Source organism: Leifsonia sp. Leaf264 (assembly GCF_001422325.1).
Taxonomy (GTDB): domain Bacteria; phylum Actinomycetota; class Actinomycetes; order Actinomycetales; family Microbacteriaceae; genus Orlajensenia.
In genome coordinates this window covers 57,546-139,429 of record NZ_LMMR01000009.1, presented here as the reverse complement: position 1 = coordinate 139,429, position 81,884 = coordinate 57,546, and the positions used below count along the sequence as shown (strand labels likewise).

Sequence of the window (81,884 nt, the reverse complement as noted above, 5' to 3'; positions counted from 1 at the left end):
GGCCGGGATCGGACCGTTGATGACGGGCAAGACCTGCGCCGGCGTATGGGTCACCGGCACCGGCACCGACGGGAACCCGCGCGAGGTGTACCTCTACCATGTGGCCGACAACGAGTGGACGATGAACGAGTACGACAGCCAGTGCGTGGTCTGGCAGACGGCCCTGAACCCGGTCATCGCCCTGGAACTGCTGGCATCCGGCGCCTGGACCGGGACCGGGGTGCTGGGCCCCGAGGCCTTCGACGCCGCCCCCTTCCTGGCCCTCATGGCCGCCCCCGAGACCGACGGCGGCTACGGCCAACCCTGGGGACTCGACGACAGGCTCGCCGCATGACCGGCAGCGGGGACGCATCCGCCGACGTCGTGCGGGCCGCCTACGCCCTCGCCGAGGAGGCCGCGGATGCCGCCGGGGTGAGCGTGCGCGACGCCGACCCCCGCGATCTCGACGCCGTCGTCGGCCTGTTCGAACGCACGTGGGGACAGGGACGCAGTCCCGACAGGGCCATGCTGCAGGCGATGGACCACGCCGGCAACACCGTGTTGATCGCCACCGAGTCGGGGCCCGGCGTCACCAGTTCCGCCGTCGGCGCCACCCTCGGCTTCCTCGGCTGGGAGGGCGGGCTGCACCTGCACTCGCACATGAACGCCGTGGCGCCGTGGCGTCGGAGCGGTGGAGTCGGCCACGCACTCAAGCTGTTCCAGCGAGCTGTCTGCCTCGACCACGGGGTGACCGAGGTGCGATGGACGTTCGATCCGCTGATCCGCCGCAACGCCCACGTCAACCTCGTGAAGCTCGGCGCCGAGGTCACGGCGTTCCATCCGGACTTCTACGGCCGCCTCGACGACGCGATCACGGGCACGGATCGCAGCGACAGGTTCGAGGTGCGCTGGCGCCTCGCTTCGCCTCGGGTGCTGCGGGCGCTCGCCCGGGAGCCGCAGCCGCTCTGGACCGGGAGCGACACCTTCGCCCTGGCCGACGACTTCGAGACGCGGCGAGCGGATGATCCGGCCTGGGCCGGCGAACGGCGGACGGCGTCCCGGCACGCGTTCCACGAGGCCTTCGCCGCCGGCCTCCGTCCGGAGTTGACGGCCGGAAACGACTACATCTTCACCGACGACGGCGCAGACCGCGCATGAGGATCGACGCCGTCGAGCTGCACCGCGTCGGCATGCCGCTGGTGCGGCCGTTCGAGACCTCGTTCGGCGTGCAGACCGCTCGCGCCGTGCTGCTCGTGCGGGTGCGAACCGACGTGGGAGACGGCTGGGGCGAGTGCGTGGCCGGCAGCGAGCCGTTCTACAGTTCCGAGTACGTCGACGGTGCCGCCCACGTGATCGAGCACTACCTGGCGCCGACGCTGCTTCGAGCGCCCGACGTGACGGCGGCATCCGTCGCCAGGCTCCTCGCCTTCGTCGCCGGACACCGCATGGCCAAGGCCGCTCTCGAGGCCGCCGTACTCGATGCCGAACTGCGCGCCGTCGGACGCTCGTTCGGCGAATACTTCGGCGCGACCGCCACCTGGGTGGACTGCGGCGTCTCGGTCGGGATCGCGCCGTCCATCGACGAGCTCCTCGCCGAGGTCGCCGGCTACAAGCGCATCAAGCTCAAGGTCAAGCCCGGCTGGGACCTCGAGCCCGTCGCACGCGTGCGCGAGCTCCTCGGGCGGGACGGACTGCTGCAGGTCGACGCCAACACCGCCTACACGCTGGCGGATGCCGAACACCTGAAGAAGCTCGACCCCTTCGACCTGCTGCTCATCGAGCAGCCGTTCGACGAGGAGGACATCGCCTCGCACGCGGCCCTGGCCCAGATGATCGAGACTCCTGTGTGCCTGGACGAGTCCATCCTGAGCGCGGCGCTGGCCGTCGACGCCATCGAGAGGGGCGCCACGTCGATCGTCAACATCAAGGCCGGTCGCGTCGGCGGTTACCTCGAGGCGCTGCGGGTGCACGACATCTGTCGTGAGCTCGCCGTTCCGGTGTGGTGCGGCGGCATGCTCGAGACCGGCATCGGGCGCGCGGCCAACGTGGCGCTCGCGGCGCTGCCCGGGTTCACGCTTCCCGGCGACACCTCGGCATCGTCGCGCTACTTCGCTGACGACCTCACCGAGCTCTTCGTTCTCGGCACCGGGGAGCATGCCGGGCAGCTCCGCGTACCCACCGGCCCGGGCACCGGCGTCGAGGTCGATGAGGCCTTCGTCACGGGCCGCGCGCTGAGTCCGCACGTCACACTGCGCGGCTGACGAGTCGACGAGTTGCGCCGGAGGTTGACGGGCCGCGATTCGTCAGGAGAAGTCGAAGGTGGCCGGAGGCCCGTCATCGCTGCGATCGGCACCGCACAGTGCGCACTCGTGGTACGCCAGGCCCGTCTCCTCCTGATGCCTCAGCACCCACTTGTGCAGGCCCAGCCTGCACCGGAGGGGTTTCGTCGCCATCATGCACTTCCACGCTCGTGAGCCGGCAACCCGACGCCGTCGGTGACGGGTACTGCTCAGGGTAGCCCCGCACGGCGGCCACCGGAGGGCTGTACCGGGGCATCCATCAGGGGATGAGGGCGATGGCCTTCCGACCTATGGCCGTGGCGGATGCCGTGTGCCCGGTGTCGCCGTCGAGGGCGAACCACACCGAGGAGAGGCCGCACCACGCCGCCAGCCAGCGCGCGAGCCTGTCGGGTGCGAGACCGGCGGCATCCGTCACCACGGCGAACTGCCGTTCGAGACGCCCGGCCTGCAGCGCGACCTCGTGCGACGGGTTGCACAGCAGGTTGCAGTAGTCGAAGGCGCGGTCGCCCAGGAGCCCCTTCGGGTCGATGGCCAGCCAGCCGGTGCCGCGGCCGCGGGCGGCATGGCCGTTGCCAGCGCCATTGCCGTCACCGGCGCGGCCGCTGCTGTCGCCGAAGTCGAGCACGTTGCCGTGGTGGATGTCGCCGTGCAGGGCGACGACGTCAGGTCGCCCCGTGCGCTGCTCGTCGAGCAGCTCGCGGGCGATGGCGGCCGTGCGGCGCACGAAGCCGGGGTCGGTGCCCGCCACCGTCGTGCCCCTGCCGTCGGCACGGCCGAGCAGTTCGCGGAACCACTCCTCGAGGGGAACGAGCTCTGGGACGCTGCCATCGCCGTCTGCAGGGTGAAGCAGTTCGTCGGATGCGGCATGCAGGGCGCCGGCCGCTGCGCAGAGCACCAGCGACGCCTCGTCGTCGCGTCCCTCCTCGACCCAGCGCACGAGGGAACGCGTGCCGGTGGCGCGCTCCATCAGCACGGCCGCGTCCTGGGCGCGCAGCACGCGAGCGGCCCCGTGCCCGTGCCACGCCGCCAGTACGGCGCCGCCGCGGATCTCCTCGGTCATGCGCGCGACCTTGAGCATCGCAGGGCTCCTGTCTTCCAGTCGCACGGGAGTGAGCACGCTGGTGGCCGTCGCGAAGGAATCACCGTCGGGCTGGAGGTGCCAGCGGTGCAACCACTCAGTCTCGCCGCCGTGACCGGGGTCGACGGGTCCGAGATCGCTCATGTGACCAGTATTCCGCTGCCCTGCCGCCGTGTCGCGGCATGATGGAGGTGACCGCAGCGAAAGAAGGAACCGAATGCCCCGTGTCATGATCGCCCGCAGCTTCGACGGACCCGAGGTGCTCGAACAGGTCGACGAGCCGACCCGGGAACCCGGCGCGGGAGAGGTGACGATCAGCGTGCTCGCCGTCGGGGTGAACCCCGCCGATGCCAAGCTGCTGAACGGCGTGTGGGGTCGCAACCCCGCGCGCCTTCCGCTCCACCCGGGAAGCGAGGTCTCCGGGGTCGTGACGGCGGTGGGACCCGATGCCGTCGGACCGGCCGGTGCCATCGCCGTCGGCGACGAGGTGATCGGCTACAGGGTCTCCGGTGGCTATGCGGAGGAGATCACGGTGGCTGCTGCATCCGTTCTGCCGAAGCCCGAGAGCCTGGGCTGGGAGGAGGCGGCCGGCCTGCTGCTGACCGGGGTGACGGCGTTCCACCTGCTCGAGGCCACGGGAGTCGCGGCCGGCGACACCGTGATCGTCCATGGGGGAGCCGGGTCCGTCGGCTTCGCCGCCGTGCAGCTCGCGAAGCTCCGCGGAGCCAGGGTCATCGCCACGGCGAGCGAGCGCAACCACGGCCTGCTCGAGGCTTTCGGTGCCGAGCCCGTCGTCTACGGCGACGGCCTCGTCGACAGGCTGCGCGCGCTGCTGCCCGACGGTGCCGACGTTGCCCTCGACACAGCGGGCACCGATGAGGCTCTCGACGCCTCGGCCGCCCTGGTGGCCGACCCGGCGCGGATAGCGACCATCGCCGGCTTCCAGCGAGCGGGCGAGATCGGCGCGAAGCGGCTCGGCGGAGGCCCCGGCGCCGATCCCGGGAACGAGCTGCGGATGGCGGCACGACTCCAGCTCGTCGACCTGGCCGGGCGCGGCGAGCTCACCGTGCGCGTCGCCCGCACCTATCCGCTGGCCGAGGCGGCCGCGGCCCTGGCCTTCGTAGCCGAGGGCCACCCGGGCGGCAAGGTCATCCTGCTGCCGTGACCCCGCTGCACCCCACGCCGTACAGCGAAGCCGCACTCGTGGCGCGCCTCCGCGCCGCCGGCTGCGTCTTCGCCGAGGACGAGGCCGCCCTGCTCATCGAAGCGGCGCAGACCGACGAGGATCTCGACAGCATGGCGGCCCGACGCGTCGCCGGGCAACCGCTCGAGGGCATCGTGGGCTGGGCCGAGTTCGGCGGCCTCCGCGTCCTCGTCGACCCCGGCGTGTTCGTTCCGCGGCGACGTTCCGAGGTGCTCGTCGAGGAGGCGGTGCGTCTGGCACCGCATCCGGCGTCCGCTGCGTCGACCCCGAGCGCTGTGGTCGTCGACCTCTGCTGCGGAACCGGCGCCATCGGCGTGGCCATCGCGGCACGCCTGCCGGGGATCGAGCTCGTGGCCGCCGACATCGACCCCGTCGAGGTGGCCTGTGCGCGGCGCAACGTGGAACCGGCTGGGGGAGCCGTGTACCTCGGAGACCTCTACGACGCGCTGCCGGATGCCGTCCGAGGGCGGGTCGATCTGCTCGTCGTCAACGCCCCTTACGTTCCCACCGAGTCGATCGCGCTGATGCCGCCCGAGGCGCGCGTGCATGAGCCCCAGGTCGCCCTCGACGGAGGCTCGGACGGTCTCGCCATCCAGCGGCGGGTTGCGGCGGGCGCGTCGGCGTGGCTGAGGCCGGGCGGTCACCTGCTCATCGAGACGAGCGTGCGGCAGGCTCCACTCACCGCTGCGATCATCACCGGGGCCGGCCTCGAGGCGCGCATCGTGCACGACGACGAACTCGACGGCACCGTCGTCATCGGACGCTCCGTCTGAGGAGCTAGCGCTCGGACGTCTGGGCGATCCTCTGCGGCATCCGTGCTGCCCACAGCGGTCGGCGTTCGAACCAGGCCAACAGGTGCGGCTCGATGCGCGTGAAGTCGGTGAGGGTCATCGGCACAGGAGCGTGCACGACCGGTGCCCCGAGTCTGGCCGCCACCTGCTGGATGGCCGATCGGGTCCAGACCTGTCCGCGCATGCGCAGGATCAGCTTGTCGTGCGCGTCGAGAGCGAACAGCTGCGGCACAGTCTCCATGCCGTTGCCGGTGTACAGGTCGATCAGCAGGATCGTGTCGACCTCGCTCGACTGCACCCGGTTCGTGAAGCCGAACGGCCAGTGATCCTCGACGCCCCAGTCGTGCAGCTTCACGTAGACGTTGCGCGATGCCACGACGGCCACGCCGATGATGATCATGACGAGGGCCTGCAACGCCGCGACGACGAGCCAGCCGCCGACCGGAACCATGACCCAGTAGAGCACGGCGAACACGGGAACCGTGAGCACCACCGTTGCTACTGCGATCTGACCGAACAGCGGGCTGCGCGGACGGAACATCTGTGCGCGAACATCGCCGACGCGAACTTCGGTCATCAAGCGGACCCCCCTCGATCATTGTGGGGCACAGGTCCCTGATCCGGAACCCGCATTTAGGAGGACACCGGGGTGCACTGATGTCGCGCCCGGCGATGGCTGCGGGCGCAGGCGCAGAATGGATCATGGAGGCTGTCGATCCGGACCGCGCTCCACGACATCGAGGAGCTCCCATGACCCGCACGGCCATCATCGGCGGACACGGCAAGATCGCCCTTCTTCTCTCGCGCGAGCTGACGGATGCCGGCCACCAGGCCGTCGGCGTCATCCGCAATCCCGAGCATGCTTCAGACGTCGAGGCGGCCGGAGCCGTTGCCGTCGTGCTCGACATCGAGTCGGCATCGGCCGAGGACCTGGCTGCAGCGCTCGCCGACGCGGGCGGCGTCGACGCCGTCGTGTTCGCCGCCGGTGCCGGGGGAGGTTCTGGCGCCGCCCGCAAGGAGACCGTCGACCACCAGGGCTCAGTCAAGTCGATCGTTGCCGCCGGCCGGCTCGGCATCAGCCGCTTCGTGCAGATCTCCTACATCGGCGCCGATCAGGCCGACACCTCGGGCGACGAGTCGTTCGGCGCGTACCAGGTGGCGAAGAAGGCTGCCGACGACGCCCTGCGCGCCAGCGCGCTCGACTGGACCATCGTGCGGCCTGGACACCTGAATGACGACGCGGCGACCGGCCGAGTGCGCATCGGCGACGACGTCACCTCGGGTACGACGAGTCGGGCCAACACGGCTGCGGTCATCGCGGCTCTGCTGACGTCGCCACTGGGAGTGGGCACGGTGCTCAACGTCATCGACGGCGACACCCCGATCGCGGAGGCTCTCGCGGCGGTGGCCTGAGCCCCGGCGGAGAATGGGGGATTCGAACCCCGGCTGTGGGTGCTGCGCGTCACCCGTGCGGCATCCGGGACCAGAAAAGGCCCGCCGAAGCGGGCCTTTTCTTTGTGCGGAGAATGGGGGATTCGAACCCCCGAGGGCTTTCACCCAACACGCTTTCCAAGCGTGCGCCATAGGCCACTAGGCGAATTCTCCTGGTCGATCGCGTTCTGAGAAGCACACGACCTCAGAGAATCTTACCCGACGCTGGAGGCTCCGGATGCCGCGAGCCGGCCTGTGCGCCGAGCAGGCCCATTCATCCCGTAAACTGTTCCTCGGCTCCTCGCGTGGCGCCATCCAGGCCAACTCCCCCAGGGCGGAAACGCAGCAAGGGTAACCGGGCTCTGGCGGGTGCGCGAGGGGTCCTTTCTCGTTAACGGGCAGCGCCGGGTAACCGGGACTCTGCTCATGGGCCGAGGTGCGCGAGGGGTCACCTCTCTTTAACGGGCGACCGGCGCAACGCGCGCAGCTCGGCTGGCCGGGCCGTTGCGTTTACAGGACCAGGGCGTCGTTGACTGCTCAGACGGGCACATCCTCGGCCTCCTCCTGCAAACTCGGGGAAGCAGCTCCTGCAACTCGGCGAAGCGTCGACCGGATCAGCGGCGGGCGCGGCATCCGTCATCGATAGTGTGTGAGCAACACTCATCGAAGGAGCCAGCGATGCCCGCGACAGACCTGTCCGAACTCGCCACACAGGCCTACGTCTACGGATTCCCGCTCGTCTTCGACCTCGAACAGGTGCATCGCTACGTCTTGACCGGAGCCGGTGGCAATCCGCCCGCCCCGTTCAACACGTTCAGTCACGCGCGCACCCTGGCGGGTCCGAAGGACACGTTCGTGTCGATCAACAACGACACCGTGTACTCGCTGGCATCGATTGACCTGAGCGTCGGCCCGGTGCTGCTCACGGTTCCCGACAGCGCAGGCCGCTACTACGTTCTGCAGTTCGTCGACGCCTGGACCAACAACTTCGCCTATGTCGGCAAGCGCGCCACGGGAACCGCGGCCGGCACCTTCCTGCTCGTGGAGGACGGCTGGGAGGGCGACGTCGCCGAGGCTGCGCCCGGCGCCACCGTCATCCACTTCCCGACGCGCATCGCCAGCATCGTGGGCCGCTGGGCCTGCGACGGCGTCGACGATCTTCCCGCCGTGCACGCGTTGCAGGACGCGATGACGCTCGAACCGTTGCTGCAGATGCTCACGCCGCCGTCCGGGCTGGAGTGGCCGGAGTGGCACCACAGCGAGGCGCTGCAGTTCTGGGAGCGCTACAGGATGTGGTCGCAGGAGTTCCTGCCCGCCGAGCGCGACCTGGCCCTGCAGGACTCGTTCGCGCCGCTGGGGCTCACCGGCGACACACACGTGACCGAACTCGGCGACGACGTCATCGCGGCACTCGAGGAGGGCTACGCCGCCGGCCGTGCCCTGCTGCAGCAGATCCTGCATTCGGGGTCCAGCCCGGTCGTGAACAACTGGTCGCTGACCTATCACGTGTTCGACTACAACCTCGACTTCTTCGAGGTTGGTGCTCTCGACGACCCGAAGTGGAAGCTGGCAGAGGCCACCCGCATCCCCGAGCGTGCCGCTGCTGCGCTTGCCGGCCTCTGGGGCAACCACGCCTACGAAGCCGCGTACGCCATGGTCTACCTGGACGCCGACGGCGATGCCCTCGACGGCACCACGACCTATCGCCTGCAGCTCAGCCCGCCCCCGCCGGTCGACGCCTTCTGGTCGCTCACCATGTACTCGCAGCCCGACTTCTTCCTGATCGAGAATCCGATCGACCGCTACTCGATCGGCGATCGCACTCCCGGGATCATTCGCGATGCCGAGGGCGGGGTCACCATCACGATCAGCGCCGAGCGGCCGACGGATGCGACCGAGGCCGCCAACTGGCTTCCCGCACCCGCCGGGCCGTTCCGCCCCATCCTGCGGCTCTACTCGCCGGCGGCATCCGTCGTCGACGGCGGCTACGAGATCCCGGCGATCACCAAGGCCTGAGCCCGCTGCATCCGTCCCGAGCGGACGATGCGGGCCTGAATTTGCAGGATGAGCCGCGACACGGCCGCATATCGCAGCCGTGTGGCGGCTCATCCTGCATTCTGCGAGCTCGGCATCTGCGACGCCGGCGACGAACCCGCGGGTGAACTCCGCCTGAAAGGTCACCGCAAGCTGCACATTCGCTGAGCGTCGGCAGCGAGCGCGCCCGTAGGCTGGGAGGGTGGCGCGAAGCATCTATCTGAGCTCTGCCGAAGGGCATACCGGCAAGTCGACGATCGCGCTCGGAATCCTGGCGACGCTCACCCGCACGACCGCGAAGGTCGGGGTGTTCCGCCCCATCGCCCGCTCCACGGCCGAGCGCGACTACGTGCTCGACCTGCTGCTCGAGCAGTCCACCGCCGGCCTCGACTACGACACCTGCGTGGGCGTCACCTACGACGACGTCCACACGGATCCGGATGCCGCGCTCTCGCGCATCGTCGAACGCTACAAGGCCGTCGAGGCGGCGTGCGACGCCGTGGTGATCGTCGGCAGCGACTACACCGACGTCGGCAGCCCCACCGAGCTCGGCTTCAACGCCCGCATCGCCGCCAACCTCGGCGCCCCGGTGCTGCTCGCCCTCGGCGGTCGCCACTCCCAGGGCGGCGTCGGCGAGGCCCTCGGCCAGTCCGACGCCCGCTCGGCGGACGACATGCGCCAGTTCGCCGAGCTCTCGCTGGCCGAGCTCCGGGTCGAACACGCGTCGCTGCTCGCCGTCATCGTCAACCGCGCCGATCCAGAGAACCTCGAGGAGATCGTCTCGGCCGTGGCATCCGCGTTCCCCGAGACGACGGATGTGCCCGTCTGGGCCATCCCCGAGGACCCCGTGCTCGTGGCTCCGACCATGGGCGCGATCCTCGAGGCCACAGACGGCACCCTGATCAAGGGCGACAAGGCCCTGCTGTCGCGCGAGGCCCTGGGCGTCGTCGTCGCCGCCATGTCGATGGACAACGTGCTGCCCCGCCTCGTCGAGGGTGCCGTCGTCGTCGTTCCCGGCGATCGCACCGACGTGCTGCTCGCCGTGCTGCTGGCCAACGCGTCCGGAACCTTCCCGTCGCTCGCCGGCATCGTGCTGAACGGCGGCTTCGAGCTTCCCGAGCCGATCGAGCGGCTCATCGAGGGTGTGCGGTCGCCGCTGCCCGTCATCAGCACCGCACTGACCACCTACGAGACCGCCGTGCGCATCACGCACACGAGGGGTCGCCTCGCCGCCGAGTCGCGCAACAAGTTCGACACCGCCCTTGCCCTGTTCGAGCAGAACATCGACGGCGACGCCCTCATCGAGTTGCTCGACCTCAATCGTTCGAGCGTCATCACCCCGCTCATGTTCGAGTACGGACTCATCGAGCGGGCGCGCTCCGAGCGCCGCCGCATCGTGCTGCCCGAGGGCAATGACGACCGCATCCTGCGGGCCGCCGCCACAGTGCTGGCGCGCGGCATCGCCGACCTCACCATCCTCGGGGAGCCGTTCGAGGTGCGTTCGCGGGCCATCGAGCTGGGCCTCGACATCGCCGCAGCCGACGTCGTCAGCCCCTTCGACGACGTGCTGCGCTTCAAGTTCGCCAACAGCTACGCCGAGCTGCGCGCCTACAAGGGCAAGGCGGCTCCGACGGTCGAGCAGGCGCGAGACACCGTCACCGACGTCTCGTACTTCGGCACCATGATGGTGCACCTGGGACTCGCCGACGGCATGGTCTCCGGTGCCGCGCACACGACGGCTCACACCATCCGTCCGGCCTTCGAGATCATCAAGACCCGGCCCGGCGTCTCGGTCGTCTCGAGCGTCTTCCTCATGGCCCTCGCCGACCGCGTGCTGGTCTACGGCGACTGCGCCGTCATCCCCGACCCCACCTCCGAGCAGCTCGCCGACATCGCGGTCTCGTCGGCGGGCACAGCCGAGCAGTTCGGCATCGAGCCGCGGGTGGCGATGCTGTCGTACTCGACCGGCGAGTCCGGATCGGGCGCCGACGTCGAGAAGGTGCGTGACGCCACGGCGATCGTGCGCGAACGGATGCCGGACCTCCTCGTCGAGGGCCCCATCCAGTACGACGCCGCAGCCGATGCCGCCGTCGCCGCCGCCAAGGCACCGAACTCGGCCGTGGCCGGACGCGCGACGGTGTTCATCTTCCCCGACCTGAACACCGGCAACAACACCTACAAGGCCGTGCAGCGCAGCGCCGGAGCAGTCGCGATCGGGCCTGTGCTCCAAGGACTCAACAAGCCGATCAATGACCTCTCCCGGGGAGCGACAGTGCAGGACATCGTCAACACCGTGGCCATTACGGCGATCCAGGCAGCAGGCTGAATCGTGTCTTCGGTTCTGGTCGTCAATTCCGGGTCGTCGTCGTTCAAGTACCAGTTGATCGACGCCGACAGTGAACGGATGCTTGCCACAGGCCTCGTCGAGCGCATCGGCGAGGCGCAGGGCCGCGCTGTTCACACCGTCGTGAGCGACGACGGCTCGAGCGCCGACGAGAAGTCGGAGCGCGAGCTGCCGATCGCCGATCACACCGCCGGATTCGCTGTCATGCTCGACGCGATCAGGGACCTCGGGCCGTCGTTGGAGACGCATCCTGTGATCGCCGTCGGTCACCGGGTGGTGCAGGGCGGGGCGCGCTTCTTCGAGCCCACCGTCATCACCGACCTGGTGCGCATCAACATCGACGAGCTGTCGAGCCTCGCGCCGCTGCACAACCCGGCGAACCTCGAGGGCATCGTCGCGGCGCAGAAGGCCTTCCCCGACGTGCCGCACGTCGCCGTCTTCGACACGGCGTTCCACCAGACCCTGCCGCCGGCCGCCTACACCTACGCGATCGACGCCGAGCTCGCCGCGAAGCACCGCGTGCGCCGGTACGGCTTCCACGGCACCTCGCACCGCTTCGTGTCGCGCGCGGCGGCCGAGTTCCTCGGCCGGGATCTCGCCGACGTCAACCAGATCGTGCTGCACCTCGGCAACGGTGCCTCCGCCTGCGCCGTGGCCGGCGGTCGTTCCGTCGAGACCAGCATGGGCATGACTCCGCTCGAGGGCCTGGTCATGGGCACGAGGTCGGGCGACATCGATCCTGCCGTGCTGCTTCACCTGCAGCGCCGGGCCGGACTCGGCGTCGACGAGGTCGACGCCCTGCTCAACAAGCGCAGCGGCCTGCTGGGCCTCAGCGGCCGCGGTGACATGCGCGACGTCGTCGACGCCTCATTCGCCGGAGACGCGGATGCCTCCCTCGCCCTCGACGTCTACGTGCACCGCCTGCGCGGCTACATCGGCAACTACTTCGCCCAGCTCGGCCGCGTCGACGCCGTCGTGTTCACGGCCGGGGTGGGGGAGAACGCGCCGGTCATCCGTGAGCGGGCGCTCGCGGGCCTCGAGGTGTTCGGCATCCGTATCGATCCCGAGCGGAATGCCGTGCGCTCTCCGGATGCCCGCCTGATATCGACGGACGACTCCGCCGTGGCCGTGCTCGTCGTGCCGACGAACGAGGAGCTCGAGATCGCACGCCAGACCCTGGCCGTCACGCGCCACGCCGCGGCCTGAGAGGACGCCCGCGCACGGTGCGCGGCCCCTCGCACCATGCTGGAGCGTCCCCTCGGCACACCGAATTGCACAAGAAGCATTGCACAAGAGTTCTTGTGGAATTACGCTGGGGTGCATGAGCACCGAATCCGGCCACCCCGAGCCTGCGACATCCGTCACCGTCTCCGACCCCAAGTCGATGCGCGCTCTCGCTCACCCGCTGCGGCTGAAGCTCCTGGGCATCCTGCGCGTCGAAGGGGCGCGCTCGGTGGGCCAGCTCTCAGAGCTCGTCGACGAGGCACCGGGCACCGTGAGCTATCACCTGGGCACCCTGGCGAAGTTCGGCTTCGTCGTCGAGGCGCCGGAGTTCGCCAGGGACGGGCGCGAGCGCTGGTGGCGAGCGGCTCATGACTCCACCCGGTTCGACATGGCCGACGTGCGCGACGACCCCGAGCGGCTCGGTGCCTCCGTCGCCATGAGGCAGATGGTGCTGCAGCACTACCTCGCCGAACAGCTGCAGGCTCTCGACCTCGAGGCCGCCCTCGCGGACGACTGGCTCGCCGCGACCACCAGCGGAGACATCGCCGCCTACCTCACCGTCGACGAGGCCGCCGAGATGTCGGCCGAGGTGCAGGCGCTCGCCGAACGCTGGTGGGACCGGGGCCGCACACCCCGGGAGGACGCCCGCGCCGTTCGCCTGATCTACTCCGTCTTCCCGCGGCCATGACCGACGCCATGATGACGACGGATGCCGCCCCCACGACGCGGCGCCGACTGCCGCTCGTCGCGCTGCTGACGGCGCAGCTCGTCTCGCTCGCGGGCAACGCCGTCACGGTCATCGCCGTTCCCCTCTACGTGCTGCACATCACCGGATCGGCTGTGGCGACTGGCGTCGCGGGCGTGTTCGCGACGGTGCCGATCATCGTCGGCGGCGCGCTCGGGGGAGTGATCGTCGATCGCTTCGGGTTCCGCGTCTCCAGCATCGTCGCCGACGTGGTCAGCGGGCTCACGGTGCTGGCGATCCCTGTGCTGGCCGCGACCGTCGGCCTCCCGTTCTGGGCGCTGCTGCTCCTCGTCTTCGTGAGCGGGCTGTTCGACACCCCCGGCGACTCCGCCAGGGCATCGCTCGTGCCCGATCTGGCCCGGCTCGGCGCTGTGCCGATCACGCGCGCCGCCGGCGCGCAGTCGGCCATCGAACGCTCGGCCCGGCTGCTCGGTGCCGCCGTCGCCGGTGGCCTGGTCGTGCTCGTCGGCCCGCTCGGCGCCCTGTTCATCGACGCCGGCACGTTCGCCCTCTCCGCTCTCATCGTGACGCTGTTCGTGCCGCGACCGGGCCGCGCCGGCGCGGCGACGAGGCCAGGCGGCTCCACGGCGGGCGGCGAGGCCGGCGCTACGAGCGGCACCGGGGCAGGTGCGAGGGGCAGTGGGGCAGGGGCGAGCGGTGGCGCCGGCATCCGGCATCCGGAGTCCTACCGCGCCGGTCTGGTTGCCGGATTCCGCTTCCTCTGGAGCAATCGGCTGATCCGAGCGGTGGTGCTGCTCGTCACTCTCACCAATGCCATCGACGTGGCCGGCATGACGGTTCTGAAGCCCGTCTACGCCACGACGGTGCTCGGCGACCCGGCCGCGCTCGGTGCCATGATCGCCTGCTTCGCCGGCGGGGCCCTCGTCGGATCGGTGGTGTTCGCGGGCATCGGCCACCGCCTGGCCGGGCGAGGGCTCTTCGTGGCGTGCTTCGCCGTGGCCGGGGTGCTGCCCTACGCCTCGATGGCGCTCATGATCCCCTTCCTCGCGCTGCTCGCCGTCATGATCGTCTCGGGTTTCGCGGCCGGAGCGATCAACCCGATGATCTCGACGGTCATGTACGGCACGATCCCGGAGGCCATGCGCGCCAGGGTGTTCGGGGCGACATCGGCCGGGGTCGCTGCGACGATGCCGTTGGGCGCCCTGGTCGCCGGCCTGGCCGTCGAGGCATTCGGCCTGCAGGCGACGCTGGTGGGTGCGGCCGTGCTCTACGGATGCCTCACGCTCACGCCGCTGTTCGATCGCTCGTTCCACGGTCTCGCTGCAGCGCGCCTGGATACGGCCGGCGCCGGCACCTGAGCCACGACATCCGGTATCGACTTTGCAGTGATGGTCGCCTGCGCCCGCTGCCAGGCGACCACAACTGCCAATTCGACCGCGGCGAAGCTCAGCTGTGGTCGCGTCGGCGCAGGCCCAGGTAGAGGGCGACGCCGGCCAGCAGGGCGGCAGCGGCGATGACCACCAGGAGACCGGGATTCGTGCCGCCCGTGGCCAGCAGCGAGGTCGCGGAGTGCGCGATGGACGCGGACTGAACGAGCATGACGATCACCGACTCTCGGGTGGCGGTGTCGCGCGAGACGCGCGGCGGAACTGATCCTTCGATGGCATCACCCGAATCCGCGAGATCACTGGGAAACAGGCGCATTCCAGCCTCGAATCCGGCCCCTGTGCCTCGCACTGGGGGAGTCCACGAGGTCACCGGCACCCGGCCGGGAATGTCAGCGGCGCCGACTACTCTTGAACCGTGGTCACCGCCCTGTATCGCCGCTATCGGCCCGAGACGTTCTCCGAGATGATCGGACAGTCCCAGGTGACCGATCCGCTCATGACAGCCCTGCGCGCAGACCGGGTGAATCACGCCTATCTCTTCAGCGGACCCCGCGGATGCGGCAAGACCACGTCGGCCCGCATCCTCGCTCGCTGCCTCAACTGCGCCGAGGGTCCGACCGACACCCCGTGCGGAAAGTGCGACAGCTGCATCGAGCTGTCCCGCGCCGGCGGTGGCTCGCTCGACGTGGTCGAAATCGACGCCGCGAGTCACAACGGCGTCGACGACGCCCGCGACCTGCGGGAGCGGGCCATCTTCGCGCCCGCCCGTGACCGCTACAAGATCTTCATCCTCGACGAGGCCCACATGGTCACGCCGCAGGGCTTCAACGCCCTGCTCAAGCTCGTCGAAGAGCCGCCTGAGCACGTGAAGTTCATCTTCGCGACCACCGAGCCCGAGAAGGTGCTCGGCACCATCCGCTCGCGTACGCACCACTACCCGTTCCGGCTCGTGCCGCCGGCGCAGATGCTCGAGTACGTGCAGAAGCTGTGCGACGAGGAGGGGGTGAAGGTCGCCCCCGGCGTGCTCCCTCTCGTCGTGCGTGCCGGCGGTGGATCGCCCCGCGACACCCTGTCGCTGCTCGACCAGCTCATGGCCGGGTCTGAAGACTCGACCGTCGACTACGAGCGCGCCGTCGCCCTCCTGGGCTTCACGCACGGTGCACTGCTCGACGAGATCATCGATGCCATCGCCGCGCGCGATGCGGCCGGTGCCTTCGCCGGCATCGACCGCGTCATCCAGACCGGCCAGGACCCGCGGCGCTTCGTCGAAGACCTGCTCGAGCGCCTGCGCGACCTCATCGTCGTGGGAGCCACGACGGCCAAGGGCGCTGCCGCCGTTCTCCGCGGCATCCCGCAAGACGAGCTCGACCGCATGGGCGTGCAGGCATCAGCCTTCGGCCAGGCCGAGCTCTCGCGCACAGCCGACATCGTCAATGCCGCCCTCACCGAGATGACCGGCGCCACCTCGCCGCGCCTGCACCTCGAACTGCTCGTCGCCCGTGCTCTCGTGCCGTCGGCCGACGACACCCAGCGCGGCGCCCTCGCCAGGGTCGAACGCCTCGAGCGTCGTGTGGGAGTGACGGATGCCGCAGCCCCGGCGCCGGCCGCGCCTGCCGCTCCCGCGGCCGCGCCCGCTGCCGCCGCTCCTGCCCCGTCTCCGTCCCGCGCAGCCGCCGCTCCCGCAGCGGCAGCTCCCGCACCGGTCCCCGCTGCCACCGCTCCTGCGTCGGCGCCCGCATCCGCTTCCTCCGCCGGCAGAGGCAGCGATGCAGTCGGCGCCGAAACCGAGGCTCCTGCATCAACTGCCGCCGCCGCCGGCAGCGGCGACGCCGCCGAAGCCGAGCAGTCTGCACCGGCTGTGCCCGACGTGGCCGCGACCGCCGCCGCCGTGCGCTCCACCCCGGTCGGCCCCGTCACCTTCGCCCAGGTGAAGGATGCGTGGCCCGAGGTGCTCGAGGCCGTGAAGGCGGCCAGCCTCAACGCCTGGATGGTCGTCTTCACCGCACAGGTGCGGGAGCTCCGCGACGACGACGTGCTCGTGCTCGGCTTCCCGAGCCAGAAGGACGTCGAAGCGCTCAAGCAGCAGGCTGCGCCCGGCCAGGGCGTCGGCGACTACCTGAAGCGCGCGGTGTCCGACATCCTCGGGTTCACTCCCAAGCTCATCGCCCGCGTCGAGACGCCCGGCGGCCCGGGCGGGGCCGGCGGCTCCGATGGCACGACGCCCCCAGCATCTCCTTCTGGTCCGACGGGTGGCGCAGCGGCCAGGACGGCTGCTCCGGCTGCAGCCTCGGCTCCGGCGACCTCGTCGGCAGCACGAACGCAGGCAGCATCGTCGACCGCCGCCTCGGCTGTGGGCCCGACTGCATCCGTTCCGGCCGACTCCGCCGACGGCTGGGCCACCATCGCCATTCCGGGTGCAGGCACGGCGCCGTCGACTCCCGTTCCGGCGACGGCTCCCGTGGTCCCCGAGGATGCACCAGCACCGACCTCGGCTCCGGCGCCTGTTCCAGCCGCCGCTCCCGCAGCGCCCCCGCGCGACGACGAGCCGCCCTTCGACGACGTGCCGCCGCCGTCCGACGACGAGGCTCCCTTCGAAGACCCGGGCTACAGTGCGCCTCAGCGTGCTCCGCAGCAGTCGGCCCCCCAGCGTGCTCAGCAGCAGCAGCAGCCCGCGCGCGGACAGCGGCCTGCGGCACCCGGCCAGCGCTACGGCGAGTCCGTCGTGCGCGAGGTGCTCGGCGCCACCTTCCTCGAAGAGCAGCCGCACACTCCCAAGACCAGCTTCCGCGAGCGGGCCTAGGGGAGACTGAGCAATGTACGAAGGAATCGTCCAAGACCTGATCGACGAGCTCGGCCGGCTGCCGGGCATCGGTCCGAAGTCGGCGCAGCGCATAGCGTTCCACATCCTGCAGACGCAGAGCTTCGACGTGGCGCGCCTCGCAGAGATCCTCACCACAGTGCGTGAGCGGGTGAAGTTCTGCAGCATCTGCGGCAACATCTCCGAGCAGGACACCTGCTCGATCTGCCGTGATCCGCGGCGCGATCCCGCCCTCATCTGCGTGGTCGAGGAGGCCAAAGACGTCGTCGCCATCGAGCGCACGCGCGAGTTCCGCGGCCTGTACCACGTGCTCGGTGGCGCCATCAGCCCGATCGACGGCATCGGCCCCGATGACCTCAGCATCCGCCAGCTGATGCAGCGGCTCGCCGACGGAACCGTGCAGGAGGTCATCATCGCCACGGACCCGAACCTCGAGGGCGAGGCCACGGCCACGTACCTGTCGCGGCTGCTCACCACGCTCGAGATCCGCGTCACCCGGCTGGCCTCGGGGCTGCCCGTCGGCGGCGACCTCGAGTACGCGGACGAGGTCACCCTGGGCCGCGCCTTCGAAGGTCGGCGCTCGGTCAGCTGACTCGCGCAGCCCGCGTCGGGCGCAGTTCCGCAACGCCGCCGGTCCGCAATTCCGGAGCGGAGCAGCGTCGCGGGCCGAGCCGCGGCGTCGAATCAGATGACACGCCTCCCCGCACCGGAGAAACGGCACGCACTCGGCGCTCAGCTCAGCGCAGGATCTCGACCAGCACCACCCACGCCAGCATCACGGCCCCGAGGATCGCGACGATGCTGGCCGCCGCGACGACAGTCAGCCCCCACCCGAGTCCGCAGAGAAGGGCGACGCTTCCGACGGCGTAGGTCGCGAGCGGTATGAAGCCGAGGGCGATCTTGGCGGGCGCTGCACCGCGCGGGGCGAGCCGATCCTTCAGGATCCAGTGAGTCGCCCGTGCCTGGAATGTCGCAGCGATGAGCGTGCCGATGAGCAGAACGACCCCCAGTGCCCAGAGCGCCGTCCCGGGCATGAGGCCGACGAGGCTCGCGATGAGCGCGAGCACGAGAGTGCTGATCGCCGCCGCCGCTCGAGAGGCCAGGGTCGCGGCCTTCATGATCTCGGCGATGTTGACCGACATCGCGACGATGATGAGTCCAGCGAGCGCCGCCGTGGCGCCGGCCAACGCCACGTTGAAGTCCGACCACTGCTCGAGTGCGTCCATCGCCGCACACTACAACGCAGCGCGGGCGGCCGCCATCGGACGTCGACTCGGGTCGGCGAACACCGCCCGGCGCCCGTCACATAGCGCAGAGGGCATATGGGCGCCGATTATGATGGGGGTTTCCGCGCCGTCCACCCCCAGGAGTTGTTCGTGAGCTTGATCGTGCAGAAGTTCGGCGGTTCCTCCGTGGCCGATGCCGAGAGCATCAAGCGCGTCGCCAAGCGCATCGTCGAGACCCACCGCGAGGGCAACGAGGTCGTCGTCGCGGTCTCCGCGATGGGAGACACCACCGACGACCTGCTCGACCTGGCCCACGAGGTCACCCCGATCCCGGCGCCGCGCGAGCTCGACATGCTCCTCACCGCCGGTGAGCGCATCTCGATGGCACTGCTCGCCATGGCCATCCGCAGCCTCGGCTACGACGCGCGCTCCTTCACGGGCAGCCAGGCCGGCATGATCACGGATGCCCAGCACGGCGCGGCCCGCATCGTCGACGTCACGCCGGGCAGGCTCCGCGAGGCCCTCGACGAGGGCGCCATCGCCATCGTGGCCGGCTTCCAGGGCTTCAGCCGCGAGTCCCGCGACATCACCACCCTCGGCCGCGGCGGATCCGACACCACCGCCGTCGCCCTCGCTGCAGCGCTCGGTGCCGACATCTGCGAGATCTACACCGACGTCGACGGCATCTTCACCTCCGATCCGCGCATCGTGAAGAGGGCGCGCAAGATCGACCGCATCACGAGCGAGGAGATGCTCGAACTCGCCGGATCCGGGGCGAAGGTGCTCCACATCCGCGCCGTCGAGTACGCCCGCCGCCACAAGGTCACCCTGCACGTGCGCTCCTCGTTCAACTACAACGAGGGCACCATCGTCTACGACCCCCAGAACCTGCCAGAGGGAGAAGAGTTCACCATGGAAGAGTCGATCATCGCCGGAGTCGCGACCGACCTCAGCCAGGCCAAGATCACGGTCGTCGGCGTTCCCGATGTTCCGGGCGTCGCCGCCAAGCTGTTCAAGATCGTGGCGAACACGAACGCCAACGTCGACATGATCGTCCAGAACGTGTCGGCCGCCGCCACGGGTCGCACCGACATCTCCTTCACCCTCCCGAAGGACGACGGCCAGAAGGCCATCACCGCCCTCAGCAACGCTCAGGACGGCATCGGCTTCGAGAGCCTGCAGTACGACGACCAGATCGGCAAGCTGGCCGTGGTCGGCAACGCCATGCGCACCAACTCCGGCGTCTCGGCGACCCTCTTCGAGGCGCTCTACGAGGCCGGCATCAACATCGAGATGATCTCGACCTCCGAGATCCGCATCTCCATCGTCACGCGCGCCGACAGCATCAACGACGCCGTGCGTGCAGTCCACACGGCCTTCGGCCTCGACGCCGAGGACGAGGCTGTCGTGCACGGAGGCACCGGGCGCTAGCCGATCGGCGGATGCCGCACACGGGGTCGGTCCCGGCATCCGCTCGCCCGATCCTCACCGGACGGGCATCACCGGGCAGTCGATCGACTGCCGTTCCACAGGGCGAAGCCGCCAAATCCAGGAATGTCGGAGCGATCCGATCCTGATGGGGGCGCACCTCCTGTCAGACTTGACGTGAACGAGAGGCAAGAAACGTGAGCAACAGCGTGGGAATCAACATCGGCGTGGTCGGAGCTACAGGACAGGTCGGAGCCGTCGTGCGCCGCCTGCTCGAGGAGCGCGACTTCCCGGTGGCGAGCATCCGCTACTTCGCGTCGGCGCGTTCCGCCGGAACCACCCTGCCGTGGCGCGGTGAGGACATCGTCGTCGAGGACGCCACGACGGCCGACCCCGCCGGACTCGACATCGCGATCTTCTCGGCCGGCGCCACTCTGTCGAAGGTGCAGGCTCCCCGTTTCGCCGCCGCCGGCGTCACCGTCATCGACAACTCCTCTGGCTGGCGGATGGACCCCGACGTTCCTCTCGTCGTGAGCGAGGTCAACCCCGAGGCCATCGCGGATGCGCGCAAGGGCATCATCGCCAACCCGAACTGCACCACGATGGCCGCCATGCCCGTGCTGAAGGTGCTGCACGAGGAGGCCGGGCTCGAGCGCCTCATCGTGAGCACCTACCAGGCCGTCTCCGGATCCGGTCTCGCCGGGGCCGAGGAGCTCGAGGGCCAGGTGCGTGCAGCCATGGAGGGCGACGTGCTCGGCCTGGTGCACGACGGTCGGGCCGTCGAACTGCCGGCGCCGAACAAGTACGTGCGTCCCATCGCCTTCGACGTCATCCCGCTGGCCGGCTCCATCGTCGACGACGGCGACTTCGAGACGGATGAGGAGAAGAAGCTCCGCAACGAGAGTCGCAAGATCCTCGACCTGCCCGGGCTGCTCGTGAGCGGCACCTGCGTGCGGGTTCCCGTCTTCACCGGCCACTCTCTGTCGATCAACGCGGAGTTCGCCAACGCCATCAGCGTCGCCCGGGCCGAGGAACTCCTCGCCGCGGCGCCCGGCGTCGTGCTGACCGACGTGCCGACCCCGCTCGAGGCTGCCGGCACCGACCCCAGCTACGTGGGACGCATCCGTCAGGACGAGGGTGCGCCCGACGGCCGGGGCCTCGCCCTGTTCATCTCGAACGACAACCTGCGCAAGGGCGCAGCCCTGAACGCCGTGCAGATCGCCGAGCTCGTCGCGGCGAAGCTCCCGGCGGCGGTCTAGCCCGGTCCGGGCACGTCCTCCGAAGCGCGGTTCGACATGAAGAAGAATCTCGGACGCTCCGTCGCGGGCGCCGTCGGGCTGGTGCTCGCCGTCACGCTGCTCTCGGGATGCGGGCCAGCCGCGGTGCAGTCGATGATCGAGGGCGGCGCGGCGACTCCGGTCCCGACGGCGACCCCGACAGCGACAGCGACGATCACCCCAGCCCCGGTGCAACGCCAGATCGTGGCCTTCTACGGCGACTCCATCACCCACGGTGAGGGAGCGTCCAGCTCGGGCAAGCGCTGGTCGACCATCGTCAGCGATGATCACGATTGGATCGAGATCAACCCCAGCATCGGCGGTCTCGGCTTCGTGACGAACCGCACCCGCGATCCCATCGACATCGTCGACACGATCATCGCCGCGAAGCCCGACATCGTCATCAGCACGATGGGCCTGAACGACAACTCCCGCATGCCCGCGGCCGCGAAGCAGGTGCAGGCCGCGATCGAAGCCGACTTCACGCGGTTCGCCACGGAGCTGCCCGACGCCCGGATCATCGTGGTCGAGCCGTTCTGGTACCACGACGTGCGGCCGGCATCCGTCGCGCAGATCAGCGGTTTCACGAAGGCTGCCGCGAAGAGGATCGGCGCCGACTACATTGCCGGCGCCTCGTGGTGGCTGGACGGCCACCCCGAACTGAAGTCGGCCGACGGTGCCCATCCGAACGACGCCGGCTACGCGATGATCGCGAAACGGATGGACGCCGAGCTCGCGAAGCTCGGCCTCTGAGCGACGCGCGTCCCTGCGTCCTCCCGCTCACGCGTTAGGGTCGAGACCATGTCGGGTAACGAGCGCCCTGCGGCTGCGGACCGATCGCTCGATCGAGCCGTCACGCTCAGTCAGCTGCTCTTCGGAGTCTCCGTGCTCTTCGTCGTGGTCGTGCAGCAGGTCACGGAGGCGGCCACGCAACGGCCCGGCGCGTTCTTCCTCGGAGTGGTTCTGACCTTCGTCGGATGCGGCCTCGCCGTCGCAGTGCCCTGGCACCGTTTCGGGCGCAACTGGACCGCCGTGCTCCCGGCCATCGACATCATCGCGATCGTCTGCCTGCGTTTCGCCGCACCATCGCTGGGCGCTGGACTGCTCTGGATCTTCCCAGTCATCTGGCTGGGCAGCTACTTCGGAGTCATCGGCGCCTCGGCTGGCGTGCTCTCGATCTTCGTGCTGATCGTGACCGGCGCGTTCCTCACGGGTGATCCCCTGACGGCGCTGACCATTCCGTCCTTCCTCGTCCTGCCGCTGATCCTCGCCGCCGTCGCTGCCTCGAGCGTGAGTGCTGCGCGCCGCTCGGCGGCCAGGCATCAGCTGCTGCACAGCCAGTCGCGCGTGCTCGAATCGGCCATGATCCGTGCGCGTCGCCAGGAGAACCTTCTCGCCGATGTGCTCGACGCCGTCGACTTCGGTGTCGCCAGGGTCGGTGCTGACGGCAGTGTCGTCGCGATGAACGACTCGCACACCCGCATCATGGCAGCGGCAGGCCGAGACATCTTCGCCACGGACGCCCCGGATGCCGCCGCCTCGACCGAGCTCTACGCCGCCGACGGCATCGACACCATCGATGCCGCGGACGCGCCGCTGGCGCGCGTCCGGCGCGGCGAGGAGTTCGCCGGGATGGTCGTCTGGGTCGGCCAGCCCGGCCGCGGCGCCGCCCTCAGTATCACGGCCCGTCGTCTGAGCAGCGGCCCGGGGGCGACGAACGAGGGCGTCGTCGTCGTGACACGCGACGTCACGACCGAGCTCGCCGCGGTGCGCGCCCGCGACGACCTGGTGGCATCCGTCTCCCACGAACTGCGCACCCCGCTCACGAGCATCGTCGGCTACCTCGACCTCGCACGCGACGAGGACCTCTCCGAAGGGGCCGAGCGGTACCTGCAGGTGGCCGATCGCAACGCCGACCGCATGCTCGGCCTGATCACCGACATCCTGGCGGCATCGACGGCGGGTGACGGACCGGTGGAGCTCACCATCGACCGACGCCCCACCGATCTGGCCTCCATCGTCGCGGCGTCGGTCGAGAGCCTCGCGCCGCGTGCCCGGGAGAGCGACGTGACCATCGAGGCCGGCGGCATCCGAGAGTTGCACGCCGTCGTCGATGCCTTCCGCATGCGCCAGGTCATCGACAACCTGATCACCAACGCCATCAAGTACAACCGCGCCGGCGGCACCGTCACCGTCGAGCTGGCGGAAGGCATCGAGAGCGGCCTCGACAGCGCCGTCGACAGCGCCGTCATCACGGTGACCGATACCGGAACCGGCATCGCCCCCGAGGAGGTCCCGCGACTGTTCGAGCGGTTCTTCCGCAGCGAGTCCGTGCGCGGCTCGAGCGTGCACGGCAGCGGCCTCGGCCTCGGCATCAGCCGCGACATCGTCAGGCGGCACGGCGGAGAGCTCACGATCGAGAGCGCCCTCGGCGTCGGTACCAGCGCCACCGTGCGCATCCCCCTGGAGGACACGTGACCATCGATTTCGACCTGCAGACCATCAGCGTCATGACCGCGATCGTGGTCGTGGTCGCTGGGGTCACCTTCATCGCCGACACCCTGGTGCGCCGCGACGAGGTCGCCGGACGCATCTGGGCCCTGGCCTACCTGAGCGGGATCCTCACCGTGCTGAGCTACCTGTTCTGGGCCGCCAACAACGACGCCTGGTGGGCCGTCGCCGTTGGCAACGCCGGGTACGTCGCGACGGCCGGATGCCTGTGGGTCGGCGCTCGCGCGTACAACCGGCGCCCCGGTTTCGTCTGGGTCTTCGTCGTGCTGATCACTGTGGCGGCGGCGATCGCCGCGTTGATCGAGGGTCCGACGGGCGGGGACTGGGCCGGCGCCGGTCTCATGTTCGTCGCCATCGCGGGCTTCGCCGGCGGTGCAGGCGTGGAGTCGCTCACGGGGAGCATGGGGGCAAATCCGAACGCGCGCGCCCTCGCGGGCGTGCTCCTCCTGCAGAGCGCCTACTACGCCGTGCGCACCGTCGTGTTCTTCAGCGGCGGTGCTGACAGCGAGCTGTTCCGCACGGCGTTCGGAACGGCGTCGTCGAGTTTCATCGTCGTGACTGTCACCATCGTCGGTGCCATCTCCATGTCGGTGCTGCGCGCCGACCGCGCGCGACTGCGCGGCATCCGTCGACCGCGGGTCACGGATGAGGCAGCCGGCCTGGCCCTCGGCGGGCTCGAGTCCCTCGCCGATGGCTGGATGAGGCGCGGGGCGTCGCGGGGGCGTGGCATCGCGGTCCTCGCCGTGCGCTTCGACACTCTCGAGGCCATGACGACGGCATTCGGGCGGAACGCCGCCGACGACATGTGCGCAGCCTGGACCGACTCCGTGCGGCAGCACTGCCCGCCGTTCAGTGCTGTCTTCGAGCGTGCCCCGGGTTCGCTCATCGTGATCTCCCCGATCGAACCGGGAACGGATGCCCGCGGCATCGCCGACGCCATCATCGACGGGCTGCTCGATCCCGGCATGGCCGACCTCGGCGGCATCCGCCCCACTGCGACCATCGGTGTGGCCGAGAGCGATCCGGCCGAGCCGGACGAGGGCGCCCCTGCCATCATCGCTCGCGCCGAGGCGACGGCGCTGTATGCCATCGCGTTGGGGGAGTCCGTCGTGGTGGCGACGGACGCGCCGACCGAGCCCCGAACGGCGTAGCGCGGTCCCGGTGCCTGGAGCGATGGCATGAGCAATCCGCAGCCGCCGTCGTGCCGAACACCGGCTATGACCCGACGCAGTTCCGTGCTCGCACGCACGGCCGCAACGGCCGCTGCGCTCGCCGTCTCGGTCCTCGCGTTGGCCGGCTGCGCGATCACGGGGCCGACGTCCGCCAGGCCGACGGCATCCGTCGACCCCGACGCGCCGGTGGTCGCCTTCTACGGCGACTCCTACACTCGCGGCACCGGAGCGTCGTCGCCCGAGAAGCGCTGGTCGACGATCATCTGCGCCCGACGGGGGTGGACCGAGGTGAACCCGTCGACCGACGGCCTCGGCTTCGTGAACAACCGCGACCTCCAGGACGTCGACGAGCTCGACACCGTCATCGCTGCCGACCCCGACACCGTGATCGTCACGATGGGCCTGAACGACAACTTCTCCATGCCCGATCGCGCCGACGACATCGAGGCCGCCATCTCCAGCGACTTCGGGAGGCTCTCGACGGAGCTGCCCGACACGCGGATCGTCGTGGTCGAGCCGTTCTGGTACAGCGACGATCGCCCGGATTCGGTCCAGACCATCATCGACTGGGTCGAGGTCGCCGCCGAGGGCATCGGGGCCGACCACATCCCCGATGCGTCGCACTGGATCGAGGGGCATCCGGAGTGGATGGCCTCCGACGGCCTGCACCCGAACGACGACGGCTACGCGGCGATGGCCGAGAAGATGGACGCCGCCCTGGCCGCCATCGGCCTCTGACGCACCGCGCCGCACCGCGCCGCGCCAGCTGCTGCCTCAGTCGACGTCGAGCAGCCCGGCGGCCACGTCCTGGTGGGCGAGGCGGCGCAGCGCGAGGATCACCGGCTCGTAGAGCGCTGTGCCGATCACGGCGTACTCGATCGCGGCGGATGCCGGTGCCCCGGCCTCCGCGCCGTCCAGGGGCGCGCTCGTCGGCATCTGAGCCAGGTCGAACTCGGCCATGGCGTGCAGATGCCGCCCGTAGGCGTCGATGCGCGCATCGCTGATCGGCAGGCCGGCCTGCTCGGCTGCCATCAGGGCATGCTCCAGTTGAGCGACGCCGGCGTAGCGCGGGTCGTACACCTGCCCGAGACGGTGGATCACCGCACGGGCACGGGGATAGTCATCGTGCGGGTCGCGCACGGCGTACGGCGGCAAGGCGGCCACTGCCTGCCCGAGGGCATCGAAGAGATCGCCATCGGGGGAGTCGATGAGCGCGAGCACGGCCTTGGCCTGCTGAACAGGCAGGCCGGCGGCCCCGGTCAAGGCCCGGATGACGCGCAGGCGGTGCAGGTGCTGCTCGCCGTACTCGGCCTGCGTCGCGGTCATCGCGGTCCCCGGCGGCAGCAGCCCCTCGCGCAGGTAGTACTTGATCGTCGCCAGCGGCACGCCTGACTCCTCGACCAGTTCTGAGACGCGCATGCAGCTCCTTGACATCGGATAGCGACACTATCTACTATCTAGATAGTTCGACTATCCAATCATGGCGGATGGCGTTCCGCCAGTGCCGAGAGGACTCTGATGCTCGCACCAGCCAGCCTGTCCCTCGCCGGAATCCTGCTCCTCGCCCTCGTGACGGTGGAGTCCGGCGGGTATTTCCTCACCAAGGTCGTGCGCGGTCATGCCCCGGCCAATGCGCTGCAGACGAGCTTCTTCCGGGCCGGCCATGCGCACGCCGCCGTCCTCTTGGTGCTGAGCCTGGCGATCCTCGGTGTCATCGACCAGACGGCGTTGGCCGACGGATGGCTCTGGCTCGCACGCACCGGTGTTCCGATCGCCGCCATCCTGATGCCCGCAGGGTTCTTCCTCTCGGTGCTCGGCCGTGACCCGGTGAAGCCGAATCGGCTGATCTGGTTGCTCTGGCTCGGCGTCCTCTCGCTCACCGCCGGCCTGATCGCGGCTGGGATCGGACTGCTCCTCGCCGGTCTGGCTGGCTGAATCCCCGGCACACCACCGTGAGGCTGACGTACGAGAGCGGGGCGGATGCCGCAGCATCCGCCCCGCTCGATGGTGCTCAGGCGATCAGTGCCCGCCCTTCCAGTTCCACCAGTGGTTCGAGCCGTGGCCGTGCTTCACGGGCCAGTCCACGCTGCCCGAGCGGTTCAGCTGCAGCGCGTTCGAGATGGTGAAGAAGGTGTCGGTCTGGTCGGTGAGGCCGACGACGTTCGCGGCACCCGGCCCGTAGGCGGCGATGCGCAGCTGCGACCCCGTGTGCTGCTGCGATCCGCCGGCAACAGCCGTGCCGTAGGAGATGCGCAGCGGCGTGCCGTCGGCCGTGGTGAGCACGGATCCGAGACCGGGCGTCGCGCCGTCGACGATCTGGCTCGAGTGCGCGTGGTCCGCCGTGACGATCACCAGGGTGTGACGGTCGGCCTTCGCGAAGGCGAGAGCCGCCTGCACGGCCTCGTCGAGGTCCTGGGTCTCGCCGATCTGGCCGCAGGCGTCAGCGGCGTGATCGCGCTTGTCGATCGACGCTCCCTCGACCTGCAGGAAGAAGCCCTTCTTCGACTTCTTGTCGTCGAGCAGCGAGATCGACTTCTTGGTGAGATCGCTCAGGGTCAGGCCGGCGCCGAGGTAGGCGGGGTTCGCGGCGCAGGTCGATGCGGCACCGCCGGATCCGCCCACCGTCGCAGTCGACGCGGCGAAGCGGGTCGGGAGGTTGCCGTCGGCGAACAGCCCGAGCACCGGGGAGTCCTGGTTCGCCTTCTTCACGGCCGCGAGCGCTGCCGCGTCCTTCACGACCTGGTAGCCGCGGTCGGCCGCTTGGGCGAACAGCGTCTGCCCGTTCCACTCGCCGGCCTTCGCCGTCTGGTTGAACGTGGCAGCTCCGCCGCCGAGCGTGAGGTCGGGACGCGTGTCGAGCAGCTGCTCCGAGATGGACCCGGGGCCGCCGGCGACGAGGGCGTCGGTGCCGCAGGTGGGGCTGTCGGGTCCGTAGCAGCTGCGGGCGGCGACGTGGGCGACCTGCACGGCGGGAGTCGCATCCTGGATCTCGGCGGTCGAGACGTCACCGGTGCGCAGCCCCTTCACCTTCGCCAGCTCGAGCAGGGTCTTCTGGGCCTTGCCGTGGATGTCGACGCTGATGGCGTTGTCGTAGGTCTTCGTGCCCGTCGACCAGGCCGTGCCGGTCGCGGCGGAGTCCGGCGTGTAGTCGGGCTTGCCGACCAGCGGGTCGCCGTCCTTGTAGAGCGAGTACGTCGTGTACTGGCCCGTCAACGGCAGGGCGTCGATGCCCGGCAGGCGTCCGCCGGCGCCGTAGAGGTAGTCGCGGGCGATCGTGATCTCGCTGTCGCCCATCCCATCGCCGATGAGCAGGATGACGTTGCGTGCGGTGCCGCCGTCGATGGCGCCCAGCACTGTGCGCGTCTGGTCCTGGCCGTGGTTGTGGGCAGCACCGCCGGGCTGGTCGGGGGAGGGCTGCGAGGTCGCCGTGGCAGCGAGGCTCGAGCTGATCACCAGCGCGGCTGCGATGCCGAGCATGCCGGCGGCGGCGCCGACGCGGCCGATGGCTCGAGAGGTGGGTCGGATGGGCATGGTCTCTCCTGAGGTTCTTCGAACCGCACCGGGCGGGCCCGTGGATGTGTTCACAGGCGATACACAGGTCAGCAGCCTGATCCGAACACCGCGTGAACGCAGGGCACTGTTCGAGTGAACACCCTCGAATGGGGGACATGATTCGGGGTAGGCATAACCGATCCCACGCCGCTACCGTCGATGGATGGCCATTCCCCAGCGCTACTCCCTCGTCACCCTCGGCGTCGCCGACGTCATCGAGGCCACGGCCTTCTACAGATCGCTCGGCTGGGAGACCGCGGCGAGCACGGTGGAAGGCGACACCACTTTCTTCGCGACGCCGGGCGGGGTGCTGGCGCTCTGGTCGACGGCGGAGCTCGCGAAGGATGCCGGAACGACGATGATGCACGCGAACGCCCCGGCCTTCCGTGCCGTCGCGCTCGCGATCAACGTGGGATCGCGCGAGGAGGTCGATGAAGCCGTCGGCGAGTGGATGGCGCTCGGCGGCTCGGTGTCGAAGGTGCCGACGGAGACGGAGTGGGGCGGCTACAGCGGCTACGTCGCAGACCCCGACGGCAACCTCTGGGAGATCGCGTACAACCCGTTCTGGCCGCTCGACGAGCGCGGCCTTCCGGTCCTCCCCGGCGAGTAGTCCCCCCGCGCGCGGATAGACTGGCATCCGTGAATTCTCCGGCCCCCATCGACGTCGTCCTCATCGGCGGCGGCATCATGAGCGCTACGCTCGGCACCCTCATCAAGCAGCTCCAGCCCGACTGGACGATCCGCGCCTACGAGCGCCTGGGCGACGTCGCCCAGGAGAGCTCGAACCCGTGGAACAACGCGGGAACGGGCCACGCCGCCCTCTGCGAGCTGAACTACATGCCCGAGGGCAAGGACGGCTCCGTCGACCCCGCCAAGGCCATCAGCATCAACGAGCAGTTCCAGGTGAGCCGCCAGCTCTGGTCGCACCTGGTGTCGACGGGTGCCCTGCCCGAGCCGTCGACGTTCATCAACACGACGCCGCACATGACCTTCGTGCACGGCAAGAAGAACATCGAGTACCTGCGCCGTCGCCATGACGCCCTCAAGGACCAGCCGTTGTTCGAGGGCATGGAGTTCAGCGACGACCCCGCGAAGATCGCCGAGTGGACGCCGCTGATCACCCGCAGGCGCAACAAGCGCCAGCGCATCGCCGCCACCCGCATCGAGTCGGGAACGGATGTCGACTTCGGCGCACTCACCCACTCGCTGTTCGCCGACCTCACCGAGCGCGGCGGGGAGCTCTACCTGAACCACCAGGTGACCGGACTCAAGCGCAAGAAGGACGGCACCTGGCGCGTCAAGGTGCTGAACGCCGTTGGTCGCACCCGCACCGAGGTGAACGCGCGCTTCGTCTTCGTCGGTGCCGGCGGCGGCGCCCTCGCGCTGCTCCAGCACTCCGGCATCCCCGAGATCCAGGGCTTCGGCGGCTTCCCCATCAGCGGGCAGTTCCTCAAGACCTCGAATCCGGCCGTGGTCGCACAGCACAAGGCCAAGGTCTACGGCAAGGCCGGCGTCGGTGCTCCGCCGATGTCGGTCCCGCACCTCGACACCCGGGTCGTCGAGGGCGAGACTTCGCTGCTCTTCGGCCCGTACGCCGGATTCACGCCGAAGTTCCTGAAGAGCTCGACCTGGTTCGACCTGCCGTTCAGCATCCGGTGGCACAACATCTGGCCGATGCTCGCCGTCGCCTTCCACAACTTCGACCTCATGAAGTACCTCATCGGCGAGCTCGCGGCCGACCGTCGCAAGAAGATGAAGGCGCTGCGCGAGTTCATGCCCACGGCGAAGGACGAGGACTGGGAGCTCATCACGGCCGGCCAGCGCGTTCAGGTCATGAAGAAGGACGAGAAGGCCGGCGGAGTGCTCCAGTTCGGCACCGAGGTCATCACTGGCGCCGACGGCACCATCGCGGGCCTCCTCGGGGCATCTCCCGGTGCCTCGACGGCCGCGCCGATCATGCTCGACGTACTGAAGCGCTGCTTCCCCGCCGAGTTCCCGTCGTGGGAGCCCAAGCTGCGCGAGATGATCCCCAGCTTCGGCACCACGCTGAACGACAAGCCCGAGATCGCTGCGGCGTCCCTGGCGTCGACGGCCGCCACGTTGGGCCTGCCGGCCCCGCAGCTCAGCGTCGCAGCTCGCTGACGCCCTTCCCCGTTCGCTGAGGCCCGGACGCAGTCCGGGGTCGAAGCGCCGCTGCCGCGTGCGTCTGGACACCTCCCAGCGACCCCTGCTATCGTCGACCCCGCTATGAAGTAGACCAGCCGTCCTGTCCCGCGCCCGAGGCGCCGTCGACGTTCGGCCTACTCACCCGCATCCCTCACCCGGAATCGCGCTCGACTCCCGAGCCGCCCGCGTGAAGCGGGTCGTTCGCGAACCCTCATCGACGGCGGATGCCCCCGTGGGACCCCTCCTCGTCTCAGAAGGGTCGTCTCCATGCGAGCCCCAGTCATCCACTCCGATCACCTGCGCCTCGACGGCGTCTCCCAGTCCTACGGCGACCGCCGCGTGCTCAGCGACGTCGGCTTCTCCGTCGCCCGCGGCCAGCGCGTCGGCCTCATCGGCGAGAACGGAGCCGGCAAGTCCACCCTTCTGCGCATCATCGCCGGCGTGGAGCAGCCCGATCAGGGCGTCATCACGCGACCCCGGCGCACGGGCATCCTGTGGCAGGAGGTGCCGTTCAGCCCGAGCGACACCGTCGGCGCCGTCTTCGAGGACGCCCTCGAGGAGATCCGCGCGATCGATCGCGAGCTCCGCGCCGCCGCATCCGCCCTCACGGCAGCGTCCCCGGTCGCGCCCGACCGTTACGCCGCTGCGCTCGAGGCTGCCGAGCGAGCCGACATCTGGGGAGCGGATGCCCGTCGCGACGCGCTCCGCGAAGGACTCGGGGTCGCGGCCCTTCCCCTCGATCGCCGCCTCGATGAGATCTCGGGTGGTCAGCGCAGCCGCGTCGCCCTCGCCGCACTGCTGCTGAGACGGCCCGACGCACTGCTGCTCGACGAGCCGACCAACCATCTCGACGACGCCGCCGCCGAGTTCCTCGAGCGCCAGCTGCGGGACTGGGCCGGCCCGGTGCTGTTCGCCAGCCACGACCGCGCCTTCCTCGACGCCGTGGCCACGGGCCTCGTCGATCTCGACGCTGCGCGCGCCGCGCACATGTCTCCGGCATCCGTCACCGTGTTCGGAGGTCGCTTCAGCGAGTACCTCGACCACAAGGCGTCAGAGCGCGACCGCTGGGAGCGCCAGTACGCCGAGGAACAGGACGAGCTCGGTCGCCTGCGCCATGCCGTGGCTGTGACGGCACGCACGGTCGCCCACGGTCGCGGACCGCGCGACAACGACAAGTTCATCCACGGCTTCAAGGGCGCCCGCAACGACCAGGCCATCGCGCGGCGCGTCCACAACGCCGAAGGGCGCCTGGGGGTGCTCGAGCGCGAGCAGGTGCGCAAGCCACCGGCGCCACTCGCCTTCGCCGGCATCCCGCGCGGATCGCAGGCTCTCGGCGACGAGTCCGGGCTGCTGGTGCAGGCGACCGGCCTGTCCGTGCCCGGGCGCCTCGCCCCGCTCGACCTGAAGATCGAGCCGCAGACGCGCCTGCTCGTGACCGGCGCGAACGGCGCCGGCAAGTCGACGCTGCTGGGAGTCCTCGCTGGGCGCATCGCACTCGTCGATGGCGATCTCCAGCGCCGCCGGGGCTTGCGCGTCGGCCTGCTCGAACAGGACGTGAGGTTCCCGGATGCCGCCCTCTCACCCCGCGCGCTCTACGAGTCGGTGCTGGGGGAGCGGCGCGCCGAGCAGGTGCCGCTCTCGAGCCTCGGCCTCATCGCGCCGCGTGACGAGAACCGGCCCGTCGGTGCTCTCTCGGTCGGTCAGCAGCGACGCCTGGCGCTGGCGCTCGTGATAGCCAAGCCGCCGCACCTCTTCCTGCTCGATGAGCCGACCAACCACCTGTCGCTGGGCTTGGCGACGGACCTCGAGGAGGCCCTCGGCAGCTACCCCGGTGCCGTCGTGATCGCCAGTCACGACCGCTGGCTGCGGCGGCGCTGGGACGCCGCCCGCCTGCACCTGCAGCCGGCGACGGATGCCGCCCTCGCCGTCGCTCGCTGAGCTGAGCCCGTGGGCGAACGGGGTCGAGCCTCCTCCCCAGCGCACCTGAGCAGATCGATATCCGACGCCCCGGCGATCGAGCTTGCTTAAGATTCGAAGACGTGTTCGAATGCAAGGCATGCGGTGGAGCAATCAGGAACTGGGTGTGGAGAACGCTGACGCGCTGCCCGGGCTCGCGAAGTTGAACAACCTCGTGCGCACGGTGTGCACGCCCGAGTTCGCGGGGATGACGTTCCACGAGGTGCTCGCGAAGTCAGCACTGAACAAGCTCCCCGTGCAGAGCCAGGTTCCGATGGAGTGGACCATCAACCCCTACAGGGGCTGTTCCCATGCATGTGCATATTGTTTTGCCCGCCCCACCCACACCTACCTCGACCTCGACGGCGGCGACGACTTCGACAGGCAGATCATCGTGAAGGTCAATGTCGCCGAGGTGCTGCGCAAGGAACTCGGCCGCCCGAGTTGGCAGCGCCACGCCGTCGCGCTCGGCACCAACACCGACCCCTACCAGCGCGCCGAGGGTCGCTACGCGCTCATGCCCGGCATCATCGGCGCGCTCGCCGACACCGGAACACCGTTCAGCATCCTCACCAAGGGCACCCTGCTTCGCCGCGATCTTCCCCTGCTGGCGGATGCCGCCAGCCGCGTGCCCGTCGACATCGCCATGTCGATCGCCGTCTATGACGACGAACTCCAGCAGTCCGTCGAACCGGGGACACCGACCACGAAGGCCAGGCTCGCCACAGTGACGGCCGTGCGCGATGCGGGACTCGACTGCAGCGTCTTCATGATGCCGATCCTCCCGTTCCTCACCGACACGATCGCCCACCTCGATGAGGCCCTGCGTCAGGCGAAGGCCGCCGGCGCGACCGGCGTGGTGCACTCGGCCCTGCACCTCAAGCCCGGTGTGAAGGAATGGTATTTCCTGTGGCTCGGGCGCGAGCACCCCGAGCTCCTGCCCAAGTACCGGGCGATGTACCGGGGAACCTACGCCCCGAAGGAGTACCGCGCGTGGCTCGCCGAGAGGGTCGCGCCGCTCGTGCGTAGGCACGGTCTCCATCGCACCCGCACCTCGCCGAACACCGGGGGAGTGCTCTCGCGCTCGGATCCGGAGCCGACGCTGTTCTGACCCTCGGCCATCGGCTGGATCTGGTGGTCGCGGCATCCGGCGCCAGGATTTTGTCCCCCGAATGGTCGCGCACCGTCCCAGAGCGGGGTACATTTCGATGGAAAGCGGGGTACGTTCCGGTTTCATGCGCTGGAATGAATCCCGAGGAGGTGCCCCCAGTGACACTCGGCCTGCCGACCCACCTCATCGCTCCCACGATGAGTAGGGTCATCGCGCGCGCCGCGCACTGGTTCGGTCTCGTCTGCCTCGCCGGTGCCCTCACGGCCATCGTCGCGCTCAGCCTCGCGCATCCGCACGACGGACTCTGGCCGACCATCCTCGCCATCGTGCCGATGGCGATCCTGCTCGTCACCCTCACCCGGCACCACACAGTGCTCGCCACCGTCGGCTACCTCGTGGTGGGCTCGGCCAGCACCTACATCTACGCCGTCACCATCCTGAGCGACCAGCCACTCTTCCCCACCACCGACCTCTTCGTCATCGCGCTGCCCGTGATGGCCCTCGTCATGGTCGGCGGTGCCGGCGCTAGCGCCATGATCGGCCTGGCGTGGAGCACACTGGGCCTCGTGCTCGGTGAGACCGCCGTGCTCCTGGCCGCCATCACCACGGGTGTCGAGTACCGCATCGACCCGTTCGCTCCGGCGACCTACCTGCTCATCGCGATAGTGCTCATCGCCACGACGATCGACAACGGCCGAGCGAAGACGGCACAGCAGTTCATCCACCAGGCGTCCCGTCGCGACGGCATCATCGCCGCCAGGCGCGAGTTGGGATCGCGGGCCACGGCGCTCCTGCACGACACCGCCCTCAGCCACCTCGTCGCCGTCGCCTCGGCCGAGCCCGGACCCATCGATCCCGGCCTCCGCTCGATGATCGCCCGCGACCTCGAACGCATCATCGGCCAGGACTGGCTGCTCTCCCGCGACGCTGTCACGGGCACATCAGCCGACTGGCTCGCCACTCCGCTCGCAGCGTCGATCTCGGCAGCGCGAGCCAGCGGACTCACCATCGACGTCTCGGGTGATCGCACGGTCGTGTCGCGCCTCGACTCCGAGAGGTCCGAGGCCCTCGCCCTGGCGGTCTCCCAGTGCCTCATCAATGTGCTGCGGCACTCCGGAGTGACGGATGCCGATCTCACCATCAGCGCCGACGACGACGAACTCGTCGTGGCCGTGACCGATGCCGGCGTCGGCTTCGTTCCCGCGGAGACCGAGACCCCGCGCCTCGGCCTGCGTCATTCGGTCCTGGCGCGCGTTGAAGGCGTCGGCGGATCGGTTCGGGTGTGGTCGACGCCCGGCACCGGCACGAGCGTCGTGATCGCCATGCCGACCTCCGCGGCCGCGCACGACGACGTCCACGGGTCGCCGGCCTCGGCATCCAGTCCGGCGACGGATGCGGCCACCTCATGAGCGGCATCTCCGGCGGCATCCGTTCCCGCATCGAAGCGACCCATGACGCCTCGTGGCGGCAGAGTCCCCAGGTCGTGGACCCCCTCGGAACCCTGAGCGCGCATCCGCTCGTGTGGATCGGCTCCCTCATCGCCGTGGGATACGCCCTCTTCCAGACGGCACGCCAGTGGGACGCCGTGGAGCTGCCCGTCGTCGCGATCGCGGCCGTCGTCGTGCTCGCGGCCGCCTGCGGCTTCCTGCTCTTGGCGGCGCACCCCACGTCGTCGCCGTTCGGACTTCAGGCGGAGATCACCGTGGTCACCCTCGCCATCCTCGCGGCGGCGCTCGAGACCGCATCGCGATTCGGGTCCAACCTGCTGCTGCAGGACGACTTCGGGCAGGTCGGGGTGGCCATCCTGCTCGCTCTGATGGCGCCATACAGACCGGCGATCTCGCTGGTGCTCGCCGCTGTCGCGTCGTCGTTCGTGCTCGCGCTGTTCCCCGTCGCCCAGGCGCCGTTCCTCGCCGTGCGCGCACCGATCGCCGAGTACATCGTCGTGCTGGTCGTGCCGCCGCTGGGCCTCGGGCTCGCCGCCGCTGCCTTCTCCAACGGCTTCGTGCGCGCCGTTCGCGAGTGGCAGCGTCTCGTCTCCCGCGCCGCGCTCGAGATCGAGGAGGAGGCCAGAACCGGACTCGCCCGCTCGGTGCAGCAGCACCAGGTCAGCGTGCTCTCCCGCGACGTGCTGCCGTTCCTCACCCGGGGGATCAACGCCCGCACCGTCGAGGTCGAGGACGTCGAGACGGCGCGCGCCCTCGCCGAAGCCCTGCGTGGAACCCTCGTCGCCGAGATCGGACGCACCTGGCTCGATGACGTCGCCGACGGGGTCACCCTGCCCGGCGGAGAGTCACCGCGGGTCGACGATCCCGAGATGCTCGCGCTGCGCATGAGCGGCGAACAGCGCGTCGCCTGCGCGGCCCTGGTGGCGGCGGTCTGCGACAACGCCGAGCTGGCCGCGCGCACGGTCAGCGTCGTGCTGCGTGCCGGCGACGGGCAGCGCACGGCGCGGGCGACGGGCCGGCCGGCCGCGGCATCCGTTTCGGTGCAGGTGTCGGTGACGACGGATGCTGCACCCCGTCCGCTCAACGCTCGTCGGGCCGAGCGCCTGCTGGTGCAGTACCTCGCCGTCGTCCGTGTCCTGTTCGAGGGGGTCGGCGTGCGCGTCGGGCCCGGCACCGTGACAGTAGGATTCGACTATGCCCAGCACTGAGAACGCCGCCACAGCGGGTCCCGTTCGCGTCGGGCTCCTCGACGATCACGAGGTGATCCTCGATTCCGTCGCTAGCTGGATCGGCAACAACGCCCCCGACTTCACGCTGGCCGTGGCCGCCAACCGCTGGCTCGACTTCGTGCGCAGCGAGGACTTCCCGGTCGACGTGGTGCTCATGGACTTCCAGCTCGTCGAACCCGTCTCCATCGAGGCGCGCATCCGCACCTGTCGCGCCGCCGGGGCCAAGGTCATCGTGATCAGCGCCCTCGACTCGGCTGAGGCGCGGGCCAGGGCGAGCTCGGCCGGAGCGCTGGCGTTCCTCTCCAAGGCCCTGCCCATGGCCGAGGTGATGGCATCCGTTCGATCGGCACTCCGGATGCCGGAGCCGACGTCGGGCGTGGCCGACCGCGTCGCCAGCACCCCGGGCGCCCTTGCGAAGCCTCAGCTCAGCCCCGGCGAGCGTCAGGCACTCATTCTCTACGTCACCGGCCGCAGCACCATCGAGGTGGGCGAGGCCATGGACGTCAAGTACGAGACCGCGAAGACCTACCTGCGCCGCGTGCGCGAGAAGTACCAGAAGGTCGGACGCCCGGCCAGCCGCAAGAGCGACCTCATCCGTCGGGCCGCAGAAGACGGCTTCCTCGAGTAGATGGCCAAGCTGTACTTCCGCTACGGGGCGATGAACTCCGGCAAGAGCACCGCATTGCTCCAGGCCGCATACAACTACGAGGAACGCGGCCACGGGGTGCTGCTCGCCAAGCCGTCGATCGACACCAAGGGCGACCTCGGCATCCTGTCGCGTCTCGGCGTCACGCGAGAGGTCGACTTCCTGCTCGCTCCAGACACCGACGCCTACGCCGAGTTCCAGCGGCACCGCGCGGCGCAGGTGGCCGTCACCGGCCGCGACGTGAGCTGCCTGCTCGTCGACGAGGCCCAGTTCCTCACGGCCGAGCAGGCCGACGACCTGCTGCGCATCGCGATCCTCGAGAACGTGCCCGTGCTGGCGTACGGCATCCGCACCGACTTCCTCACCGTGGCCTTCCCGGGCAGCCGTCGCCTGCTCGAGATCGCCCACAGCCTCGAGGAGCTGAAGACGATCTGCCGCTGCGGGCGCAAGGCCGTCTTCAACGCCCGTCTCATCGACGGCGCCTTCGTCTTCGACGGCGACCAGGTGGCGATCGACGGCGTGCACGTCACCTACGAATCGCTCTGCGGATCCTGCTACCTGCAGGAATCGGGCGGTCGGCTCGCGAACCGCTGAGCGTCCGCTCCTCGCTCGTCCCGGCATCCGGCACCTGACCGTCACAGCTTCCCCGAGTACCCTCGGGTCCATGGCTGAGACACCTGCGACGCCCCGCCCGTCAGTTCCCGTGAAGCCACCGCGCGACACGAGTCACACGGCCCCCTGGCTGCTCGCCGTGGTTGTGGTGGTCGCACTCGTGGTGGTCGGCCTCGTCGTCTGGGCGTTGATCGCCGGCTGATCCGACCGCGGGCTGCGGGTGCCTACGAGTACAACAGCGCGACGAGGGTGCCGTTGAAGACGATGTGGGCGACGATCGCCCCGCCGATCCTCCCGGTGTACGAGGCCAGGGCGCCGGCGGCCGCACCGAAGAGCAGGGTCGACACCCCCAGCACGATCGCCGAACGCAGCGAGTTCGCCTCCACGAGGTGCAGCGCGGCGAACACCAGCGCTGTGACGATGATGGCCGTCCAGCGCGACCGTGAAGCACGCTCGACTGCGCGCTGGGTGAATCCGCGGAAGTAGGCCTCCTCGATCACCGGTGAGATCAGCACGGGCGCGATCACGGCGGCGAAGATGAACCAGGGCTCGGGGGCGGCATCCGTTCCAATGCTCACGCCGGCAAGCGACGATCCGTACACGGCGATCTCCACGAGAGTGGCGACCAGGCGCAGCAGCAGACCGACGCCGGCACCCCAGAGAAGATCGAGCCAGGTGAAGCGCAGGCCGAGGTCGTGCACGAGCGAGCCCGAGCCGCGCAGCCTGAGCGCGATCAGGGCAACGGCCACCAGTGGAATCCACACCACGAGATAGGACGAGAGAGCCTGCACGCGCCAGTCGATGGGAACGAGGAGGATGAGCCGCTCGTAGCCGAGGACACCGAGAACGGCGAGCACGACCCCGGATGCCGCCCATCCCACGCCCGGTCCGCCACCCCATTGCGAGGCACGCGTGGCAGCTGGCAATGCCGGAGTTTCGTCGGTCGTCACAGCGAAAGCGTACTGGGGCAGCCGGGAGCCCCCCGCGAACTGTGGCACCATATGGTGTCGGGGCGAGTTGCGCCCTGCCCTGCATGAGGAGGACGGCTCGAGTGGAGCTCCGCGACTACATCCGCATTCTGCGCAAGCGGTGGGTGCTGATCGTGCTCCTCACCCTGATCGGCATCGGGGCAGCAGCCGCCTATTCGATCGTCAAGACCCCGGAGTACAGCTCCTCGGCCAAGGTGTTCGTCTCCACCTCGGGTGGCGACACTGTCAGCGATCTCCAGCAGGGCAACACCTTCACCCAGCAGCGCGTGAAGTCGTACGCCGATCTGGTGACCACTCCCATAGTTCTCCTTCCCGTCCTCGCCGAACTCGGTATCGATGAATCGACTGAGGCGTTGGCGACCAGGGTGACGGCGAATGCGCCCCTCAACACCACTCTCATCGAGATCGCGGTGGTGGACGACGACCCGGCCTTGGCGGCGAAGCTCGCCACAGCCATCTCCGAGAGCCTCACCAAGACCGTGGAGCAGCTCGAGACCACCGACAGTGAGACGCCGTCGCCCGTGCACCTCACCCTGGTGCAGCACGCGAGCGTGCCGCAGAAGCCGGTGAGCCCGAACGTTCCCCTGAACATCGCCCTCGGCGCCCTCATCGGCCTCGCTCTGGGGGTGGGCATCGCGGTCCTGCGCGAGACCCTCGACACCCGCATCCGCAACGAGCGTGACGTCGAGACCGTCACCGACCGCCCGATCCTCGGTGGTATCGCCTTCGATGCGAAGGCTGCCGAGCGTCCGCTCATCGTGCATGCCGACCCCAAGTCTCCGCGAGCCGAGTCCTTCCGTTCGCTGCGCACGAACCTCCAGTTCCTTGACGCCGGGCGCGGCGACCGCTCCTTCGTGGTCACCTCGTCCATCGAGAGCGAGGGCAAGAGCACCACAGCCGCGAACCTCGCCATCGCCCTCGGTGATGCCGGCGCACGCGTGCTGCTCGTCGACGCCGACCTTCGTCGCCCGAAGGTCGCCGACTACATGGGCATCGAGGGCGGCGTGGGTCTCACCGACATTCTCATCGGTCGAGCAACAGCCCGCGACGTCATCCAGAAATGGGGCCGCACGCATCTCTACGTGCTTCCCGCAGGTCGCATCCCGCCGAACCCGAGCGAGCTGCTCGGCTCCGCGGTCATGATGAAGCTCATCGAGGAGCTCGGCGGCAGCTTCGATGTCGTGCTCTACGACGCGCCGCCACTGCTTCCGGTGACGGATGCCGCCATCCTGGCTCGCGGCGTGCACGGCACCCTCGTCGTCGTCGCCGCCGGGCGCACCCACAAGAACCAGCTCAAGGGTGCCATCGCAGCCCTCGACAGCGTGGGCGCCCCGGTGTCGGGCATCGTGCTGACCATGCTTCCGACGAAGGGGCCCGATGCCTACGGCTACGGCCGCTACGGCACCGAGGCAGGCTACGGCTACGACGTCGACCTGAAGCCGGCGAAGGCCAGAGCCGCTCGCTGAAACGCTCCGCCCCGATCATTTCGAGCTTCGACGAAGAGAGCCGCCCTGTGACCTGGTCAGATCCTGTCGCTCAGCCCCTCCGCATCCTGGTCGTGTGTACCGGCAACATCTGCCGCTCGCCGTTGGCGGAGCGTGTTCTGCAGAGCCGGCTCGACGCGGCGGGGATCCCGGCCGTGGTCACGAGCGCCGGCACGTCGGCCATGACCGGTGATGCGATGACCCCTCAGGCCGCCGAACTCGCGGCCCGGTACGGCGCATCCGCTGCGGGTCACGCGGCACGCGATCTCACGGCATCGCTGGTTGCGGAGTCCGACCTGGTGCTCACGGCGACGCGCGCCCACCGCGCTGCGACCGTGACGCTGCATCCGCGGGCCACCCGCTACACCTTCACGCTGCGGGAGTTCGCCCGTCTCGCAGACGGGGCCCGTGCCGAGGGCGACCTCACGGCCGAGGACCGGGCATCCCTGCCCGCGCTGATCGCCGGCATCGCTGCGCACCGCGGCTACTTCCCGCCCCTGGCCGATCCAGCCGATGATGACATCGTCGACCCCTACCGGATGCCGCAGGAGGTCTACGACGAGGCCGGCGAGGCCATCGATGCAGCCACGGCCGTGGTCGCTTCAGTGTTCTCCGACTCACGCCGCCATGGCGACGCGTAACAAGGCGGTCCAGCGGTCGCCGAAGTCGGCCGGTACGAGCATCTGGGTCATCCTGGGCATCACGGCGTTCGTGTTCGCCGACTTCGTGCTCATCGGGCTGGCGGTGATCGGCCAGCACGCGCCGGTGCCGACAGCGCCGCCCGTCGTCCCGTCGACGTCCGAGACGGCTTCGCCCGAGCCGACGCCATCCCCGACGGCCGCAGCGCCGCGCCCGGTCGCTGCGCCCGCGCTGCGCTTCCTCGACGCGACGAGCACGACCTCGGCCTGGCGTGCCACGCCGGGCGACTGCACTGGCACCCCGGCCGCCATCGAGAGCACGACGGATGCCGGAGCCACCTGGGTCTCGTACTCCACGGGCGACATCGACATCCGCGAGGTGCTGGCGTTGACGGCGGTCAGCGATACGACGGCGTTCGTGGTGGCCAAGGCCGGCCCCGACTGCACCCTCGGCTATTTCCGCACCTTCTCGACCGGTGACCAGTGGCAGGAGGCTCCCGCCGACCTCGCCTCGCAGAGCTACGTCGACCCGACCGATCGCGCGCTCGTGGTCATCGACGGCGAATCCCTGCAATCGCCCTGCCCATCGGTGCGACAGCTCGTGGTCGACGGGGACAGCCGCATCGCGATCTGCGACGACGCGGCGTACTCACTGGATTCGACGACGGGGGAGTGGGCCGGCCTCGAGCGCCCCAACCTGGCGTCGATCGCCGCATCGGGCACGGCCGCCACCGTCATCGAGTCCGGCGACACCGAGTGCCCTGCCCTGGCATTCGCGACGACGGATGCGGCAAGCCTCGACCAGCCGGCCGCGGTCACGTGCGCGCCGGGAGCTGTCGTGCCGGCCTCGCTCGCATCCGACCAGGTCGATGAGGCACTGTGGCTCTGGCAGGGCGACAGCGCCGCCGTAGTTCCACTGGGCTGAAACGCCATCTCCGCGGTCACGCGAAGAAGCTACTGACACTGGTCTGCAGTTCGTGCCCCAGCACTGGGGTGCACGCCGGTAGTAATCCATGCATCCGCACGGGAACCCGGCAGGTAGACTCATTCCTCGGTCGCAGTAGACCTACATTGGTCGAATACGGCGGGGGACATGGTCCAGGAGAAATCAACGGGTGAGAGCGCGTCCACGCGCTTCTCCGACACGCGCGACTGGCGCGACAAGCTCGGCAGCCGCATGGCCCTCACCGACGCCTTGGTTCTCATCTGGGTCGTCTTCGGTGCACAGATCGTATGGCTCGGTTTCGACCGCGAGGCGTCGGGCTTCAGCGGCTCAGCCCGCGACCTCGATCTCAGCTACACGATGGTGTCGATTCTGCTGATCGTGGCATGGCTGATCGTCCTCGCCGTGTACGGCACTCGCGGCTATCGCGTGATCGGTGCCGGTTCGCAGGAATACAAGCTCATCACCGACGCCTCGATTCGCCTCTTCGGCCTGGTTGCGATCATCGCTTTTCTCATCAAGCTCGACCTTGCGCGCGGCTACATATTGATCGCCTTTCCGCTCGGCATCGTGGTGCTGCTCTTCTCCCGCTGGCTCTGGCGACAGTGGCTGGACGTGCAACGGCGCAGAGGAGCCTACGTGTCGACGGTCGTGCTCATCGGCTCGCCGGCTTCGGTAGCCACGGTCGGCCGTGAGCTGCAGCGCACACCGCAGGCGGGGTACAAGGTCATCGGCGTCTGCATCCCCGAAGGACACCGTGACACCACGCTGCCCGGCACTGGCTTCACCGTTCTGGGCGACCTCGACGATGCGCTCCTCGCGATGGAACGTGTCGGCGCCGATACCCTCGTCATCGCGAGCGCTGACCAGCTCCCAGCCGACAGGGTTCGGGAATTGAGCTGGGGTCTCGACCCCGGACGCCAGCACTTGGTGGTCGCACCGAGCCTCGTCGACATCGGCGGCCCTCGAATCCACACCAGGCCGGTGGCCGGCCTTCCGCTGATCCACGTCGAGACGCCCCGCTACGAGGGCCGCAAGCTCTTCGCAAAGCGCACCTTCGACATCATCGGCTCCGCCTTCCTCCTCATCCTCCTCTCCCCACTGCTGGTCTTCGTGATGATCGCGGTCAAGGTCACGAGCCGTGGCCCGATCTTCTACCGACAGGAGCGAATCGGGCTCAACGGTGACCCCTTCGACATGCTCAAGTTCCGTTCGATGGTCGTCGACGCCGACGCTCAACTCGCCGATCTTCTGGCTGCCCAAGGAACTCACGACCGGCCGCTCTTCAAGGTGAAGAACGATCCCCGTCTCACCCGGATCGGCTCGTTCCTTCGCAAGTACTCCATCGATGAACTGCCACAGCTCTTCAACGTCTTCATCGGCAACATGAGTCTCGTCGGCCCCCGCCCCCAGCGTGAGGGCGAGGTCGCACTCTACGACAGCGCAGCCCGTCGCCGACTGCTTGTCCAGCCCGGGATGACCGGTCTGTGGCAAGTAAGCGGTCGGTCCAACCTGTCCTGGGACGACAGCGTGCGACTCGACCTCTATTACGTCGAGAACTGGTCGCTGACAAACGATGTCGTTCTGCTCTGGCGGACGCTACGCGCGGTAATGCGGCCGGGCACAGGAGCGTTCTGATGCGGGATGAGTCCGGCAAGATCGTGCTTCATGTGGTCGAGAGTTTCGGAGCCGGCGTAGCGTCCGCGGTTCGCTCATTCTTGGATGCAACCAGCGATCTTGAGCACCACCTACTTTTTGCACGACGTAGCACGGAGCCTCTATCTCCCAGTGCGTTGGAGGGATTCCGCACGGCAGAGGAACTCCCGTCAGGGTTATTTGCATCTGCTGTTGCGGTTCGCCGTCGCTTTGCAGACCTTCGACCTGATGTTGTCCACGCGCATTCGAGCATCGCAGGCGCCTTAGTTCGAATTGCCCTTCCACGTAGGTCGAATACGCAAGTCGTTTATTCCCCACATTGTTTCTCTTTTGAAAGACTCGACAAGACACCCATCTGGCGGGCCATCTTCCGAACAATCGAGATTGCGCTCGCTTCGCGAACTGACGCGTTCGCGCTTTGCTCGCCACACGAGGTTGCTACCGTTGCGAAATGGCGTGGGACGGCACGAATCGTGCTGGTGCCAAACCGAGCGAGCGTGGGTACAGCTCAACTCGACCATGTTCCTTCCGCTGGTGTGGCACAGATCGTCACGGTTGGCCGCCTAGGAATCCAGAAAGACCCCGGGTACTTCCTGTCCGTGGTGACGGAGATGAGGCGTCAACGTGAAATCTCGGCGACATGGATCGGCGGTGGGGACGCGGCCTGGGAAGAGGAACTGATCGCCGCGGGTGTTCGGGTCACGGGTTGGGTAGATTCCCCTCTGGTGCAGGAGCACCTCTCGCGAGCGGACCTGTACGTTCACAGCGCGCAATGGGAAGGCTTTCCGATTGCGATAATCGATGCTGCTCATACCCGGACGCCAGCGGTTTGCCGTCGAGTGAGCACCCTAGACTTTCTTGACCCCGAACTCACAGCAGAATCGCCGTTCGACCTTGCGCAGCTAGCACTGTCCACGCTTTCCGACGCCACGGCCAACCTCAACGCTTGGGCGGCAACGTGCAGGACTCAAAACGCGAAGTATCAGCGTGAAGGGCTCCTGGAGGCTTACAACGTGGGGAAACCGCATGCGTGAAGACGGCCCGATCAAGGTGTTGGTGCTTCACTGGGGGACGCGGGGCGGAGGGCCTCGTTTCGCTCTGGCGCAGGCGAAGGCTTTTGCTCGGCGAAGCGACGTGGAAACCTACGTTTCGTACAACACTCGCGCAGAACTAGCATCCGATTTCAGTGTCGTTGGCATGGGAAGCCACCCAGTGGCCACGTATCGCAAGAAGAGTGGAGTGGTGCGTCTCGACCGTTGGGTCGTAGTCATGTTCGGTCTACTCCGCTATATTCGCGCGAATCGGATCGATGCGGTCTACTCCCCCATGTTCAGTCTTTGGCAGTCACCGGTCACTCCCTTCATTCGGGCGATTGGAATTCCCGTAATCGCTTCGATCCATGAGCTCACGGAGCATGAAGGCGATCAGCACCTTGCAAATCGGGTTTGTACCAGCATCGACCTCCATTTCTCGAGTTTCATAGTCGCGTACTCCGCTGCGGTCGAAGATGATCTGATCGCTCGAGGCATCAAACGGCGCAGGATAATTCGCTCGTTTCACGGTGTCGATGACAAACCAACGAGGCCAAGATCGGCTCCAGCTAGGCCGGCCGTGATTGGATTCTTTGGTCGCATTTTGGAGTACAAAGGTCTTCCTTTGTTCGGCGAGGCCATAGCGCGTTTGAAATCCGACGGCCATGCGGTGCGCGGAATCGTCTTTGGGGACTCCGAGGAAGATCCGTCATCCCTGATCAAATCGGCCCCCCAACTCGAGTGGAACGTTGGGTGGATTCCCGAGCAAGACGTCGATGGGATTGTCGGGAGCTTTGATGTTCTCGTACTCCCTTACATTTCGGCAAGCCAGTCCGGTGTCCTAGCTGTAGCAGCGGGTCTGGGTGTACCCGCGGTAGTCACTCCCGTCGGCGGACTCGTGGAGCAGATCGCACGCCTCGGCGGGGGCCTTGTGGCGAGAGAAGTGTCCCCCGAGGCAATCGCCGAGGCAGTGGGAGATCTCCTGTCAGATAACTCGCTGTACGCGGCGCTGTCGAACTCGGCGCTGAATTCCGCGGGCTCGAGTATGAGTTGGGATCAGAGCCTCCGGCCCATCGTGACCGCAATGACATCACCGAACCACAACAAAGGAGACCGAGCGCATGTTTAGCGTTCATCGGACACTTGTGGCGATCGAGGCAGTTGCTCTGTCCCTGGTCTCATACTTTCCGATCCACGGACCCCGCAAAGTATTGCTTCGAATCGCAGGTGCGCAAGTCGGAAAGACGACGGTTTTGTACCACGGGTTTCAGGTTCGCGCGGCACGCAATTTGAGCATCGGCGACGATTCGTCCATTGGGGATCGTGCCATTCTCGACGGTCGTGGCGGCCTAACGATTGGCCGGTCGGTTAACCTTTCGACTGGAGTCCAGATATGGACGGCACAGCACGATTGGCAATCGCCAGGGTTCGAATCTGTGTCCGCTCCAGTCGTGATCGGTGATCGCGTCTGGCTGGGCCCCGGCGTCATCGTCCTGCCGGGGACGTCCATCGGGGAAGGTGCAGTAGTTGGAGCCGGAGCCGTCGTCACAAAGGACCTAGCGCCCTATGGCTTATACGGGGGTGTTCCCGCCAAGCGCATCGGGGATCGTCCCGAACCGATGACCTACACAATTGGTGGGCCGCGGCGGAAGCAGTGGTGGTGGTAAATATGGCGGCACAGCTACGTGTTCTACACATCACGCCGAACCTATTTGTTCCGGGGCGCATGGGCGGCGGCGAGCGATATGTTCAGCAGTTGGTCCATGCACAGATCGACTTGGGGCTCTCGGTTCAAGTAGTGGCCGTGGTGTCGTTCCAACAGATCCAGCTCGAGAGTGGCGCGCCTACGGTCGGGTTGATGCGGGGGTTCAAACGACTCCTGAAACTTGCGCGCCAAACGGACATCATTCACGTTCACCAGTTGAACACACAGGGTTTCGACCTTGCCTTGCTCTTGGCGCGACTCTCGGGTACTCCGCTCGTCCTTACTGATCATGGCGGTGACCGATATACGCCGGGCAGACTTCTTGGCTCGCGTCGGCTCGCGATGGTATCTGCTGTAGCTGCTGTTAGTCCCTTTAGCCTCAGGGATATCGATCCGAAGGGGATAGCCAGAAGGTCGGAAGTGATCTGGGGCGGGGGCGACCATCTGACGGGTGGCGCGACCAACTCCAATCGCACGGACGTTCTCTTCGTGGGGCGGTTACTGCCACACAAGGGGATCCACATACTCATCGAGGCGTTGCCTGCACAAATGTCGCTGAGAATCGTTGGCGAGACTCGTGATGCTGAATACCGGCGGAGCCTTCAGCAGTTGGCCAATAACAAAGACGTTGTCTTCGAAGGAGCCCCCGCTGACGGGCAACTCCGGGCCCTTTACCAGGCGTCGGATGTACTGGTCTTGCCTTCTGTTGAAATGTTTGAGGGCAAACGATATCGTCGCCCTGAACTCCTAGGATTGGTTGTCCTCGAATCGCTCGCGGCCGGCACCCCTGTGATCGGCAGTTCGGTCGGCGGGCTGGCTGAATTGTTACAGCTGACCTGGCAGACGTCCGTCGCGCCGGGGAATGTCGATGCGCTGCGCGAGGCGCTCGTGAAGGGTTCATTCTCGTTACCGCCGCAGGAGCGCTTATCAGACCTCACTTGGTCTGCGACGGCTCGCCGCTGCCTTTCGCTTTACCAAGAGTTGGCCACGGCGCATGCAGAGCGCTGAGATTGCAGCCGTGAGGACGGTACCGGTTCAAGGGTTCTCGCGAGGATTGATCGTTGTTGTCTGCGTCGCGAGCTTCTTCTCTCTTCCCAGCTTTAGTCAGGTTTCTTGGGGGACGCTCATTGGGTTGGCGGCGGCGCCTCTTTGGTGGAACGCAATCAGAAATGATGCTGCGGCAAGAAGAGTCGCAATTCTCCTCCTGGCTGTCACGTTTCTCTTCGTCCCGACCTCCTTGATCTCGTTGGCGATGGATTCGTCGCGTTCGTTTGTCCTCGAGAACGCACTTCGCGAGGTGTTCGGCCTGATCGCGATGTTGACTTTCTTCGTCGCTACGTTCGTGTCGACCCGATGGAACGGTCCCCGCCTTACGCTTCTTGCGCTCGGGGCCGGCGGCGGGATATCGGCAGCCCTATACCTGACACCGGAACAATCTGACAACGCGTGGAAATACGCATTCGTCTGGCCGGTAGGTCTCCTTGTTCTGGCCCTTGTCGCGAGATGGAACGGCTTTGCGGTTGCAGTGATCTTTTTTGCACTTTCCGCGATGAGCCTATTCTTTGAGTCGCGAAATGCGGCCGGCGCCTTCGCCGTCGCAGGCTTGGTTTGTATTGTGTACCAATTGCTCAGCTCGCGCACGGGCCGCAGCCGCTCACGGGTCGTCTCAGCAGCAGTGGCAATTGCCGCAGCGACTTTGCTTGCGTATAGCGTTATCACCGCGGCGATTGCCGACGGCACATTTGGTGCTGAACTGCAGCAGAGGCAGATACGCCAAGATCTTCAGGGTCCCTTCGGAGCTCGAGTCGAGTGGGCGGCCACGCTGGGTTTGCTGCAGCGATCGGTGTTCGGCCTTGGCGCCGGAGTGTCCCCTGGGCCGAAAGATGTGCAGACGGGGCTGGAGAGTCTGTACGACAACGGATTCGACGCCAATACCGATTACGTGACTTCCCATCTCTTGGGAAGCCGTGTTGAACTTCATTCAATTGTCGGGGACTTTTGGCTCAACGGCGGCCCGATTGCGTTCTGTATCGGGATCTACTTCGGAGTGTTGCTTGTGCGATCCCTAGTTCAAGCGACGCATAGCCCATTTCGCAGTGTCGTCGCACTCTTGTCTGTTCAAGCCCTCTGGGATCTGGTCTTCTCGCCAATGGTCGTGAATGGAAAATGGGTCGCGATCGCGCTCGCGGTCTGCTTGGCGCTCTCAGCTCCACGACTCAAAGGCAAAGCGAGCGTTGAACGAGACCGCCATGAACGGCTTGACGCGTGATCCCGGGCGTACTGCGTCGCAACCTGCAAGTGCGGGTTCTCACGACGCCTTTCGTGCTTGCCTCAAGCTTCACCACGGCCTGGTTGGTAATCGGACATATCGGCGCGAACGCATACGGGATCTTGCTCTTAGTTACGGGGTTGGCACAACTGCTTCCCTTCGTCGATTTCGGGGTCGGCGCGGCAGTGATGAATGTACTTGGAGCGGGTCAGACAGCGGCAGATTCCGTGCGACTGACCTTGATTTCGGCCCAACGAGTCTTGCTTTTGTCTTCGACGGGGGTTGTGGTCGTCGCAGGCGTCCTTGCGCTGGTTCCTGGATGGAACATTCTGCTCGGGGTGGAATATGCAGACGCGAATTGGGTGGTGCTAGCCTTTGCCGCGGCTTTCGGGGGTCTCGTGGCTTCGCAACTCGGTCAGCGCGTTCTGATCGGGGTTGGTCGTAACCAGCTGTGGATGATTTTGGGGACGTGTTCCGCCGTAATGACCCTCGTTGGTTCAGCAGCGGCCGTCGCACTCGATGCCGGAATCACTTGGTTCGCAGTTATTCCGACCTTGTGCGGACTCGTCGTCAGCATCATTGCGGGAACCGTAGGATCCCGGGCTGTCGGCCTCCGGTACCGAGACATAGTGATTGGAGCACTGCATCCACGTCGATATCCTGCGGTGCCGCTCGCGGCGACGGCGCTCCCGATGATTGTGATCATGGTGGGGATCCCGCTCGTGCTGCACTCGGACCGTTGGATAATCAGCCATGTACTGGGAGACGCGATGCTGGCGGAATACACCATTGCGGCCCAGGTCTACATACCCCTTTGGACTGCTTCTTCTACGGCGCTCGTCGCACTGTGGCCCGTATTTGCGGCGGCGAGGACTTCGGATGTGGGGGCGGCACTTCGTGGCCTGTTCCGTTCATCCATCGGTATCTTCGTTGCCGCGCTTCTGTGCTGCGTAGCTTTCGCTGCGCTTCTCCCTTTCGCCACTTCGGTACTCAGCCACGGTGAATCGACCGCGTCGATCTCGCTCAGCCTTGCTTTTGCCGCTCTTCTCCTGATTCAGATCACCTTCTATCCAGCGGGTGTCTATATGACTTCGCCTTCAGATCTGCGTTTTCAGGCAGTCTGCATCATGTTCATGATCGCTATAGGAATTCCGGCCTCAATCTGGGCGACAAACGTGGTCGGGGTGCCCGGCCCGGTGTGGGTATCAGCAGCGGCCATACTTCTCTTCCAGGCTCTGCCAGCCACGGTTCGACTTCTCCGTAGGTATAGAAACGAGAAAGCATTGGACCGAGTATGACCAATCCGCTTGTATCGATTATTACTGTGACCCGTAACAACGTTGAGGGTCTCAGATCCACTTTGACTTCCATCAAATCTCAACTTGATGTGTCGCCCGTTGAGATCGAAGTGATCGTGATTGATGGCGCGTCCAGTGACGAGACGACTGCGTACTTAAGCACGATCGATGATGGCCGCGTGCGATGGATTTCTGAGCCTGACCGCGGAGTTTACGATGCGATGAATAAGGGTTCGAAGTTGGCGACCGGTGTCTATCAGCATTTCTTGAACGCGGGCGATCGGTTCTACACCGAATCGGCGCTCTCGGAGATCATCGCCCAAGTCGAGCTTGCGAATCATCCGAAAGGGATGGTTGTCTTCGGGGCAGTCAAAGTTGGCCGCAGTGGGCAGAGCGTCATTCGAAATCGTCCTCACATCTGGTGGAAGCACGCGTTCGGTGTCCGCCCTCACTGTCACCAGGCAATTTGGTTCCCCTCCGTCGTGGTTGAAGCGTTGGGGGGCTATGCGGAAAAGTACTCTTTCGTAGGAGACTTCGATCTCATCATGCGGGCAGGACTTATGGCGCCAGCCCGATGCATTCAGGGAGTTCACGTCGCTTACGAGGGTGGTGGTATGTCGGAGCAGCGCCGCGCGGAAATTCCGCGCTTGCTGCATTCGGTTCGGAGTGAGCGTTTCAATTATGGGCCCGGGCTCACCCGCGCCGATCACCTATGGGCGATCTCGTTGTCGGCGTTCCATCGGATCATGACCAGAGCGAACGGAAGCCGGTGAACGAGGCACCCATCAGGTTTCTTTCAGTTTCACCGGGGGTATGGGGAGCCGAACGAAGTTTGCTCACCCTCGCGGAATCCCTGCATGCGGCCGGACATAGGGTCTCGTTGTACTGCGTTTCAGCAGAGTTGGGAGAGGCGTGGCGAGGCCGCGTCAATGCCGCTGTAGTTGTAGTCGCCAGTGCTGAGAGCGGAGGTGTTTCTGGTCGCTTGCGGCAGCTAGTGAGGTTCTTTCGAGCGCGAGGGGTTCTTCCGAAAACCGGAACGGTCGTCTCTTTTAGTCCTCGCTTGAATGCTCCGGTAGCCGTCTTGAGCCTGTTCGACCGAGTGCGCCGGGCCCCGCGGCGATGGTTCATAGACCTTCATGACTACCTGGATGCGGGCAAGGGGTTGGTGGCACTCGACGCGGCAGTCATTGCGGGGGCTGGCGTGGTTGCAGTTAGCGAATTCGCTGCAAGCGTCAGTCGCGCCGTCAGTGCTAGAGCAACGGTGCTATATCGACCGATCGTGCCCCGTTCGGCGCCCCTGACGGAACCGCCGCGTAGTGAACGGATGGTGCTCAGAATAGGGATTGTCGGTCGTATTGATCCCGACAAGAATCATGTCCTCCTCGCTGACGCAATAGCGAACTCGGGACTGCCCTGCGATCTAGTAGTGCGTGGTGTTCCGACGGAGTATGGGCATCCGTCGGGGGATCTCGTGTTGGACGCTATGCGGCGGGCAGTTGGGGATCAATTGAAGTACGAGGGCCCCGTGGCGAATGAACTCGCGATGGACGGTCTTGATGTGTTGGTCGTGGCGAATGAGAGGGAGCCTCTGGGGCGGACCGTCCTTGAAGCGCAACTGGCCGGACTCCCGGTTGTAGTTCCGGACAAGGGGGGTGCCGCCGAACTAGTTGTCGATGGCGTCACGGGTCTCTATTTCATCGCTAATAGCTCGGTCAGTCTGGGCGCGGTTCTCTCTGCACTGGCCCACAGCGCAGATCTGAGGGCGGCCCTGGCGATTGCCGGCAGAGCATCCGCCACTTTTCAGAGTGATCCCATCCGATACGCGCACGCATATGCGAGCGCGCTCGGGCGCGGCTGACTGGATCCTCAGCGTCAGGTGACTCGCTCGGTCAACGAGGGAGCGCGCGGTCCGGTCGGTCCAACTCATTGAGGCTAGCTTCCGCCCGCGCTGGCTTGGTCGGTGGTGAGGGCTAAACGATCGTGGCTCGTTCTTATGTGCCGCCGATTCCGGTTCAAGGCGGCTCAATCAAGCCGACTACGGTCCGTTGCATTCACTCCCCGACAGCAAGTAGGGCCGAGTTCACTGAGTTGTTAAGCTTCAGGGCGTCCAAAAGGAATGAGGTAATCGGAGATGCACAGATACGCAGACATTCAGGGCCTCAGGGCGCTGGCAGTGCTTGCGGTGATCTTGTTTCACGCGGGCTTGCCCGTTCCGGGCGGGTTTGTTGGAGTGGACATGTTCTTCGTCATCTCCGGGTTCGTAATCGCCAACATGCTAATCCGCGAACGACAAAAGACTGGACGGATCGAACTCCGGTCGTTTTACGTCCGCCGTTTCAAACGCCTTACCCCTGCGCTTGCAGTCGTCGTGGTGTTCAGCGTCGCCGGTGCTGCTCTGCTCCTGTCGCCCCTTGGGAGCTTGCAGAACGCCACTCTTACTGGAATCGGCGCCCTATTAATTTCGGCGAACTATGTCATTGCGGGCACGACGGGAGGCTACTTCGCTCCGGCGGCGGACATTAACCCCCTACTGCACACCTGGTCTCTGTCGGTCGAGGAGCAGTTTTACCTCGGGTTTCCGATGCTCCTCATGTGCGGATGGTGGCTATCTGGCCGTGGGCGCGCTTCCCGGGGGTTCCCGGTGGCGATCCTCGTTGCTGTTGGGCTTGCGTCAGCGTTGCTGGCCTTCGCTGCCGTCGTCGCGGACCCGGTCGGCCGAGTTCCCCCGATTGCTGGGGGAGTCACCGGTCGAATTCCGACATTCATCGTAGGAACTTCCTTCGGCTTCTACGGGCCTCTCGGCCGGGTCTGGGAGTTCATCGCTGGTGCGCTAGTGGCTTTCGCGCTCACCCGCATCGAACGACTGCCCAGCGCTTCGGCGAAGGTGTTCGGAGTGGCTGGGGCGGCGGGAATTCTCGGGAGCATGTGGCTCATAAGTGAGGCGGATGCGTTCCCGGGACCTTGGACGGTACTCCCGGTTGTCTCGACTGTGCTTCTGATCACAGCGGGCCGAGTGGGGAGCAACGTGATGAGTAGAGTACTGGCCGCTCGGCCTGCAGTGTGGATCGGAGACCGGTCGTACTCGTGGTACCTCTGGCATTGGCCGCTGATTGTGTTTGCTGATCTGCTCACCGGACAGGATCCGCGGGCTCGTGTAGTTGCGCTCGCCGTTTCGCTAGGGGCGGCAATGGCGTCCTATCGGTGGATCGAGAACCCTCTCCGGGCTTTCCCTTCGAGGCCATTGCGGCGTTTCATTCCGGTGGCGGCTGCCATTCTCGTCGTTCCGCTTGTCCTCAGTGCAGGAACTTTCGCTGCGGCGCGCGATGGGTTCGCCAATGATGGCGTCCGCGCTTATCAGGCAGCCGATTCAGCTCACCTCGGTGAAGCGTCAGGCTGCGACACCACACTGCCGTTGGGCATGCGTGACGAGGGCACCTGCACGTGGAACGGTACGGCGGAAGGGGCACCCATCTATCTCGTCGGAGATTCGAACGCTGACCACTTCAGCGAAGCAGTTCTGGGGGCGGCTCTAGCGCTCGACGCACCTCTGCACCTGAGTACTTCTACAGCGTGCCCGCTATTTGCGGGGTTCTTCTACCGAAACGACATGAGCTCGGCATGGAATGCAAGGTGCGACGAGTATCGCACCGGCACGATTGATTTCCTTCTCGCGGACGCGACTCCTGGCACTGTAATCATTTCGCAGGTCGGAATCTATTGGAGTTCATCAAGCATCCGCGCTGGTCTGTCCGAGCGAGATGCCAGCACCGAAACCAGCCGCAAGCTCCATTCCCTTGAGGGTTCCCTCGGAGCGATGGTTGAAAATCTGCGTGCCGCTGGGCACAAGGTGCTTCTGGTGCAGGAGATCCCGTTTTACAACTACGTTGACTATCAGGAATACCAGCCCCAGCTTTGCTCGTCATTCGCAATGGCCTCGTTTAACTGCGTCGGCGAAATAGACCTCACCACCGCGGAAGACCAGTTCCAGGAAGTTCAGAGGATATACGATCACCTGGGTTCATCGCGGGCGGTCGATACCCTCCAGTTGCGCGACGAGCTCTGCGATGTCGAATCCTGCACAACCATCAAGGGCGGGACGATCATGTACCGTGACGGGACACATCTTTCGGTAGATGCAAGCAAACGACTCTCCGGTCGGTTCGAAGTAGCCCTCCGCGACCTTCGAACCGCGAACGGGTGAATCGCGCCGACAGGCAGGACTGTTGTTCCATGACGAGAAGATCCGCGATGGGCGACGGGGTCGAGGTTGACCTCGATGTAAGCGGCGAGCGGTACCTCGGGTGTTTGGCGAGACATTGTGGACACATCGCAGTCGATGGTGCGCCTCAGAATCAGTTCGCCGTTACAAAGCAGCCACTAATGCTCAGCTACACGCGTTGGCCTCAAAGCATCTGCCTCGTTCGACTTCGATTGGTGCCGGTAGACCTACTTGAGTGGGTGAACTCGAGAAAATCCGTCTGGTGCAATTGACCGCCGACCTCTCGTCCCGATTCTGCGGGGGAGCCCGCGTCGAGACGATCGAACCGCCGCATGCCCGGCCGCGCGCCGCATTGTGCATTTCGTGGTGCTTAGCCTCGCCATCGCTCCGGTCGCGGTCGCGGTCGTGACGTGGGTCGGGGTACGCGAGTTGCTCGCCAAAGAAGAGCGCGAGCAGACCATCCCGCTCGCGAGCGACATGAAGGCCCAGGTAGTGGCAGGCGAGAGCGAGGCTGCCCAGAGGCCGGGCTCGCAGTTCCAGGCGCACGCTGCGAAAGCGGCATCCCTCACCAGTGATCGATCTGGCGCGCCGTTGAAAACGCGCGTCGGATAGGCCCAAGTCTGACCGTGATGCGCGAGTTGACGGCATCCGTCCAAACCTGATCTCGCGGCCGCTGATGGCACCATCTCGCAGGCCAACACCGACATCCGTTCGATTGATGGCCTCGATGTGATCGGCCCGTTGGCCACTGCGCGCGATTCGCACGAGGCGCAGCTCTCCGAAGCGCCCCGGCGATCGGCTCCCTCGGCCGTGTGGCACCGGTCGTGCCGGCGATGCTCGGCGCCGATGGGCCACGCAACTACCTGATGCTGCTCCAGAGCAACGCTGAGCTTCAATCGTCGAGCGGGATCCCCGGGGGCGCTCGCTCTCATCCATACCGACGACGGCGCGTTCGCGATGACTGAGCAGGCGAGCTCGTCCGACTTCCTGGCCTACGACGCGCCCGTGATCGAGCTGCCCACTGGCGTGAGGGCAATCTGGGAGAACTCGACCTGATCGCGCGGCGGGCGCCCACGCTCTCCCTGACACCGTTTAGTACTGGTTCGCCTCCGACCCAGTAGCATCGTGCTGGCATGAGGGATTCGTCCTAGTTGTGTGTCCAGCAACCACGCGTAGAGGAGAACGAACTTGACCAAGCGAGCATTCATCACCGGTATCACGGGGCAAGACGGCTCGTACCTCGCCGAGCTTCTGTTGTCGAAGGGCTATGAGGTCCACGGTCTCATCCGCAGGGCGTCCACGTTCAACACCTCGCGTATCGATCACCTGTACGTGGACCCGCACGACCCATCCGCTCGCCTTTTTCTCCACTACGGAGATCTGAGCGATGGAGCTCGTCTCGTGACTTTGCTCGCCGAGATCAATCCTGACGAGGTCTACAACCTGGGTGCTCAGTCGCATGTGCGCGTCTCCTTCGACGAACCCGAGCACACCGCCGACACCACCGGCACAGGAACCATCCGCATTCTCGAGGCCGTTCGTCTCTCGGGAATCGAAACGCGGTTTTATCAGGCCTCGAGTTCGGAACTCTATGGCGCAACCCCGCCGCCTCAGAACGAGGAGACTCCGTTCTATCCCCGCTCGCCCTATGGTGCGGCCAAGCTCTACAGCTACTGGATCACGAAGAACTACCGCGAGGCCTACGGCATGTTCGCGGTCAACGGCATCCTTTTCAACCACGAGTCCCCCCGCCGCGGAGAGACCTTCGTGACGCGCAAGATCACCCGCGCCGTCGCCGCCATCAAGGCCGGGCGTCAAGAGCACCTCTACATGGGCAACCTCGACGCCGTGCGCGACTGGGGCTACGCCGCGGAGTACGTCGAGGGGATGTGGCGGATGCTGCAGGTCGACGAACCCGAGGACTTCGTGCTCGCCACCGGTATCGCCACGACGGTGCGCGATTTCCTCACCATCTCGTTCGAGCACGCCGGCCTCAACTGGGAAGACCATGTTCTATTCGATGAGCGGTACCTGCGTCCCACCGAGGTCGACGCGCTCGTCGGTGACCCGTCGAAGGCGAATTCCAAGCTCGGCTGGAAAGCATCCGTGCGGCCCGACGAACTGGCGCGATTGATGGTCGATGCTGATATCGAAGCCCTCGAGTTCGCCGGGAGCCCCTGGATCGACGCAGTGTCTCTCGACAGCTGGGGTGACCGGTGACGTTCACCGGTCTCGTGGGTCAGGATGGATCGTCGTTCGAGGCATCACGGCTCGATCGCGACGCCCCCTTCTATGTCGCTGGGCACCGCGGGCTCGTCGGATCAGCAATCTGGCGCAAGCTCGAAGCCGAGGGGTTCACCAATCTCATCGGCCGGTCGTCATCGGAACTCGACCTCACCGACCGTCAGGCCGTCTTCGCCTTCATGGCGGAGGCCCGGCCTCGCTACGTGGTGCTGGCAGCCGCGAAGGTCGGTGGGATTCTCGCGAACAGCACGTATCCCGCCGACTTCCTCAGCGTGAACCTTCAGATCCAGGTGAATCTGATGGACGCGGCTGTCGAGGTGGAGGTGGAGCGCTTGCTCTTCCTCGGCTCGTCGTGCATCTATCCCAAGTTCGCCCCGCAGCCGATCAGCGAGGACGCGCTGTTGACCGGATATCTCGAGGAGACGAACGACGCGTACGCGATCGCCAAGATCGCCGGCATCATGCAGGTGCAGGCTGTGCGTCGGCAGTTCGGGTTGCCGTGGATATCGGCTATGCCGACGAACCTGTATGGTCCTGGAGACAACTTCTCGCCATTGGGATCGCACGTACTGCCCGCGCTCATCAGGAGATATGACGAAGCGGCGGATGCTGGAGTCACAACCGTGACGAACTGGGGGACCGGCACGCCGCGTCGTGAGTTCCTCCACGTCGACGACATGGCCGATGCCTGCCTGCATCTCCTGGAGAATTACGACGGGCCGGAACAGGTGAACGTCGGTACGGGAAGCGATGTCACCATCCGTGAGATCGCGGAGACGGTGGCGCGAGTCGTCGACTACGACGGTGAAACGCAGTGGGACACGACGAAGCCCGACGGCACGCCGCAGAAGCTGCTCGACGTGTCAAGGCTCGCGAACGCCGGGTGGACTGCACGCATCTCCCTCGAGGACGGGCTGCGGTCGACGGTCCAGTGGTATCGGGAGCACCATTCCAGCTTGCGGGGCTAGGCAGCATCGTCTGGTGTAATTGACGGATGACCTCTCGTCCCGATACTGCGGGGGAGCCCGTGTCGAGACGATCGCACCGCCAACGTGCGCGTTCTCGTCGCGTCGTGCTCCTCGTGGTGCTGGGCGTCGTCTTCGTGTTGATAGCCATCGCGGCATGGGTGGGTGTGCGCGGGTTCCTCGCCAAGGGCGAGCTGGAACAGGCCATTCCTCTCGCAACCGAGATGAAGTCGCGAGTCGTCGCTGGAGACGGCGACGCAGCTCAGGCAGCAGGATCCCAGCTCCAGAGCCACGCCGCACAGGCTGCGCAACTGACCAGTGATCCGATCTGGCGCGCTGCCGAGGTCGTTCCCTGGATCGGTCCGAACCTCACGGTGATGCGGGAGTTGGCGGCATCCGTCGACACTGTCGCGCAAGGCGCTGTTCGGCCGCTGTCGAATCTGGCCGGATCGATTCAGCTGGGTGACTTCAAGCCGGTCGACGGTCGCATTGACCTCGATCCGCTAATCGCTGCACAGCCTGATCTCGCGGCTGCTGATGCCACGATCTCCCAGGCGAGCACCGACATCCGTTCGATCGATGACCTCGACGTGATCGGTCCGTTGGCAGATGCACGCGACTCGTACGAGGCGCAGCTGGCGGATGCGGCCTCGGCGATCGGAGGGCTGGATCGCGCGGCGCAGCTCGTGCCGGCGATGCTCGGCGCCGATGGCGCTCGCAACTACCTGATGCTGTTCCAGAACAATGCGGAACTTCGATCGTCCGGCGGGATCCCCGGGGCGCTCGCCCTCATCCACACCGACGACGGCGCCTTCGCGATGACCGAGCAGGCGAGCTCGTCCGACTTCCCGCACTACGACGCGCCCGTGATCGAGCTGCCCACTGACGTGAGGGCCATCTGGGGTGAGAACACGGCCGAATACATCCAGGATGTCGGCTATACCCCGCAGTTCCCTCTCACAGGTCAGATCGCGCGCGAGATGTGGAAGAGGCAGTTCGGAACCGAGGTCGACGGCGTGATCGCCACCGATCCGGTCATGTTGAGCTACTTGTTGGAAGCCACTGGTCCCGTCACCCTGCCGAGCGGTGATGTCATCACGAGCGAGAACGCGGTTCAACTGCTGCTGAGCGACGTGTACGCACGCTACGAGAATCCCGCCGATCAGGATGCGTTCTTCGCGTCAGCCGCCGCGGCGGTCTTCGCCGCCGTGGCGAGCGGTGACGCCGACCCGAAGAAGCTGATCGATGCGTTCATTCGCGCCGGAGACGAGCGACGGGTGCTCGTGTGGAGTTCCCACGACGACGACCAGGAGATCCTCGAGGGCACGACTCTCGCCGGAGAGCTTCCGTCCAGCGCTGGGTCGGCTTCGAGGTTCGGTCTCTACTTCGACGATCAGACCGCGTCGAAGATGGACACCTATCTCGACATGGAAGTCGCGATGGGAGATGTCGTCTGCCGCAAGGACGAGCGCCCCTATTACGAACTGCACGTGAAGCTGACGAATACGGCGCCGGCGGATGCGGCGACCACCCTGCCGGAATATGTCACCGGCGGAGGGCTCAAGGGCGTGGCGGCAGGGAATATCTCGACGTCGGTAGCGGCCTACGCGCCGCCCGGCTCGTACAACCTGGGAGCACTGCGTGACGGGAAGGATTCGGGGTATTACCCGAGCATCGAGAACGGATACCCCCTCAGCAAGTTCTCGACGGAACTCGCGCCTGGCGAGAGTACGACGCTGACCTTCGGATTCCTCGGCGACGACCCCAGTAAACGGGGTGCGGGCCTTGAGATGACGCCGATGCTGCGTAACGTCCCGGTTAATCGGTTACCGCTTACCTGTGAAAATGCCGTACTCTGAAACGGTCTTAGATCGCAGTTGCGTTCAGCGGTCGCACAATCACAAATCAAGGGGTCCCATCATGAAGAAGAAGCTTGTCGCGATTGCGCTCGCCGTCGTGGCGTTCGTTGCCATCCCGGTCACCGCAGCGACTGCCGCTGAGTACAACGGTCAGGGCTCCAGCGCCACGACCACGGCCGGTAACTCGGCGGAGCTGAGCTTCTCCGGACTCGACGCCAACGCGCCCGTCACGATTCAGGGCGACGGCGTCACCCTGGCTGTCGTCAAGGCCGGCTCGATCGCCAAGACCACCGACGCGAGCGGATCGGTCTCGACCACCGCCACCGCCAGCGCGCCCGGCACCTACACGGTCACCGCTACGACGGCCAACGCGGTCGCTGTCGCCACGTTCACGGTGCTCCCGGCGGACTCGTCGTCCGCTGACGGCCTCGCCTCGACCGGCGCCAACGTTCCGATGCTCCTCATCTGGGGCGCCGCCGGCGCGATCCTGCTCGGCATCGCCCTCGTGGTCGTGCTGACCACGGTGCGTCGCAACCGCGCAGCAGCGTAACCCCTTCGAGAACGCACGAGCACGGCCCCGGGAAACCGGGGCCGTGCTCTTTTGTGTTGTGACGCAATGGACGGCGCTTCGGCCCCGGACGTCGTCCGAGCTTCAGCGCGCAGAGGTGGACGTCGGCACCACGCCCACGGCTGCGGCGCGAGGCGGCCGCCGCCGGGCGATGAGCGTGCCGATCACCAGCACGATCAGGCTGCCGATGAGGGCGCCAGTGCTGTTCGCGATGACGTCGCGCCCGCTCGGGTAGCGATCGGGCAGGAGTAGGAACTGCGCGAGTTCGATCGCCGACGAGAACAGCACGCCGGCGATGGTCGCCATCCACCAGCGCCTGCGTCCCAGGAGCACGGTCAGGATCACTCCGAAGGGGATGAACATCACCACGTTCGAGCTGAACTCGATGAGCTTGTAGCTCATCCACGGCATGCCATGTTGGTGCGCCCAGATCACGAAGGCGTAGATCTCGTGGCTGATCGGTCGGTCCACGGGCTCCGGCCACAGCACGATGAGAGCGAGCACGATGAGGTAGAGCACCATCAGCACGCCGGCCAGTCGGCGTCGATGCCGCCAGCTCATGCCGACGGAACGTACTCGGGGTAGCCGTAGACGACGTTCGTGTCCCAGGGCTGCCCGTAACGGCGCACGAAGGTCTGATCCGACGGCAGGAACTCGGGCACGTCGCCCTCCACCGTGGCGATCGAGTCGGCGCGCACGTCGTCCACGAAGCCTGCGTGGTAGATGGTGTCGACCGGCCCCGCGCTGTAGAAGATCACGGCGCCAGCGCGCGGTTCGGTGCCCACCAGGCCGCGCGCGTCGAAGTGCTCGTACAACTCGCGGGCATCGCGCGTCTGGGGCACGGCGTTCTCGCGCAACAGCCACGCCACGTATTGGGCGCTCCACGCCGTCGTCGCTCCGACCCCCGCGCTCCACGGGCTCTCCGCCAGCCGCATGCCAGCGCTCCCACGCGCCTCGGCTCGCACGTCGTCGATGGTGCGGGTGGGCACGGCGTCTGCGGTCGGGGTGGGGGTCGACGTCGGCGCGGCAGTGCGCGCGGTGCTCGGCGCATCATCGCGCGGCAGCAGGACGACCGTCGCCGCACCCGCCGCGACGGTACCGAGGGCGGCGATGATCACGGTGCGCCGACGGATGGCGCCGGTCACGGCTTCGCTCCGTTCCGATACGAGCGCGGATCGGCCTCGGCGACGGTGCGCGCGACCTTGTGGCCCGCGTGCCACATCGACACGACGGGGAACCTGTTGACCACCCGGTAGATCTGCATGTCGGTGCGGAACGCCTCACTGTCGGGACGAGCCAGAACACGCGGAACGCGGTGGGCGCCGTTGACGAACGGCACCGGCTGCACTGTGGTGGCCGCTCCCTGGTTGACGTAAGTCTCGATCCAGCCCTTGCTGATCGATCGCGAGACGTGGATGCGCAGCACGACGTCAGTCCACCGTCCGCGCCGATAGGGGAGCGAGAGGTAGGGCCACGGATCGCCGGCGTTCAGCTCGTTGCCGCGGATCACGAACTCATCGAGTGGCTCGCTCTTCAGCCGCCTGTCGGCGTGCAGCACGAGCGGGGAGCCCTGCACGTAGGGCGGACCGTAGAACTGGAACAGGGCGATGTAGCCAGTGGCATCCGGCCCCTTCGGATTGGCCGGGTCGTTCTTCGGGTACACCGTGGGGAAATCGGTCGAGGGCATGAAGGCGAAGCCGACGCAGAACTCGTCGCCCTCGACGATGTTGCGGCGGCTGGACGACTGGAACCGCACAGTCGTCTTGGTGGGCTGCTCAGCGTCGTACCGGGCGCTCTCGGGCATAGAGACCTTCAGCACCTTGCGGGCGGCCCCCAGCACGGGATCGTTCACGAGCTGGGCGTACTTGGCGCCCACGACGGCGGAGTGGCTCTGCTTCCACTGCTCGAGGGTTCCGTCGTACTTCGCAGCCCAGGCGAGCTCGGAGCGCCATCCGCCCGTGGGCAGCGAGTCGCCCTGGAACCTGTTCGCCGTGGCGACGCCGATGAAGGGCGAGGTGACGGTCACACCGTCGACCACGGCGCGCGCCCGGATCCAGAAGACGCCGTCGGACGGCGTCGGCGTGACGTTGTCGACGAGCTTGCGCGTGGTGTTCCAGGCGACGTAGTACTTGCCGCCGCCGACGCCCTTCGCTTCGCGGGTGCCGAACTCGGGCACGCCGATGATGATCACGACGTTGGAGACCTTCGTGCCGCCGGTGACCTTGGCGACCACGTTGAGAGTGCCCGACACCTTGGACTCGGTGAGGGGCGAGATGATCGCGATGGAGGCCATCGTGTTCCCCTTCCCTCGAACGGATGCTGTCATGCGATGTCGCACGCGAGGGTGGGGTCACAGCGATGCGAAGACTCGGTCGCCAGACCCGCAATCATCGGTCCAGCATCATCGCCCGTTCCCTCGCTCCGGACACGACACACCCTCCCGGGGGCCGCATCACGGTTCTCACAAGCTATAGCGGGCATTCTCAAAGTGCAAGGATCCCCGGCGCCTCCGACGCCAGTATGTCGATCCTGTTAACAACATGAGGCATCCACGGTTTCGGGTCATTCGCGTTGTTAGAGTCATGCCGAATCGGCCGCCCGCGCCACGCGCGGGTCGGGCCGTCCGTGAGCCAGGAGGCAGCATGCCCGAAACGCGCCCCACCTCGACCGACATCCGACGCTCGACCGACACCAGACCCCCGACCGACATCCGACCTTCGATGATGCTGAACCGACGCACGGTTCTGGGGGGTGCCGTCGGCGGAGTACTGCTCGGCGCACTCTCGTCAGGAGGGGTCGCCCAGGCTGCGACATCGCCCATCCCGACTCTGCCCTACGAGGTGAGTCGCAGCGCCGTGCGCGTGACGAGGCTCGGCAAGAAGCAGTACGAGGCCATCGACGTTCTCCTCGGCACCGACAGGGTGCGCATCTTCGTGCCGTATGCCTCGCCGCCCGGAACGAAGAAGGCGGTCGGCGTGCTGTGGTTCTTCCACGCCAACGGCTCGGACTACACCTCGATCGACGGCGCCTACAAGTACGGCGCCGAGATGGCCGTCGACCAGGGCGCCGTGTGCGTCTGCGCCAACTACGGCGGCAGTCTCTGGACCACGCAGCCCGCCATCCAGGCGCAGGTGAACGTCGCGAAGTACGTGAGCACGGTGTGGAAGGTCGGGTTGAGCTTCATGCGCGGCAACTCCGGCGGAGGGTCGCTGATGTGCTACTCCTACGGCAAGAAGCTCGTGCCGGCGGCTCGCGGCATGTACATGGCCAACGCCACGTACGACATGGAGGACCTGTACGACCGCGACCCCGTGCGCATCGCCCCGGTGTACGGCAACAACCGAGCTCTCGCGGTCGCCACCAACCCAGCGCGTTTCGACCAGTCGGCCTGGAAGGGCACGCGGATCAAGACCGTCGTCTCGCTCGTCGATCCTCTGGTCATCCCGTCGAGGCATGGGCTCGCGCTCGCCGACAAGGCGCGGCCGGTGGCGACCGAGGTGATCGTGCAGTACCACGACCAGGGGCACGTCGTTCCGGGCTGGACCCAGACCGACATGATCAAGACCTTCCAGTCCTGGATGTAGGCGTGCCGGCGGAGAGCGAAACGTGCAGTCTCCCGTAATCCGCCCTTAACACCCGCTCTGTACCCTGAACAGGGGGGGGATCCACCTCCGTCGCTCGGGGGAGGACGTCGCATGGCTGGAATTCGGGAACTCGTTCGGAAGCCGGTGCGCCTGGTGCGCCGACGATTCGCGATGGGCGCTGAGTTCGCCCGGGACTACCGCTCGTACAGAGCCACGGCTGCGCCCACCGACGATGCTGCGAACGCTGAGCTCACAGGTATCCACCTCGAGACGCAGGTCACGAAGGACTACCACCGCGTGGAGAAGGGGTTGAGCCTTCGCGCACCGAAGCAACCGTTCGGCGATGCGGTCGACCGTCGGCTCGCGATGCTCGTGCCGGCGGGCGTCGGCATCGACCGGGAGTACCAGGCGTTCGCCGTCGACGCGCGGGAAGCCCTGGCCGGATGGAACTCCGCGGGCGCTCTGAGCGACGTCGTGAGCCCCGTGGCTGCGCCGACAGAGACCTTGGACCCGGAGTTGCTGCAGCAGTTCTTCAGCAGCCGTCACAGCGTGCGCGATTTCGACGAGGACCGCCCCGTCGACCCGCGCCTCATCGACGAGGCCGTACGCCTCGCCGGATCCACTCCATCGGTCTGCAACCGTCAGGCGGCGCGCGTGCACGTCTTCGATGGAGCGGAGGACAGCGCGCGCATCCTCGCCCATCAGAACGGCAACGCCGGCTTCCGTCACCACGTGCGCACAGTGATGATCGTCACGGTCGAGCGCGGCCTGTTCGCCGGCGCTGGGGAGCGCAATCAGCGATGGGTCGACGGCGGACTGTTCGCCATGACCCTGGTCTGGGCGCTGCACGGGCTGGGGCTCTCGAGCTGCATGCTCAACTGGTCGATGACGAACGCGCGTACGGATGCCCTACGCCTGGAGGCCGGCATCCCGGACTCCGAAGACGTCATCTGCCTGATCGCTGTGGGCAACGCACCCGCAGACGGCTATCGCGTCGCCCGATCGCCGCGTCGCCCGTTGACCCAGGTGCTGACCCGCCACTGAGGGCACTACGCGCCGGCCCTCGATCGCACGGGGTGCCGCGCTTCGGCCGCGGACTGCATCCGGGCCTCAACGAACGAGAAGCCCGGACCTTCCGCGCGGAAGGCCCGGGCTTCATCGTGCGGAGCTCAGGGGCGGCCGAGGCCCCTGTAGGTCCAGCCGTCGGCACGCCAGGCGGCGGCGTCGAGGCAGTTGCGGCCGTCGATCACGATCTTGGCCGCGACAAGAGGGCTGGCGAACGCAGGCTCCATGTGACGGTACTCGTTCCACTCCGTCACGAGCACGACCAAGTCGGCTCCTGAGAGAGCCTCGGCCGTGTCGGTGACGTAGGTGAGCTGCGGATGGAGTCGCTTCGAGTTCTCAATGGCCTCGGGATCTGTCGCGATCACATCAGCACCCAGGCCCTTGAGGCGCACGGCCACGTCGAGAGCCGGTGAGTCGCGGATGTCGTCGGAGAACGGCTTGAAGGCGAGGCCCAGAACGGCCACCTTCTTCCCGTGCACCTGTCCGCCTAGCGCGTCGACGGCGAGGTCGACGACGCGCTGCCGGCGGCGCAGGTTGATGGCATCCACCTCCTTGAGGAAGGCGACGGATTCGCCGCGGCCGAGCTCCTCCGCCCGCGCGGTGAAGGCCCGGATGTCCTTGGGGAGGCATCCGCCGCCGAATCCCGCTCCGGCCCCGAGGAAGCGCCGACCGATGCGGGCGTCGTAGCCGATGGCGTCAGCCAGCTGCGTCACGTCGGCCCCGGTCACCTCGGCGATCTCGGCCATGGCGTTGATGAATGAGATCTTGGTGGCGAGGAAGGCATTGGCCGAGACCTTCACCAGCTCCGCCGTGGCGTAGTCGGTCGTCACGAGGGGCGTGTCGGCGGCAATCGCGGACGCGTAGACCTGGCTCAGCAACGACTCGGCCGACTCGGCGGCGGCACCCTCGGGGGGCAGGCCGTAGACGAGCCTGTCGGGCGTGATGGTGTCCTTCACGGCGAAGCCCTCGCGCAGGAACTCGGGGTTCCACGCCAGGATGGCTCCGGTTCCGGATGCTGCGATCTTCCCGGCGAGGCGGGCTGCGGTGCCGACGGGAACCGTCGACTTGCCGGCCACGAGGTCACCGGCGGAGAGGTGCGGGATGAGGGCGTCGATGGCCGCGTCGACGTAGGTGAGGTCGGCCGCGTACGACCCCTTCTTCTGCGGTGTGCCAACGGCGACGAAGTGCACGGTGGCACCAGCGGCATCGGCGATGTCGGTGCTGAAACTCAGCCGACCCGACTCGACTCCCGACACCAGGATCTCGGGCAAACCCGGCTCGAAGAACGGCGCGCGCCCCTCGGCAAGGGCGGTGATCTTGGCCTCGTCGACATCGATTCCGATGACGTCGTGGCCCAGTTCGGCCATGCTCGCCGCGTGCACGGCTCCCAGGTAGCCGCATCCGATAACAGAGATCTTCACGCATTGGCCTTTCGTCGATTTCTCACAGCGGGCCACGGCGCACGCGTCTGTCCTCTCAAGTTGTACCAAACCCCCATCCGTGAGTGTTGCTCACACGTTACGACCGGGTGTACATCTCGCGACACCAAGGCTACCGACGAAAATCCGACGGTACTGTCGGCAAGAGGTTCAACGTCGTTCCACCCCTTCCAGCTTTCGAGGAGACGACGAAGCGCCTATGACCAGTGCGACCGAGAACCCGACCATCGTCGGCACGACACGACCGCTCGTCGTGCAGCACACTCTCGCGCCGCCGGACGGACGCACCAAGTACGTCGACATCATGGTCGACGGTGCCGCGCCCGATGTCACCATCCGCTACTTCACCTGGAAGCGCGCGCTCGCGGCCGACTACGACGTCTTCCACGTGCACTGGCCCGAACTGATGATCCGCGGCAAGAAGCCGCTCAAGCGGTTCGCGCGCAGGCGTGCTCTGCAGGTGCTGGTGTTCAGGCTCAAGCGCCGCCGCATCCCGATCGTGCGCACACTGCACAACGTGACGCCGCACGAAGCCGGCTCAGCGGGGGAGAACCGTTCGCTCGACCTCGTCGACCGCGCCACCTCGCTCTATCTCCGACTCAATCCGACGACGGAACTGCCGACGGATGCCGAGGCCGTCACCATCCTGCACGGCCACTACATCGAGAAGTTCGCGCAGTATCCGCTGCCGGAGCGCGAGCACGGCCGCATCCTGTACTTCGGCATCATCCGTCCGTACAAGGGCGTCGACCTTCTCTTCGACGCCTTCAGGGAGCTTCCGGGCGATGACCTCACGCTGCGTGTCGTCGGCAGCCCGAGTGTGGGCCAGCGCGAACTCGTCGAGGAGCGCGTCACCCGTGATCCGCGAACCTCCGCGTTGCTCGCCTACGTCGACGACGACGTGCTCGTCGACGAGATCGGCCGCGCCGAGCTCGTCGTGCTGCCGTACCGCGAGATGCACAACTCGGGGGCCATCCTGGTCGCCCTCTCGCTCTCGCGCCCGGCCCTCGTGCCGCGGTCGCCCGCCAACACCGCGCTCCGCGAGGAGGTCGGACCGGGCTGGGTGATCGAGTACGACGGCGAGCTCGGACCGGAGCAGATCGCCGCAGCACTCCAGACCGTGCGCACTGTCGGCGCGGATGCCGCACCCGACCTGTCCCGCCGCGACTGGAACGTGCTCGGCCGTGAGCACGAGGCCGCCTACCGCCGGGCCATCGCCATAGCCGAGGCAGCCCGATGACGCGCACCAGGCGAAGGCCGGCGGACGGGGTCGAGCAGTCGCTCGCCACCTCGGCATCGCGCGGTGCCGTCGTCATGATCGGCGGGCAGGCCGTGCGGGTGGTCGTGCAGCTGGTCGGCGTCGTCGTGCTCGCGCGACTCCTCGGGCCGACGGACTTCGGCCTCGTGGCGATGGTCACGGCGGTCATCGGCATCGGGGAGGTGTTCCGCGACTTCGGACTCTCCTCGGCCGCGGTGCAGGCCAAGACCCTGTCGCCGCAGCAGAAGGACAACCTGTTCTGGATCAACACGGGCATCGGCCTGGTGCTGAGCGTCGTGACCTTCCTGCTCGCCGGCCCCATCGCCTCGCTGTACGGCGACGACAGGCTGCGCCTGCTCACCGAGGTGCTCTCGGTCACCTTCCTGCTCAACGGCCTGTCCACGCAGTTCCGCGCCGATCTCGGTCGTCACCTCGGCTTCGGACGGCTGGTCGTGGCGGATGCCGTCGGCCAGGCGATAGCCCTCGCCGCGGCCATCGTGGTCGGCGTGCTGGGCGGCGGCTACTGGGCGCTGGCGGTGCAGCAGGTCGGTCAGGCGCTCCTCGTGCTCATCGTGCTCGTGATCGTGACGGACTGGTACCCGCGCGGCATGCACCGGCGGGCCGGCATGGGACCGCTGTTGTCGTACGGCGTCACGGTCTTCCTGGCCCAGATGCTGAACTACGTCAGCCGCAATGTCGACTCCGTCATCATCGGCGCCCGCTTCGGGCCGGCGGCGCTCGGCCTCTACAACAGGTCGTTCCAGCTGGTCATGCTCCCGCTCCTGCAGCTGCAGGCTCCGGCGACGCGTGTGGCGCTCCCGGTGCTGTCGCGCCTGCAGGACCAGCGCGACCGCTTCAACGCCTTCATCAGCTTCGGCCAGACAACACTGCTCACCATCGTGGGGCTCATGTTCGCCTTCCTCGGAGCGCAGGCGACAGCCGTGGTGTCGATCATGCTCGGCGCACAGTGGCTCGAGGCAGTGCCGGTGTTCCAGATCCTGCTCATCGCGGGCTGGTTTCAGGCCGCCGCGTATGTGAGCTACTGGGTGTTCCTCTCCAAGGGACTGACCAGGTCGAACCTGATGTCGGCGCTCGTCACCCGACCCATCACCATCGGGCTCATCCTGCTCGGCTCGGTGTGGGGCGTCTACGGCGTGGCCGCCGGCTTCGCCCTCGGCCTCGGCATCACCTGGCCGATCGCACTGCTCTGGATCAGCAAGGTCTCCGACGTCGACGCCAAGCGCCTGTTCCTCAACGGTCTGCGCATGATCACGGTGTTCGGTATCGCCACCGGCGCCTCCTACGCGTCCACCCTCGCGGTGCCGGCCGACCAGCCGCTCCTGCACCTCGCCATCGGCTCCGTCGCCCTGCTCGGCATGCTCGCCCTCGAGGCGGCGATCTGGCCGCGCTTCCGCGCCGACGTGCTCCAGGTCATCGGAGCCCGGCGCTACCTCACCCGGGCCCGTACCCCGGCACCCGCTGAGGAGACCCCGGCCCACGCACCAGCCACAGCCTCAACCGACACCCCTGAGCCATCGGCCAGAACGGAGCAGGAATGAGAAGACGCATCCAATCGCGAATGCTGCGCGGCTGGAGGGATCTGCGCTACAGCTCGGGGCTTCCACCGCGACGCGACCGGGCGACAGCCCGGCGGGCGTCGAGCGCTCTCGACTCCTCGGGGCACCGTGACGCCCACCTGCTGATCGCGGCGCCGGGTCGCGGCAACATCGGGGATCAGGCGCTGTTCGAGGCGTTCCTGGAGAACGCTCCGGGGCCGATCATCGCCATCGTGCGCGCGAGTGATGATTTCGTCGTACCGGCCGGCGTGAGTTCGAAGGTGAAGGTCTTCCCGCTCCCGAGTCTTGTCTACGGCGAGGGCGCGGAGCATGCCGCCGCCGTCCGATCGTTCGTCGGGCTCCTGGCCGGGGCGCGCAGCCTCTCCATCATCGGAGCCGACATCATGGACGGCCGCTACAGCCTCCGCGGATCCGTGCGGCGCGCGGCGCTCGCCGAGATCGGCGCCCGTGAGGGGGTTCCGACCCGCATCATCGGGTTCAGCTGGAACGGGTCGCCGAGCTTCGGAGCCCGCCGCGCTCTGGTCCGCGCCAGTCGTGCCGGCGTCGTCCCGCTGCTGCGCGACCCTCGTTCAGCCCTGCGTGCGACCGAGCAGGGCATCCGGAACGTCACCCCCGTCGCCGACATCGTGTTCTCCGCGACGACGATGGACACCGCCGTCGCCATCCCCGAGGTTCCGTTCGCCATCGTCAACGTCAGCGGCCTCATCGCTCGCACGACCGATCAGACCTCGCAGTACCGGCGCATCATCGATCACCTGCGCTCCGCCGGATTGCACGTGGTGCTCCTGCCGCACGTCATCAAGGACCTGAGCGACGACCTGGCTGCGTGCCGGGCGGTGGCCGATGTCGTCGGCGGCCACGACGTCACCCTCGTCGACGGGCTGCTCCCTCCGGCTCAGGTGCGTGCTCTCGCTGCTCGGGCCGCAGTCACGGTCACCGGCCGCATGCACCTCTCGATCATGTCGCTCATGGGTGGCACCCCGGCGGTCACCCTCGCGACCCAAGGCAAGGTCGAGGGACTCATGGACCTCTTCGGCGCCCCGGAGTTGTGCGTCTCGCCAACGGGCGACTTCGCGGCTCCTGTCATCGCAGCCCTCGCCCGTGTCATGCCGGAGTCGTCCAGCACGCGCGACACCATAGCGGCAGCGCTGCCCGGGGTCATCGAGCTCGCCCGGGCGAACACGGCCGGGTTGGGCACGGCGGTGCGTGCCCCCTCGACAGCCGCAGCGGCAACCCGCGGCGTGCTGGTGGTCGGGGAGTCCGGCTGATGGGGGCGATCACGCAGCTCATCGCCAACACCGTCGCCTCGAGCGCGGTCTGGTCCCCGCGCCTGCGGGTGCGGCTGCTGCGCCTAAGCGGGGCGGCGATCGGCGCCGGAACGCGCATCCGTCCCGGCATCCGCTTCATCGAACGGGTCGACCTGCTGAGAATCGGAGACGGATGCTTCATCAACGTCGAACTCCTCGTCGGCTCGAACGCGCCCGTCGTGCTCGGCGACAGGGTCTCCATCGGCCCGCGCGTGCAACTGGTGCCGACGACCCACCAGATCGGTCCGTCTGAAGCACGCGCCGGCGCCTCGGTGAGCGCCCCCATCAATATCGGCGACGGAACGTGGATCGGCGCCGGAGCCATCGTGCTCGGCGGGGTCACGATCGGATCCGGATGCATCATCGCTGCGGGCTCTGTCGTCACGGCCGACTGCGAGCCCGACTCCCTCTACGGCGGCACTCCGGCCAGACTGATCCGCACCCTCGATGCTGCATCCGAGAGCAGCCGCACTCAAGGAGCCCGATGAACACGCCGACCGGCCCGCTGCGCATCCTGTTCGTCGTGCCGTCCCTGCACGGCGGGGGAGCCGAGTTCGTCGCCCGCACCTGGATGGGGTGGCTGGCCGAACGCGGCCACACCGTCGCCGTCGTCACCACCTCGGCCAAGGCCACGGATACCTACCTGCCCGACGGAGTGGTGCACTACCAAGTGGCGACGGCCGGCGGCCATGTCGGCAAGTCTCGGGCCCTCATCGCCATCTTCGGCGGCTTCAAGCCCGACGTGGCGGTGAGCCTGCAGGCCCACGCCAACCTCGTGCTCCTCACCGCCGCCGCACTGAGCCCCAAGTCGCGGCGCCCTCCGGTGATCATCAGCGAACGCAATCTGGTCTCCCTGGGACTGGCCGATTCCGACCTGTCGCACAAGGTCAAGATCGGCTTCGCCCGGCGCATGTACGGCCGCGCCGATCACGTCATCGCCATCTCGCATCCCGTGGCCGGCGAGCTGGTGAGCGGCTTCGGCGTCTCCGGCGAGCGCTGCACCGTCGTCGCGAACCCCGCAACGGCGAAAGTGGCCGGCATGGACCGCGTGACGCGCGTGCCCGGAACCGATGGCGGACTGCAGCTCGTGCTCGCAGCGCGCCTCGTCTCCCAGAAGCGACCCGAGCTCGCCATCCATGCCGCAGCCGAGCTGAACCGCCGCGGCATCCCCACCGAGGTCATCTCCTTCGGAGGCGGACCGCTCCTCGACTCGGTGACAGCCGAAGCCGAACGGCTCGGAGTCTCCTTCGACGACAAGGGCTGGGTCGAGGACTGGTTCTCGCACTTCCAGCCGAACTCCGTGGTGGTGCTGCCGTCGATCCGCGAGGGGTTCGGCAACGTCCTGGTCGAGGCCGCGGCCGCCGGCGTGCCGTCGGTCGCCGTCTCCGGGGCTCTCGGCGTCGCCGACGCCATCGTGCCGGGCATCACCGGCGAGCTCGCCCTCGGGCCGACGGCCGAGCAGCTCGCTGACGCCGTGGAGCGCGCCAGCGCCATCGACGTCACCGGCATCGACGCGTGGCTCGACAGGTTCTCGGTCGGCTCCAGCGGAAGGGATCTCGAGACCGTGCTGCGGATGGTCGCCACGGACGGCCCGCGATGACCGCCGGCCCCGACGTGAGCGTCGTCATCCCCGCCTACAACGCCGCGGACTTCCTCGGCGACGCGGTCGAGAGGCTCCTGCTGCAGAGCATCCCCGTCGAGATCGTGATCGTCGACGACGGCTCCAGCGACGACACCGCCGCCGTGGCGGAAGAGCTGGCCTCCCGGCATCCGTCGGTCGTCTTCGTCCCCCTGGCTGAGAACGGCGGCGTTGCCGCGGCCCGTGAGGCCGGGGTCGCCGCCTCGTCGGGCCGGTTCATCTGGTTCGTGGACGCCGACGACGACTGGACTCCGGATGCCGCCGCGACGATGCTCGCCGCGGCCGACGGCCTCGCCGCCGACATCGTATGCGCGGGTGCCGAGTACCTCTCGGTGGACGGCTCACGCCGACCCGTGCCGTCGCTGCCCGTCGGCACGGTCGACGGCGCGACCGCCTTCCGCGCCATGCTGGTCGGCCGGGTGAGCGGTCACCTCTGGAACAAGCTGTTCGCCCGCCGCCTGTTCCCGGCGATCACCTTCACCCGCTCCCGGGTGCACTCCGACCAGGCCATGGTCGCCCAGCTCCTCGTCGCCGCGGAGTCGGTGGTCGGCATCCGCGACACCGTCTACACCTACAGACTGCGGAGCGGATCGATCATCAGGTCGAACACCCGACGCGCTCCCTCCCTCGAGCAGGTCGGATCCGTCGTTCGCGGGTGCGCCCGACAGGTCGGCGCTGTCGGCGGCCGGGAGTTCGACTACTACACGGCACGCTTCTCCCTGCTCTCGCGCATGAAGGACGCCACGAGCGGGGCGTACTCCGCCGAGGAATCGCGTGCCCTGGTGCGCACCGCCCGCCGGGAGATGACGCCGTCGGTGGTGCTGTCACTGGCGCGGGCGCGGGAGCCGCAACGCTTCGCCCTGCTCGTCGCCGCGCGTATGAGCCTGCCGCTCTATCGCCGCATCATGAGCAGCCGCGGGGCGCGCGAATAGGCCGTCGGGCGACACGCGACCAGCCCGTCGGGAGACGGGGCACCCCCCATTGGTGTCACACAACCGTAATCTCCAGCGCCGAGCGTTAACCTCGGCGACTCCTGGAGCTGACAAGCCCTCACTAACCTTTCAAGTGCAGGCCCGATCGCGAGAGCGGAGCTGCGAACCCGACGGGGGGCGTGTACCCACCCGGGTTCAATCGGGTGCACGGCCGACCGAGAGATTGGACAGCCGTGAGCATCTCCACCTATCGCTGGACAGTCTCCGAGCCACGCCCACGGGCCTGGATGAACTTCGCCAAAGGCGTCGCCATCGCCATGGTCGTGCTGTACCACGTGACCCTCTACCTGCAGCACGCTGGAATCATGGGGCTGCCGAGCCGCATGAAGCTCGTGCTCGAGCTGTTCCCCATGCCGGTGTTCTTCCTCATCGCCGGCCTGTTCGGCGCCCGCGCCGCGACCTGGAGCCTCGGCAACCTGTGGCGGCGACGCCTCCTGCCCGTGCTCTACCTCTACATCGTGTGGTCGGTCATCCGCTTCGGCTTCTACCTGCTCATCCCCGGACTCAGCGGCGAGCTGGGCGAACTGCCGGCGAGCAACCCCATCAGCCTCGCGCTCATCCTCATCTGGCCCAGCAGCAGTTACTGGTTCATCTACGCCCTCGCCGTCTTCGCCTTCGCGGCGTGGGCACTGCACAAGCTGCCGCCGGTCGTGCACGTCGTGCTCGCCGCGCTGCTGTCGAGCGCGGTCACGGCAGGGCTGGTCAACTCGGGCAACATCGGCTGGAACCGCGTGGGCGCGCTGTACGTCTTCTACGCCTTCGGCGTGCTGTACGCCCCCCGCGTCTTCGATGCCGTCGCCAAGGTGTCGGTGCAGCGCACCCTCCTCGCCGCCGCTGCGCTCGCCGCTTCAGCGGCCATCCTCTTCCTCCTGCCGACGCGCTGGGTGCCGTTCCTCGTCCTCCTCGGCCAGGCGTCGGCCGTTGCCCTCGGCATCCTGCTCTCCGCTTACCTGGCCAGGCTCCGGATGCTGTCCTTCGTGTCGACGATGGGCGCTGAGAGCCTGCAGATCTACCTGCTGCACCTGTTCGTCATCGTGCCGGTGGCCGGGCTGCTCGGGCTGGCGCTCGGCGGGGTGCATCGCGGAGTCGGCATCGCCATCCAGTTCGGGCTGGTCGCCTTCGCCATCGTGGCGTCCCTCCTCCTCTCGAAGCTGACGACGAAGGTGCGCTGGCTCTACGTTCCGCCGATCATCAAGCGCAAGCGCGCCACGGCGGCCGCCGGCGTTCCGGCATCCGCCGGCACCACGGACTCCGTCGGCACCACGGATGCCCCCACGAATCCCGACGGCCGCACGACGGCCGTGACCACACCTCGAACAATCGCACGCGACAAGGAGATATCGACATGAACACCGGAATCGACCGCACGCCTGAGACAGGTGGGAAGCTGCTGCTGGCTGCATCCACAGGCGGTCATCTCGCCCAGCTCGTTCGACTCGCGCCCGGACTCGGTGCCACCGACGACTCGCTGTGGGTCACCTTCCGCACTCCTCAGAGCGAGTCGCTGCTGAAGGGGCGCAACGTGCTGTACGTGCCGTACATCCGCCCGCGCGACGCCGCGAACGTCGTGCGCGCCTACCAGTCGATCAGGGCCGTGGTGAAGAGCGGAAAGTTCGATGGTGCCGTCAGCACCGGCTCGGCGCTCGCCCTGGCCGCGCTGCCGGCCGCGAAGATGGGCGGACTGCCCACGCTGTACATCGAGAGCGTCTCCCGCGTCGACGGACCGTCGCTGTCCGGTCGCATCCTCGACCGGCTGCGCCTGGCGGAGCTGCGCACGCAGCACCCGCACTGGTCGACCGGGCGCTGGGGCGTGCACCCGAGCGTGCTCTCCACCTTCCACAACGTCACCAAGCCGACCCCGGCCGATGGCCGGTTGAAGCTGTTCGTCACCCTCGGCACCATCGAGGGCTACGGCTTCAACTCGCTCGTCGACCGCATCGTCGAGCTCGGCATCGCCGGGGACGACACGACCTGGCAGCTCGGCTACACCGAGCCGGGGCGGGAGCTGCCCGGCACCGCCCATGCGCAGGTGAGCGCCGACGACTTCGAGCGCTACGCCCGTGAGGCCGACGTCGTCATCACCCATGCCGGAGTGGGCACAGTGCTCGGGCTCCTCGAGATGGGCATCTCGCCGATCGCGGTCGTGCGCCGCAAGGAGCGCGGCGAGCACGTCGACAACCACCAGGAGCAGATCGCCCGCCTCATGTCCGAACTGGGCATCGGCACCTCGACCGAGGTCGGCGACCTCACCGCCGACATGATCCACGCGGCCGCCACCACGGCCATCCGCGGCGACCTGGCGGTGGCGTGAGCGGCCGGGGCGCCGAGCCTGCGCAGGAGGGAGCGACGATCGACATCTTCGTTCCCGGCGTCGGCCAGTACGACAACATCGGCGACATCATCCTGCGGCGTCAGCTCATCGCCTGGCTCAAGCCCCTCGGCCGCCTGCACGTCTACGTCGGAGCGTCGCCGGAGGGCTACGCGGAGTCGCTCGGTGTCGGGGACGACGACGTCGTCTACCGTTCCTTCTCGGCCTGGTACCGGGCAGGTCTGGCGCGCGCGTGGGACGGAACGGCGCACTACGTCTTCAAGCCTGGCGAGATCCAACTGACCCTGATCGGCATGAAGGAGCACGTGGTGGTGCTTCCCCTGCTCGCGCTGCTGCGCCTGCGCGGTGGCTCCGTGGTGAGGGTCGGATCCGGTTCCCGCGACCTCGCTCCGCTGCCGAGGCTCCTGATGCGACCCTCCATCGCCCTCTCCCAGATCACGGCCTGGCGCGATGGCACGACAGCCGCCTACCTCGGCGGCGAGGTCATGCCCGATCTCGCCTTCGGCGAGGGCGTCGGACCGTCGACGGATGCCGCCCCCGAAGCGCGCGACACCCTCGTCGTGTCGATGCGCAGCGACCGACCGGAGCCCGGCGCCGCCTGGATCGCCGGCATCCGTCGGTTCGCGGCAGAGCGTGGCCTGCGCATCGAGGTGGTGACCCAGGTGCTGCGCGACCGCCAGCGCTCCCGCGACCTCGCGGCGGCACTCGATGCAGACCTCGCCGATTGGGACGGCTCGGACCACGGTGGTCAGGAGGACGCCCTGCGCGCCATCTACGCCCGCACGGCGCTCGCCGTCAGCGACAGGTTGCACGTGCTCATCGCGGCGTCGACCGAGGGCGCGACACCGATCGCGCTGCTGGTCGACGGCTCCGGCAAGATCGATCGCCACTTCGAAGCGGCCGGCGTCTCCGGCGTCGCCGTTCCGGCGAGCGAACTGAGCGAGGACGAGATCGTCACCGCACTGTCCGCGGCGCTTCAACGCGGCCCGGCCGTGCAGGAGTCCCTCGCCGACGCCCGGCTCGAGCTGGCGCGTGTGCGCGAACGGGTCGAGCTGCTTATCGGAGGGGTGCCGGCGCCCGTCGAGCTGGTCGACGCATGACAGTGACAGTGACCGTCGACGAGCCGGGCACGACGCTCGAGCCCATCGAGGTGCTGCACGTGGGGCGCCGCGGAGAGGTCGCCGGTGGCATGACGCAGGTCGTGAACGGCTACCTCTCCTATCCCTTCGACGACTGCGAGTTGCGCGTCATCGTTTCCCGCGATGGTTCCACCGGCCCACGCGCTCTCGCCCTGTTCCTCGGAGCGGCCTGGCGGATCGGAACCCTGCGCGGCCGAGAGTCCCGGGTCGTCGTGGTGCACCTGTCCCAAGGTGGATCCTTCGTGCGCGAGGGGCTCCTGCTGAGGCTCGCCCACGCGCGCGGATTCGGCACCGTCGCGCACCTGCACGGCAGCAGCTTCCCCGACTACGCCGCACGCGAGCCGGCTCGTGTCGCGCGGGTGCTCCGCGCGGCCGACAGCGTCTTCGTGCTGAGCGACGAGACTCGCGCCGCCGTCCTCGGCGTCGTGCCGTCAGCCAGCACCGAGCTCATCCCGAACGCCGTCCCCGAGGGGATGCCGCGCACGAAGGAGAAGCGCATAGTCTTCGGCGGCAGCGTCTCGCTCCGCAAAGGCGTCGACGTCCTCGTCGACGCCTGGCGAGCCATCGCCGACCACGACGGCTGGACGCTCGACATCGTCGGGCCTGTGGCCGATCCCGAGGTCGTCCCCGAGTCGCTGCCGGATGCCGTCTTCCACGGTTCGCTTCCGCACGCGCAGTTGATGGAACTGCTCGAGACCGCCGAGATCGCCGTGCTCCCGTCCCGCGACGAGGCCATGCCCATGTTCATCCTCGAGGCGCTGGCCCGTCGGGACTGCGTCATCGCCACTCGCGTCGGCGGCATCCCGTCCGTGCTCGGTGGCGGTGCCGGCGTGCTCGTCGATGCCGGCGACGCCGCCGGTCTGGCTGCGGCAGTGCAGGAGCTCATGACATCGGATGCGGCCCGCGACGAGGTGCGCGCGGCCGGAACCGCCAGGTTCCAGCGCGACTACTCAGCGGCGGCCGTCTACCCGATGCTGGCGGCGCGCTGGCGCGCCGTGCTCCCCGGGAGCCGCTGAGGCACCAACCCGGTGGCGCGCTCCTCGTCGCGGGCCGCAGCTCGCAGCGAGGCCACGATTCCAGCGACCGCGAAGACGAACGGGAACGACGGCGCCGACACGAACACCGGCGCGGCGGCCGACTCGATCACGAGGAGCACCAGCCAGCCAACGCCCGTGATCCGCACCCAGCGGGCGAGCACCGACTCGTTCGGCGAGCTGCGACGCAGCAGGCTGACGAGCACGCAGACGATGCCGATGGCGAAGGCGGCCGCCCCGAGCCATCCGCTCTCCCCGATGATGGCTGGCCACTGGGTGTCATTGAGGAACATGCCCTTCTCACCGGGCCCCAGGCCGTAGACGTGATCGAAGCCGAGCTTGTAGTACTCGGGGCTGTAATCGACGCTCGCCTGAAAGCTGCCGAAGCGGCCGAAGCCGGCGCCGAAGGGGAAGTACGCGGTCGCGACGGCGAGCGAGCCCCACGTCATGGTCGAGCGGGCGGAGTCCTGGATGATGTACGTCTCGACGGCGTCGCCCACCAGCGCGATGAGCGGCGGCACGATGAGTGCGATGGCGAACGGACCGAAGCAGAGGGCGATGACGATGAGGATGGGCCGTCCGTAGCGGAGCGTGAGGATTCCGAGAGCGGCGAGCAGTCCGACGATCGACTTGACCTCGAGGGTCAGCGTGGTCAGTGCCACTGTCACGCCGATGAGGATCGCATTCCCGAGCGAGGTGCGCACGACGCAGGCATAGGCGACAGCGGCGACGGCGAGCACGGCGGTGAAGCGTCCGAACGCCGCCGGATGCTGGAACAGGCCCTGCAGCGCGGTCACGCCGCCCAGATGGGTGATCGTGCCTCCGACGATGCTGCGCCAGAACTCGGGGAACGCCAGGTTCGCGAGGCCTGACGCCGCGACGACTGCTATCGCGACGACGCCCGCCTTCAGTAGCACACGGAAGTCCCGGTCGGTCCAGCGCAGCTGGGCGAGGGCGAACGCGAACAGGAGGCCTTTGGCGATGAGGATCAGCGACTGCAGCATCAGGGAGTAGGACACGTGCATGACCACGCTGCTCAACACGCCGAAGACGAAGAACAGAAGGAACCAGGCCATGCCCGGAAGGAGCACGATCCGCCGCTCAGCGATCAGCCGCCTCGTCGTGAAGGCGATCACGGCGAGGCCGATGACGGCCTCGTCGGTGTTCGTGGCTATCGGCCCGACCACCTGCTGCAGCACGTTCGACAGGATGATCGCGGAGAGCCCTGTGATGGCGAAGACCTTCGGGTGGAACGCCGCGAGGTAGACCAGCACGGCACCGGCGACGACGATGATGAACAGGGCCGGCTGCACCAGGAGCGATGCGACGACGAGTCCGGCGGCGACGACAGCTCCGCCCGCGGAGAGAAGAACGTCGGCGCGCAGGCGCGGGCTCACTCCCGAGGCGCGCCGCTCACGCGGGGCCGCGCTCTGCGTGGACTGTGTCGCCTGCACCGTCATGTCGCCGTCGCCGATCAGTCCCGGGCGTCCGCGCCGCGCACGGGTGCGGCTGTGAGCACGACCCCGTACACGGCGGCTCCGATGCCGTCGAGCGCGGTGACAGCCTGGCGCAGGTCGTCCGCGCGGGTGCGCCCGGCGCGAGCGACGACGACGTAGCCGTCAGCGAGCTCGGCCAGTGCCAGACCGTCGGAGTTCGCCAGCAGGGGGCCGGAGTCGAGGATGACGATGTCGACGTCGGCGGCGAGGGCCGCGATGACGGCACTCGAGCGCTCCGAGGAGAGGATGTCGCTCGCCCCAGCCTCGACGGCCTCGGTCGTGATGACCGCGAGGTTGGGTGCGGCCTCCGTGCGCTCGAGCGATGCCGGGGCCGTTCCGGCCAGGAGCGAGTTCGACAGGCCCGTCGCGTGCGTCAGGCCGAAGACCCGGGCAATCGAGGGGGCGCGCAGGTCGGCATCGATGAGAGCGACCCTGAGCCCGCCCTCGGCGAGGGCGGCGGCGAGGTTCGCGGCGATGGTCGTCTTGCCCTCGGACAGGCCGGGGGAGCTGACGACGACCACGGGAGTGGCGGATGCCGAGAGCGACGCGACGACCTTGGTGCGGATGATGCGCACGGCCTCAGCGAAGCGGCCGGAGGGGTTGGCGAGCACCGGCACCGGCGTCTTGGACAGCGACCGCTCAGCGGGCACCCGCCCCAGGTAGGCCGCATCCGTCGCCTTCGCGACGTCTCGACCATTGCGCGTGCGGGTGTTGAGCAGCTCGGCGAGGACCACGATGATGAAGGCGACCGCGAGACCGCCGAAGAGCCCGATGAGCACGGCAAGGATGGTGTTCGGCGACGACGGTGATTTGGGTGCGACGGGCTCCTGCACGACGGTGGTGCTGATCGTGGCCGGTGAGTCCGTCGATCCCGAGGTCTCGATCTGATCGCTCAGGCTCGCCGCGACAGCGTTGCCGAGGTCGACGGCGCCCTCCGGGGTGTCTGCTGTCGCCTCGATGGAGAGCAGCGCCGACAGGCCGACGGCCGTGACCGAGACGCTGTCCGCCAGCTTGTCCGGAGTGGTGTCGAGGCCGAGCTCATCGATCACGGGCTGCAGCACGACCGGAGTCGAGGCCAGTTGGGTGAAGGTGCCCACCTGCTGCGCCAACAGGTTGTTGCCCGCCACCAGTTCCTGCGCTGTCCCTGTTCCTCCCGTCGGCTCGAGCAGCAGCTTGGTCTGCGTCGTGTACTCCGCGGGGGCAACGGCGACGTAGGCGACGGCGGCCACCAGGCCCGCCAGGATCGTCACGACGACGGGGAACCAATGGCGTCGGATGACGCGGATGGTCTGCTTGAAGTCCACTGACTTACCTCCGGGGTTGACGGTCGGTCGGGCGGGAGCCCGCGGATGCGATGAGGCTCATGAGAGCCGCTCGGTGAAGAATTCGATGATGCGGGTGCGAATGTGCGGGCCGAGCAGCTGGATGCCGTGCTTCGAGCCGTCCTGGACGCTCAGCTGCACGGGGACCTTCGCGGCCTTGAGCGCCGCGGCCATGGTCTCGGCCTGTTCAACCGGGACGAGCTCGTCCGATCCGTTCACCAGGATCATCGGCGGGTCGGATGCGTCGACCGAGAGCACCGCCGAAGCCTCGGCCGCCTGCGGGCAGTCCGCCGCGATCACGCTCGGGCAGCCGAGGTAGTTGAGGATCATCGAGGCGGCCTCGTCGGAGGGGGAGCCCAGCGTGAGTGCGTCCTCCGTCATCAGCGAGACGCCCGAGAGCGACACCGCTGCCGCCACGCGACCGCCCTCCTGCAGTGATCCGGTCCCGAGGGTCGCCACGGTCTGGGTGAGGATGGCGCCGGCCGAGCTGCCGAACAGCCCGATGCGGGTCGGATCGACGCCGAAGCGCGCAGCCTGCTCCGGCTGCCTGATCCACGCGATGGCGGCCTCGACGTCCTCGACCTGACTCGGGTAGACGAACTCGGGCGCGAGCCTGTAGTCGATGGAGAAGCCGGCGATGCCGTTCTCCGCGAACAGCTCGCACACTGCACGCATACCGCCGCCAGTGCGGTCGCCGTCGATGAAGCCTCCGCCGTGCAGCAGCACGACAGCGGCCGTCGGCTCGCTGGCGTCCTTCGGCACGCAGGCGTCGAGTTTGAGGTCGCCTCCCTCAGGTGAGGAGTAGACGAGACCGGGGGTGACGGTGACAGCGGAGTTCGAGGCGTCGGGGTCGGCGGCCGATGGGGAGCTCGCGCAGGAGGTGATGGGGAGCACGAGAGCGGCGCAGAGGACCAGGACCGCGGCGCGGAACGCGCGGCGCGGCGCTCTTCCGGTACGGCTGATCGACGCAACTGTCATCGGGGCTCACTGTCCTTGTCCGGTCGGCCCCGCCGAGGTGCGTACTCCGTCGGGGACCTGCTCGTTCGCACCCTCGCGTCGTGATTTCCATTCCATAGCGTTCTCTCGACCCAGCGGTGTCGAGGATATGTCGGGTGTGTTAAATCTGACCCCTGTACGTGGCACGTCGACCCGACCCGATGCTTAGGTGTAACCAACTCGACGGGGATGAAACTTTTGACTCAAGCCATTGAAGAAAACATGGCGACGAGCTCGAGGGTGACGAAGCAGGCCGACTGGAACCAGAAGTACGGGCAGCTTCTCTTCTTCTCGGACCTCGTCGTGATCGCACTCAGCGTCGCTGTCGCGCAGTACGTCGGCGGCCTGCCGTCGACGATCGCCGGCATCGGCGAGCTGCTGACCTTCACCACGCCCATGATCATCTCGATCAGCGTGGTGCTGGTGTGGATGTTCGCCCTCACCGCTGCTGGCTCGCGCTCGACCCGCCACATCGGTGCCGGCTCGATCGAGTACCGGCGCGTGATCAACTCCACCCTCATCGTCTTCGGCGCCGGCGGCATGGCGGCGTACTTCCTGGACATCGGCGGCCTGCAGCGCTACTTCGCCTTCGCCTTCCTCCTCGGGCTTCCTGCGGTCATCCTCGAGCGCTACTTCTGGCGCAACTGGCTGGCCGCTCGACGACGTGAGGGGCGGATGTCGCACCGCGTCCTCCTGGTCGGGTCGGTGGCGTCGGTCACGGCCATGGCACGCGACCTGGCACGGGCTCCGGAATCCGGCCTCAAGGTCGTCGGCGCCTGCACGCCGAGCGGCGCCGTCGCCGGCGTGATCGACGGCACCGAGATCCCGGTGTCGGGCTCGCTCACGAACCTGATCGAGTCCCTGGACGCCGTCAACGCCGACACCGTGGTCATCACCAGCGCGAACGAGATGTCGCCGTCGCTGGTGCGCGAGCTCAGCTGGCAGCTGGAGCCGGGACGCCAGCACCTGGTCGTGGCGCCGAGCCTCACCGACATCGGCGGACCGAGGCTGCACACGCGCCCCGTCGCCGGGCTCCCGCTCATCCACGTGGAGACCCCGCGGTACTACGGCGGCAAGCTCTACATCAAGCGCTTCTTCGACATCGTGGCATCCGGGACCCTCATCGTGCTCCTGGCGCCGTTCCTGGCCGCCGTGACCATCGCGGTGCGGCTGAGTACCCCCGGATCCGTCATCTTCCGGCAGGAACG

Annotated in this window: 75 protein-coding genes, 1 tRNA gene, 1 other RNA gene and 1 pseudogene (1 of these 78 only partly in view); 62 read left to right on the top strand and 16 right to left on the bottom strand. The window is 67.6% G+C overall.

Going from position 1 to position 81,884, the window contains the following annotated elements; translation table 11 throughout:
• From ASF30_RS21090 to menC, 3 genes and pseudogenes are all read left to right on the top strand, one after another.
• Positions 1-334: pseudogene (locus tag ASF30_RS21090) on the top strand (ATP-binding protein); the annotation flags it as partial.
• Complete coding sequence (locus ASF30_RS21085; RefSeq protein ID WP_055911350.1) at positions 331-1,137, top strand: hypothetical protein; 807 nt, start codon at positions 331-333, stop codon at positions 1,135-1,137. The pseudogene ASF30_RS21090 and the gene ASF30_RS21085, both read left to right, overlap by 4 nt.
• Positions 1,134-2,240 carry an o-succinylbenzoate synthase gene (gene menC / locus ASF30_RS21080; protein ID WP_055911349.1) on the top strand — a complete coding sequence of 369 codons (1,107 nt, stop codon included), beginning with the start codon at positions 1,134-1,136 and terminating at the stop codon, positions 2,238-2,240. The genes ASF30_RS21085 and menC overlap by 4 nt, the downstream gene beginning before the upstream one ends.
• Positions 2,241-2,282: 42 nt before the next feature.
• Here the strand turns inward: menC and ASF30_RS22945 are convergent, their stop codons facing one another.
• On the bottom strand, positions 2,283-2,432 hold the full coding sequence (locus ASF30_RS22945) for a hypothetical protein (protein WP_157497566.1): 150 nt from the start codon (positions 2,430-2,432) through the stop codon (positions 2,283-2,285).
• A 106-nt stretch (positions 2,433-2,538) separates the two neighbouring features.
• Positions 2,539-3,501, bottom strand: a complete 963-nt coding sequence (locus ASF30_RS21075) for an aminoglycoside phosphotransferase family protein (RefSeq protein ID WP_055911348.1) — start codon at positions 3,499-3,501, stop codon at positions 2,539-2,541.
• 73 nt (positions 3,502-3,574) lie between these two features.
• On the opposite strand from ASF30_RS21075, the gene ASF30_RS21070 reads away from it, so the two are divergent.
• Positions 3,575-4,522, top strand: a complete 948-nt coding sequence (locus ASF30_RS21070; protein WP_157497565.1) for an NADP-dependent oxidoreductase — start codon at positions 3,575-3,577, stop codon at positions 4,520-4,522.
• 5 nt (positions 4,523-4,527) lie between these two features.
• Positions 4,528-5,334 (top strand): putative protein N(5)-glutamine methyltransferase, encoded by an 807-nt coding sequence (locus ASF30_RS21065; RefSeq protein WP_200918505.1) that lies wholly within the window; start codon positions 4,528-4,530, stop codon positions 5,332-5,334.
• A gap of 4 nt (positions 5,335-5,338) precedes the next feature.
• Here the strand turns inward: ASF30_RS21065 and ASF30_RS21060 are convergent, their stop codons facing one another.
• The gene (locus tag ASF30_RS21060) at positions 5,339-5,929 is read right to left on the bottom strand and encodes a hypothetical protein (RefSeq protein ID WP_055911344.1); all 591 of its coding nucleotides are present in this window, start codon (positions 5,927-5,929) and stop codon (positions 5,339-5,341) included.
• A gap of 173 nt (positions 5,930-6,102) precedes the next feature.
• Here ASF30_RS21060 and ASF30_RS21055 point away from each other — a divergent pair, with 173 nt between their 5' ends.
• A complete protein-coding gene (locus tag ASF30_RS21055) occupies positions 6,103-6,765 on the top strand; it encodes an NAD(P)H-binding protein (protein ID WP_055911341.1) in 663 nt (220 codons plus the stop codon).
• A 107-nt stretch (positions 6,766-6,872) separates the two neighbouring features.
• Here the strand turns inward: ASF30_RS21055 and ASF30_RS21050 are convergent.
• Positions 6,873-6,957: transfer RNA gene (locus ASF30_RS21050), tRNA-Ser, on the bottom strand.
• A 118-nt stretch (positions 6,958-7,075) separates the two neighbouring features.
• Between ASF30_RS21050 and ffs the strand changes: the two genes are divergently transcribed.
• The 7 genes from ffs to ASF30_RS21025 all read left to right on the top strand — a co-directional run bounded on the left by ffs (position 7,076) and on the right by ASF30_RS21025 (position 14,449).
• Positions 7,076-7,172: signal recognition particle sRNA small type (ffs, locus tag ASF30_RS22425), an RNA gene on the top strand.
• 289 nt (positions 7,173-7,461) lie between these two features.
• Positions 7,462-8,799 (top strand): DUF1254 domain-containing protein, encoded by a 1,338-nt coding sequence (locus ASF30_RS21045; protein WP_055911340.1) that lies wholly within the window; start codon positions 7,462-7,464, stop codon positions 8,797-8,799.
• Between the two features lie 48 nt (positions 8,800-8,847).
• A complete protein-coding gene (locus ASF30_RS22940) occupies positions 8,848-8,985 on the top strand; it encodes a hypothetical protein (protein WP_157497564.1) in 138 nt (45 codons plus the stop codon).
• Positions 8,986-9,019: 34 nt separating this feature from the next.
• A complete protein-coding gene (pta, locus tag ASF30_RS21040) occupies positions 9,020-11,143 on the top strand; it encodes a phosphate acetyltransferase (RefSeq protein WP_055911337.1) in 2,124 nt (707 codons plus the stop codon).
• Positions 11,144-11,146: 3 nt separating this feature from the next.
• Complete coding sequence (locus ASF30_RS21035) at positions 11,147-12,367, top strand: acetate/propionate family kinase (RefSeq protein ID WP_055911334.1); 1,221 nt, start codon at positions 11,147-11,149, stop codon at positions 12,365-12,367.
• 115 nt (positions 12,368-12,482) lie between these two features.
• Complete coding sequence (locus ASF30_RS21030; RefSeq protein ID WP_055911332.1) at positions 12,483-13,073, top strand: ArsR/SmtB family transcription factor; 591 nt, start codon at positions 12,483-12,485, stop codon at positions 13,071-13,073.
• Positions 13,070-14,449, top strand: a complete 1,380-nt coding sequence (locus tag ASF30_RS21025; RefSeq protein ID WP_157497563.1) for an MFS transporter — start codon at positions 13,070-13,072, stop codon at positions 14,447-14,449. The genes ASF30_RS21030 and ASF30_RS21025 overlap by 4 nt, the downstream gene beginning before the upstream one ends.
• An 88-nt stretch (positions 14,450-14,537) precedes the next feature.
• Here ASF30_RS21025 and ASF30_RS22935 read toward each other — a convergent pair whose 3' ends face one another.
• Positions 14,538-14,690: an LPXTG cell wall anchor domain-containing protein gene (locus ASF30_RS22935; RefSeq protein WP_147430890.1), complete on the bottom strand. Its 153-nt coding sequence runs from the start codon at positions 14,688-14,690 to the stop codon at positions 14,538-14,540.
• A gap of 204 nt (positions 14,691-14,894) precedes the next feature.
• Between ASF30_RS22935 and ASF30_RS21015 the strand changes: the two genes are divergently transcribed.
• Entirely contained in the window at positions 14,895-17,279 is a 2,385-nt protein-coding gene (locus ASF30_RS21015; protein ID WP_055911328.1) for a DNA polymerase III subunit gamma and tau, read from the top strand.
• Positions 17,280-17,292: 13 nt separating this feature from the next.
• Positions 17,293-17,889 (top strand): recombination mediator RecR, encoded by a 597-nt coding sequence (gene recR, locus ASF30_RS21010; protein ID WP_055911327.1) that lies wholly within the window; start codon positions 17,293-17,295, stop codon positions 17,887-17,889.
• A gap of 145 nt (positions 17,890-18,034) precedes the next feature.
• Here the strand turns inward: recR and ASF30_RS21005 are convergent, their stop codons facing one another.
• Positions 18,035-18,523 (bottom strand): hypothetical protein, encoded by a 489-nt coding sequence (locus tag ASF30_RS21005; RefSeq protein WP_055911325.1) that lies wholly within the window; start codon positions 18,521-18,523, stop codon positions 18,035-18,037.
• 150 nt (positions 18,524-18,673) lie between these two features.
• Here ASF30_RS21005 and ASF30_RS21000 point away from each other — a divergent pair, with 150 nt between their 5' ends.
• The 6 genes from ASF30_RS21000 to ASF30_RS20975 all read left to right on the top strand — a co-directional run bounded on the left by ASF30_RS21000 (position 18,674) and on the right by ASF30_RS20975 (position 25,649).
• A complete protein-coding gene (locus ASF30_RS21000; protein WP_055911323.1) occupies positions 18,674-19,954 on the top strand; it encodes an aspartate kinase in 1,281 nt (426 codons plus the stop codon).
• A gap of 194 nt (positions 19,955-20,148) precedes the next feature.
• Positions 20,149-21,210 (top strand): aspartate-semialdehyde dehydrogenase, encoded by a 1,062-nt coding sequence (locus tag ASF30_RS20995; protein WP_055911321.1) that lies wholly within the window; start codon positions 20,149-20,151, stop codon positions 21,208-21,210.
• A 36-nt stretch (positions 21,211-21,246) separates the two neighbouring features.
• Positions 21,247-21,981: an SGNH/GDSL hydrolase family protein gene (locus tag ASF30_RS20990; RefSeq protein ID WP_055911318.1), complete on the top strand. Its 735-nt coding sequence runs from the start codon at positions 21,247-21,249 to the stop codon at positions 21,979-21,981.
• A 48-nt stretch (positions 21,982-22,029) separates the two neighbouring features.
• The gene (locus ASF30_RS20985; protein ID WP_055911316.1) at positions 22,030-23,706 is read left to right on the top strand and encodes a sensor histidine kinase; all 1,677 of its coding nucleotides are present in this window, start codon (positions 22,030-22,032) and stop codon (positions 23,704-23,706) included.
• Positions 23,703-24,890, top strand: a complete 1,188-nt coding sequence (locus ASF30_RS20980) for a hypothetical protein (protein WP_055911315.1) — start codon at positions 23,703-23,705, stop codon at positions 24,888-24,890. Before ASF30_RS20985 ends, ASF30_RS20980 begins: the two co-directional genes overlap by 4 nt.
• A 66-nt stretch (positions 24,891-24,956) precedes the next feature.
• Positions 24,957-25,649, top strand: a complete 693-nt coding sequence (locus ASF30_RS20975) for an SGNH/GDSL hydrolase family protein (RefSeq protein WP_055911314.1) — start codon at positions 24,957-24,959, stop codon at positions 25,647-25,649.
• A gap of 36 nt (positions 25,650-25,685) precedes the next feature.
• Here the strand turns inward: ASF30_RS20975 and ASF30_RS20970 are convergent, their stop codons facing one another.
• A complete protein-coding gene (locus ASF30_RS20970; protein WP_055911313.1) occupies positions 25,686-26,330 on the bottom strand; it encodes a MerR family transcriptional regulator in 645 nt (214 codons plus the stop codon).
• 99 nt (positions 26,331-26,429) lie between these two features.
• Between ASF30_RS20970 and ASF30_RS20965 the strand changes: the two genes are divergently transcribed.
• Complete coding sequence (locus ASF30_RS20965; RefSeq protein ID WP_055911312.1) at positions 26,430-26,846, top strand: hypothetical protein; 417 nt, start codon at positions 26,430-26,432, stop codon at positions 26,844-26,846.
• An 84-nt stretch (positions 26,847-26,930) separates the two neighbouring features.
• On the opposite strand, the gene phoA is transcribed toward ASF30_RS20965, so the two are convergent.
• Complete coding sequence (phoA, locus tag ASF30_RS20960) at positions 26,931-28,442, bottom strand: alkaline phosphatase (protein ID WP_082468252.1); 1,512 nt, start codon at positions 28,440-28,442, stop codon at positions 26,931-26,933.
• 184 nt (positions 28,443-28,626) lie between these two features.
• Between phoA and ASF30_RS20955 the strand changes: the two genes are divergently transcribed.
• From ASF30_RS20955 to ASF30_RS22930, 9 genes are all read left to right on the top strand, one after another.
• Complete coding sequence (locus ASF30_RS20955) at positions 28,627-29,073, top strand: VOC family protein (RefSeq protein WP_055911310.1); 447 nt, start codon at positions 28,627-28,629, stop codon at positions 29,071-29,073.
• A gap of 29 nt (positions 29,074-29,102) precedes the next feature.
• Positions 29,103-30,605, top strand: a complete 1,503-nt coding sequence (locus ASF30_RS20950) for a malate:quinone oxidoreductase (RefSeq protein ID WP_082468251.1) — start codon at positions 29,103-29,105, stop codon at positions 30,603-30,605.
• A gap of 291 nt (positions 30,606-30,896) precedes the next feature.
• Entirely contained in the window at positions 30,897-32,567 is a 1,671-nt protein-coding gene (locus tag ASF30_RS20945) for an ABC-F family ATP-binding cassette domain-containing protein (protein ID WP_055911308.1), read from the top strand.
• Between the two features lie 118 nt (positions 32,568-32,685).
• On the top strand, positions 32,686-33,696 hold the full coding sequence (locus ASF30_RS20940) for an Rv2578c family radical SAM protein (protein WP_082468250.1): 1,011 nt from the start codon (positions 32,686-32,688) through the stop codon (positions 33,694-33,696).
• Positions 33,697-33,893: 197 nt separating this feature from the next.
• Entirely contained in the window at positions 33,894-35,105 is a 1,212-nt protein-coding gene (locus ASF30_RS20935; RefSeq protein ID WP_157497562.1) for a sensor histidine kinase, read from the top strand.
• Positions 35,102-36,352 carry a hypothetical protein gene (locus tag ASF30_RS20930; RefSeq protein WP_055911304.1) on the top strand — a complete coding sequence of 417 codons (1,251 nt, stop codon included), beginning with the start codon at positions 35,102-35,104 and terminating at the stop codon, positions 36,350-36,352. Before ASF30_RS20935 ends, ASF30_RS20930 begins: the two co-directional genes overlap by 4 nt.
• Positions 36,339-37,001 carry a response regulator transcription factor gene (locus ASF30_RS20925; protein WP_055911302.1) on the top strand — a complete coding sequence of 221 codons (663 nt, stop codon included), beginning with the start codon at positions 36,339-36,341 and terminating at the stop codon, positions 36,999-37,001. The genes ASF30_RS20930 and ASF30_RS20925 overlap by 14 nt, the downstream gene beginning before the upstream one ends.
• A complete protein-coding gene (locus ASF30_RS20920) occupies positions 37,002-37,613 on the top strand; it encodes a thymidine kinase (protein ID WP_055911300.1) in 612 nt (203 codons plus the stop codon).
• Between the two features lie 70 nt (positions 37,614-37,683).
• Positions 37,684-37,833, top strand: a complete 150-nt coding sequence (locus tag ASF30_RS22930; protein ID WP_157497561.1) for a hypothetical protein — start codon at positions 37,684-37,686, stop codon at positions 37,831-37,833.
• Positions 37,834-37,855: 22 nt separating this feature from the next.
• On the opposite strand, the gene ASF30_RS20915 is transcribed toward ASF30_RS22930, so the two are convergent.
• On the bottom strand, positions 37,856-38,581 hold the full coding sequence (locus ASF30_RS20915; RefSeq protein ID WP_162240788.1) for a CPBP family intramembrane glutamic endopeptidase: 726 nt from the start codon (positions 38,579-38,581) through the stop codon (positions 37,856-37,858).
• Positions 38,582-38,682: 101 nt separating this feature from the next.
• Between ASF30_RS20915 and ASF30_RS20910 the strand changes: the two genes are divergently transcribed.
• The 18 genes from ASF30_RS20910 (at position 38,683) to ASF30_RS20830 (ending at position 59,481) form a co-directional block, all read left to right on the top strand.
• Positions 38,683-40,086, top strand: coding sequence for a polysaccharide biosynthesis tyrosine autokinase (locus ASF30_RS20910; RefSeq protein WP_055911296.1), 1,404 nt, complete (start codon positions 38,683-38,685; stop codon positions 40,084-40,086).
• A 47-nt stretch (positions 40,087-40,133) separates the two neighbouring features.
• A complete protein-coding gene (locus tag ASF30_RS23055; RefSeq protein WP_055911294.1) occupies positions 40,134-40,745 on the top strand; it encodes an arsenate reductase/protein-tyrosine-phosphatase family protein in 612 nt (203 codons plus the stop codon).
• Entirely contained in the window at positions 40,732-41,667 is a 936-nt protein-coding gene (locus tag ASF30_RS20900) for a hypothetical protein (RefSeq protein WP_055911293.1), read from the top strand. The genes ASF30_RS23055 and ASF30_RS20900 overlap by 14 nt, the downstream gene beginning before the upstream one ends.
• Positions 41,668-41,835: 168 nt before the next feature.
• Complete coding sequence (locus ASF30_RS20895; protein WP_082468246.1) at positions 41,836-43,323, top strand: sugar transferase; 1,488 nt, start codon at positions 41,836-41,838, stop codon at positions 43,321-43,323.
• Positions 43,323-44,375 carry a glycosyltransferase family 4 protein gene (locus ASF30_RS22420; RefSeq protein WP_082468244.1) on the top strand — a complete coding sequence of 351 codons (1,053 nt, stop codon included), beginning with the start codon at positions 43,323-43,325 and terminating at the stop codon, positions 44,373-44,375. Before ASF30_RS20895 ends, ASF30_RS22420 begins: the two co-directional genes overlap by 1 nt.
• Positions 44,368-45,501, top strand: coding sequence for a glycosyltransferase family 4 protein (locus tag ASF30_RS22415; RefSeq protein WP_082468242.1), 1,134 nt, complete (start codon positions 44,368-44,370; stop codon positions 45,499-45,501). Before ASF30_RS22420 ends, ASF30_RS22415 begins: the two co-directional genes overlap by 8 nt.
• On the top strand, positions 45,494-46,039 hold the full coding sequence (locus tag ASF30_RS22410; RefSeq protein ID WP_082468240.1) for an acyltransferase: 546 nt from the start codon (positions 45,494-45,496) through the stop codon (positions 46,037-46,039). Before ASF30_RS22415 ends, ASF30_RS22410 begins: the two co-directional genes overlap by 8 nt.
• Positions 46,027-47,085 (top strand): glycosyltransferase family 4 protein, encoded by a 1,059-nt coding sequence (locus tag ASF30_RS20880; RefSeq protein ID WP_157497559.1) that lies wholly within the window; start codon positions 46,027-46,029, stop codon positions 47,083-47,085. Before ASF30_RS22410 ends, ASF30_RS20880 begins: the two co-directional genes overlap by 13 nt.
• A complete protein-coding gene (locus ASF30_RS20875) occupies positions 47,072-48,346 on the top strand; it encodes a hypothetical protein (RefSeq protein ID WP_055911286.1) in 1,275 nt (424 codons plus the stop codon). The genes ASF30_RS20880 and ASF30_RS20875 overlap by 14 nt, the downstream gene beginning before the upstream one ends.
• Positions 48,343-49,644: a hypothetical protein gene (locus ASF30_RS20870; RefSeq protein ID WP_055911284.1), complete on the top strand. Its 1,302-nt coding sequence runs from the start codon at positions 48,343-48,345 to the stop codon at positions 49,642-49,644. Before ASF30_RS20875 ends, ASF30_RS20870 begins: the two co-directional genes overlap by 4 nt.
• Positions 49,641-50,417, top strand: a complete 777-nt coding sequence (locus tag ASF30_RS20865; protein WP_082468236.1) for a glycosyltransferase family 2 protein — start codon at positions 49,641-49,643, stop codon at positions 50,415-50,417. Before ASF30_RS20870 ends, ASF30_RS20865 begins: the two co-directional genes overlap by 4 nt.
• Positions 50,357-51,502: a glycosyltransferase family 4 protein gene (locus ASF30_RS23540; protein ID WP_082468234.1), complete on the top strand. Its 1,146-nt coding sequence runs from the start codon at positions 50,357-50,359 to the stop codon at positions 51,500-51,502. The genes ASF30_RS20865 and ASF30_RS23540 overlap by 61 nt, the downstream gene beginning before the upstream one ends.
• A gap of 273 nt (positions 51,503-51,775) precedes the next feature.
• Positions 51,776-53,845, top strand: coding sequence for an acyltransferase family protein (locus ASF30_RS20855; protein WP_055911279.1), 2,070 nt, complete (start codon positions 51,776-51,778; stop codon positions 53,843-53,845).
• Between the two features lie 381 nt (positions 53,846-54,226).
• Positions 54,227-54,475 (top strand): hypothetical protein, encoded by a 249-nt coding sequence (locus tag ASF30_RS20850; protein ID WP_157497558.1) that lies wholly within the window; start codon positions 54,227-54,229, stop codon positions 54,473-54,475.
• A gap of 576 nt (positions 54,476-55,051) precedes the next feature.
• A complete protein-coding gene (gene gmd / locus ASF30_RS20845; RefSeq protein ID WP_055911275.1) occupies positions 55,052-56,083 on the top strand; it encodes a GDP-mannose 4,6-dehydratase in 1,032 nt (343 codons plus the stop codon).
• Positions 56,080-57,075 carry a GDP-L-fucose synthase family protein gene (locus ASF30_RS20840; protein WP_055911273.1) on the top strand — a complete coding sequence of 332 codons (996 nt, stop codon included), beginning with the start codon at positions 56,080-56,082 and terminating at the stop codon, positions 57,073-57,075. Before gmd ends, ASF30_RS20840 begins: the two co-directional genes overlap by 4 nt.
• Positions 57,076-57,458: 383 nt before the next feature.
• Positions 57,459-58,931: a DUF4012 domain-containing protein gene (locus ASF30_RS20835; protein WP_162240786.1), complete on the top strand. Its 1,473-nt coding sequence runs from the start codon at positions 57,459-57,461 to the stop codon at positions 58,929-58,931.
• Positions 58,932-58,992: 61 nt separating this feature from the next.
• Complete coding sequence (locus tag ASF30_RS20830) at positions 58,993-59,481, top strand: hypothetical protein (protein WP_055911269.1); 489 nt, start codon at positions 58,993-58,995, stop codon at positions 59,479-59,481.
• Positions 59,482-59,583: 102 nt separating this feature from the next.
• Here the strand turns inward: ASF30_RS20830 and ASF30_RS20825 are convergent, their stop codons facing one another.
• The 3 genes from ASF30_RS20825 to ASF30_RS20815 are packed head-to-tail and all read right to left on the bottom strand — an operon-like array spanning position 59,584 to position 61,792.
• Positions 59,584-60,060 carry a VanZ family protein gene (locus tag ASF30_RS20825; RefSeq protein WP_082468230.1) on the bottom strand — a complete coding sequence of 159 codons (477 nt, stop codon included), beginning with the start codon at positions 60,058-60,060 and terminating at the stop codon, positions 59,584-59,586.
• Complete coding sequence (locus ASF30_RS20820; RefSeq protein ID WP_055911265.1) at positions 60,057-60,644, bottom strand: CHAP domain-containing protein; 588 nt, start codon at positions 60,642-60,644, stop codon at positions 60,057-60,059. The genes ASF30_RS20825 and ASF30_RS20820 overlap by 4 nt, the downstream gene beginning before the upstream one ends.
• Positions 60,641-61,792, bottom strand: a complete 1,152-nt coding sequence (locus ASF30_RS20815; RefSeq protein WP_055911263.1) for a hypothetical protein — start codon at positions 61,790-61,792, stop codon at positions 60,641-60,643. The genes ASF30_RS20820 and ASF30_RS20815 overlap by 4 nt, the downstream gene beginning before the upstream one ends.
• A 349-nt stretch (positions 61,793-62,141) precedes the next feature.
• Here ASF30_RS20815 and ASF30_RS20810 point away from each other — a divergent pair, with 349 nt between their 5' ends.
• Positions 62,142-63,083, top strand: coding sequence for a hypothetical protein (locus ASF30_RS20810; protein ID WP_055911261.1), 942 nt, complete (start codon positions 62,142-62,144; stop codon positions 63,081-63,083).
• Between the two features lie 111 nt (positions 63,084-63,194).
• Positions 63,195-64,127, top strand: coding sequence for a nitroreductase family protein (locus tag ASF30_RS20805; protein WP_157497557.1), 933 nt, complete (start codon positions 63,195-63,197; stop codon positions 64,125-64,127).
• A 125-nt stretch (positions 64,128-64,252) separates the two neighbouring features.
• Here the strand turns inward: ASF30_RS20805 and ASF30_RS20800 are convergent, their stop codons facing one another.
• On the bottom strand, positions 64,253-65,569 hold the full coding sequence (locus ASF30_RS20800) for a UDP-glucose dehydrogenase family protein (protein WP_055911259.1): 1,317 nt from the start codon (positions 65,567-65,569) through the stop codon (positions 64,253-64,255).
• Between the two features lie 217 nt (positions 65,570-65,786).
• On the opposite strand from ASF30_RS20800, the gene ASF30_RS20795 reads away from it, so the two are divergent.
• From ASF30_RS20795 to ASF30_RS20750, 10 genes are all read left to right on the top strand, one after another.
• The gene (locus tag ASF30_RS20795) at positions 65,787-66,827 is read left to right on the top strand and encodes a glycosyltransferase (protein ID WP_055911257.1); all 1,041 of its coding nucleotides are present in this window, start codon (positions 65,787-65,789) and stop codon (positions 66,825-66,827) included.
• The gene (locus tag ASF30_RS20790) at positions 66,824-68,404 is read left to right on the top strand and encodes a lipopolysaccharide biosynthesis protein (RefSeq protein WP_055911255.1); all 1,581 of its coding nucleotides are present in this window, start codon (positions 66,824-66,826) and stop codon (positions 68,402-68,404) included. The genes ASF30_RS20795 and ASF30_RS20790 overlap by 4 nt, the downstream gene beginning before the upstream one ends.
• Positions 68,401-69,690, top strand: a complete 1,290-nt coding sequence (locus ASF30_RS20785; protein WP_082468228.1) for a polysaccharide pyruvyl transferase family protein — start codon at positions 68,401-68,403, stop codon at positions 69,688-69,690. Before ASF30_RS20790 ends, ASF30_RS20785 begins: the two co-directional genes overlap by 4 nt.
• Positions 69,690-70,217, top strand: a complete 528-nt coding sequence (locus tag ASF30_RS20780; RefSeq protein WP_055911251.1) for a DapH/DapD/GlmU-related protein — start codon at positions 69,690-69,692, stop codon at positions 70,215-70,217. The genes ASF30_RS20785 and ASF30_RS20780 overlap by 1 nt, the downstream gene beginning before the upstream one ends.
• Entirely contained in the window at positions 70,214-71,329 is a 1,116-nt protein-coding gene (locus ASF30_RS20775; RefSeq protein WP_055911249.1) for a glycosyltransferase, read from the top strand. Before ASF30_RS20780 ends, ASF30_RS20775 begins: the two co-directional genes overlap by 4 nt.
• Entirely contained in the window at positions 71,326-72,300 is a 975-nt protein-coding gene (locus ASF30_RS20770; RefSeq protein ID WP_055911247.1) for a glycosyltransferase family 2 protein, read from the top strand. The genes ASF30_RS20775 and ASF30_RS20770 overlap by 4 nt, the downstream gene beginning before the upstream one ends.
• 233 nt (positions 72,301-72,533) lie before the next feature.
• Positions 72,534-73,709, top strand: a complete 1,176-nt coding sequence (locus tag ASF30_RS20765; RefSeq protein ID WP_157497555.1) for an acyltransferase family protein — start codon at positions 72,534-72,536, stop codon at positions 73,707-73,709.
• The gene (locus ASF30_RS20760) at positions 73,706-74,671 is read left to right on the top strand and encodes a glycosyltransferase (protein WP_055911244.1); all 966 of its coding nucleotides are present in this window, start codon (positions 73,706-73,708) and stop codon (positions 74,669-74,671) included. Before ASF30_RS20765 ends, ASF30_RS20760 begins: the two co-directional genes overlap by 4 nt.
• A complete protein-coding gene (locus ASF30_RS20755; protein WP_055911242.1) occupies positions 74,668-75,789 on the top strand; it encodes a polysaccharide pyruvyl transferase family protein in 1,122 nt (373 codons plus the stop codon). The genes ASF30_RS20760 and ASF30_RS20755 overlap by 4 nt, the downstream gene beginning before the upstream one ends.
• Entirely contained in the window at positions 75,786-76,844 is a 1,059-nt protein-coding gene (locus ASF30_RS20750; protein ID WP_055911240.1) for a glycosyltransferase family 4 protein, read from the top strand. Before ASF30_RS20755 ends, ASF30_RS20750 begins: the two co-directional genes overlap by 4 nt.
• Here ASF30_RS20750 and ASF30_RS20745 read toward each other — a convergent pair.
• The 3 genes from ASF30_RS20745 to ASF30_RS20735 are packed head-to-tail and all read right to left on the bottom strand — an operon-like array spanning position 76,793 to position 80,658.
• Entirely contained in the window at positions 76,793-78,322 is a 1,530-nt protein-coding gene (locus ASF30_RS20745) for a hypothetical protein (RefSeq protein WP_055911239.1), read from the bottom strand. The two genes, ASF30_RS20750 and ASF30_RS20745, sit on opposite strands and share 52 nt — an antisense overlap.
• Before the next feature lie 14 nt (positions 78,323-78,336).
• Positions 78,337-79,662, bottom strand: coding sequence for a polysaccharide biosynthesis tyrosine autokinase (locus ASF30_RS20740; protein ID WP_055911237.1), 1,326 nt, complete (start codon positions 79,660-79,662; stop codon positions 78,337-78,339).
• 57 nt (positions 79,663-79,719) lie between these two features.
• Positions 79,720-80,658, bottom strand: a complete 939-nt coding sequence (locus ASF30_RS20735) for an alpha/beta hydrolase (protein WP_055911235.1) — start codon at positions 80,656-80,658, stop codon at positions 79,720-79,722.
• 240 nt (positions 80,659-80,898) lie between these two features.
• On the opposite strand from ASF30_RS20735, the gene ASF30_RS20730 reads away from it, so the two are divergent.
• Positions 80,899-81,884, top strand: partial view of a sugar transferase gene (locus tag ASF30_RS20730; RefSeq protein ID WP_235480444.1) — the 5' portion only. The gene runs 469 nt beyond the window's last position; the window shows 986 of its 1,455 coding nt (coding positions 1-986); the start codon lies at positions 80,899-80,901; its stop codon lies beyond the right edge, outside the window.

Coding starts and splice junctions, on each gene's coding strand:
- ASF30_RS21085 (WP_055911350.1), top strand. CDS start 331: ATGACCGGCAGCGGGGACGCATCCGCCGACGTCGTGCGGGCCGCCTAC.
- menC (WP_055911349.1), top strand. CDS start 1,134: ATGAGGATCGACGCCGTCGAGCTGCACCGCGTCGGCATGCCGCTGGTG.
- ASF30_RS22945 (WP_157497566.1), bottom strand. CDS start 2,432: ATGGCGACGAAACCCCTCCGGTGCAGGCTGGGCCTGCACAAGTGGGTG.
- ASF30_RS21075 (WP_055911348.1), bottom strand. CDS start 3,501: ATGAGCGATCTCGGACCCGTCGACCCCGGTCACGGCGGCGAGACTGAG.
- ASF30_RS21070 (WP_157497565.1), top strand. CDS start 3,575: ATGCCCCGTGTCATGATCGCCCGCAGCTTCGACGGACCCGAGGTGCTC.
- ASF30_RS21060 (WP_055911344.1), bottom strand. CDS start 5,929: ATGACCGAAGTTCGCGTCGGCGATGTTCGCGCACAGATGTTCCGTCCG.
- ASF30_RS21055 (WP_055911341.1), top strand. CDS start 6,103: ATGACCCGCACGGCCATCATCGGCGGACACGGCAAGATCGCCCTTCTT.
- ASF30_RS21045 (WP_055911340.1), top strand. CDS start 7,462: ATGCCCGCGACAGACCTGTCCGAACTCGCCACACAGGCCTACGTCTAC.
- ASF30_RS22940 (WP_157497564.1), top strand. CDS start 8,848: ATGAGCCGCGACACGGCCGCATATCGCAGCCGTGTGGCGGCTCATCCT.
- ASF30_RS21030 (WP_055911332.1), top strand. CDS start 12,483: ATGAGCACCGAATCCGGCCACCCCGAGCCTGCGACATCCGTCACCGTC.
- ASF30_RS21025 (WP_157497563.1), top strand. CDS start 13,070: ATGACCGACGCCATGATGACGACGGATGCCGCCCCCACGACGCGGCGC.
- ASF30_RS22935 (WP_147430890.1), bottom strand. CDS start 14,690: ATGCTCGTTCAGTCCGCGTCCATCGCGCACTCCGCGACCTCGCTGCTG.
- recR (WP_055911327.1), top strand. CDS start 17,293: ATGTACGAAGGAATCGTCCAAGACCTGATCGACGAGCTCGGCCGGCTG.
- ASF30_RS21005 (WP_055911325.1), bottom strand. CDS start 18,523: ATGGACGCACTCGAGCAGTGGTCGGACTTCAACGTGGCGTTGGCCGGC.
- ASF30_RS20990 (WP_055911318.1), top strand. CDS start 21,247: ATGAAGAAGAATCTCGGACGCTCCGTCGCGGGCGCCGTCGGGCTGGTG.
- ASF30_RS20985 (WP_055911316.1), top strand. CDS start 22,030: ATGTCGGGTAACGAGCGCCCTGCGGCTGCGGACCGATCGCTCGATCGA.
- ASF30_RS20975 (WP_055911314.1), top strand. CDS start 24,957: ATGACCCGACGCAGTTCCGTGCTCGCACGCACGGCCGCAACGGCCGCT.
- ASF30_RS20970 (WP_055911313.1), bottom strand. CDS start 26,330: ATGCGCGTCTCAGAACTGGTCGAGGAGTCAGGCGTGCCGCTGGCGACG.
- ASF30_RS20965 (WP_055911312.1), top strand. CDS start 26,430: ATGCTCGCACCAGCCAGCCTGTCCCTCGCCGGAATCCTGCTCCTCGCC.
- phoA (WP_082468252.1), bottom strand. CDS start 28,442: ATGCCCATCCGACCCACCTCTCGAGCCATCGGCCGCGTCGGCGCCGCC.
- ASF30_RS20955 (WP_055911310.1), top strand. CDS start 28,627: ATGGCCATTCCCCAGCGCTACTCCCTCGTCACCCTCGGCGTCGCCGAC.
- ASF30_RS20945 (WP_055911308.1), top strand. CDS start 30,897: ATGCGAGCCCCAGTCATCCACTCCGATCACCTGCGCCTCGACGGCGTC.
- ASF30_RS20940 (WP_082468250.1), top strand. CDS start 32,686: ATGCGGTGGAGCAATCAGGAACTGGGTGTGGAGAACGCTGACGCGCTG.
- ASF30_RS20935 (WP_157497562.1), top strand. CDS start 33,894: ATGAGTAGGGTCATCGCGCGCGCCGCGCACTGGTTCGGTCTCGTCTGC.
- ASF30_RS20930 (WP_055911304.1), top strand. CDS start 35,102: ATGAGCGGCATCTCCGGCGGCATCCGTTCCCGCATCGAAGCGACCCAT.
- ASF30_RS20925 (WP_055911302.1), top strand. CDS start 36,339: ATGCCCAGCACTGAGAACGCCGCCACAGCGGGTCCCGTTCGCGTCGGG.
- ASF30_RS20920 (WP_055911300.1), top strand. CDS start 37,002: ATGGCCAAGCTGTACTTCCGCTACGGGGCGATGAACTCCGGCAAGAGC.
- ASF30_RS22930 (WP_157497561.1), top strand. CDS start 37,684: ATGGCTGAGACACCTGCGACGCCCCGCCCGTCAGTTCCCGTGAAGCCA.
- ASF30_RS20900 (WP_055911293.1), top strand. CDS start 40,732: ATGGCGACGCGTAACAAGGCGGTCCAGCGGTCGCCGAAGTCGGCCGGT.
- ASF30_RS20895 (WP_082468246.1), top strand. CDS start 41,836: ATGGTCCAGGAGAAATCAACGGGTGAGAGCGCGTCCACGCGCTTCTCC.
- ASF30_RS22420 (WP_082468244.1), top strand. CDS start 43,323: ATGCGGGATGAGTCCGGCAAGATCGTGCTTCATGTGGTCGAGAGTTTC.
- ASF30_RS22415 (WP_082468242.1), top strand. CDS start 44,368: ATGCGTGAAGACGGCCCGATCAAGGTGTTGGTGCTTCACTGGGGGACG.
- ASF30_RS22410 (WP_082468240.1), top strand. CDS start 45,494: ATGTTTAGCGTTCATCGGACACTTGTGGCGATCGAGGCAGTTGCTCTG.
- ASF30_RS20875 (WP_055911286.1), top strand. CDS start 47,072: ATGCAGAGCGCTGAGATTGCAGCCGTGAGGACGGTACCGGTTCAAGGG.
- ASF30_RS20865 (WP_082468236.1), top strand. CDS start 49,641: ATGACCAATCCGCTTGTATCGATTATTACTGTGACCCGTAACAACGTT.
- ASF30_RS23540 (WP_082468234.1), top strand. CDS start 50,357: ATGGGCGATCTCGTTGTCGGCGTTCCATCGGATCATGACCAGAGCGAA.
- ASF30_RS20855 (WP_055911279.1), top strand. CDS start 51,776: ATGCACAGATACGCAGACATTCAGGGCCTCAGGGCGCTGGCAGTGCTT.
- ASF30_RS20830 (WP_055911269.1), top strand. CDS start 58,993: ATGAAGAAGAAGCTTGTCGCGATTGCGCTCGCCGTCGTGGCGTTCGTT.
- ASF30_RS20825 (WP_082468230.1), bottom strand. CDS start 60,060: ATGAGCTGGCGGCATCGACGCCGACTGGCCGGCGTGCTGATGGTGCTC.
- ASF30_RS20815 (WP_055911263.1), bottom strand. CDS start 61,792: ATGGCCTCCATCGCGATCATCTCGCCCCTCACCGAGTCCAAGGTGTCG.
- ASF30_RS20810 (WP_055911261.1), top strand. CDS start 62,142: ATGCCCGAAACGCGCCCCACCTCGACCGACATCCGACGCTCGACCGAC.
- ASF30_RS20805 (WP_157497557.1), top strand. CDS start 63,195: ATGGCTGGAATTCGGGAACTCGTTCGGAAGCCGGTGCGCCTGGTGCGC.
- ASF30_RS20795 (WP_055911257.1), top strand. CDS start 65,787: ATGACCAGTGCGACCGAGAACCCGACCATCGTCGGCACGACACGACCG.
- ASF30_RS20790 (WP_055911255.1), top strand. CDS start 66,824: ATGACGCGCACCAGGCGAAGGCCGGCGGACGGGGTCGAGCAGTCGCTC.
- ASF30_RS20785 (WP_082468228.1), top strand. CDS start 68,401: ATGAGAAGACGCATCCAATCGCGAATGCTGCGCGGCTGGAGGGATCTG.
- ASF30_RS20780 (WP_055911251.1), top strand. CDS start 69,690: ATGGGGGCGATCACGCAGCTCATCGCCAACACCGTCGCCTCGAGCGCG.
- ASF30_RS20775 (WP_055911249.1), top strand. CDS start 70,214: ATGAACACGCCGACCGGCCCGCTGCGCATCCTGTTCGTCGTGCCGTCC.
- ASF30_RS20770 (WP_055911247.1), top strand. CDS start 71,326: ATGACCGCCGGCCCCGACGTGAGCGTCGTCATCCCCGCCTACAACGCC.
- ASF30_RS20760 (WP_055911244.1), top strand. CDS start 73,706: ATGAACACCGGAATCGACCGCACGCCTGAGACAGGTGGGAAGCTGCTG.
- ASF30_RS20750 (WP_055911240.1), top strand. CDS start 75,786: ATGACAGTGACAGTGACCGTCGACGAGCCGGGCACGACGCTCGAGCCC.
- ASF30_RS20745 (WP_055911239.1), bottom strand. CDS start 78,322: ATGACGGTGCAGGCGACACAGTCCACGCAGAGCGCGGCCCCGCGTGAG.
- ASF30_RS20735 (WP_055911235.1), bottom strand. CDS start 80,658: ATGACAGTTGCGTCGATCAGCCGTACCGGAAGAGCGCCGCGCCGCGCG.